Genomic DNA, 87,200 nt, shown 5'->3' with positions numbered 1-87,200 from the left:
ATTTTAAAAAGGCAATCGTTGATTGATTGCCTTTTATAACAGCGTCTTATTTATATTAATTCAGATTGGACTTAATCAATCCTACCAAGTCCGACACATCGCCAGCAGTAGTATCAAAGCTACACATTAAGCGCACAGTACTTTCGGTATCCCAATTATAAAAGGCGTATTTTTGGCGGGCGGCATCAACTGCTTTCTTAGGTAATTTAACAAAGACACCATTAGACTGAACGTCATAAATCGGTTGAATACCCAGCGTGATAAGTTCATCCGCCAACTGCTTTGCCATCGCATTGGCTTGCCGTGCATTATTAAGATAAAGATTATCTGATAATAGCGCTATGAATTGAGCGGAGATAAAGCGCATTTTTGAAGCGGTTTGAAGTCCCACTTTACGCAAAAAACGCAGTGAGCTGGCAAGCTCTTTGTCAAAGACAATCAAACACTCACCCATCATCATGCCGTTCTTCGTACCGCCAAAGGACACCATATCCACACCGGTCTCAAGAATCATCTCTTTAAATGTGGCATTTAGATAAGCGGCAGCATTGGATAATCTTGCGCCATCGACAAATACCTTCATGCCATGCGCATGCGCAGTCTCACAAATCGCGCGAATCTCATCTATGCTATAACAAGTGCCGTATTCGGTGGTCTGACTGATATAGACAACGGATGGTTGAGCACGATGTTCGCTTCCGATATTATAAAGCTGAGAGAGGATCATATCGGGAATCAACTTGCCATCTTCGGTGGGCATCGCCAATAGTTTAAGCCCGCCTACAACCTGCGGCGCAGTGCTTTCGTCTTGATGAATGTGCGCCGACTCGGTACAAATTACCGCACCCCAACGAGTGCTTATTGCCTGCAGCCCAACCACATTCGCACCCGTGCCATTAAACATCGGATAAGCGTGAGCTGTATCGCCAAAATGCGCACGGATAATAGTCTGCAATTCTTCTGTAAATTCATCATAGCCATAAGCAGGAACATGCCCGCCATTTGCCAGGTTCAAAGCATCCATAATCTTAAGATGCACGCCTGAATAGTTATCTGAAGCGAAATTTTTAGCTGTTGGAGTCTGCATTTGTTTCCTCGGTTGGTTTTTTTGACTATTATACCTGGAATGGATTAAAGGGGAAAGGGTTTTGGATATCTCTTTAAGCTGTCGCGGTCATTTTGGTATTGCCAAGTCTGTGTTTGAATTTGGCAAATAAAACTGCTGCCATGAATGTGATTGCTTGCAAAAGCACAATCGTCGCCCCCGTTGCCGAATCCAGATGATAACTTAAAATCACGCCTAAAAAACTCGTCAAACACGAACTTACCACCGCCACAGCCAGCATGGTATGAAATCGCCTGCATAAGACAAATGCCGTGATACCAGGGGAGATGAGCATGGCCACCACCAAAATCACGCCAACCGCTTGCATGGCAACCACAATTGTCGCAGAGAGCAGGATAAGCAGTCCATAATGCAAAACTTTGGGCGACAGTCCTGCCACACGGGCATGACTTGGGTCAAAGCAGTACAAAAGCAAATCCTTACCCTTTAACAGCACCGCCCCCAAAATCGCCCCACAAATTATCATGGTCTGGATAAGCATTTCGCGGCTGATACCAAGCAGATTGCCAAACAAAATATGCTTTAAATGCTGATCGGTGTCCATTTTGGTAAACATGACAAGCCCCACTGCAAACATTCCTGCAAAGACAATGCCCATAAGCGTATCTTCCTTGATACGGGTGTTGTTTTTTAAAAAACCCACCGATACGGCACAAAACAGCCCTGCCACAAACGCCCCAAGCGACATCGGCACCCCAAGCCATACCGCCACAATCACCCCCGGGAACACCGCATGGCTAATCGCATCGCCCATCAAAGACCAACCCTTTAAAACCACATAACACGACAGCACCGCACACACCGCCCCAACAACGACCGATGACAATAGGGCGTGTTGCATAAAGGTGTGGGATAAGGGTTCGGTGAGAAAGTTAAGAAGTTGCATACTAAAATCTATGGTTGTCAAATTGGACGGATAAACGCTTTGCCTTTACCCATCGGGTGATTATCCCAAACTTCGGCGAAAACAAAAACGCCAGCACAAACAATGCTGTCTGCAAGGACACAATCACACCCCCTGTCGCTCCGTCTAGGTAGTAGCTTAGATAAACACCAAGCCCGCTTGTGGTTACGCCCAACAATCCTGCGATTAGGATAAGCGGACGAAATCTGTCGGTGAGCTGATATGCCGTTGCCCCTGGGGTGATGACCATCGCAATCACCAAAATCGCCCCCACCGTTTGCAGTGCCGACACCACGCACGCAGACAGCAGGCTAAAAAACAGCACTTGATACACTTTGGGCGACAACCCCACCGATTTGGCGTGAATTTCATCAAAAAACACCAAAAGCAAATCTTTCCAAAAAACGAGCAAAAAACCAAGGGACACCGCCATGACGATGCCCACTTGTATCATGTCGGTATCACTAATGCCCAAAATATTGCCAAAAATAATCTCTTGAACATTGACAGACGTGGGATTGATAGAGATGATAAACAGCCCCAACGCAAAAAACGTGGTGAAAATAAAGCCAATCACTGCATCTTCTTTTAGGTTTGTCAAAGATTTAACCCACAGAATCGCCAAAGACGCCAATATCCCCGAAAAAAACGCCCCAATCGCATAAGGTAAGCCGAGTGCGTACGCAATCGCCACGCCAGGGACGACCGCATGGGACAAGGCATCGCCAATAAGCGACCAACCCTTTAACATCAAATATGCCGATAAAAACGCACACACACCACCGACCACAGACGACAGCACCATCGCTTTTACCATATACTCATAAGCGAATGGTTCGGCAAGCAGTGCAAACAGCTCACTCATGGCATGTCCTTATTTGGGTTTAAATTTGGTGTGGGGCTGGGCGTTGTGGTGTCGGTTTTAGGGTTGTACAGTTGTACGTCGTCATCTTTTGCCCGTTTTTGATTCATATTGACCTGCCCCACACGGCTCGCCTGTGCGATCTTATCGCAGTGGCTACGCTCGGGCGTGCCGTCATGCACCCCATAAAACACCGCAGGCACTTCATCGTCCGCCAAAATCGTAACCGCACGACTGTCATCGTCATCGTGCAAGTCCTTGCCTGCCAAGCGAATTTGCCGTAACACTCCCCCAAACACCTTCTCCAAATTCTCTTGGGTAAAGGTGTCTTTGGTTGTACCACTTGCCAGCACGGTGCGATTTATCATCACCACTTGGTCGCAAAATTCTGGAATCGTCCCCAGATTGTGCGTGGAGATTAAAATCAAATGCCCTTCGCTTCGTAAATCGTCAAGCAGAGCCATAATCGCCTTTTCGGTTTTGACATCAACGCCTGTAAACGGCTCATCAAGCAGGATAATTTTGCCTTCTTGGGCAAGCGAGCGAGCCAAAAACACTCGTTTTTTTTGACCGCCTGACAGTTCGCTGATTTGCCTGTCTTTTAGATGAGAAATATCCACCCGAGCCATGGCGTCTGCTACCTTTTGGCGGTCGACTGCCTTGGGCAGTCGCAAAAAATTCATATAGCCATACCGCCCCATCATCACCACATCATAAACCGATACAGGAAATTGCCAGTCCACTTCTTCGGCTTGGGGAACGTATGCGACTAGGTTTTGTTTTAGGGCGGTGTTAATGGGCAAGCCACAGAGCAAAATCTGCCCTGATTGGGGTTTAATCAGTCCCATAATGGACTTAAACAGCGTGGATTTGCCAGAGCCGTTTACCCCCACCAAGGCACAAGTTGTCCCGCCTGTTAAGGTAAAATTCATGTCAAAAAGGGCGTGATGACCGTTGGCGTAACGCACGGACAACCCCTGAACGCTGATACTGGCGGTTAAATCGTGAATGTGTGTCATAATTGTGAAAAATTGATTTAAAAAAGATAGAAATTTTTGAAATTAGCACAATAAATCAATGGTGGATTTGTAGGGGAAAATTGCAATTTGCCCAACAAAACCCTTAGCATTTAGGCGTTGTATTCGCCCCTACCGCCTAATTTATAAACACTATATTCCCATATTTTTTAAATCAAAAATTTGGCAAGATACCGTATTTTATCTTGCCAAATCGCCTTGTCAATTATTTTTGAGCTTTTGCGTCTTCAAACCCTTTAACCACCGTACTTGCCGTTACATTAAGTAAGTCAAGATACGTTGGCACCGCCCCGTCTTTTTCGCTTAGGCTGTCCACATACAAGACACCGCCATAATACGCCCCTGCCTCTTTGGCGACTTGTTTGGCAGGTTTGTCCGAAACGGTGCTTTCGCTAAATACCACAGGGATTTTGTTGGCTTTAACCGTGTCAATCAGAGCCTTGACCTGCTGGGGCGTGCCTTGTTGCTCGGCGTTAATGTCCCACAGATAGGCTTCTTTTAGCCCATAATCTTTGGCAAGGTAGCTAAATGCCCCTTCTGAGGTAACCAGCCAACGCTCATTTTCAGGGATTTGGGCAAGTTTGGCACGAAGTGGCTCGTCCATGGCTTTAATTTTTTGGGCGTATTCCTCGGCATTTTTGATGTACACGTCTTTGTTTTTTGGGTCGTGTTTGATGAATGCGTTTTTGATATTTTCCACATAAATCAGGGCGTTAGACGTGGACATCCAAGCGTGCGGATTTGGCAAATCCTTATATGAGCCTGCCTTAATCGGTATGGGCGTGATACCGTCCGTTACCACCACCGCAGGGGTATCTTTGGCATCAGCATAGAATTTTTCAAACCAACGCTCCAAATTCATGCCGTTGTACAAAATCAAATCGGCTTCTTTGACCTTAGCAATGTCCTTTGGGGTCGGCTCATAGTCATGAATCTCCGCCCCTGCTTTGGTAATGGAATGAACGTCTGCTGCGTCCCCTGCGACATTTTGGGCAATGTCTTCAATAATGGTAAAGGTCGTTACCACCGTCATTTTGTCGGCTGAAGTCTGCGCAGATACCACTTCATCAGAAGGCTTATCACACGCCGTCAAAGCAGCGCAAAGCCCAAAGCACACTGCCAAAGTTTTAAAAATTTTCATAACCACATCCATTAAAATAAAATTCAAGAATACAATAACCAACAATGGTTTAATAATAGCAACTGAGCATAAGATTTAAAATATTAACCGAAAAACTCACTCAACTATAAAATGATAATGATACTCATTATAATAAACGCTGTCAAGTTACTTTATATTAATACATCATACCCATTGAATTATCATGGTTATAATGCGCATCATACAAAAAAGCACACCGATTGTAAATGATTGGCGGTCATTTAATACATAAAGATTGAGTACAATTTTTTAAATCAATGTCAGTTATCTTGGTGTTGGGCATAAATTTTGATATAATAAAATGTTTTTATTATTTTAGCCTGACTATTATTTAGGAAATTTTATGGTTGCAATTACCCTACCTGACGGCAGCGTCAGAGAGTTTGACGGTGAAACTACTGTCATGCAAATCGCTCAAAACATCGGTGCAGGGCTTGCCAAAGCCACCATCGCAGGGCGTGTTAATGGCAAATTAGTGGACGCAAGCGATCCGATCACGACGGACGCGACCGTACAAATCATCACCGCTAAAGATGCTGAAGGGGTTGAAATCATTCGCCACTCATGCGCTCACCTTCTAGGTCACGCTGTTAAGCAGTTATATCCTGAAGTAAAAATGGTCATCGGCCCTGTCATTGAAGATGGCTTTTATTATGACATCTACAGTGAGTGCCCTTTTACACCTGAAGACATGCAAGCCATCGAAGCACGCATGAAGACGCTCATCGACCAAGATTATGACGTCATCAAAAAAATAACCCCAAGAGATGAAGTCATCAAAACCTTCTCTGAACGCGATGAAACCTACAAGCTTCGCCTAGTAGAAGACATGCCCGATGAGACACACATGGGTCTGTACTATCATCAAGAATACATCGACATGTGCCGCGGCCCACACGTGCCAAACACTCGATTCCTAAAAGCATTCAAACTTACCAAGATGAGTGGCGCATATTGGCGCGGCGATGCCAAGAATGAACAATTACAGCGCATCTATGGCACCGCATGGGCGGACAAAAAAGAACTTAAAGCCTATATTGAACGCATCGAAGAAGCCGAAAAACGCGATCACCGTAAAATCGGTAAGCAGCTGGGTCTGTTCCATCTACAAGAACAAGCACCTGGCATGGTGTTCTGGCACCCGAACGGCTGGACCATTTGGCAAGTGCTTGAGCAGTACATGCGTAAAGTTCAACAAGACCACGGCTACCTTGAGATCAAAACCCCACAAGTCGTGGACAGAAGCCTATGGGAGAAGTCTGGCCACTGGGAAAACTATGCAGAAAACATGTTCACCACTGCATCAGAGAACCGTGATTACGCCATCAAGCCGATGAACTGCCCATGTCACGTACAGGTATTTAATCAAGGTTTGAAATCTTATCGTGATCTACCTCTACGCCTTGCCGAGTTTGGCTCATGCCACCGCAATGAACCATCTGGTGCATTGCATGGCATCATGCGTGTGCGCGGCTTCACCCAAGACGATGCGCACATCTTCTGTACCAATGCCCAAATTCGCACCGAAGCTCTTGATTTCATCAAGATGACTTTGAACGTCTATAAGGACTTCGGCTTTGACAATATCCTAATGAAACTCTCCACTCGTCCAGAGAAACGCGTCGGTTCTGATGAGCTTTGGGATCTGGCAGAAAAAGACCTTGGTGATGCGCTAGACGCTGCAGGACTTGAATGGGAATTACAAGAAGGCGAAGGCGCTTTCTATGGCCCAAAAATCGAATTCACCCTAAAAGACTGCCTAAATCGCGAATGGCAATGTGGCACGCTACAGCTTGACTTTAATTTGCCTGAACGCCTAGATGCCGAGTTCATCAATGAACAAGGTGAGCGTGAACGCCCTGTCATGCTGCACCGCGCTATCCTAGGTTCGTTCGAGCGTTTCATTGGTATCTTGATAGAGCATTATGCAGGTTGGTTCCCAGCATGGCTTGCACCTACTCAGGCAGTCGTGATGAACATCACCGACAAGCAAGCCAAAGCCTGTGAGAGCGTCGTAGATGAGCTTAAAGCGGCAGGATTCCGTGCGGTAAGCGACCTTCGTAACGAGAAAATCGGCTTTAAGATTCGTGAACGCACTCTAGAACGCATTCCATTCATGCTGGTGCTTGGCGGCAAAGAAGTTGAAACTGGCACGGTTAATGTGCGTACCCGCGAAGGCGAGAACCTAGGTAGCATGAGCGTGACAGACTTCATCAAACACCTTGAAGGCGTGATTGCCTTAAGAGGCAGAGTTGAAGCTAAGGCTGAGTAATCTAAAAACCCATTCAAGAAACCGAATGGGTTTTATTAATACACCCCTTGAAATCCACACACTTTTTAAGTAGAATACAAAATTATCTTTTATTTGGAGTATGACCCATTAAACCGTCCAACCGCTTAAATGTGAATGAAGAGATTCGCGCTAAAGAAGTCCGTCTGGTCAAAGAAGACGGCGAACAACTTGGAGTAGTTAGTTTGGCAGATGCCTTACAAGCTGCCGGTGACGCTAATCTTGATTTGGTAGAAATCGTTGCTGATGCCAAGCCGCCTGTTTGCAAAATCATGGACTACAAGCGCTACTTGTACGACCAAAAACAAAAAGCAAAAGAAGCCAAAAAGAACCAAAAACAGACGCAAGTTAAAGAAATCAAACTTCGCCCTGGCACAGAAGAAGCTGACTATCAAGTTAAACTTCGCAAAATCTTTGAGTTCTTGGAAGACAAGGATAAAGTTAAAGTTTCTATCCGTTTCCGCGGACGTGAGATGGCTCACCAAGAGATCGGTAAAGCACAGCTTGAGCGCATCATTCAAGACACTGAAGAGATTGCAAGTGTTGAACAAGCACCAAAGGTTGAAGGTCGTCAAATGGGCATGTTACTAGGCCCAGCCAAGAAAAAATAATTTATCTAAAGTAGCTCATCAGCATGAGCTACTTTTTTATTTAATGAGCAAGGATTATCATGAAAAATTATCTTTTATTGGTGGCTTTGGCTGCCGCCACATCATCGCAAGCAGCTGATTAGACGCCTGTCTTTGAACATTTACAAGTGGGCAAAAACGACAATGATAATGACAGAACATGGGCGATAAGACAAAGCATCTTTGAAGACACCCCCAAACCCAATCCTCTAACCAAAGAAGCCAGACAAGGCACCTATACTTCTATTCCAAAGCCCTATCGAAAAGACATGATGCCTGCGAAGTTCATCAAGGGTAAAGAAGACGAGAGGCCGATATTAAAAGGCATCATTCCGTTAAAGAATGCCACCTTATACGGCTATCCCCTAAAAAACCTTAACTATGATCTATACTGCTACGAATGTGACGGTACCTCTTTTTATGCTACGTTTGCGCCCATGACCCTCTCTCAGCACAACTCTCTAGTTAAGAAGGTCAAGTTTAGATATGAAGGGGATATCTGCGGCGATCCAAGTCACATAGCACGATTTAAAAGAGTTGGCAAAACCACCATACTTATTGTTGATGATGGCTGTTAAGCAAGCCCTAAAGCAATTTTTGGAAAATTAACGCATCAATTTTTTGGTGCGTTTTTTTGTCCTGATAGTAGCTGGCTCTTGTGTCAATTTGATGAAAATCGAATTTTTTATATAACGCAATCGCTGCAAGATTATCCGCTCGTACCTCAAGCAAAATTCTCTCTGCTTGTTTTTCGATACAATGACGGGCAAGATGATTTAAAATTAAACTTCCAATGCCGTTTTTTTGACAATGCTTAGCTGTAGCAATGCGTAAGATCTCCGCGACTTCAAATACCGCCTGATAGATACAATAGCCTAGAACCTCTTGATCAGATTCGACCACAATCACTCCAGCACCAAACCCAGATAACACCGAAGAAATCGCCAGCACATCCCAAGCATCATTGAATAATTCGGACTCTAGACGCGCCAGTTTCTCCAAATAATATTTAGCAACCAAACTGCCTTCTATTAACGAAACATTCATAAAATTTCACCCAAAAATCATCAACAAATGTGATATGATAACCTAGATTGAACGATAGTTTATATAATTTTGAAGAGAATATAGAGAATACTTATGTCAAAGAAAAAAACACCAACGTGGAACGACCCCAACGCCACCGATGAAGCCAATAAATACCAAAACCCCATTCCCTCACGCCTGCTTATCCTACAAACTGTCGCCCAAATGAACAATGACAGCAAACCTGCCACAGCGGAGAGTTTGGGACTGCATTTTGAGATTTTGGGCGATGATGAGCGATTTTTTGCCCTAACCAACCGCCTAAAAGCCATGCTAAGAGACAACCAATTAGAACGCACAGACGGCATTCATTTTAGCATTGCCCCCCTGCCGACCACCGTAACAGGCAAGGTGTCGGCAAATGCCAAGGGCTTTGGCTTTGTCGTGCTTGACGATATGTCCGACCTATTTATTCACGAAAAGCAAATGCGAGTGGTCTTTGATGGTGATACGGTAGAAGCGGTCGCCACCGAGTTTCGTGGCAAGCCCGAAGCCCGTATTCAAACCGTGCTACACCGTGCCAGCACTGAGTTTGTGGGCGTGATTGACAGCGATGATGAGGGCTATTTTGTGCGTCTGTCAGGGGCGAATGCTCATCAGCCTATTACCCTAAGCGATGATGACGTGGCTCATCATGGGGCGGGCGTGGGCGATAGCGTCAAAGTCGCCATCATTGATATGCCAACTTATCAAGAATACGCCACTGGTAAAATCACAGAGATTTTAACCAATCTTAATGACCGTGAACTCATCATTGAAACCACCCTTTTAAATCACGGCATCCCCCATGAATTCAGCCAAGCCGTCCTTAAACAGGTCAATAAGTACAGCGAACCGACCGAAGTAGACTTTAAAGGGCGTGTGGATTTACGCTCATTGCCGTTAATTACGATTGACGGAGAGGATTCTCGAGATTTCGATGATGCGGTATATGCTTGTAAACGCACAGGGGGGAATTATCGATTGGTGGTTGCAATCGCTGATGTCAGTCACTATGTCACGCCCCATAGCCCGCTTGACTTAGAAGCTTATGAGCGTGGCACGAGTGTCTATTTTCCACACCGTGTCATACCCATGTTGCCAGAGGCGTTATCCAACGAACTATGCTCCCTTAACCCAAAAGTAAATCGGCTCTGTATGGTGGCGGATATTAAGCTGTCTCGTTTGGGCAAGGTTACAGGCTATGAGTTCTACCCTGCGGTCATGCACTCACAGGCTCGCCTGACTTATAACCAAGTAAACGCCTATCTTGACGACCCTACGAATGAAACTCTGCCTGATGATTTGGTTAAAAATCCTGACGTGTACAAATCGGTAGATACCTTGTATCAGCTTTATCAAATTCTTGACAAAAGACGTGAAGAGCGTGCGGCAATGGCATTTGAGACGGCGGAGAGTTACATCGTCTTTGGCGAAGATGGCGACATCAAAGACATCAAAAAACGCACTCGAGGTGATGCTCACAAACTCATTGAAGAGATGATGCTACTTGCCAATACTTGTGCTGCCAATTTTTCTCTCAAACATGAACTGCCTGTCTTATATCGCAATCATGACAAGCCATCAGATGAAAAGTCAAGCAAACTGGCTGAATATGTCAAATCGTTTGGTTTATCCTTCCCAACCGAGAACCCAACCCATACTGACTATCAACGCATCATCAAGGCAACTGAAGGAAGAGCAGACACCCAAAGTATTCACTCAATGCTGCTGCGTTCAATGATGCAGGCAAATTACAGCCCTGATAATATCGGTCATTTTGGCTTGGCATATGACGAATACAGTCATTTCACAAGTCCAATCCGCCGTTATCCTGATTTGATGCTGCACCGCGCCATCAAAGATAAGATTACTGATCAAAAAAGTGTGCAGCAAGTTTATAAGAATTTGGAAGAAGCAGGCGAGCAAACTTCCACCACAGAGCGTCGTGCTGAAGAGGCAAGCCGACATGTTGAGACTTGGCTTAAATGTCATTACATGCAAAGGCATCTAGGCGAAAAGTTCGCAGGGACAATCACCACCGTAACAAATTTTGGATTGTTCATCACACTCAATGATTTGTTCATTGATGGTTTGATTCACATATCTAACCTTGGTCAAGAATATTTTGAATACGATGAGCGAGAGCAAGCGTTGATGGGTGAGCGTGGCAGCATCTTTAAACTGGGCGAACAGCTTTTGATTCAAGTCGCTGGCGTGAATATGGATTTATTACAGGTAGATTTTGCATTGGTAGAAAAATTGGACGAAACACCTAACAAGACTAAGGGTAAGAGGAGTAAATAACCGCAAGTAAATCAAGCATTTGTAACCAAGGTCAATCTTTATGCGTTATGGCGAACCGCCATATCCAATTTTTTGCTTCACAGTCTTTATTAAATCATATTCATCAATAAGTTATTTACAGGGTTTCATCTCAATCAAATCACGCACAATATTCAAAATTTTTAACCAATCGCTTAATTTATGATCACAGCACTCAAACTCACCTTCATCTTAAACCTTGCCCTACTTGGGGCAAGCCTGTCTGCCTGTGCCAAACCCAGTACTGATTACACCGCACAGCGACACACCGTTCATGAAAAGTCTTATGAATTGCAAGAACTTGATTTGTCAAAAGTCGGACCTGCCAAACAAATCGCCCTTGACGATATGGGCTGGCTCATGCTCATCAATGACAAAGGTGAGCTGTGGCAAATACCACACTCTGACAAGCCCACCAAACTCGCTACCAGCGTGTCATCAAGCGTTACTCCGGTGGCAAGTTTTGGCAAAGTGGCTTTTGCTGATAAAGATGGTTATTTTACCCTAATCCAACATGGGCAAGTTTATCGTTCAGCCATTCGCCCATCCCCCCATTCTGCCATGCTCATGCTCCCATTTGCCACCATTGTGGTACAAACCAACGATGATGGCTCGTCAAGCTTGGTTCGTCTTGAAGTTTTAGATGGTGGCGTAAAGGCAGTTGCTCGTTTTGATTCCATTTTGCCAGATGCTCGCCCCATACAGGTCGATTTTTCAGGTGATGATAACGGACATATCGCCGTACTTTCCCACCCTGACAACACGACTTATCAGCATGGGGTGCTGGGCGATGACATGGAAGCAAGTCAGGTACAATTTTTAGAGCGACACAGTTTAAAACCACTTGCTAAGCCTTTATCCATTGAGGGGTTAGTATTCGAAGCGAACACCTTGGAGGTTTTACCCCATGATAAAGGAAATCACTTAGTAACAACCATGTCAGGTCGCGGTCATGGGGCAAGCACAATCATCATTGATAATATAGATGATGAGCTAAAAATCATTGCCCAAAGCACGCCTTTGCCAAACAATCGCTGGCAATCACCTTTCGTGTTTGAGAACAAACTTTATGCCATACAAATGCCGCACTTGGTGGGACGACTGGTGGAGTACATACAAGCTGGTAATAAACTGCATGAAAAAGTATTGGCCGAGAGTCATTCTAATCATGCCATTGGTAGTTTCGACACTAATTTGGTCGCAGGTCGCCACGGCTTTGCCACAATTCCCAATAAGAACCATCGACAAGTAAGCGTGCTGACCACTGAAAGTGAAATTACGCCTTTGCCCAACAAGTTACCAGCACCGATAATTAAAGCCCTATCCAATGGCAAAAAAATCCATTTACTGCTTAGCAATGGTATGATTTGGACATTAGGTCATCAACATGACCTTTAAACCGATAAAAAGAGCGAATCATCTCGCTCTTTTTTATGACAACTACCGATCCAAATACGCCTGTGCTTCTGCCAAATCAAGCGTCCCTTCATAGATGGCACGCCCTGTAATCGCCCCCAAAAGATATTCACTATAAGGTTTTAGCTGCTCAACATCGCTCATGTTGGTAACGCCGCCTGATGCAATGACAGGCAGTCCACACGCTTTGGCAATATTAACCGTCTCATCGATGTTCACACCCGCCATCATGCCATCTTTGGCGATGTCGGTATAAACAATGGACGACACACCCGCATCAGCAAAACGCTTGGCAAGGTCGGTGGCACGAGTGTCAGTAACATTCGCCCAACCATGCGTCGCCACAAAGCCGTTACTTGCATCAATGCCCACAATGATGGCATCTGGAAATTCCTTACACGCCTCATCGACAAAACCAGGTTCCTCCAAAGCCTTAGTGCCGATGATGATGTAGTTTAGCCCTGCTGACAAATAATGCTCGATTGTTGATAAACTGCGCACCCCACCACCCAGCTGAATGGGCAAATCTGGATAAGCTTTGGCGATTGCTGTTACCACGTCTTTATGAACAGGTACACCATCAAACGCTCCATTCAAATCCACCAAGTGCAGACGTCTAGCACCCTGCTCCACCCACTGAGTCGCCATCGCCACAGGGTCATCGCTAAATACCGTATCATCCTCCATGCGTCCTTGTTTTAGACGTACACATTTGCCATCTTTTAGGTCGATGGCAGGAATAATCAACATTGACATAACATACCTTTTAATATAAATTAACAATAAATCATTTCAAGAGTTACTCAAGGATTTTAACAAATTCCCCACAAAATTTGGCAACATTTTTAAAAAAATATCAAATCATTTCTCAGTCATTCAAAAAGACAATTAAAATCATTCACTTAACCTTATTTTTATTAGCTAATTTGCCGAAAAGTCTGTAATTTTTTGTCAATTTAGCGTATAATAGAAAGGTTTATTGCACGCTTAGCAGATTTGGTAAAATAACAGCAACATAGTTGTGATATGCCAAGCGGCGTTTGTATAAATTCCTTTGGACAAAAGCAACTTACCAGTTGGCGATGCCACGCCAGTAAGTTTTGGATGTTTCTTGGAAAATTGGTAGCCAGCCGTTCAGGTAGCCACGTTTTAACTTAGGGTTGCCCGCGCTGGTGTGTTTTGGTCTTAATTTAAGTATCCGCTTATGATTACCATCAAAAAAGGCTTGGACTTGCCCATCTCGGGCGAACCCGCCAACGAGATTAGCGAACACACGCCAACTCACGTTGCGCTTATCGGCTATGACTATATCGGTATGCGTCCAACCATGAGTGTAAAGGAAGGCGATACCGTCGCCAAAGGGCAAGTGTTGTTTGAAGACAAAAAACGCGCGGGTGTTAAATATACTGCCCCTGTGAGCGGTCGCATCGTTTCTGTGAATCGTGGCGAACGCCGTGTGTTTGAAAGCATCGTCATCGCTGCTAACCCTAGCGCAGCAGATGAAGTTACCTTTAATGCCTATGCAGCTGCAGACCTTGCGTCTATTGATCGTGAAGCAGTGAAAGAACAATTGGTGGCTTCAGGTGAATGGACAGCATTCCGCACCCGTCCTTTTAGTCGCACGCCAGAAATCAACAGCGTGCCTTCAGCGATTTTTGTAACCGCTACGGACACCAACCCTCTAGCCACCGATCCTGCGCGCATCATTAATGACAGCATCGATGCATTCAATGATGGCTTGGCAGTTATCTCAACGCTGTCGCCAAAGACTTATGTCTGCCATGGCGAAACAGCACCTGCCAGAGCAACGAACGTCGCTAACGACACCGTTTATGAAGGCTTTACAGGTAAGCACCCAGCAGGTAACGCTGGCACGCACATTCACTTTTTGCACCCACTAGGACGCGGCGCAAGTGTATGGACAATCGGCTATCAAGACGTGATCGCCATCGGTAAGCTATTCACTACTGGTCGCATCTACACCGACCGCGTGATTAGCCTTGCAGGTCCTGCGGTTAATAACCCGCGTCTTATCCGCACCACTCGCGGTGCTGATTTGGCAGAATTGACCGCCAACGAGCTTAAAGGTAATGACAATCGCATCATTTCTGGGTCGGTGTTGTCAGGTCGTAAAGCAGATGAAAAAATTGCTTATTTGGGTCGCTTTCACAACCAAGTTTCAGTGCTTGCCGAAGGTCGTGAACGCCCTGCCCTGCACTTCTTTACCCTGGGTGCAAATCGCTTCTCCATGCTACCAATCTACATCTCGCAGTTCTTCGGTGGCAAAAAATATGACTTTACCACATCTACCAATGGCTCACCTCGTGCGATGGTACCAATCGGTTCATTCGAAAAAGTCATGCCACAAGACTACCTGCCAACTCAGCTACTTCGCTCACTCATCGTAGGCGACATCATCGAAGCAGTAGAGCTTGGTGCGCTTGAGCTTGATGAAGAAGATTTGGCGTTATGCACCTTTGTGTCACCTGGTAAATACGAATTTGGTGATATTTTGCGTGATAACTTGACCCGTATTGAGCAGGAAGGCTAAACGATGAAATTTATTCACAATATCTTTGACCGTATGGAGCCATCCTTCACAAAAGGTGGTAAGTACGAAAAATATTACGCCGTCTTTGAGATGTTTGACACGTTTTTCCGTCAACCGAGCTCTCAGACGTACAGCGCCTCTCACGTGCGTGATGGTATCGACCTAAAGCGTATCATGATTACCGTATGGCTATGTACTTTCCCTGTGATGTTTTGGGGTATGTACAACGTCGGTTTTCAAGCGCTAACTGCCATTAGCCAACTTGGTCTTGAACCAACAGGCTGGCGCACAGCCATCACCGGCATGGTAGGCTATGATCCTAATAGCATCTGGGCGTGCTTCGTCTATGGCGCGATGCAATTCCTACCCATCTACGCGGTAACTTTTGCAGTAGGTATCCTATGGGAAATCATCTTTGCTGTCGTGCGTGGACACGAAGTGAACGAAGGCTTCTTCGTCACTTCTGTGTTATTTGCCCTATCACTACCACCAGACGTACCACTGTGGCAAGTTGCCCTAGGTATTAGCTTTGGTGTGGTTGTTGCCAAAGAAGTATTTGGCGGTACCGGTAAGAACTTCCTTAACCCTGCCCTTGCTGGTCGTGCGTTCCTATATTTCGCTTACCCTGCTTATATGTCTGGCGATGCGGTCTGGACAGCGGTGGACGGATTTAGTGGCGCAACACCATTAGGTCTAGCAGCAGCTGGCGTAAGCCCTGATCAGTTCGTGAACGCCTATGGTCAAGTGATCACTTGGACAGATGCATTCTTGGGTAACATGCAAGGCTCTATCGGTGAAGTATCAACCCTTGCCATCTTGATTGGCGCGGTAGGCCTACTATGGACGAAGATCGCTTCATGGCGTGTGATCGCAGGTTCTGTGATTGGTCTTGTGGTGACTGCATTCATCTTCAACCTAATCGGCGGCGAAAACCCAATGATGAGCCTTGCGCCACATTGGCACCTAGTTATTGGTGGCTTCATGTTCGGTGCGGTATTTATGGCAACTGACCCTGTATCAGCAGCACATACCAATACAGGTCGCTGGTGCTATGGTCTATTGATCGGCTTTATGACTGTGGTTATCCGTGTGGTAAACCCTGCTTTCCCAGAGGGCATCATGCTGGCCATCTTATTCGCCAACTTGTTCGCCCCACTATTTGACTACTTCGTCAAACAAGCCAATATCAAACGTCAAACAGCACGGAGATTGCGTCATGTCAGCCAAAAATAGTAATGTTAGCACCGCAGTCACAGCACTGATTTTGTGCTTGGTCTGCTCGGTGATGGTTTCTGCGGTTGCTGTTGGGTTAAAATCAAAGCAACAAGAAAATGCCCGTCTTGATTTGAACAAAAATATCTTGATGGCAGCAGATATGTATGACCCTGAAACAGATTCTTCTAGTGTCATTCCAGAGCGTTTTGCCGACTTTGATGTCCGCTTAGTGAACTTACAAACTGGTAAATTTGCCACTGATCAAGAAATTTCAGCCGCCGGCATCAATGATGTGGATGGCTATGATGCGTCAAAAGCAGCACGCACGCCTTATTTATCCACCTCATTAGCGGATGACATCGCCAAAATTGGTGGTAAGCCTAACTTTGCGAAAGTATATTTGGCAAAAGACGCCAATGGTGAGATCGATCAAATCGTTCTACCCATTCACGGCGCTGGCTTGTGGGGTCCGATTTTTGGTCTTTTGACCTTGGATAAAGATTTAAACACTGTCAAAGGCGTGAATTTTTATCAACACAAAGAAACTCCGGGTCTAGGTTCGCGCATTGAAGAGCCTCAGTGGCAAGAGACCTGGGTGGATAAAGAGCTATATAACGAAGATGGTTCTAGAAAAATCGCCGTTGTCAAAGCAGGTACAGCGCGTGAAGGTCAAGTTGATGGTATTAGTGGTGCAACTTTGACCATTCGCGGTGTGAACAATCTACTACAGTACTGGATTGGTGAAGATGGTTATAAGCCATTTTTGGATAATCTAAAAGCTGGTCAAGCAGGCAATGGTGAAGGAGTGTAATCATGGCTGATACCAAAAGCATTTTAACGACGCCAATTTTTGACAATAACCCAATTGCACTACAGATTTTGGGTATTTGCTCGGCACTTGCGGTCACCACAAGCGTTGCAAACGCTTTGGTTATGTGTATCGCACTAACCTTAGTTACGGCATTTTCAAGCTTTTTTATCTCGATCATCCGTAATAAAATTCCCTCATCCATTCGTATTATTGTACAGATGGTTATTATTGCTTCATTGGTCATCGTGGTTGATCAGATTTTGCAAGCTTTCGCTTATGAAATCAGCCGTTCGTTATCGGTATTCGTCGGTCTGATCATCACTAACTGTATCGTTATGGGCCGAGCTGAAGCATTTGCCATGAGTAATCCGCCTGTACCTAGCTTTTTAGATGGTATTGGTAATGGCTTGGGCTACTCAGCAGTATTGATTTTCGTTGCGACGATCCGTGAAATCATCGGTAATGGCAGCTGGTTTGGTATTACTTTACTTGAAAAAGTAACCGAGGGCGGCTGGTATATCCCTAACGGTCTTTTGCTATTACCGCCTTCTTCATTCTTTGTCATTGCAGGCTTTATTGCATTGGTTCGCCTTTGGAAAAAAGATCAGCACGAGCCAGCAGAATTTGTGATGAAGCCACAATCTAAAGGCATGGGAGGTCACTAATGGAACACTATATCAGCCTATTTATTACATCTGTCTTTATTGAGAATATGGCACTTGCCTTCTTCTTGGGCATGTGTACGTTTTTGGCAGTTTCCAAGAAGGTCTCAACTGCCATCGGTCTAGGTATCGCTGTTATCGTGGTAATGGCAATCTGTGTACCGCTAAACAACCTACTTTACCAATTCCTTCTTAAAGATGGCGCGCTTGCGTGGGCAGGTTTCCCGAATACCGATCTGTCATTCCTAGGTCTGCTCAGCTATATCGCTCTGATTGCAGCGACAGTACAGATTCTGGAGATGTTCTTAGATAAATTTGTACCTGCTCTATATAACGCTCTGGGTGTATTCCTTCCGTTGATCACCGTAAACTGTGCCATCATGGGTGGTGTACTGTTCATGGTAGAGCGTGATTATAACTTCGCTGAATCTGTCGTGTATGGCGTAGGTTCTGGCTTGGGTTGGGCGTTGGCGATTGCTGCATTAGCAGGTATTCGCGAAAAACTTAAATACTCAGACGTCCCTGCCCCACTTCGTGGTCTTGGCATTACCTTTGTTACTGTCGGACTGATGTCGCTTGGCTTCATGTCGTTTGGCGGTATGAGTTTATAAGGAGAGAACATGTTTGGTACAGCATTAGGCGGTGTCGCCATGTTTACCGCCATTATCATGAGCTTGGTGGTGGTGATTTTGATAGCACGCTCGCGCCTTGTCAGTTCAGGCAAGGTAACGATCAATATCAATGACAATCCTGACAACAACGTCACCACAGCTGCAGGTGGCAAACTACTACAAACCCTAGCTGGCGAAGGCATCTTCCTATCATCAGCTTGTGGTGGCGGTGGTACTTGTGGTCAGTGTCGTTGTAAAGTACTTGACGGTGGTGGTTCAATCCTACCTACCGAAGAAGGTCATTTTACTCAAGGTGAAATCCGTGAAGGCATGCGTTTGGCATGTCAGGTTGCGGTAAAACAAGACATGCAGATCGAGATCGATCCTGAATTCTTCGATGTCAAAAAATGGGAATGTGAGGTTATCTCTAACGAAAACGTAGCAACGTTCATTAAAGAGCTTACCTTGAAGATTCCTGAGGGTGAAGTTGTACCGTTCCGTGCAGGTGGTTATGTGCAGTTAGAAGCGCCACCACATGAAGTACACTATAAAGACTTTGACATCGCCAAAGAATATCATGAAGATTGGGATAACTTTAACCTATGGCGTTATACCTCTAAGGTTGATGAGCCCGTGATTCGTGCTTATTCGATGGCCAACTACCCAGAAGAAAAGGGTATCATCAAGTTTAACATTCGTATCGCAAGTCCTCCGCCACGTGGCCCAGAAGGTATCCCACCAGGCCAGATGTCATCTTATGTATTTAGCCTAAAACCAGGTGACAAGATTACCGTATCAGGTCCTTATGGTGAATTCTTCGCCAAAGACACCAAGGCTGAGATGGTGTTCATCGGTGGTGGTGCAGGTATGGCACCGATGCGTTCACACATCTTTGATCAATTAAAACGCCTAAAATCAGATCGCAAAATCAGCTTCTGGTATGGTGCGCGTTCTAAGCGTGAGATGTTCTACGTTGAAGATTATGACGGTCTGGCAGCAGAATTCGACAACTTCGAATGGCATGTTGCCCTGTCTGACCCACAGCCTGAAGATAACTGGGAAGGTTACACCGGATTCATTCATAACGTGCTTTATGAAGAGTATCTAAAAGACCACCCAGCACCAGAAGACTGTGAATTCTATATGTGTGGTCCTCCGGTGATGAATGCTGCGGTTATCAAGATGCTCAAAGATTTGGGCGTGGAAGATGAAAACATCTTACTTGATGACTTCGGTGGCTAATCCCAACCAACAAAAAATCCACTCCATGCGAGTGGATTTTTTGCTTTATAAACAATCCCGCCTTGTCTTTTTTGATATTTTGTTATGATATTGCTTGAATTTTATCACCAATCATAAGGATTATCATGACCCATAGAGACGAAACCCTAGCCATTCACGCAGGCTCTAGCCTAGACCCCACCACCAAAGCGGTCGCCGCACCCATCTATCAGACCACCTCATACGCCTTTGACGACACCCAATGGTGCTGATCTGTTCGACCTAAAAGTACAGGGCAACATCTACACCCGCATCATGAACCCAACCACGGTCGTATTATAGGCGCGTCTTGCTGCATTAGAAGGCGGCATCGGATCTCTAGCCGTCGCATCAGGCATGAAAGCGATCACTTACACCATTCAGGCATTGGCTGAATCAAGTGACAACATCGCATCAGTCTCTACACGCTATGGCGGCACCTACAATCTATTCGCCCATACCCTACCCAAGCAAGGCATCGACGTAAGATTTTTTGATAGCGACAATCCTAAGAGCCTATACGATCAAATCGATGACAAAACCAAGCTTGTGTTCATTGAAAGCATTGGTAACCCACTGGGTAACATCATCGACCTAGAAGCAATCAGCGACATCGCTCACGAATACGGTGTACCTGTCTTCGGGAAAATACTGTCGCCACGCCTGCGCTAGTAAAGCCATTTAAACATGGTGCTGACATCGTTGTGCATTCTTTAACCAAATACATCGGCGGTCATGGCACAAGCCTAGGCGGCATCATCGTTGATAGTGGCAAATTTCCGTGGGGCGATAACGCTGAGTGCTTCAAATCTCTAAACACCCCTGACCCAAGCTATCATGGCGCAAACTATGTAGAAGCGCTTGGTGCGGCAGCCCTCATTGGGCGTGCGCGCGTCGTACCACTCGTAACACAGGCGGCGCAATCAGCCCTATGAACGCATTCTTAATCCTGCAAGGACTAGAAACACTATCGCTACGCACGGAGCGCCACACCGGAAACGCCCAATAAATCGCAGAATATCTATAAAACCATCCAAAGGTAAACTGGGTGAAATACGCAGGTCTAAGCATGCACCCACAACATAACCTCGCCAAAAAACACCTAAAAGGCAAGCCATCGGCCATTCTATCTTTTGGTGTGCAAGATGGTCGTGCTGGCGGTACCCGCTTTATCGACGCTCTGCAATTGTTCACGCGTTTGGTTAATATTGGCGACGCCAAGAGCTTAGCGTGCCACCCTGCCTCCACCACGCACCGTCAGCTAAGCGAAGAGGAGCTTGCCAAAGCCGGCGTTAGTGAAGACATGGTTCGACTGTCGATTATTATTGAGCACATTGACGACTTGATTGCTGACTTAGAACAGGCGCTGGATAAAGTCTAAAACAAACAAAACCACGTCTTAGGACGTGGTTTTTTTATTATTAATTAATACAAATGATTACTTAGCTTGCTCTAGCATATAATCAACTGCTGCATATACTTCTGCTTCTGTGACAGCTCCTACTGCCTGTGCAGGCATCTTATTAAAGCCCTTAGCAGAATGCTCGTGCAACTTATCAACGCCTTTTTCTAGGCGTTTTGCCCATTCTGCTTTATCGCTAAGCTTCGGCGCATCAAGCAGCCCTTGATCATGGCAAACCTTACAGGTTTGCTCGTAGCGCTCCTTACCTTGCTCGATAGATAGCGCCTCAACAGGCGCAGCAGCTGTCTCAGTAGGCGCCTCAGCCACAGGCTCTGGTGCTTGCGCTAACTCTGCTTCTTTGGCAGGTTCCTTGACCGGCTCTTGGATGACTTCTGCTTTATTTTCCGCAGGTACCTCTGCTGTAGCAGCAGGTGCGGTTTCTACTTTGGTAGGCTCTGGTGCTTTTTCAGGAGCTTTATCACCACCGCAGGCGCTTAGTGCGAAGATTAAGGCGGTTACAAGAGAGATTTTTTTAGCTGGGTATTGCATGTTGCCTCGCTAATTATTAGTTATAAGTTTATTGATAATATACCTAATTTTTCTATGGTTTTACAGTTAAATTTTCATATTGTTGCGATGGACTGCTTTTATTTAACTGATTTGTGCACAGATATCAGCCACACCAATACACATATTGCCACATACACCGCCTGCACCACCAAGCCTTGTACGCTCGGATAAGTCCCCAAAAGCGCCACGCTAGGCACATCCACGACGTCTCTGGACAAATGTCCAGTCAGTTGCAGTGCCAAAATACTCACACCCAAAATCTTAAATCCTAAGGCATAGATAAGCCACTTTAAGATTTTAAATAATAACGGAATGGGCAATTTAACGGACGTTTTTGCCATGATAACCGCCACCGCAAAAAGTACGCCCAATGCCACCGCTATCCCCAGCACAAACTCACTCATGGCAATGCTTGGCAAAATCCCTGTATAAAACAGCACCGTCTCCGCCCCCTCCCGAAACACCGACAAAAACGCCAAGCCAAACAGCCCTGCCATGCTTCCTGTGGATAATGCCACGCCCATGTGTTTGTTAATGTAGGCATTCCACGCCTTGGCGGACGATTTAGAATGTAGCCACGCCCCCACGCCCCCATAAGGCTCGCCACCAGCCCCACACCGCCCCTGTCATGACCCATTTTTTGCCTTTGGGTTGTCCTACCACCGTCAAGTAAACCTTGTTTTAATAACTCTACTCCATACGCCAAATCCACTTTGTCATTTTTAACTTCGGTCAATTCATCGCCTTGATTATAACTGTCAATTGTCGCCTTTAACATTGCCATATTATCCGTCATCATGGCGATATTGGGCGGATTATTTTCTATCCCCACTCGTATCATTGCCATGGCGGTTTCTATTTTGCCATAATGAGCCATGCTGGTATTTCTCACCACCCTTTCATTGGCGACCCATGTTTTATTAAAGGGGTAATAAACCGATTTGACTTTATCAATATCGCCACCCTTGCCCATTTCTTGAATGGCGCTATCCAACTCATTTAATACAGGCGTGATATTTTTGGCAAATTGACGGCGTTTGACGCTATAATCCAGGGGGTTTTGCTCTTTTTCATAAGCATAGAGTTTTATGGATAGTTATTTTAGGGTGTCATTATTGGGATTGGTTTTGGCGTGATTTAAGGCGGTGATTGTTTCTTGATATAATATGCTTTGGCGGTTGGTGTCTTTGCCGATATTTGCCAATTCTTTTTCTATAACAATCAAATCATCTTTGGCTTGTTAGGTATTGTTTTGTTTTACCGCTCCCATGGCATCCGATCATGGAATAAATAAAGGGGAGAAATTTAATTTTTCATTATTAACATTGGTATAAGAGATTAGGGGGGACAAATAAAGAAAAGCAGAAAAATGGATAATGGTTGATAAATTTTCATTGTTTTGCCTTTTTTAATAACATTCAAATGGTTTATCGGATTTTAAAGATAAGGGCAAATAAATTACCCTAATCTTTTTTGGCATTGTTAATTGACTATACTTTTAGGTAGATTTGTAGGGGTAAATTACATTTACCCTGTTAAAGCGTTGATTTCTGGGCGAATAAATTGCCCCTACACGTCCAAACTTTAGGATACATCTTGATTGAATAATACCTATTTTTCAATAAATTTAACCCCCAAACAACCTTTGCCCCAAATACTCACCTGCCTTACCCCACCAAAACACGCAAACAATCCGCTGCCGATATGCGTGGTGTATTCGGTCATTTTGTCGGTATTGCCAAACGCATTTTGAATCACGCTAAACTGCATGGGCGATTTTTGAAAAGAGATAAAAAGTAGCCCTGCATTAAACTGCCCTGTCTTGACATCAATACCGCTACTGTACGAAAACGAACGTCTAAGCATTTGTAGCCCCGTGCGTTTGGCAAGCCCCATGTGAGTCGGCTCGGCAATGACAAAATTACCCCTATCGTCTTTTTCATTAACATCAAACTCATCAAACTCACCCGTTTTGCCAATGCTCGCCCCTGTGTCTCGGTGTCTGCCAAAGGTGTTCTCTTGCCCGACTAGGCTCGTTCTGTCCCACGTCTCCAAGTGCATTTGGATAATCCGTGCCACAAGATACGTCCCACCGTCAAACCATGCAGTCTTGTCCGAGCCTTTTGCCCACAGCCATTTTTCGGTATCGTCCAACGTGGTTTTGTTGGCGGTGCCGTCCTTAAAGCCAAACAGATTGCGTGGGGTATCCGCCCCATTATCAAAGCTGTTGTAGCCTGACTGCGACCATTTCATCGTAATGAGCGAACGAGCTTGGCGGACAAGCTGACGCACGGCATGAAAGGCGACCTGCGGGTCCTCGCTACACGCCTGTATGCAAATATCGCCCCCTGACAACTCAGGGCGGATCTAGTCTTGGGGGAATTTGGGCAAGTCGCTAAATTCTGGCGGTGCCTTGTCCGACAAACCCAATTTCTCCAAAAATGACGGACTTATCCCAAACGTCAAAGTCAGCCCATACGCCCCCAAGCTGTCCGCTTCGCCTGTGTCGGCAGGCGGTAAGTGGGGATTTTTGTCATAGGGTTTGATGTTTTTGCCTTGGGTCAATTTGGCAGAATACTCCGTCCAATCCTTAAACATTTGGCGAATCTCATCAACATTGGTGTTGTGTAACTCCGCCACCAAAAAATACACATGGTGCTGAACGGGCGTGGTAATGCCTGCTTGGTGCGTGCCATAAAAATCATAAGTCATCTCAGCAAATGGATTGGGCGGTGTTTGGCTGTCAGGATTGCCCTTAGCGGTGGGGGCAGTGATTTGGTTTTGGGCGTTGTTGCAAGCGGTCAATGCCCCTGCCCCAATCAAGGCAGTCGCTCCCATTTTTCCCAAGAAAGCTCGGCGGTTGGTCATGATTGCTCCTTTTGTCATTTGTATCCAAGAAACTTTAAAATTACCACAAATGTAATAATGTTTGGGTGTAGGGGCGTGCTGTGCACTCCTATAAAAATTGGTATGTTATCGAAGCAGTCCCTACAAAGCCTGTGGCAAATATCAAATTCGTTAGGTGTATAAAAATACAAAAAGCACCCATGTCTTATCGGTGCTTTTTGTGGCTTGTGGATTATTCCATGACAATGCCCATTTGCCCAAGTGGTTCGCCAAGTTTGTTCACTGCTTCGGCAAGCTCTTTGGTGTTCTCATCAGTTAAGTCGGTATAAGGCTTATAATCCTTGTCGTCCACTTTGTATTTATCCAACAAATCATTCACCGCTTTAAACCGCTCCTCTAAGGTCTTAACCAGTTCAGGATTTTTGGCGGTAAGTTTGGGTTTTAAAATTTCAAAAATCTTTTCTGCCCCTTCAACGTTTGCCTTAAAGTCATAAAGGTCGGTTTTTGAAAAAATCTCCTCCTCGCCTGTGATTTTGGTGGTGGAAACTTCATTCAACAAATCCACCGACCCTTGAATCATAAGCTCGGGCGTAACTTCGGCGGTGGGAATTTTAGCTCTTAGCTCTTTGATGTCAGCGATGAGCTGGTCGGCAAGCTCTTCGGTACCTTGGGTGGTGTTTTGTGTCCATAGGATTTTTTCAATGGCGTGAAAGCCCGTCCATTTTTCGCCTTGCTCAAGGTCGGCTTCACGGTTATCAATGCGTGGGTCTAAGTCGCCAAAACTCTCGACAATCGGCTCACTGCGTTCAAAATACATACGAGCCAAGGGATAAATCGCTTTGGCTTCGTCCAATTTACCTTCTTTTAAAAAGCCGACAAATTTTTCGGTATCGGCAAGCAGATTGTCAATTTGCCCTTCTACCCATTGTTTGTATTCGGCGGTTTCGGCAGATAAGTCCACTTGGGCGGACTCGGCAGTTTGTTCGGTTTTGGCAGGCTCAGCAGGTTGCTCGGCTTTAGTGTCGGTCGTTTGGGCGGGTTGATCAGCTTTTGGTTCGGCAGGCTTTTGGCAGGCGGTTAGGGCAAGGGTCAACGCTAAAGACAGAACAGACAGGCGGATTGATGCTTTCATAAAATCTCCCATAAAAAATAGATAATATTAATAACAATTCTTATTTAAATTATACGCCCAAATTGCAGGGCAATCAATAATCTTTGTAAAATTTATGCAATCAAGTCTTAGATTAAAGTTTTGTATCAAAAACGTATCTGTATCTTTTCTATGATTTTAAACTTTGCTATAATCCTTTTAATTAACCCTTTTTCATCCATTTTTAGGAATCAAACCCATGAAACTACTAGCTCTAAGCACAATCTGTACTGCAGTTGTACTGACTGGCTGTAACGCAATGACCAAAGCTTCTGACAAAATTTTCTACAAACAAAGCAATTTCTCTCAAGTAGAAAGCACCGAATATCCAGTAGGTGAAGGTCCAGAATATGACCACGAAGCAAAACATGAAGCAGCCTTGGCTGACATGCAACAAACTCAAGAAGCTGGCGCACAGCGTCCAACTGCTGACTCTACTGTTAAGCATGACGAGATCGCACAGCCTGCTGAAGCAGCTGCCGAATAATCATGGCATTCAAAAAAACCTGCCTAATGGCAGGTTTTTTTATTTAGCATTCAATCTACTCAAAAAAACCCCGAACTAATTCGAGGTTTTATCAATAAAAATCTTGTTATATAGATTAGTATTTACGTACTGTGCGAACTTGCTCGCGCCATACTTTTTTCTTGTAACGCTTAACAGCAGCGGCTTTTTTGCGCTTACGTTCTTGTGTTGGCTTTTCGAAGAATTCTTTTTTACGAACGTCAGCCAATACACCTGCTTTTTCACACGCGCGCTTGAAGCGACGGATAGCGATATCAACTGGTTCGTTCTCTTTAACCTTAACTAAAGGCATGGGACACTCCTAATAACAAGACGGATGGCATCGATCAGGCTGTATTATATTATATAGCGTCACGGTCTTGGGCGTGGGCATCAGCTCAAATCGGGATGGTTATTTCCGCTGGGCGGATTGTCTAGCCAAAATCAAGCTAAGACAAGCGCAATATTATAAATGATGCACAGACAAAATACAATCAAAATCTGCGCATAATTTGGATAAATTAGAACAATTTATTATTTGCTTTCAGTAGTAGCGGCAGCATCTGTAGCAGCTTTGTCAGCTTCAGCTGTTGCTGCATCTGCTACAGGAGCAGCATCAGTAGCTTTAGTGTCTGAATCAGTTGTGGGCGTTGTAGTGGTCGCACCAGATGCTTCAGCAAATGTTGGCTGACCGTGGTCGTCGAACTTCACTTCTTCAGCCTTTGGGGCTTTTTCGATGGCGGCCGCTTCTGCCTCTGCCACTTTATCAACAGCATGGACTTTTTCATGCTTGTCACCACACGCTGATACCAGTACCGCTGCAGCCAATGCCGCTACCAAAACTTGAACTTTCATAATATCTCCAAATAATATTAAAACATCAAGATCAGGCCAAAAATCTCAGCCAGATAATCACAGTTATCCGCTTATTATGCCACAAAATCCCACAATTTTCATAAGAATTAAATTACATATTAAAGATTTTTATTAAAATATATCAACATCAATGCACGACTACCAAACTTTACAAATTTTTTAACAAGAGATGAGTATAATGTGTCAAATTTTAACCAAAATAACCTTAAAAAATTAACAATTTGGAGTTCCTATGGCTGGTGGCAGTTTATTGATGTTACTTGATGACATCAGTACCATCCTAGATGACGTGGCAACGATGACTAAACTTGCCACCAAAAAAACTGCAGGCGTATTGGGTGACGACCTAGCACTAAACGCCCAACAAGTAACCGGCGTGCGTGCAGATCGCGAGCTGGTCGTTGTCTGGGCGGTGGCAAAAGGCTCGTTCGTCAATAAGTTAATCTTGGTACCTGCTGCACTCATTATCAGTGCGGTAGCGGCTTGGTTAATTACACCGCTTTTGATGATTGGCGGTTTGTTTTTGTGCTTTGAAGGCGCTGAGAAAATCGTTCATAAATTCGCACCTCAACTGCTGCCTCATGACCTAGATGACGAAGATGCGCATGCCGAACGCTTGGCAGCGAACGCTGATGAATCAGTTGACTTGGTTGCACTCGAAAAAGAAAAAATCAAAGGCGCCATTCGTACTGACTTCATCTTGTCTGCTGAGATTGTCGTTATCTCGCTTGGCGTCATGACTGCCAGCACATTACAAACCAAAGCTCTGGCCTTATCTGCCATCGCCATCTTGATGACAGCGGGTGTTTATGGTCTGGTTGCACTGATCGTAAAAATTGACGACGTCGGTCTAAGCCTCACTCAAAAGCCTGGCGCAGGCAGTCAAAAACTTGGTCGTGGTCTGCTAGCTTTTGCCCCGAAACTCATGAAATTCTTATCCATCGCTGGGACGCTTGCCATGTTCTTGGTCGGTGGTGGTATCTTGGTACACGGCATCGACATCCTACATCATCAAGCCGAAGACCTGGCAGCGCTCTCAGGTGTGTTTGGCGGATTAACCGAAACTGCCTATAATGGTATCGTCGGTCTATTAGCTGGATTGATCGTCCTTGCGTTCTATGTACTGCTCAAAAAAATGACAGGCAAAACCGCTCATTGATTTTAGCTCATAAAAATAACCCCTGGCTTAGCAGGGGTTGTTTTTATGATTAATGAATTAGCGTCTTTGCTCTACGATGACTACATCGATGCCATTGCTGCTTAGTTTTTGCACAGCGGCACTCACCTCAGCACGGCTCGACATGGGCGCTGATACCACCTGATAAAAGGTCGCCTGAGTTGCGCTGTCCACACGGCGCAGAATCACTGCATCCACACCTGCCAGCATGACCTGAGCACGCTTCTCATCTGCTGCTGCTGCATCAGAATAACTTCTAATCTGCAGAATATAAGTCGTCCCTGCTGGCTTGGCATCTTCTTCCGAGTCTGTCGCTGCATCGTCACCATCATAGGTGGCATCCTCTTCTACAATCTCAATCTTCGCTCCTGGCTCATCTTTGGCTTGAACGACGGCATCGGCATCCACCACTCGGTCGCTATTGGCATTTGATTCTTGGACGCTAACACCCTCAGGCACGCTACGAAAATCCTGCTTGGACAGAAGGTCATGAAACTCATAGTTAATCGGCTCAGAAGAGGTAGTCGTCGCACTACCCAGAGGGGCAGAAGCAGCGCCAGCATTGGCCTGTGGAAAGATGTCATCTTCTGCTTGGATCTGCACCGCAGTCGCACGTTTGTCATCAAAGATGGGTGAACGATAAATCAGCACAGCAATCACCGCACCAATTGCAATTGCCAAAAGCATCCAAAACAAACTCAAAAGCCCTGAGCTTTTTCGGACTTCGGTTTCTTTATAGACGGCAGACGGTTTTTGTTTATTTATCATGTTAGTTAAAATTTAATGAAATTAAATCCATAAATGCGATATTGTAGCAAGTTTTTTGGATTAAGTGGAAAATTTTACGCGCTTAGGTCAGTAATTTTGGCATATTTGGCTCAATTCATTCATCTAAAATTATGCTATAATAGAATAAAGTCAATAATAAAAAAGACAACCGCCATGATTCTAGCTGTCTCAGAAGAAACCATCACCGCCGCAGGTCTATACATCCTACTGCCGATTTTTATTGCGTTTTTGTTCTTTATCATGTGGGACATCTCCAAAAAATCGAACGCAGGCAAACAAGGCACCTTTTGGATTTTTGTCGCCTTAGGTATGGGTTTTTTTGGATTTTTGGCAAAACTCGTGATCGAATGGGTGCTTGGCAAATGGTTTATTTAACCATCTGACCAAGACCTTTATCTTTTTGCGATCATGACAGCGCGTTTTGGTGCAGGATATCCCTCTACTGTCTTAGTTGGGTCGTTTTTATCCAAAAAGTCCGCCAAAGACTGATAATCCATCCACGCTGTCGCCCGCTGCTCATCGGTTGAAGTCACATCCACATCCACACAGCGAACATCGCTAAAGCCCGCCTTGGTAAGCCACTTGGTTAAAGCAGGCACGCTTGGCAAGAAGTACACGTTATTCATTTGCGCGTAGCGATCATCTGGCACCAGCACAGTATGCTCATCGCCATCCATCACCAAGGTCTCAAGCACAAGCGTACCGCCCTTTTGTAGCTGACCTTTTAATTGCTCAAAATGCTCAAACGGTGATGCGCGGTGGTACAATACCCCCATACTAAACACCACATCAAATAGCGCACTGTCGCTGGGCAGACTCTCAAGCGGTACAGGAATGTAATGCACAGGCAAATCCACGCCCATAAAGTGCTTAATCGCCATGAACTGATGATAAAACAGACAAGACGGGTCAATGACAATCACCGATTTGGCGCCATCACCAAGCATTCTAAAACCATGATAACCCGAACCGCCACCCACATCTAAGATCCGTTTATTCTGTAAGTCCAGATGCGACCTTACACGCTCCCATTTAAAGTCTGAGCGCCATTCTGTGTCAATGTGAATGCTCTTATTCTCGTCATCAGATGACAAGAAAAACGGGCCCTTTCGCCACGGCTTTAAGTTCATGAGCAGACTTTGCGTCTTTTTAAAATCAGCCATTTGCCAATCTAGTACAGCTTCGACTTTATCGTTCAAATTCGTGCTGATGGTCGGCACTACCGGCAAGCGCTCAATGGCAGAGGCATAAAATGGCGCATGTGCATAGCGACGCTTATCCTTGATGGCAGCCAGCCAGCTGGGCATGGCAGCGATCCACTCGCCTGCTTTTAGGTGATATTTACTCATCTGCAGCAGGTGCATATATAGCGCCCGCTCAGCATTAAAAATCGTATTATTCATGATAAATTATTGTTTAAAAGCAATCATCGATACAAAGTTCAAGAACCGAAACCATGTCAGGCTACGACTAAAGCCAGCTTGAGCCAGTCGCTCATGATGCACATCCAAGGTATCAGTAATCAGCACATTCTCCAGAGCGTTACGCTTACCGCTGATCTCAAGCTCACTATAGCCATTAGCACGCTTAAAATCATAATAACGCTCTACCTGCCAAGCGTCATCCTGCTCATCGACTAGGTGCGTCTTCTCAGTTAGGATTAAGATACCACCCTCATTCAGCGCGGCGTGGCATTTATGTAGTAGTGACAAACGAACATCAGGCGGCAAAAATTGCAAGGTCAAATTCAGCACAATCATATCACATGGCTCAAATTCAATCTCGCACACATCCGCCAAAACAAAGCGAATATCATGATCAGGATAGTGCTCAAAAAGCACCGATTTGGCACGCTCAATCATCGGCGCTGAGATGTCAATGGCGTGAATCTCAATGTCGTCGGCATCAAATTTATCCGCTAAGGCAAAACTTACCGCACCCAAAGAGCAGCCCAAATCATAAATGCGGCTGATCTTTTTGCCGGATTCATTGATTTGACCGAAGGATAAATGACGCTTGGCAAAGATCGGCAACATCGCAAGCATTTGCCCATAACCTGGCACGCTGCGGCGAATCATGTCAGGAAAGCACGCCACCACTTCTTCATCAAAACTAAAACGCGCATGCTTGTCCAGCGGCGTGGTGAATAGCGTGTCACTGCCCGTATTGGGCTTAGTATCATCGTTCATGGTTGATTTTGTGATATTTGTCTATATAAACGTATTATTCTATCATTTTTTTGGCAGACTAAGGAAAAATTATGCAACACATCATCTTGGGCGGTGGCTGTTTTTGGTGCACAGAGAGCATATTTTTATCATTAAAAGGCGTGCAATCTGTCGTATCAGGCTATGCAGGCGGTACGGCTCAGACCGCAGACTATGAGACGGTATGTACAGGGCGGACAGGTCACGTGGAAGTCATCGATGTGACTTTTGATGAGAGTGTCATTGATCTTTCGGTGATTTTGGATGTGTTTTTTGCCACGCATGACCCCACAACCCTAAACCGTCAAGGCAATGACATCGGCACACAGTACGCCTCGGTGATTTTTTATACCGATGACGCTCAGCTTGATATGATTCATGACAAGATCGGCAGCTTAAAGGCAGATGGCATCGCGGTCGTGACCCAAGTTCGCCCTGCACCCAAGTTTTATCGAGCGGAAGACTATCATCAAAACTTCTTCGCCAAGAACCCGACTCAGTCGTATTGTAATTTTGCCATTCCGCCAAAGCTTGCCAAACTGCGCGCCAACTTTAGTGAATATTTAAAATAACATAAAGAGCAACGCACAAATCCACCGTTTGGTGGATTTTTATTGGCGCACCGTTAGCTCTCGATGTATTTTTCCGCCTCTTCTAGATTGACCGTTACAAGACTTGAGATGCCTGCGGTTGGCATGGTGATGCCTTTTAATTCATCGGCGATCTGCATGGCAAGCTTATTATGACTGATAAAAATAAACTGCACGCTATCGGCAAGCTCATGAATCAAGCTGGTAAAACGTCCCACGTTAGCATCATCAAGCGGTGCATCCACCTCATCAAGCACACAGAATGGCGCAGGATGCTGTTTAAAAATCGCAAAAATCAAGCTTAGCGCAGTCAAAGTTTTCTCACCGCCAGAGAGCACAGCCAGACGGCTGTTCTTTTTACCTTTTGGTTGTGCCATCAATACCAATCCTGCTCGCCATTTATCTGCTTTGGACAGATTCTCATCATTAATCAGCGCAAGACTCGCCTGACCACCACCGAATACTTTGGTAAATAGCGAATTAAGCTCAGCGTTCACGGCATCCAGAGCAGACAGGAATAAGGCCTTGGTCTTCTCATCGATGGCAGAAATCGCGTCTTTTAGCTTCGCCATGCTCTCTGTGATGTCGTTAATCTGAATATCCATGGGCGACACGCGCTCTTCAAGCTCGGCAAGCTCTTGGGCGGCCGCAAGGTTCACCGCGCCCAGCTTGGCGATGTCTGCCTTGATGGTATCGATACGAGCGGTGTTGTCTTTGAATTTTGGTGTTTTGGCTCGAAAATCTGCCAACATCGAAGGCAAATTAAAGCCTTCATCAATGCGCATCATCTCATCGCCCAAGTCAATCAAGCGACTCTTGCCCACCGCAGTATCTGCTGTGATTTGTGCAGCCTCTGTCTGAGCCTTGGCAAAATTCGTGTGCGCCTCAGTCAAGTTCTCTTGGAGTTTTACCTGCATGAGCTGCAATGCCTTGGCGGCCGCCTCATGCTCTTCGCTGATAATCTTAAGCGCAGCGGTCTGAGCTTTGGCGTCTTTGAATGCTGCCTCAAGCTGTGGCAGCTTGGCGGTGAGATTTTTTTCGTTGTCTTTGACAGCCTGAATGTCGGTCTCAGCCTGACTTAGGTTCTTTTGGGCAAGTTCAAGCAGTCTTTGGGTGTGGGTGAGAGCTTGGGCGAGCGTGCTGTTTTTTAGCTGAAGTCCCTGATGTTCATCTGTCAGTGCCTTAACTTGAGCGTTTAATTCATCCATGCTTTTGGTCATGGCCGTCATCGTGTTTTGTGCCGATTCAAAACGCGGCAGATGCTCGCTCAACTGCTGAATTCCATCAGCTATTTGACTTTCTAATACTTTAAGCTCGCTTCCGATCTCTTCTTTCTCTTCATCCAGAGCGGCTTTATTCTTGGCAAAATTCTCTCGCTTGATGGCGTCAGTTTGGATTTTGGCCTGCAAGATCGTATGTGCCTGCTGTACCTTATGAAGGCTTGAGAGCACGACGGCCATCTGCGCGCTTTTCTCATCTTGGGCGATTTTGAGTGCTTCAAGCTGTATGGTGTGAGTTTTTAGTGTTTTTTCGCTTTGCTCCAGCTCATCTTCTAATGCGCCCAGCTCATCTTCTAGCTGACCCAGACGCCTGCTGTGTTCAGCTTTTTGGCTAAGTAGTGACGACTCTGCGCCAAAGCTTGAGCCATGAATCACACCGAACGAGCCAATCAGCCAGCCTGTCTTGGTCAAGATCAATCGACCATCTGTGATCTGATCGCTCAGCCGAGATAAAGCCTGCTCATCAAGCTCTTCATCCAGCAAATAACAAGCATCGAACAGCTTTAATCTTGGCGCGTCGAACAACTGCCCAAAAGCAATGAGATTACTATCATTCACGCCATAGCCGCCGCCTGTCTTAAAGATGGCTCGGCTCGCTTGTTTATCCTTGGTGCTCGGCGCTGCCAAAGCTGCCTTTAATGCCAAATCATCAAAGATCTTAGCATCCATCCAAAACCCCAAGAATTCATCCAGCACCCCAGCAAAGCTCTCACCCTGACGGCTCAGGCGCACCACGTCCTTTAGGCGTGTCAGATGCGAAAAATCATCGGCCTTGGCTGATGTCTCTTCTACCTTTGGTTTGGCATGCACCATTTTATGTAGAATGTCGTATTCACTCGCCAAGGCGGTATGGCGCTTCTCAAGGGTGGCGTGAGATGATTGTAGCGATTGAACCGTCTTGGTCATCTCGTCAAGCTTGTCTTTATCATCATCGTCCGCCAAAGATTCTTGGCGTAGGCTTAGCGTCTTAATCTCGCCTGCCAAGCGATTCAATTCATCAGCATCAGCGCTATTTTCTTTGCCAATAGACTCAAAAGACAACACCAGCTCATTGTGTTTTTTTATCCATTTTTCGCGATTGGCCAGCACGCGGCTTTTTTGAGATTCGGCAAGTTTTTGGGCATTTTCTAGGATGTTTTTTTGAGCTTGAAGTGTGTTCACATCGTCTCGGATGCTTTGCCAATTACCCTGAAGTTGTTTAAGTTCGGCTTGTTTTTGGGTAAGTTGATCGCCCAACACCTTTAATGATGGCTCAATGCTTGCACGCTCTTCGTTTAGCTTGGTCAGCTCTTTTTTGGCGTGCTCGATGCCATCTTGCGCTTCGGTTTTGATGAGTGTTAGTCTTTGGATTTTATCATCGGCTTGGCTAAGCTCTTGATTTAAGGTATAAAAATTATGCTGAGCGGTCTGCTCTGCCATCTGCGCATTATGGTATTTGTCACGCGCGTCGTCTTTTAGCCATTGTCCCTCGGCGACCTTATTAGACAGACGTTCAAGCTCCACTTTGGCTTTATTCACCACAGTTTCAAGTGCGTTCAGAGTCTCTGATGAGCTGACTTGCTGTATTTTTTTGTGTTCGTGGTATTGCCATGCTTCAAAGATGCGCTTTAATAAATCTTCTTTATTAATTTTGGCAAGCTCATCGGAGAGCTCTTGATATCTTTTGGCGGATTCGGCTTGGCGCATGAGCGTGCGCTGTTGTTTTTTTAATTCGCCTTGTAAGTCGGATAATCGCTCTAGGTTATCACGGGCTTCGTCGAGCTTTTTTTGAGTTTCGTCACGGCGCGCCTGATAGCGAGACACCCCTGCCCCCTCCTCGATGAACGAACGTAGCTCCATCGGGCTAGAATCCACGATTCGCCCAATCATTCCCTGCTCGATCACCGCATAACTACGCGCACCCAGACCTGTACCCAAGAACACATCCACGACATCACGGCGACGCACTCGCTGACCATTGATGAAGTAATCAGACTTGCCATCTTTGGTCACTTGGCGGCGCAGAGTCAATTCTTGATACAGATTCAGTGCGTGGCGAATGCCACTCGTCTCATCCTGAGTATGCTCAAAGGTCAGCTCCACGCTTGCCAAAGATTTGCCCGCTCGACCTTCCACCCCAGCGAAGATCACATCACTCATCGCCCCGCCACGAAGCTGTTTGGCAGACGTCTCACCCAGCACCCAGCGAATCGCGTCAATCACGTTCGACTTACCACAGCCATTCGGCCCGACAATGGCAGTAATGTCGTGCTTAAAGGTAAAAGTGGTGGGATTGGCAAAGGATTTAAAGCCGGCAAGTTTTAGGGATTTTAGGCGCATGATTTGGCAGTTTTTGTGATAATAAGAAACAAAAGATGGCTATTATAACAAATTTTGAATGTCGTTTTGTGCAATCTGTGCGGTTTTCTTGGGTTCTAACAATCAACTAATGCGTGTCAAGATTTAAATCAAAAGACTGATTTCAACTTGCCATAAAAAAGCCTTGATCAATATCAAGGCTTTTGTCGTATTCAGCATAAGTTAGCCTGAAAAAGCACCCCAAACCAATTGACAACCCACCACAATCAATAGGCACGCAAAGGCTTTTTTGAGTGTGGCAGCAGGCAGTTTGTGGGCGATTTTTGCTCCAAGTTTGGCGGTAATAAAGCTCGCCACACTAATGGCAACAAAGGCAGGCAAATGTACAAAGCCAAGCAGTCCTGCCACAGGCTCGCTCATATTCGCCACATGGCTGCTACCAAACCACATAAAGCCAAGTGCGCCAGCAATGGCAATCGGCAAGCCGCACGCTGCAGAAGTCCCGACCGCTTGTTTCATGGGCAGACCCGCGTGGGTAAGATACGGCACATTTAGACTGCCACCGCCAATCCCAAAAATCGCCGAAGCCATGCCAATGACACCGCCCGCCACGCTTTGGCTCATCGGCTTAGGCAGGGGCTTGATGTTCTCATCCGCCTTTTTCATGAACATCTGAATAGACATGATGATGGCAAACACACCAATCAGACCTTGCAAATAATCACCTTGAATCAGCGTTGCCACCCACGCCCCGAACAGCGAGCCGATGACCAAGCCGTAGGTTAGGTTCTTAAAGACATCCCAGCGCACACCTCCCTTTTTGTTATGAGCAGTGAGCGAGCTGATAGAAGTGATGATGATGGTTGCCAGTGCCGTCCCCACCGACACATGCGGGATAATCTCACTCGGGAAAGCATACGCCCCCAAAATCCACACCAACGCAGGCACGATGATCAGACCACCGCCCACGCCAAACAGCCCTGCACACACACCCGCAAACGCTCCTGCGACCACAAACCACAGATACATCATAATGACACACTCATCAATTAATAAAATTGTGCTATTATAGCCCAATTTTACTCATTTTAAAAAACCAAAATTATGGCTTTTGTTACATCTACGCTTCACACCCATTTTGACAGCACGGACAGCACCAACACCCAGCTTATCCACGCCATCACAGACGGCGCGCACTCCCATATTACCCCCCACCTATACACGGCAAGCCACCAGACGGCAGGGCGTGGACAGCATGGGCGGACGTGGGTGAGCGGTGCGGACAATGTTTTTTTAAGCCTATATATCCCCATCGGAAATGGAGCATATGAGCTAAACACATTGTCGGGACTACTTTCGCTTGCTGTCGGATATGAGCTTGCTAATTTGCCCATTATCCAAAACATCAACACCCACCGCCAGACGGCTAGCCTACCCCCCATTGGCGTCAAATGGGCAAATGACGTGGGATTTTATGATGATAAGGCAGGATTTTTTAAAAAACTCTCTGGCATTTTAATTGAGCCTGTTTTTAAAAAATTGGATAAAAATACGCTTGTGGGTGTGGTGATTGGCGTGGGGTTAAATGTCAATAATTCGCCTGTGATAAAAGACGGTCTTTATCAAGCGACGTGCTTAAAAGAATTATCCGACATAAAAACAACAGCCCAAGATTTATATATCCCAATGGCAAATGCGGTATTTCAAGCGGTAGAAATTTGCAATCATTGTAAAGAACCCATGTATCTGCAAAATTTTATTGATAAATTTAACGCCAATCATCTTTTGACCGATAAACTCATTCATATTTTTATGCAAAATAATATGACGGATATTTATGCCAAAGGCAGATGTATCGGCATTGGCAATCAAGGCGAATTGTTATTGAATGACAATGGCGATATTAAGCCGATATTTGCAGGTATGGCAAAAATCGTTACAAACTAAGGAAAGTCATGAAAAAACTTTGGCTGGATTTGGGCAACACCCGCCTAAAATATTGGATTGTAGATAACGACACCATTATCGCCCATGACGCAAAAGAACACCTAAAAGCCCCCAATGAATTATTGCTTGGACTGCTTGGCACATTGGCGAGCTTTGAGCCTGAATTTGTGGGGATTTCTAGCGTGCTTGGCGAAAAAATCAACACCGCCATTGACAAGACCTTGCAAGGCTTTGCCGTACCCTTTGAATTTGCCAAAGTCAATGCCACACATCCCCTTTTGGCAAGCCACTACGACCCCAATCAGCTTGGCGTGGACAGGTGGCTACAAATGCTTGGCGTGGTGGATAACACCAAAAAACAATGCGTGGTGGGCTGTGGCACGGCTTTAACGATTGATTTGATAGAACACGGCACGCATTTGGGCGGATATATCCTACCTAACGTCTATATGCAACGCCATGCCCTGTATGCAGGCACTCAGCAGATTGCGGTGAAGGCTGGGCGGTTTGACAGCACCGAATTGGGCAAAACGACCTTTGATGCGGTCAATCATGGCGTACTGTTTGGCGTGGTGGGGGCGGTGCGTGCGTTGCAAGCAGACTACCCTGATTTTGAGATTACGCTCACAGGGGGCGGGGCGGATATGATAAATGTGCAATTTGATGATGCCCTAAAGGTAGAAAAAGAACTGCTGCTCATCGGTCTAAAACGGTATTTTGATCGCTAAAAAACCGCTAAATAATCTTTAGCGATCAGCATAGTATCGGTCACTTAAATAACCAAAATTGCAAAATAAAAGAGCATCACGCAACACAATAAGCCAAGCACCCACAGCACCGAGCGCACCAACGGCATATTAAAGGCGTACGCCGCACCGTAGCCAATTCTCAGTAGTACATATAGGCACGCCAGCACATTGATCACATTCTGTGGCACAAAACAATACATCGCCACGATCACAGCCGCCAAGAAAATCGGCAACCCCTCAAAGCTGTTCTGCTGAGCAGCATTCATGCGCGCTGACAGCCCTGTCACATGACTAAGAAACTGTCTTGGATTGGCATTATCCGACATCTTAAACCCGCCTGTCGCCTTGGCAAGCATGGCAAACACCAAAGGCAGCAGACACGCCACCAACATCGCCTTGATGGCAATGTCCATGTCAGATGAGAAATTGGCGACGAACATCGTGATGATATTCATGACGCAACTTCGATGATTTCATAATCATGAGTGATGTTCACACCGCCATCAGCCAGCATTTTTGAGGCCGAGCAGTATTTGGTCGCAGACAGCTCGATCGCTTTGGCAACTTGTGATTCTTTGACATTCGTGCCTGACACCACAAAGTGCAAATGAATGTCAGTAAACACCGCAGGAATCGCATCGGTACGCTTGGCAGAGACTTCGCAGTGGATGTCCGCGACCGCTTGGCGAGATTTTTTTAGAATACTCACGACATCATAACTGGCACAGCCACCCAAACCCATCAAAATCAACTCCATCGGCTTAGCACCCAATGTCTGAGCAGAATCGATGATCACCTCATGACCTGAGCCACTTTTGGCACTAAAATTAATCACGTCATTTTTTAGCCATGACACACGGGCATTCATATCAGACATACAGCACTCCAATTTATTAGATGACTATTAGGTTATTAATATAATACATGAAAACAGCTACACTATGGCGGTTTTTTGCAGGATTTTCAAGGTGTAATCGGTTGGTCGTTTCATTTTATATGACAATAAAGCAAGCCAAAAGTTAGCGATCAACCCAAAAACCATCTAGAAACATTTTTATTCAAAAAATATTACACTTTTTGGTGAAAATTTGTTTTAATAGTCATTAAGTTATCTGCCCATTATTTTGGGTAGAATTTTTATAAATTTTAAATAATGAGTTTAGTCATGATTGATTCAGACGGCTTTCGAGCCAACGTCGGTATCATCTTGGCAAATACACAAGGTCAAGTGCTTTGGGCAAAACGCATCGGACACGACAGCTGGCAATTTCCACAAGGGGGGATCGATTATGGCGAAACTCCACTTGATGCAATGTACCGCGAGCTACATGAAGAAGTCGGACTTTATCCACAGCACGTGGAATTGCTTGCGGTTACCAAAGATTGGTTACGCTACCGCTTACCAAAACGTTATATCCGCACCAACCAAGAGCCTTTGTGTATTGGGCAAAAACAAAAATGGTTTTTGCTCCGCTTAGATGAAAACAACACCCAACACATTCGATTTGATACTTCAAAACCCGAATTTGATGAGTGGCAATGGGTCAGCTATTGGTATCCTTTAAATCAAGTCGTCGCTTTTAAGCGCGGCGTCTATCAAAAGGCATTGCAAGAGCTGATAGAACGACTCCCCCTAAAAAGCGAGCTGATTCTACCACCCTCCAACTACTAACCAAAAAAGATCAAGCAGTCGCTTGGTCTTTTTTTTGTTCACAGAAATATTCACAAAAACCAACTAATAAAACTTAGATAAAAATCAAAAATTTCGCTATAATGAGCGGTTAATCATTTCAAAAAATTCGGACAATCATGGCAATTATCCACCCCCAATTTAACCCTGTCGCCCTAGATTTAGGCTTTATTGAGCTGCATTGGTATGGGCTTATGTACTTGCTTGCATTCTTATTCGCATATGGCTTGGCAAGCTATCGCGCCAAAAAACGCGGCGATTTCACTCAAGAAATGGTCTCAGATTTGGTATTTTATGGGGCGCTGGGTGTGATTTTGGGCGGTCGTATCGGCTATGTGATTTTGTACAATTTTGGCGAATTTTTATCCAATCCTGCCTACCTACTGCGTGTGTGGGAAGGCGGCATGAGCTTTCATGGTGGCTTTGTTGGTGTGCTTTTTGCTATGTATTTTTTTGGACGTAAATACAAAAAATACGCCTTTACCGTGCTGGATTTTATCGCGCCTGCCGTGCCAACGGGGCTTTTGTTTGGGCGACTGGGCAACTTCATTAATGGCGAGCTGTGGGGGCGCGTATCGCACGGCGATTATGCTCATCTGATGTATTTTCCCCAAGCAGTTCACGCCGACCATGAGCTCATCAACGCCGACCCAAGCCTGCACAATATCGCGATGCAGATGGGCGATTATTTCCTACTGCCACGCCACCCAAGCCAGTTATATCAAGCACTGACCGAAGGCGCATTACTGTTCATATTGCTGTGGTGGTTTAGCGCCAAGCCACGTCCGCGCTATGCTGTATCTGCGCTGTTCTTGTTGGGTTATGGTTGCAGCCGTTTTATTACCGAATTTTTCCGTCAGCCAGATGTTGGCTATGAGCTGATCTTTGGATGGATGAGCAAAGGGCAACTATATAGCTTGCCGATGATCATCGCTGGCTTGATTTTGATGGTGCTCGCCTACAAAAAGAACATCTACGATTGGCAAAAAGCCTAAGGCACGGACATGAAACAATATCTAGAATTATTACAACACATCCTAGACAAAGGACAAGACAAATCTGACCGCACCGGTACAGGCACTCGTTCGGTGTTTGGTTATCAAATGCGATTTGATTTGACGGATGGATTTCCCCTACTTACCACCAAAAAAGTACACATGAAATCCATCACGCACGAACTGTTATGGTTCATCAAAGGCGATACTCACGTCAAATATTTGCAGGACAATGGTGTAACCATTTGGGACGAGTGGGCGACCGCGGAGCAGACAGCAAGATTCGGTCGTCAAGAAGGTGATTTGGGCCCTGTTTATGGTCATCAGTGGCGTAACTTTGGAGCGACCAAAAACGCTAACGGCTCGTATCAGACAGACGGCTTTGATCAGATCAAATGGCTCATCAACGAAATCAAAACCAATCCCGACTCTCGCCGCCTCATCATCTCAGGCTGGAATCCCAATGAAGCCAGCCAAGTCGCCCTACCACCCTGTCATACGCTGTTTCAGTTCTATGTCGTGAATGACAAGCTGTCCTGTCAGCTGTATCAGCGCAGTGCGGACGTGTTTCTGGGCGTGCCATTTAATATCGCAAGCTACGCCCTATTTACCCATATGATCGCTCAAGTATGCGGGCTAGACGTGGGCGAATTTGTGTGGACGGGCGGCGATACGCATTTGTATCATAACCATTTTGAACAGGCAAAATTACAATTAACCCGCGAGCCATTGCTACTTTGTCAGCTTAAATTAAATCCTAAAATTAAGGATATTTTTGCCTTTGGTTTTGATGATATCAGCATCGAAAACTACCAATCGCATGAACGCATCAAGGCAGACGTGGCGGTGTGATATGAATAACATCAAGATCGTCCATGTGGTCGCCAAAGACCGCCAAAACTGCATAGGCAAAGCCAACGACCTAGCTTGGCATATCCCTGCTGATTTAAAGCATTTTAAAGAGATTACCACAGGGGGCGTGATTGTCATGGGGCGAAAGACCTTTGAGTCGCTCGGTCGACCTCTGCCCAATCGGACACATCACGTCATTACACGAGATACGGCATGGACAGCAGACGGTGTGGCGGTCGCCCATGATTTGCCAACCACCATCAAGAGTGCCAAAGCTGACGCGACGCGACTGGGTAAAGATAGAATTTTTGTTATTGGCGGAGGCGAGATTTACCGCCAAAGCCTAAGCATGGCGGATATCTTAGAAATCACCGAAGTCGATCTGGACGTGCAAGGTGACACGCATTATCCTGCCATCGGCAATGAATTCAAGGAAATCTGGCGTTCAGAGCAACAAACCGATGATAAGAGCGGCATTGCTTTTGAATTTACCACTTGGCAGCGCCAATCTTAATCCATCGTTCTCATTATCAACGAACCGCTCTTTGGCGGTTTTGTTTTATCTATTCGTCAAAAAATGCTAAAATAACCGACAGTTTATTTATCATTTAGGAATGACATGCGCCACTTGCTACTTTTGCTCGCTGTACCTGCCGTTTGTTTGACCGCTTGTTCGCCAAAGAGCGATTACCAAAGCATCGAAGGCAAAACGATGGGGACAACTTATCACATCACCTTCAAAAACAACAACCAAAACAGCGCAGACATTCAAGCCGCCATTGATGCACGCCTTGAAGAAGTGAACCAAAGCATGTCCACCTACATCGAAGACAGCGCAATTTCAAAGTTTAATCGACTGCCGAGCAATCACCCCATGTCGCTGGATAAGGATTTCTTGCAAGTACTTGGCGACAGTCGTGCCATTTATCAGGCGAGCGGTGGTAGCTTCGATCCGACGGTTTACCCTTTGGTGGAGCTGTGGGGCTTTGGCTCGAAGATGAGCGTCGAGCGACTGCAATCACCACCCACAGACAATGAAATAAACGCCATCAAAGACAAAATCGGTCTGGATAAAGTCATTCTAACCAATGACAGCATCCATAAGATACACGATGGCGTGGGTCTGGACTTCTCAGCGATCGCCAAAGGCTATGGCGTGGACACCATCGCGCGCGTCCTTACCGATGATTATCAGATTACCGATTATATGGTAGAGATTGGCGGTGAAGTCGCCACCAAAGGCGTGAATGCCAAAGGCAGTGCATGGACACTAGCCATCGATTCGCCCGTGATTGACAGCTCTATTGCCAGTCGAGAGACCATCACCACCATCACCCAAAAATCAGGGCAAACCCTACACATGGCAACGTCTGGTGGCTATCGCAATTCGGTGGAATTTAACAGGGTGCGCTACAGCCACACCATCAACCCAACCACCGCAAAACCTGTGGCAGGTTCAGCACCTAGCGTCACTGTTTTGCATGATAGCACCGCACTGGCAGACGGCTGGGCAACAGCACTGACCGCCGTACCATATGACAATGCACTGCGGATGGCAAACGACCATCACATCAAAGCATTATTCATCATCGAGAATACAGATGGCAAAGGCTTTAAATTGGTTAAATCAGACGCGCTCACCACGTTCGATGCCAAATAAATAGACCAGAGGCACAGCACTACTTCTTTTTAGCACTTTATTTGACGTGGGTTTTGTTTTACAATGCTTATGAGTAGTTATTTTAACAATCAGATTTAAAAAAAATAAGGATGACACATGGCGACTTTCTCACCAACCCTACAATTCTCTAAACGCTGGCTTGCCACCCCAAATGCTGTCAAGCAAGCCTTCCATCAAGAACTAGACGACATCATTCACATGCTCGGTAGCGATATCGCCGCCAAGGATTATCAGTTCACGAATAACGATTTCGGCGGCGCAGTATCTGAGCTACTAAGCACGCACCAAGGCGAATCGAAGGAGCCTATTAAATTGGTACATAGCATCGACACCACGCCACTCATCCAAGAGACTCACGGCGAATTTAGCCCAGAAGAATTGTCCGATGTTGAAGCGCGCATCAGTGCAAAATTATCGGCGCAGTTAGATGATTTCTTGGGCGAGCACATGGTGCATCTGTCTGGTGATCTAAAGGCATGGGTAAGCACTGCGGTCAAAAACGAACTGGCAGATTACAAATCAAATCAATAAAACCAAAACAATAACATAAAGAGATCATCATGAGCCGTCATAGCGACATCATCGTCATCGGCGCAGGTCCGGCAGGGCTTGCGTTTGCCAGATATTTTAAAGGCACCGACCTAAACATCACCCTCGTTGAAAAGGCAAGCCTAGACAGCATCGCAAATCCTGCTTATGATGGGCGTGAGATCGCTTTGACACACCGCTCAAAAGAAATCTTACAAAACTTAGGCGCATGGCAACGTTTCAACACCGATGACATCTATCCATTAAGAGATGCTAAGGTGTATAGCGGCACCTCTGATTATGCTTTACATTTTAAGGTACCAACTGACCTAAAAATACTCAGCTCATTGGACAGATTGGGCAATCTCATCTCAAACCGCAACATCAGACAAGCACTGTACGATGAAGTTAAAGATCTACCCAATGTCACATTATTGACAGACAGCACCATCACATCCGTCGAGACCAACTCTCAGCAAGCCATCGTTACATTAGATGACGGCTCAGCCCTAACCGCCAACCTACTCATCGGTGCAGACAGTCGCCTGTCATTCGTACGTCGCACACTTGGCATCGGGGCGCAGATGAACGATTTTGGGCGCACGGTGATTGTCTTTAGGGTCAGCCACCCTATATCTAATGGCGCCACCGCCCAAGAATGTTTCTTCTATGGGCGCACCCTTGCCCTGTTGCCACTGCACGACAACCTAACCAACTGCGTCATCACACTGGATAACACACAGGTCGCTGAGCTACTCGCCATGACTGCTGACGAACTTGCCAAAGAAGCGCAGCGCATGATGGGCGACAAGCTGGGTGAATGCACAATCGCAGGCACGGTTCATCACTACCCGCTCATGGGCGTTCATGCCAAGACTTTCATCGCAGAGCGCGCCGCACTGATTGGTGATGCCGCTGTTGGTATGCACCCTGTCACTGCACATGGCTATAACCTCGGCCTGATCAGCGTTGATATTCTGGGTAGTCTTGTTATGAATGCCCACCGCAAGAATGGCGACATCGGCAGCGCCAAGCTGCTACATACCTACAATCTACACCATCAGCGTCACACCAGACCGCTCTATCATGGCACGAATGCGATGGTATCGATGTTCACCAATGACTCAAGACCTGTGCGCATACTGCGCGATGTCGCCCTTCGCACCAGTAACAATTTCCCGCCGATTAAGCGCTGGATTGCTGGACAATTAACCGGCAAATAAATCAAAAACGCATCCATTGGTGCGTTTTTTAGCTGCCGACATATCTGTCTTTACGAAAATTCATCGCCAATATCGCATTTAAAATCAGCATACCCATGATTGATAAGATGAAGGTCTGCAGATTTAGATAAAATAATGACAACAATAACACCGCCCCATCCATCACCATTAAGACTTTACCAGCTGGAATGTTATGGCGGTCTTGGACGTCTAGCGCAAGCAAATTAAAGCCACCAAGCGTCGTACGATGGCGAAATAATATCAAAAGCCCGATTCCAATCAGAATATTGGCCAAGATCACGACGTATGCGGGGCTAGGCTGTGCGACATCTATAAAATAAGGGTGTATCTCGGTCATCACAGACAGCAGCGCAACAGCTACCGCCGTGCGTACAATCATCTTACCGCCAAGTCTGCGATAACCTAAATGATAAAATGGCAAATTCACCACGAAAAACCACACGCCAAAGGCAACGCCTGTCGTATGATGCAGCATCATGGATAAACCAACCGTACCGCCCAGAGCAATGGCACTTTGCTTTAGAAGCATGACGCCAAAGCCCACAACAAACGTCCCAATCAGCACCGCAAGAAAATCTTCAAAAGGCGTATGCTGAATGCCTTTTGGCTTGACGTGGAGTAATTTTATCGACATGACACATCAGTGACTAAAAAAGTAAAATTATAACACAGTAACCATTAAGACAGTAAAGACCAATCCAACCTTATAGTCATCAATCGTGTAGCGCCTTATAAATCGTACTCGCCAAGACCCTACCAATGCCTTTAACACTGGCGATCTCAAGCTCAGATGCACTGATGAGCTGCTGGATACCGCCGAAGTGATTGAGTAGTTCACGCCGTCTTTTCTCGCCCAGGCCTGGGATGACTTCTAGCACTGACGACCCACGAGCTTTGTCGCGTTTTTTACGGTGATTGGTAATGGCAAAGCGGTGCGCCTCATCTCGAATATGCATGATCAGATGCAGTGCCTTAGAGTCCATGGGCAGGTCGATCGGCTCATGATTGATAAAGTGTAGCATCTCAAGCCCTGCCTTACGCCCTTCGCCTTTTGACACGCTGACCAGCAGCGTATCATCTAACTTACCTAATTCGCTTAGCACTTCTTTGGCGATGTTTAATTGCCCTTTACCACCATCGATTAACAATAAATCAGGCAATTCATGCTTGGCATATCGACGCATGAGCACCTGACGCATAGCCGCATAGTCATCGCCGCCTGTTATGTCGTGGATGGCATATTGGCGATAATCACGCTTGCGAGAGCCGCCAGAGTCGAACACCACGCAAGATCCCACCGCCGCCTCGCCCATCGTATGGCTGATATCAAAGCACTCAATGCGATCAATGGCTCGTGGCGATACCGTCTCAAGCACTAACTTTAAGGCATTAAAGCGCGCTTTTAGTTCATAATAATCTGTCATCTTAGCCTTAAGGGCGTTGTCAACATTTAACACCGCCAGACTTAGCCATTCGCTGCGATGCTTTTGGACGCGGTGTTTGATTTGTGTTTTTTTGCCAAATTGCTCACTTAATAGCTCTGCGATGGTATCAGCATCAGGCAGATGCTCGCTAACAATGATCTCAGCGGGCAAATCATCACTCACCTGAAAATAAAACGACAAAATAAACTCCGCCAGACGCTCAGCATTATTCTGCTCAGCAAGCACAATCTCATCGGGAAAATAATTCTTACCGCCCAGCACCTTGCCGCCGCGAACGGTCAGCACATGGATGCTCGTCACGCCCGCCTTGTGATCGACGGCAAAGACATCCGCCTCCCCCTCTAGGCGAAACACTGCTTGGCGCGCCTGCATCTCACTGACCATGGTGATTCGATCACGATAAAATGCCGCCTGCTCGAAGTTTAATTCCTCTGCTGCCCTTTCCATTTTGCTGACCAGCATTTCTTGGACTTGGGCATTCTCCCCACTTAGGAACAATAGCGCGCTATTAACATCATCCAAATACTCTTCGCGGCTAACCATACCCACACAAGGCGCCTTACATCGCTTGATCTGATATTCAAGACAAGGTCGTTTTCGCGTATTAAAATAACTGTTGGTGCAGTTTCTAATCATAAAAAGCTTCTGCATGAGCAGCAATGCTTCTTTTGCGCCTGTTGCAGATGGATACGGCCCAAAGAACCTTCCTTCGACGTGATTCCCCTTGCCTCGTCCGAATCCCAATCTTGGAAATCGATCAGCTGAAATGAACACATACAGATAGGACTTATCATCACGCAGAATGATGTTATACGGCGGTTTGTGCACCTTGATGAGGTTTTGCTCAAGCAGCAGTGCCTCTGTCTCACCGCGCACGATGATGATCTCGATGTCATAGATACGCTGCACGAGTGCTCGCGTCTTGGGGTGCTCTACAGTCTTGGCGAAGTAGCTGGTGACGCGGTTTTTTAGGGATTTTGCTTTACCAACGTACAGAATCTCGCCTGACTTGCCAAGCATCTTATACACCCCAGGCAGGTTCGGTAGGGATTTTAATAAGTGGTTGATGTGAGATTTTCTGTCTTTTTCGTTGGATTGACCTTGATCAAGATTGGGGGGATTTGGCGTATCATTCATGTCTATTAAATTTATCGTCATTTAGCATTGATAATAAGGCAAATTTTAGCATTTGCAAGATGTTCGCCCACATTTATCCTTTATCAAATGACAAATCTATGGCAAAATATTCATTTTATACCCAGAGAACGTCATGACCATTCAAAGCGCCAAAGATCGCCTTGACAAACTCATCAAAAAAGGTCGCAAAATCGCCTATCCTCAGCTTATGCCACACCTACTAAAGGTAAGGCTTGCCACCTATGCACCGCTCGTGGGCGCAGGCATTCGTGTGGAAGTGATGGACCTTGATAACAGTCTGTGCGTCGTTAGCATGCCACTGACCAAGCTCAATCAAAACATCGTCGGCACACAGTTCGGTGGTAGCCTATTCATGATGACCGATCCGTTTTTTATGATGATGCTCATGGCGCGACTTGGTAAAGACTATGTCGTCTGGGATAAAAAAACCACCATCGACTTCATCAAAGCCGCCGACAGCAAAGTCACCGCACGCATGAAGATCGACACCGAAGAGATTAATACCATTATCAGCCTTGCCAAGTCCGGCGAACCTGTATTCCGCGACTATCAAGTAAACATCACCGATGAGCATGGCAAAACCATCGCCAAAGTTGATAAGACCTTATACATCCGCTTACGAAGCCACAGCAAATCTCATGCGCAAACCGCACGCTTTGAATAATTTTGAACAACAAAAGCGTACAAAATAAAAACCCTGTCTAATGACAGGGTTTTTTGAGATGAGAAAAGGAGAATTAAGCTTCTTTTCTTGCACCCAATTTTTCTTTGATACGTGCAGATTTACCAAAACGATCACGTAGGTAGTAAAGCTTCGCACGACGTACGTCACCACGACGCTTCACGCTGATGCTGTCGATTAGTGGTGAATGTAGTTGGAATGCACGCTCTACACCGATACCGCTTGAGATTTTACGCACGGTGAAAGAAGAGTTCAAGCCACGGTTACGCTTAGCGATAACCACGCCTTCGAATGCCTGTAGACGCTCACGGTCGCCTTCACGAACTTTTACTTGTACCACAACAGTGTCACCTGGTGCAAAAGCTGGGTGCTCTTTAAGTTGTGAATTTTCGATGTGTTGAACTAGGGGATGTTTGTTGCTCATGGCAATCTCCAATCTAACGACATAGGCTGATACCTCTTGTGTGTGGTTAAGAGGTCGCATATCGTAACATGATCAGCAGTGAATCACTGCAAGCCCAAACCACATGGGCAAAAACTTGACTATTTTACTAGATATTTTGTTCGCATTCAAGAACAAAAGCAGTTTTTATCACTCCTCATCCAGAGATTTTAGCCATTGAGCCTGTTCTTTGGTCGGGGTGAATTTCTCCCACAGGTCGGGGCGACGCGCTTTGGTACGTTTTACTTGTTGAGTGAATCGCCATTTTGCGATATTGGCATGATGACCTGACAGTAGCACATCTGGCACTGCCTTACCTTGAAATTCGATCGGCTTGGTATAATGCGGACAGTCAAGCAGTCCATCCACAAAGCTGTCTTCGACCGCTGACTTATCGTCACCCATCACGGCAGGAATGCGCCGAATGACGCTATCCATCAGCACCATCGCAGGCAGCTCCCCGCCTGTTAATACATAATCACCAATCGACACCTCAACATCGACATAGCATTCCAGCAGACGCTCATCAATGCCTTCATAACGACCACACAGTAGAATCATGCCATCATAATCAGCAAACTCCACCACGCTTGGCTCATCCAGAGTCTTACCTTGCGGCGACATATAGACAACAGGACAAATTGGATCATCGATGCCTTTATCCTTAAGATAATTCGCGGCCTGCTCTTTGGCATGTAAAATCGCACGCTCCAATGGCTCTGCCATCATGACCATACCCGGTCCACCACCAAAGGTGCGCTCGTCGATGCGCTTATAATTATCTGTGGTAAAATCCCGAGGGTTAATCACATGAATGACAGTTTGCTGACGCGTCACTGCGCGGCCTGTGATGCCAAAATCACGCACCGCGCCGAACATCTCTGGCATGATACTAATAACCGCAAAAAACATACCAAATCCGATCCGCTAGTAGTCCGCGCCCCATGCTACGAGCATGGTTTGCTTTTCTAGGTCCACAGCAAGCACAATCTCTTTGTGCCATGGAATCAGTCTATCCTCGGTATCGATGCTGTCTTTGGTCGCTTTGACAGAGATGATCTCATGTGCGCCTGTCTCGAACATCTCTTTAATGATGCCAAGATTCTCGCCTTCTTCGTTAATCACAGTAAGACCAATCAAATCAGACCAATAATACTCATCTTCATCAAGACTAGGAAGATTATCTCGGTGCACCCAAATCGTTGTGCCATTCATGGTCTCAGCGACATTGCGGTCAGGAACCTCAACAAAGCTCGCCACCAAGCCTGCGCCCTGCTCTCGCCAATTCGTCGCCGTCAGCGGCTTAAATCCAGTCGCCGTCTTCATCCACCAAGGCTTCATGGCAAAAACATCAGCGCGATTGTCCGTCTCGCTGAATACCCAAAGCCAGCCTTTGATGCCATAAGGCTTCTTCAAGGTGGCGATTTTGATTAATTCATCGGCATTGGGTGTTTGTACATCGCGGCGTAAATTTGGCTTCGTGGTGATCATATCTTCATCATCTAAAAACGGATAAAATAAAAATCGGCTTGCGAAGAAGTTCTATGAACAACACAAACCGATTTTTTGTTTTAACTATTGGCGTGCGTCAAAGCCACCAATAAGTATTAAGCAGCTTGCTTAGCTTTTACTAGCTGAGCTACACGATCAGAAGGCTGTGCACCTTTAGCGATCCATGCATTGTAAGTATCTAGGTCAATGCGGAAAGCCTCTTCTTGACCACGTGCTAGTGGATTGAAGAAACCGATTTTTTCGATGTGGCGACCGTCGCGTGCAGCACGCTTGTCAGCAACAACTACTTGATAGAAAGGACGTTTTTTTGCGCCGCCACGGGCTAGACGAATAACAACCATGATAACTCTCTTTAAAAAATTAAGTAAAAAAGTTTGTTGCAAGAATTAGGTTAATAATCCTGTCGTCCGAGTTGAGGATGAGCCGATGACAAAACAGAACCATTAAAAAGACTTCAATTATACCAAAATTTGCTCGCCTTTCAAAGTAAAATCTAAAAAATATCGTATTTTTGGCAAATTTTTATCAACATTTCGAAAAGTCGCGAAGCTGTGATACAATTTTCCACATCATAACCTCAATGAACGCCAGAGCAGCCCATGAGTCATCGCCTAAGCCATTTTTTTGCCCATTTGCGCCACCGCCTATATTCTAACACTTGGCAGACGATCTTGGTGGTGATTTTTATCGTATTTGCCAGCGTTTGGCTGTCTGTATGGCTGTTTTGGCGCAGTCTGTATCTACCTGAATTAAAGAACCACGCAAGTTATCTGGCCAGTGAAATTAGGCTCATGGACAGTGTCAGCACCACCTGGCAAGATGATCCTAAAATGATGGCGTGGCTGATTGATAACAGTCATGTTGAGATCATCGATGATCCCAAGCGGTTTCCTGATGTGACCGATAAATTCTTCGTAAGCGACTTAACTGACATATTGGCAAGCGAGATCAGGCGTGAGCTTGGGCGTGAAGTTAAGGTGTTTTTTAAATTCAAGCCAGAACCCAAATTATGGGTACAAGACAGCAAATATCCCAACAGATGGCTGCGCGAGCCTGTGACTTACTATTCTCAGTACAGCACGGGCGTGCTGGCAGGTTTTGCCTTTGGATTGCCGTTCATCACTTTATTAACCATCTGGATGCTGGTGCGCGGATTAAATCGCCCACTTAAAAAACTAGAACGCGCCGCCACAGACTACATTCAACAAGGACACGCCACCACGCTCGCCACCAACAAGGGTCCGCGAGAGATTCGCCAAGTTAATACCGCTTTTAACCGCTTATTCACCACCCTAAACCAAGCCCAAAAGGAACGAACCATCATGCTAGCAGGCATCAGTCATGACCTGCGCACGCCCCTGACCAGAATGCGTCTGACGGCGGAGATGCTGCCCGATGAGTTTTTCCGCGAAGGACTGGTTTATGATATTGAGGACATGGATGCCATCTTAGAGCAGTTCATTTCATTCATGAAGGATGGCTCAGATGAACCTGTGCGCTTGACAAATCTAGACACGATTTTTAAGGAAATTATGGTGCAGTTTACCGATACGCGCTTTATCTATGAAAGTGATGTCAGCCACGATGTGCCTGTTCGCCCGCTGTCAATCAAGCGCCTCATCATCAATCTGGTGAATAACGCCATTCGTTATGGTCGTGAGCCTATTCATATTGGTGCATCGATCCTACCGCCTGCCACTGATGAGGATGCTGGTCTGGAGCTCACTGATCCGCATGCCAAATTCCCCAAGCTCATCATTCATGTCAAAGACGAGGGCGAAGGTGTGGCCGATGATCAGCTAGAGCGCATCATGCAGCCATTTGAGCGCGGAGAGACAGCACGCACCACTCAAGGCAGCGGGTTAGGTCTTGCCATCGTCAATCGAATCGCATGCTTACACCAAGGCGAGGTCGAAGCGATGAATCATCCTGAGGGAGGGCTATATGTCTGCATCAAAATCCCACTCATCACTCAAGTCGTTATCAATGACAATACCGAAGAATAGCGAAAAATAACATAAAACCACCTAAAATCACTTAGGTGGTTTTATGTTATTACTAACTCAATCAAGTCATAAAAGACTTAATCACCAATCAGCACTTTATCGCTTTTGGCTTGGGTCAGTTCATCAGCAACGATATACACGCCCGTTTGCTTAGCTGGCCAATCCATGATAAATCTTGCGCCCTTTAGATCAGGGCTTTCATCAACTTTTAGATTGGCATTGAACCAAAAGGCAATTCGTGAGACGATGGACAGCCCAAGACCGTAACCACCTGATGCGCGAGTACGACTGTCATCAAGACGCGCAAATGGCACAAAGACTTTTTCACGATCCTCTTCCTTGATGCCCTGCCCATCATCTTCAACACTAACAAAGGCGCGCCCTTTCACAACGCCTGTACTAATGATAATGCTACTCTCAGCATATCGCATGGCATTACCTGCCAAGTTCTGTACCACACGATGCAAATAACGCTTGTCTGCCATCGCCTGCGCCTTAGGCGAAGTGATATTCACTAGAACCTTGATGTCCTTACCAAGGGCATTCGTCTCACGCTCAACCTGCTTCACCAGATCACCCAAATCGACCAATTCCCACTCAAGCTTCGGCGAACCTTCTTCCAACTTAGCATAGGTCAAGATCTCATCAATCAACTCATTTAAAGACTCAATGTCTTCATCGATATATTGTTTTTGAAATTGTCTAGACTCATGGTCATCTTCGTCAGCCAGCATATCCACCGCAAAGCGAATACGCGCAACAGGCGTACGAAGCTCATGCGACACCGCACGCGTCAGCTCCCTTTGCGCCTCAATCAAACGCTTGATGTGCTGCGTCATGGCATTAAAAGTAGATGAAAGACGCGCAACATCATCATGCCCCACGACCTGCACACGAGTATTTAGATCACCCTGCATGACACGTTTTAAACCCGCCTGTAGCAACTGTAATCTGCGCTCAAGCGGGAAAATCAAACCATAAACACCCAAACTAATGAGCAATAAACAAATCAAAACCACACTGGCAATCAGATTCAGCGGAAACCAATTAAAAAGATCAATAGGACCAATGACAATAACCGAAGTATCAACTTCTGATGCCACGACAAATGAGATCAATGAGTTTTGAATACCATCGCCGTCTTTATAGAGAATGACTGGCTCATCACGACGAATGCGGGCAATCTGGCTAGAATCAAGACCCACCGAATCTATGGGTCTAATTTGAATAGGATAAGAAAATTTTTGGCTTAAAAACTGCAAGCGCCCTGTCTTAGCCTCAATAGTTGGATAATAAGACAAATCATCCAACAAGAAAATCGTCAATGCACGCACCTGACGCTCACCAACTTGGGATAGCTTAACCGTTAATAGATTATCTTCGCCAGCAATTCGGTGATACATGGTTGATTCTTTGGTGGCGGAGTCATAACGAACCACGGTTTTTTCTTCGTTGAGACGTCTGATTTCACGACCTTTAAATTCAACCGTGTTCATTGGAACAACTGAGAAACTCTCACCAAACAATCGACTGGCATCTGACAGCCAATACTGACGACGACTTGGTTCTTGTTGATGCGCCACGCCCTGACTGATAAGATAGAAAGCGCCCGTAGAGGCTTTCTCGCGATAGGATTGGATACGCTCTTGGTTGATGGTATCTACAAGCAAATAGGCGAAAAAAGCCACTGCAAGGCACACCAATAAAAGCCCTGCATAAATGCGAAAAAAGATACTGCGTTCAGTTAAAGAAATTAGCGCCATAAAAACCAACAATCATCAAAAAAAAATAAAATAAAAGCCAGCATCAGCCAGCTTTTATTTTTGGATACATCATTAGTTGCCTTCTTTGACAAACAAATAACCCTTGCTACGCACGGTTTTGATGCGCTTAGGATTCTCTGGATCATCACCAATCTTTGGACGGATGCGCGAAATGCGAACATCAATCGAACGATCTTGGCCATCGTACTCAATACCACGCAGACGCTCAAAAATATCTTCGCGGGATAAAATTCGACCTGAATTCGAAGCTAATAGCCACAGCAAATCATATTCCGCACTAGTAAAATCAACCAATTCATCATTCAAAGTAACAGAACGACCACCATTATCAATCACCAGATCACCAAACTCTAAGCGTTGTGGCGAATCTACAGAAGGTGCGGTCTCAGAACGGCGAAGCAATGCACGAATACGCGCTAGCAATACTCTTGGCTGGGCAGGCTTGGCGACATAGTCATCCGCACCCATCTCAAGGCCTAATACCTGATCCATGTCTTCGGTACGAGCCGTTAACATCAAAATTGGATTTCGGTAATTTGGTCGTACTTCACGGCAAACTGTCAAACCATCAGATCCAGGCAACATGACATCTAGCACCACTAAATCTGGCTGCTCGCTGACAATGCGACGAATCGCACGCGTGCCATCAGTCTCAATGGCGACATCCAAGCCATTACGTCTTAGATAATCTTGGGTTAGCATTGCCAATCTTTCATCATCTTCAACGATCAAGATTCTAGGAATGTCTTCTTTTTCAGGTGTTGGTGTATTCGTTGTCATGGTTATCCTTAAGCTAAATCATACGATTGCTTTATAAAATACCAACCGATTAAGCACGGTTTTTGTATTTTTGGATGGTTTGTAGCTGCGCTACGGACTCAGCCAATGCAGCCAGTGCAGCGTTCGTCTGAACGGTGTTGTTTTGATTTGCCAATAGTTGTTCAGCTGCGCGGCGTGCTTCAGCAATTTTTGCTTCATCTAGGTCATGTGCGCGTTCAGCAGAATCTGCCAAAACAGTTACGATGCTTGGTTGCACTTCTAGAACACCACCAGATACATAGATGATCTCTTCTGCACCTTCAGCATTTTTTAAGCGTAAAGTGCCTGGTCTTAGCAGGGTAATCAAAGGGGTGTGACCCGCAAGAATACCAATCTCACCATCGTGACCAGCTGCCACTAGAACGCTGATGTCGCCAGCATACAACTCTTCTCGAGCACTTACCACTCGGCATTTAAAAGTTGCCATTATACTCTCCTAATGTTAAGTCTAATGATGGCAATTTCAAGATATATAAAAATTGCCACTAATTTAGCTCACCAAACCAAACCCTAAGGTCTGGTTTGGCTTATCATTAAACTTATGCCGCTTGTAGCTTCTCAGCTTTAGCAATCGCTTCATCAATGCCACCAACCATATAGAATGCTTGTTCTGGCAGATGATCGTACTCACCTTCGATGATCGACTTAAAGCCTGCGATGGTGTCACGTAATGCCACATATTTACCAGGCGCGCCTGTAAATACTTCTGCAACGTGGAAAGGTTGAGACAAGAAACGTTGGATTTTACGTGCACGGTAAACAACCATCTTATCTTCTTCAGACAATTCGTCCATACCCAAGATGGCGATGATGTCTTTTAGTTCTTTATAACGTTGTAGGACTTCTTGCACACCACGGGCTACAGTGTAGTGCTCTTCGCCAATAACTTGTGGATCAAGCTGACGAGATGTTGAGTCTAGTGGGTCAACCGCAGGATAGATACCTTGAGATGCGATGTCACGGCTAAGTACAACTGTTGCGTCCAGGTGAGCAAACGTCGTAGCTGGTGATGGGTCAGTCAAGTCGTCCGCAGGCACGTATACAGCTTGTACAGAAGTAATCGAACCTGATTGAGTAGAGGTAATACGCTCTTGTAGGATACCCATCTCTTCTGCTAATGTAGGCTGATAACCTACCGCAGAAGGCATACGACCTAGTAGTGCCGAAACTTCAGTACCAGCAAGTGTATAACGATAGATGTTGTCAACGAACAATAGAACGTCACGACCTTTACCAGTAGCTTCGTCTTTTTCGTCACGGAAATATTCAGCCATGGTCAAACCAGTCAAGGCAACACGCAAACGGTTTCCTGGTGGCTCATTCATCTGACCGTATACCATCGCAACTTTAGACTTAGTGAAGTCATCGGTGTTTACAACGCCAGCTTCTTGCATCTCGTGGTAGAAGTCGTTACCCTCACGAGTACGCTCACCAACACCCGCGAATACTGATAGACCTGAGTGCTTCAATGCGATGTTGTTAATAAGCTCCATCATGTTAACGGTCTTACCAACACCAGCACCACCGAACAGACCAACTTTACCACCTTTTGCGAATGGGCATAGCAAGTCAATAACTTTAATACCAGTTTCTAGTAGTTCAGTTGAGTTAGATTGCTCATCATAGCTTGGTGCTTCACGGTGAATAGACCATTTTTCTGCAGCGTTTACAGGACCAGCTTCATCGATTGGGCGACCCAATACGTCCATGATACGACCCAAAGTCGCTTGGCCTACTGGCACAGAGATTGGTGCGCCAGTGTTTGACACGCTAAGACCGCGCTTCAAACCTTCGGTTGAACCCATGGCAATGGTACGTACCACGCCATCACCCAACTGCTGCTGTACTTCTAAAGTTGTTTCAGTGCCATCAACACTTAGTGCATCAAAAATTTGAGGCACTTGACCACGGCTAAACTCAACGTCAATTACCGCGCCAATAATCTGCACAATACGACCGCTCATTGCGTTCTCCTATAATTCATTGTTCGGCTAAGAAACAGCGGCAGCACCGCCAACGATTTCCGAAATTTCTCGGGTAATCGCCGCTTGACGCAGCTTGTTATAAACCAACTGTAAATCTTTAATTAAGTTGCCAGCGTTATCCGTCGCAGCTTTCATCGCCACCATACGCGCTGATTGCTCTGAGGCAATGTTTTCAAGCACGGCTTGATAAACGATAGACTCAATATAACGCACCATAAGGCTATCAATGAGGGTCTTAGTATCTGGTTCATAGATGTAATCCCAGCTGTGTGACACACTCATTTCATCATCAGCAAATGTACCTTCTGGTAGTGGCACAAGCTGTGTCACAGAAGGTTTTTGCGTCATGGCGTTGATAAATTTGTTATAAACTAAATAGATGCGATCCAAGCGACCTTCGCTATAATCATCTAGCATCACTTGTACCGGCGTGCTTAGCTGTTCATAGCTTGGGCTATCGCCGTAGTCTGTTAATACTGAGCTTACTTTGCCACCGAAATTCTTAAAGAAGCTTACGCCCTTAGAACCGATAGCAGCAAATTCAATCTCAACAGATTGATCTTGGTATTGTTTGACCGACTTTAGTAGATTTTTAAACAAGTTAATGTTTAGACCACCCGCCAAGCCACGATCTGAAGTAACAACAATAAAACCCACACGATTGACGGGACGGCTCACCATGTATGGGTGCTTATAATCCGATTGTGCTTGTACCAAATGCGTAATCACTCGGGACATACTTTCGGCATAAGGACGACCCATCTCCATGCGCTCTTGAGCTCGGCGCATTTTACTGGCAGCCACCATTTGCATTGCACGCGTAATCTTTTGAGTGCTTTTAATGCTGGTTACTTTTGCACGTATTTCTTTTAAGCTTGCCATAGTTGTTCCAATACTGGACTATCTTAAATAGGGTTTGGTGTGCCAATGATTGACACACCATTCATGTCGCTTAGTAGCTACTTGATGCTTTGAATGACTCAATAGCTGCTTTTAGACGACCTTCAATGTCATCATTATAGTTAGCAGTTTGGTCAATTTCAGTCATCAGTGAAGCATGATCTGCGCGTAGATTGCGTAGAAGTGCTTCTTCGAATGCACCAATCTTCTCAACAGGTACATCAGCTAAGTAACCTTCGTTAGAAGCGTAGATAACAGCCGCTTGGTCAGCGATTGACATTGGGGCATATTGCTTTTGCTTCATTAGTTCGGTTACACGCTCACCGTGCTCAAGCTGTTGTTTGGTAGCATCATCAAGGTCAGATGCAAACTGAGCAAATGCTGCCAATTCACGATACTGTGCTAGTGCGGTACGGATACCACCTGATAGCTTCTTGATGATTTTGGTTTGCGCAGCACCACCAACACGCGATACTGAGATACCAGCGTTCACTGCAGGACGAATACCTGAGTTAAATAGGTTAGATTCAAGGAAAATCTGACCGTCAGTAATAGAAATCACGTTGGTAGGTACGAATGCTGATACGTCACCAGCTTGTGTTTCAATGATTGGTAGTGCAGTTAGTGAACCTGTCTTACCTTTCACTTCACCATTAGTGAACGCTTCTACATAGTCAGCGTTAACGCGCGATGCACGCTCTAGAAGACGTGAATGTAGATAGAATACGTCACCTGGGTATGCTTCACGTCCTGGTGGACGACGTAGTAGTAGTGAGATTTGACGATAAGCAACTGCTTGCTTAGACAGATCATCATACACGATCAATGCATCTTCACCACGGTCACGGAAGTATTCACCCATGGTACAGCCTGAGTAAGGCGCGATGTATTGTAGTGCTGCAGGCTCTGATGCTGAGGCAACAACAACAGTTGTGTATGCCAATGCACCAGTTTCTTCTAACTTGCGTACAACGTTAGCAATGGTCGAACGTTTTTGACCGATTGCTACATACACACACTTAATGCCAGAGTCTTTTTGAGCAATGATGGCGTCGATTGCCAATGCAGTTTTACCTGTTTGTCGGTCACCGATGATAAGCTCACGCTGACCACGACCAATAGGAATCATCGTATCAACAGCTTTATAACCAGTCATAACTGGCTCATCTACTGATTGACGTGCGATAACACCAGGGGCAATTTTTTCGACTTTGTCAGTCAATTTGGCGTTGATAGGACCTTTACCGTCAATTGGGTTGCCTAGCGCATCAACGACACGACCTAGTAGTTCAGGACCTACTGGAACTTCCAAAATACGACCTGTACAGTAAGCTTTTTGACCTTCTTGTAGGCTTAGGTAGTCACCTAGGACAACCGCGCCCACTGAGTCTTGCTCAAGGTTAAGTGCCATGCCATAAACATTGCCCTCAAACTCGATCATCTCACCATACATAGCCTCTTCTAGACCGTGAATCTGCACAATACCATCAGAAACACTGACGATAACGCCTTCAGTTTTTGCAGTTGCGCCTACGTCAAGGTCTTGAATACGCTGCTTAATCAGATTGCTGATTTCGGCTGGATTCAATTGTTGCATTGCCTTGTTTCCTTTAAAATGCCAACTTCATGCTTACGCAGTCAGTTGAGTCTTTAATTGTTTTAACTTACCACGCACTGAGCCATCGGTAAACTTATCGCCCACTTTAATCGTTGCGCCACCCAAAAGCTCTGGATCTACTGCTTCATGCAAAATGACGATCGAACCTGTGGAGATTGCAAGACGCGCTTGCAATGTTTCACGCTGGGCTTCGGTTAATGGATAGGCTGAAGTAACGTAAGCGTCAACCTGTTTTAGCTCTTGTGATTTTAGTTTGCTGTAATGAGTATGAATCTCAGGCAATAAAGCCAGTCTGTCATGTTCTGATAGCTGCTTGGTAAAGTTAACCAATGCGTCAGAAGGTTGATCTGCCGTTTGTGAGCCATAGATATCAATCAAGACGGCAGTCTTTTGCTCTGCAGAAATGGCTGGATTGCTTAGTAATGAAGAAAATGACTCATCACGCACAATACTGCTTGCAATCAATAGGAAATTTTCCCAGTCATTGATTACATTTTGCTCTTTAGCATAGTCAAATGCCGCTTTGGCATATGGTCTTGCTAAGGTGGATAGTTCAGCCATGATTTCCTCTAATTACAGCTTAGCCGCCAACTGGTCTAGCATGTTAGCGTGTTCTTGTTCATTGACTTTGCTTTGCAAAATCTTTTCTGCGCCTAAAACTGCCAATTGAGCAACTTGAGAACGAAGTTGTTCACGAGTTTGAGCAGCTTCTTGCTCAACAGTTGCATGAGCTTGGGCAATGATACGCTCACCCTCTACACGAGCTTGAGCTTTAGCATCTTCAATCATTTGGTTAGCGGTTTTATTCGCACGTTCAATGATAGAAGCGGCTTCAGTTTTTGCGGCAGCAAATTCTTGTTCTACCTGCTGTTCAGCAGAAGCCAAATCTTCTTTGGCTTTCTCGGCGGCGCTAAGGCCTTCCTCGATTTTGCGTTGACGCTCATTGATAGCGCCGATCAGTGGCGGCCATACGAATTTCATGCAAAACCACACGAAAATCGCAAAAGCAACTAACTGACCAAGTAATGTAGCATTAATGTTCATCCAATCACCTCGTTGTTAGTGAAAGTCAGGTGATAGCCAATTCTAGATCGCATCATTGCAGAACAACTCCGCGACCAGAAATGGGCGTTAAACTGACGGTTTCAGCTTATGCGAATGGGTTTGCGAACAATAGTAGCATTGCGATACCAACACCAATCATTGGGATAGCATCCAGAAGACCTGCCACAATAAACATACGAGTTTGAAGTTGTGAGCCTAGTTCTGGTTGACGAGCTGTACTTTCTAGGAATTTACCACCTAGTAGAGCAAAACCGATACCGGTAGCTAGTGCGCCAAGACCGATTAGAATAGCCACTGCAATTAGAGTGTACTGTACGATAACTGGATCCATGATGTCTCCTTAATGACCTATATGAAGGGTTAAAGTTTAAAGGGTTTCAAATTAATGTTCTGCTGTTTGTGAGATGAGCGATAGATAAACAATCGTCAACATCATAAACACGAACGCCTGAAGAGTAATAACCAAAATATGGAAGATTGCCCACGCTAGGTGTAATGGCACAGCTAAGCCCTTGATAAAGAAGCTGTCTGCCATATACATAAGTGCAATCAGAATAAAGATGAGTTCACCGGCATACATGTTACCGAATAAACGCAGACCCAATGAAATCGGTTTTGCAAGCAAAGTTACAATTTCAAGTACCAAGTTAATTGGGATAAGAATCGCTTGTAAAATTGGATTTTTTGCGCTGAATGGATGTAGTGTAAATTCAGCGATAAACCCACCGATGCCTTTGTATTTTAGACCAAAACCAATGATTAGTAAGAACACACCTAATGCCATGCCAAGCGTAATGTTTGGATCGGTACTAGGTACAATCTTGAAGTAAACATGGTGTGGATCTAAGCCAAATACATTAGAACCAACAACTTGGGCGGCGTAAGGAATCCAGTCTACTGGAATCAAATCCATCAAGTTCATCAAGAAAATCCAGACGAAAATCGTCAAAGACAATGGTGCGATGAGCTTTGAAGGACCTTTATAAGATTCGCGAACGCTGTTATCAATGAAGTCAACAATCATCTCAACGAAGGCTTGTAGCTTGGTCGGTACACCAGAAGTTACTTTACGAGCTACTACCCAAAACAGCGCACAAAAAAAGATGCCCAATCCGATAGACCACAGCATTGAGTCCAAGTGAATGGCTTTAAAACCCATTTCTGAGGCTTCAGCGGCATCATAAGCCACTTTCCAACCATGCTCTGGATGATGTCCGAACGTCCAGTTGGTTAAGTGGTGAGCAATATAATCTGAAGATGTCTGTTCGGCTGCCATAATAAGCTTCTTATCTTAAGTCAAACAAAAGATTTGGTGATAAACACCTAATCAGAACTGAAAATCCATGATAAACATCAAAAGGCAACTAAAACTAGCTTACCTCACTTGTCTTATGAATTTATGACACCATTATAAAGCCAAGGTCTGATGGTCTTATCCCTGCTGCAATCAAACTTAGCAAAAATCAATCAAACCTGTAAACGACTCTTAACAATCGCATCAAAAATTTACATTCATAGCTAACTGAGTATCTTACTTCAGTCGGGGCTATATGTAAAGGGAAAATATGACTTTTCTTACCAAAATTTTGCACCCGAATGAATTTTTTCAAAAAAAATACATATTTTGGTGTATATATCAATTTGGTAGAAATCGTCTTTTATTTTAATCGTTAGCGCAATCGCCACATGCTAATAATGTGGTAAAGCTGCATGATAAAATAACCAATAATTACCAACGCCGCTGTTATTGGCTGCTGATAAATAAAAATCAATGCAAATCCCAATAAGCTGATGAGCCACTTAAGCATCTGACCCAAGTACATGTTCAGCATGATTTGCTGTCTTGCTCTTGTGCCCTCGGCACGATAAGCAAAAAAAGTAAACACACTTTGAGCTAAAAAGTGTAATAACGCACCAACAAAAACGCTCTTCGTAGCAATGAAGCCTGCACCCTGAGTCATGTCATAAATCACGCCAAGCCCTGTCAAAAGGAGCACTAGCCATATTTGGCGAGCTTGCGCGGTGTAGATTTGTTTCTTTTGCGTGCGTGATGCTGGACGGCTCATGTCAATCAGCTTTTTTGAGTTATTTTGGCATACCACTGCCCAACAAATAAAATAAACGCACACCAAATAAAATCAAAAATATTGTGTGCGTAAACGCCTGTATTATAAAAACTTTTTTGAATACTAACAAGGGGGTAAACGGCTAATTTTGCGAAAAATTATCATTATTTCTTACAAAAATGCAAACATAAATCAACCGTTTAGCCATTTTCTGAAATTAAATCTAATTTTTCATTGTTTGGCATTGCTTGACGCACAGTCACGAATGGTCAGCGCCAACTCTTGCCACGCATCGATAAAATCCGTGCCATCGCTCATATCCTCTTGGCGGACAACAGTTCCCACATTACCCAATTTATTGACAATGCCATCTGATACCCTGCCTTGCGAAGCGATGCACATGCCAGCCTGTGGGCGTGACTGGGAGAGCAGACGGATTTGGCTTACCTTAGGTGATAAGTGATGATCAGGCGTCAGTGCACCAGCAAATTTAAGGTTGGCACTACGCTCTAGATACTGAAAAGCGTCATGATATGCCCAATAAGGCAATGACTTGGCGCTTAGATTCACTTTGGCGACGGCATCGTCCATGCGTGCTTGGAAGTCCACAGCATTCTGCGCATATTTTTCTTTATGCTCAGGATTGGCATGCGAATGCACCACAGCCAGCGCACGCACGATGGCTTTGGCATTCTCGGGCTCCAGCCAGATATGCGCATCGAAACTGCCGGGTTGGGCAGTACCATCAATATTGCGAAGCGGTAGACGCTCAAAAGCATTAAAATCAAACAGCGAAATTGCATTCGGCGCATCAGACAGCGTATTTACCAAATTCTGCTCAAGCGCCCCGCCAAACCACACAACATAATCGCTATCCACGACCAGTTTTTTGGCGCTTGGGCTAAGCTCGCCATGATGTCCCACATCACCAGCATTAAGTAGAACCTTGGCAGGTGCAGCGTCTTTGGTGACTGCATTAGAAAGTAGTGCCAATGGGTAATTGCTCACACTGACCACACCTGCATGAGCAGTGCCTGCCGCCAATAAAGACACGGCAATGGTGGTTTTTGTAATATTCTTAATGATTGAATTAAATGACATGAAGCACCCTTTCGTGATAACTTTAAATTCTTGAAAATAGGTCGTAGAAACTTAGCTTAGCGATGGCTGGCTTAGTTTAAAATTAGTTATAATATAACATTAATTGGTGATTTTGTCGCTAAATTATTGACAATTTTTTAACAGATTGAAAAACTTTGTCTATGGGCAGCAGTTACATTATAAGGTATAATAGCCTTTAAAATAAATGCTTTATTGGTGATTTTTATTCAAAAACAGCGCCAATTTCCCTATAGCCATCATCATAACACGAACAATACAGCCCAAAGATCCCATTATGACTAATGCACACACCCATCACTGCTCATGCGACCATCATCATAATGTCCATCATCACGATATCGAAGAATGCATCAAAGAAGCCAAGGCGCATTGCGAAGCACAAGGCGTTCGCTTTACACCACTGCGCGAAGAAGTCTATGCTCTTATTTTAGAATCGGATAAGCCGCTTGGCGCTTATGATCTGATCAGCGCATTACAGCTTAGCCGCCAAAATACCGACGCCGCCAGCAAAAACATCGCACCGCCGACGATTTATCGCTCTTTGGAATTTTTGTTGAACGAAGGGCTCATTCATCAGCTTAGCTCATTGAATGCTTATGTGCCCTGTTGTCATCCGCGTTCTAAGCATGCGGCGGCTTTTTTGATTTGTAAATCTTGTAACAGCGTTGAAGAGTGCAGTAACTTGTCAGTTGATAACATCATGGACTTTGCACAGAATGACGCCAGATTCAATGTCGAAAACACCGTCATCGAACTAAAAGGCGTCTGCCGTGACTGCCAAGGCTAAACCTTTATTAAGCCTGACAGACATCGGTTATAAAGTTGGTGATGCCACCTTGTTACACGACATCTCTCTTGATTTGTATCCAGGCGAGATGGTCAGCCTCATCGGTCCAAATGGCGCGGGCAAATCAACGCTTATCAAGCTGATATTGGGTCTGTTAAAGCCCACTTCTGGAAGTATAGACAGTCAAGCGCTTGCGCTGAGTTATGTACCTCAGCGCTTTAGCGTGCCCGAGATTCTACCGCTCCGCGTACAAGACCTGCTGTTTCAAGCCAATCCAAAGCAGCTTACCTGCGATCAAAAGACCTTCGTACTTGATAAGCTATCTATCAAGCCACTCATCCATAAACAAATGAGCCATCTGTCAGGCGGTGAGACTCAGCGCGTACTCATGGCGCGCGCACTACTGGACAAGCCTGACCTGCTCATCTTAGATGAACCGATGCAAGGGCTTGATCCTGAGACAGAAAGCTGGCTTTATCACTTTATTGATGAACTGCCTGATTTTCTAGCTTGTACGATGCTGGTGGTGTCTCACGATCTGCACTGGGTCATGAAAGGCTCTCGGCGTGTCATCTGCTTAAATAAACACATCTGCTGTCAGGGTGAACCCAGTCAGATTGCCATCGCACCTGAATTCACCAGACTGTTTGGGCATTACCAAGCCTACATTCACCATCATGATCACTGTCATCACAATGACAGCTGCGAACATCACGGATAACCGAGCATGACCGACTGGCTTCCCATCATCGCACCTGCTTGGATTGCAGGCGCATTATTGGCTTTATTATCTGCACCGCTTGGATGTTTAGTGCTGTGGCGACGGATGGCTTTTTTTGCCGATACACTGGCGCACGGGGCATTGCTTGGCGTGGCGATTGCTGCATGGCTTAGCTTACCTGCTGACATTGGTATCATCTTGGTGAGCATGCTTGTCGTGGCAGCGCTTGTCTTTATGAATGATAAACGCCTACCTAACGATGCCACGTTGTCCGTCATGGCGGTCATGCTGTTGTGCTTGGGATTATTAACCTTAACCCAACTGACACAGCAGCAGGCGAACGTCCTTGGGTTCTTATTTGGCAATCTGCTTGATGTGAACTGGGCAGATCTACCACGCTTAGCTGTATCGGTAGCGATGGGCGGTGCATTTTTAATGTGGATCTGGAGCAAGCAGGTGAAGCTTGCCACGTCAGAACCTTTGGCACGCATCGCTGGCATCAGCCCAATACAACAGCAGGTCTTCTTTATGGGGCTACTGGCAGGTTTTTGTGCTATTGCCTTGCAAGCGGTGGGCAGTCTGCTCATTAGCGGACTGCTGATTTTGCCCGCTCTGAGTGCACGCCTGCTGGCTGCCTCGCCACGCCAAATGGTCATCATCGCGCTTGTCCTAGCTCAGGTTGGGGTGACGGCAGGGATTTGGGGTAGTGTTTATCTTGATGTGCAGACCGGGCTTGCCATCGTGCTGACCTTGGCAGCGGTGTTTTTTGTCATTTATATCACTCATAAGCTCACCAAAGCTCAAGCCTAACCATCATGCACATTCGCCATCACTTAGATACTTTCACCATCGCTCAGATCAGCGATTTACATTTATCTGCGCACAAACCTATTTACACCGATAAATTTTTGGCGGTACTCAAGCTTGCCTTAGAGCATAAGCCTGATTTATTACTCCTGACAGGCGACTTGGTAAATGATGGCGATACTCATCTTTATGATTGGTTATTTGATAAGCTTCAAAAGATTAACATTCCTTTTGTTTGCTTGGCAGGCAATCATGACATAACGCATGAGATTGGGCATGATTTGCCATTTCACGAACGCCAATTTCTACCCATACAGGCAGATGCTAGGCTGGTGGACACACACCGTCTTATTATTGAACTGCCTGATGCCTGCTGGCAAATTTTATCAGTAAATTCTGCCGTTCATGGGCAGATTTACGGTCATCTAGATGATGACAAACTGCACTTTCTAAGATCACATCTAGCTAATGAGCTGCCCACCATCATCGCCATGCACCATCATCCACTGCCTGTAGGTTCGGCTTGGATAGATGGTCACATCCTTCAAAACCATGATGATTTTTGGCAGGCTCTCACGCCTCACCCTAATATAAAAGCAATCTTATGCGGTCATGTACATCAAGCTCATGAGCTGCCCATACCGACACCATACCCTGCCACACTATATACCTGCCCTGCCACCAGTCGGCAGTTTTTACCGCATTATGTTGACTTTAAGCTAGATGATGTACCTGAGGGTTTGCGCCTGATACACATTTATAACAAAGAAAAACTAGCAACTTTAGTCAAAAGAGTGCAAAATTAGGCGCGAATTTTACGGCTTAATTAATAAATAACCCACCAACCCCACAAGAAACACTTGTAATTCTTGCAATGTTTTGGCAAACTATGGGGCTTTACGGACTTGCAATAGCTTAAATTAGTCATTTTTTAGTTTTGCTTAGAGGATGCTTTTTGGTTGGATGATTTCCAACGCTGTGGCATTTTTTGTGGCGGTGTATTTGCGCTATTCACATCGCCATTCACCAAGTCGCTTAAGGCGCATTTTGAAGGATAAATCAGCGCATGAACAACAAAACTTTCGCCCCTTATGAGCCTGCCAAAGACGAAGAATACATGTCAGACAAGCAGCTTGAGCACTTTCGTTCGCTCTTGTTGGCATGGAAAGGCGAGCTAATGTCTGAAGCTGAGCGCACCAAAGATTACATCAACGAAGAAACGAGCGCGATGGCAGATATCAACGACCGCGCCACTCAAGAAGAAGAGTTCGCGCTCGCCCTACGCACTCGAGACCGTGAGCGCAAGCTAACTCGCAAAATCGACAAATCCATCGCTGAGATCGACACGGGCGATTATGGTTACTGCGAGACCTGCGGCACCGAAATCGGACTAAAACGCCTAGAGGCAAGACCGACCGCCACGCAGTGCATCGACTGCAAGACCTTATCCGAAATGAAAGAAAAGCAAAACCTAGGATAAGGTGTGTCAGACTCCAAACGCCCCATCATCGGACGGTTCGCACCATCATCGACGGGACACTTACACTTAGGCTCGCTCACGACTGCTGTGGCGAGCTTTTGTCATATTAAGGCGTTGGGCGGGCAGTGGCTATTGCGCATCGAAGATGTCGATTTTGAACGCTGTAAACAAGCATACAGTCACTCAATACTGGACGATCTAACCCGACTGGGCTTGCATTGGGATGGCGAGATTATCTATCAGTCGCACAGACAGCCCATCTATGATGAGTTCATCAACGACCATCTATCAGCCATCAGCTATGCGTGCCAATGTTCAAGAAAGCAGCTTAGTGAATATTTTGGCACACATCCCAATAAGGCAACACCGCCCATTGCCCTAAGCCACACCCTACAAAACCTAAACCAAACCCAAGATCTTAATACTCCCCCCATCTATCCGCGCTTATGCCTGCATCAGTCGCATGACGGCCAGCATCCTGATAATAAGATTCGCCTATGTCTGCCTGACGTCGCGACGGCTTTTTATGATGGCATCCAAGGGGTTATTTGGGATAATCCTGCCAAGAGTCTTGGCGATGTCGTTATCAAACGCCAAAATGACATGATTAATTACATCCTTGCCTGCGCCATTGATGACGGGCTACAGAACATCAGCCACATCATGCGTGGGCTTGACATCATGCCGATGACAGCCGCACAGCTATTCATCAATAAAGCCTGCCAACTGCCGCATGCCGATTATTTTTATCATCTGCCACTACTACACAATAACGACGGTCAAAAGCTATCCAAGCAAAACCTTGCCAAGTCCATCAAAAATGAATGCCCAAGCGAATTACTTATTCATGCGCTGCGTTTATTAAAACAACCCATCGCTGACGACATGCAGGACGGCACCGTCGATGACATCCTAACATTTGCCATCAAACATTGGGATAACGCACCACTCATGCACCAAAACAGCCTTGGTATCGCATCAGACAGCCAATAAAAAAGCCAGCGCTTTGGCTGACTTTTTGCTTTGTAATCTACAAATCTTAGAAATTACGGCTTAACCCCATACGGTCGATGCCTTCACTCTCTTTGTCAACTTTAAGAATAAAGCCAATCATCATCATGTTCACAAGCAGTGCCGAACCACCAAAACTATAAAACGGTAGCGTCAAGCCTTTCGTTGGTAGAATACCCATGTTCATGCCAGCATTAATAAAAATCTGACCAAAAATTACTGTAGCGAATCCAAACACCATATAGCTTAGACGCAACTGACGGCGCTTCAAAGTGGCATAGCTGATGTGCATGATCGCAGCGACAATGAGCGCTCCTAGTAGCAGTACGAATGACACACCAATAAAGCCCAATTCCTCACCGGTAATCGCTAAGATAAAGTCCGTATGCGCCTCGGGTAGATGCGATAACTTCTGAACACTGTCGCCATAACCCACACCGCTAAATTCACCTCGACCAAAGGCAATCAAACTTCTAGACAACTGATAGTCAGTGTCCTGAATGTCATCAAACGGATCCCAAAAAGACATCAATCGCTCACGTCGATAGTCTGCAAAAGCCATTCCAGCAGCCATCGTTACACCAATAACTGTCGTGATAAACGCATAATCCCTTAATGGAGCACCACTAATAAAGGCAATTACCAATAATGTCGTCACAATCACCAATGTCGAACCAAAGTCTGGCTGCAGAACCAATAAAGTCACAATGGGTAAATACCACAAAAGAAGTCGCCAGCCACCCCATAGGCTGCCTCGCATGTCCGCCGAACGCCGAACCACGTATTCAGCCGCCACCATGACCATCACCATCTTGGCAAGTTCTGCCGACTGCAGACTAAAGCCGGCAATGTTCAGCCAGCGCTTAGAGCCGTTGATCGGCACCGCAAATATTGCCGTCAATATCAGGAGTGCCACCACCCCAAGCCAAAGCGCCAAAACATTGCTAAACTTACAATAAATCCGCAAAGGCAGATTATACACCACATAAGCCGCCGCCACACCAAGACCGATATACAAAAGCTGCGACCAAAAGAATCGCATCGGATACAGATCTTTGGCAAGCGCAAAAGGAATGGAAGCTGAAGCAATCATCAACAAGGACAGCGTTAATAATAATCCTAGGCTGACCAGTAGCGTCGTGCGCGCTGATGGTAGGTTGAGTGACAGTAGTTTTTGGACATATTGGGGCATGGCGGCTACTTTGTGATTTTAGATCTAAAAATTAAACGTATTATTATAAACCACTTTTTGATGAATCAAAGAAAATTTCATCAAATTTATGAATTGTTACAAAAGTTCTAAAATTACAAGCTGCAAGTCATGAAAAATAAAAAAAAGCCACCCCAAAGGATGGCTGTACCGGCAACACTGGTTATGCCAAAGCCTTAACCATCGAGACGAACTTATCACCGCGGTCGCCATAGCTTTTGAATTGATCAAAACTTGCACAAGCTGGAGATAACAGCACTGCCTTGGCCGAGCTTTGGCTTGCTAGATCCACCGCTGCCTGCAATGTACCAAGTTGCTGAATGCGCTTAGATAAGCCTGAAGTCGCTGACAGATCCTTTTCGATCACGCCTGCATCTGCGCCGATCAGGTAGACCGAATGCGCGTATTTGTCAATATCTGCGCCAAGCTCACTAAAGTCCTGACCCTTACCCAGACCACCCAAGATAATCGCTAATGAACGCTCGCCATAGACCGCACCCAAGCCATCAATGGCGGCCAGCGTTGAACCGATGTTAGTGCCTTTTGAATCATTAAAATAAACTCGACCTGCCACCTCATCGACATACTCACAGCGATGAGGCAGTCCTTTGAATGCCTTTAATGCTGCGATCATGCTTGGCATATCAAGACCTACCGCTTGACCTAGTGCCAGTGCTGACAGCGCATTTAGCAGGTTATGCTTACCTTTGATGAATAGCTCATCAGCAGACAGCAAATGTTCGCCTCGGCAGCACAGATAAATCCGCCCCTCTGATTTCACCAAACAAAAATCAGCATGACAGTCACAATCGATAACGCCGCTCGTGGTAATCACAGCTGCCTCAGATATGCCATGATCGCTCAATACTTGCTGGCAAGACGCCTGTAATTGTGTATCGTCTAGGCAGATGACCGCCGCGCGAGCATCGTCAAAAATTCGCAATTTCTGAGTCAAATAACCCGTCATGTCGCCGTGACGATCTAAGTGATCTGGAGAGATGTTTAAGATGGTTGCCACAGATGCACCCAGATGGCTGACGTGCTCTAGCTGGAAACTAGACAGCTCAAGCACCGCCAGATCCATGCCGTCAATGGCAAGCAAGTCAAGTGCCGGTGTGCCGATATTGCCGCCTACGCCAACGACTTTACCGGTCTGTTTGGCCATCTCACCAACTAGGGTGGTTACTGTTGATTTGGCGTTCGAGCCTGTGATGGCAACGATTGGCGTATGCTTGCCCGTACGTTCATCACGCGCATGCAATGCATCGCAGAACAGTTGAATGTCGCTTAGCACAGGAATGTCTGCAGATTTTGCCGATTGGATGGCAGGATGGCGAGGATCGACCCCTGGGCTAATGATGATGCGATTTGCAGATAACAACAACGCCTCATCGATGCCACCAAATGCTGTCTGGACGTCTTCAGGCAGCTTTGGAGCGAGGCTTGGGGCGGGCTGCTCATCCGTCACCGCCACACGTCGCCCCTCGGCACACAAAAAATTCACGGCGGACAAACCTGAACCGCCAAGCCCGATAATCACATCTAAAGAATTCGCTTGTTGCATCACAACATCTCTGTTTGATAGTCCAAATTATCCCTTATTGTAGCAGAAATTGGCGCGATGAACATTGGATTTTTATGAAATTTAGCGTTATAATTCACCCATCATTTACTAACACAGCATTGACCGTCAAGGATTTATCATGAAATTAATTTCGGCAATCATCAAGCCCTTTAAGTTAGACGACGTCCGCGAAACTCTCTCTGAGATTGGTGTTAATGGCATCACCATCACTGAAGTTAAAGGCTTTGGTCGCCAAAAAGGCCATACGGAAATGTATCGTGGCGCAGAATATGTGGTTGATTTTTTGCCAAAGATTAAAATTGAAATCGCCTGCACTAATGATATGGTCGATTCGATCATTGAAGCCATCATTAAGGCTGCCAATACCGGTAAAATTGGCGATGGCAAAATCTTCGTAACACCGCTTGAGAATGTCGTACGCATCCGCACCGGCGAACTTGACGAGAATGCACTATAAATAAACAAAAAACGCACTTGAGTTAAGTGCGTTTTTTATGGGCGAAAGCTATTATTTGCGCGTTAGGACTTGAGAGCCTTTTAGTGTTTTTAGAGTTAGCTTGTTGCCATTTAGAGTGATGTCCGCATTAACAGCAGGAATTATGCCCCAACGTGGGTCTTTGGCTTTGCCTTTGTATTTGCCACTGCCAAGGTTTTCGGCATTTAGGATGACAGTTTTGCCAACGTATTGTTTGGCTTTTTCAGTTTGACCTGAGATGACCACGCCTGAAAACTTACCGCCCGATTCGGTGATTTTTACGACGGCTTTTGGTTGACCGCTCTCACTCATTTGCCAATTACCAACGATAGGATCAGCGGCAAAAGCCATACTCGCTAAGGTCAGACCTGCGGTCGCTGCGATGAATTTAGTCATTAGTCTCATAAGAATTCTCCTTTAAAACACCGTAAAGTACAAGTGTAAATCCATTATAACCAAGCCAAAAATCAAAAGCAAACACTAAATCTGTAGGCGATTGGCGTTTTTGTTGGTTTTTTATAACTGTTATGCCATCAGCTCATGAAAGGATTATCTACTTTCTCGGTGGATTGAGCGGTCAGATTAGAATTTGAGCTGTCGTCACGATCAAAATCCTTGGTCGCCTGAGCAAGCTTACCAAAAAAATCCGCAAGCAACTGAGCCTGCTTGCGCCCTGCCTCATTGGGAGCGATGTTTAGATCGCCATAGATGGTGATTTGTCCAACGTGGTTCTCGATGGTCAGACCGCCCACGCTTAGCACCTCATGATCATTATTAAAAATATCCATCAATCCTCCTAAGCTTGGTTGATGCTGCTAATAAAATATTTAAAAATCTCAAGTCCAAGCAACAGCCAGCCACTGCCAGTCGTCAGATCAATCTTATCCATATCAATGCCAGCTGGTGCGATCTCGCCTTTTTCTTTCGGGCGTGGCAGATCATAGGCGTAGTCCTGCACAGGGATCGGCAACGCAGGAAATACATTCATACCGGTACGCCGTGTCAGCTCGCTTAAGCTGATGACTTCATAGCTTGGACTTTCGTCATTGGGAGAATAATACACCGCAGCCTGATTCAGACTTGGCAAATAAACCGCCTTAAAAAAATGACTCGGCACCAGCACGCGTCCGCCGATACGCTCAACTTTATTGGTGGCAAAAACCACGCCCGTCACCACATACACGTCGCCATATTTGGTGGTTAGGTTGCGCGTGATGGTCTCGATGTGCCGCCACACATTGCGGTTGTGCTTGCCATTTTGCGGCGCGATGTTAGCCAAGCTAAAACTCTCGTACTGTGTATTGGCATTTGCCATATCGCCATTAGGTGACAGATGCCCACGATCGAACCCAGAGCGATTATAATCAGAAAGCTCGGCACGTCTGCCATGCGGCAAACGGCTCTCACTGCGAAAACTGTCCGTCCGCGCCAAGGTTCTGGCATTTTGAATACGCTCTCTGGTCAAGCGTTCTGCCGACCAAAGCGGCGTACGCGACACGCCAGAATGCAGCACCGCAAAACCTTCAAAGCACAGCGCATCCAACTCCCTATTCAAGTTCTGACCACGTGTGCCGGTCAGCATGGGTGCCTGACCATCATAAAAATGCCCACGACACTCGCCAAAAACATCATTAAAGCCCTGCAAAAACCCACTCGCCTGCACACTTGCCACATTCGCCAGCGCATGACTTGACAACAACAAAAATACAATCACAAAAAATACATGTCTCATGCCTGATATTATACCAAAGTTCACACCTAAACATGGGACTTATCTGATTGAAATTTCAAAAATTTTCCATTCACCTGATGAAAATTGGCGCACCATCCCCATGAAGGTTTTTTTTTTGATAAAAAAGGTCATCTCATGAACCACGCTACTTTTGCCCCACGCCTGCTTACTTGGTTTGCCACGCACGGTCGTCATGACTTGCCTTGGCAATATCATCATGCCGACACGTCTGACATTTATGCCGTTTGGCTGTCTGAAATCATGCTTCAACAAACCCAAGTCGCCACTGTTTTGGGTTATTTTGGGCGGTTTATGAATAAATTTCCCACCGTACAAGATTTGGCAAATGCCGACTGGGACGATGTGGCAAACCTATGGGCAGGACTTGGCTACTACGCTCGGGCAAGAAATCTACACGCAGGGGCAAAGCAAGTGGCGGACTATATCACCACGCATGGGCATTTTCCAAAGACGGTGGACGAATGGCAAAACGTGCGTGGCGTGGGACGCTCCACCGCAGGAGCGATAGTGGCGATGGGTGTGCGTGGGCGTGGCGTGATATGCGACGGCAACGTCAAACGGGTGCTGACACGCTGGGCAGGCATAGACGGCGACATCACCAAATCCGCCACCGACAAGGTACTGTGGGAGCTTGCCGATAAACTCACGCCCAAAGATGATAGCGGTAAGTTCGCCCAAGCAATGATGGATTTGGGGGCGACCGTCTGCACTCGCACACGCCCTGCTTGCGTCTCTTGCCCGCTATCGGACGACTGCACCGCCCATAAGGACGGCAATCCCACCGCCTATCCTGTCAAAGCCAAAAAGGCGGACAAACCCCACCGCCATTCGCTCGTGTTTGCTCTGATATATGATGATAAACTGTTATGGATAAAACGCCAAAGCGACACAGGGACAGGCATTTGGGACGGACTGTATGCCTTGCCCATGCTGATGATAAATGACAAACAAGACGATGCACTCCATGATTTACATCACGCCAAAACCATGCACGATAAATACACCCACGCCCAACGCCTAAGCCTTGCTGAGCGTCAAATTTTGGATAATTTGCCAAACATTACCATCAATCATCTCAAAACCATCAAACACACACTTACGCATTTTCATTGGCATTTGTCATTGGTTTATATAAATATTGATAAAACACTTTATAACAACATCAACCACGCCCTAACCGCCATTCATGCCGATTTTGTTTGGCAAAAAGGGTGTGATGGGCTGGGCATACCAAAGGCGATGGGGAAATTGGTGGGGGTAAATTCTAATCAGTTATAATCAGTTATCAATTTTTAAATCACAAAACTGACGATTTTATATTTTCCAAACATCAAAATCCTGTTTTTAATAATCTCTTTTTTGTAGCCAATCCACCATTTGCAAAAGTAGATTGTCATCGCCCAAATCTGTCACTTGCTCTCTTGCCTTATCAAAGAGCTCATCGGCATAGGCACGAGCATTGTCCACGCCAAGCAGTTTGACGTAGGTGGATTTGTCAAGTTTTTCATCACTGCCTGCCATTTTGCCCAGCGTTTGGGTGTCTGCCACCACATCCAGCACATCGTCCTGCACTTGATAGGCAAGCCCGATAAGCCGTGCATACTCGCCAAGACTTGCCATGCGTTCATCAGACGTACCGCCACACACCGCCCCCATAAGAACACTCGCCACGATTAACGCCCCTGTTTTGTCCTTGTGAATGGCTTCTAGCTCGTTTTGGTTAAGCTGTTTTTGTTCACCATTTAAATCCGCCTGCTGCCCTGCCACCATTCGTCTGGCATTGGCTGCTAGAATTTTGGTGAGTTTGGCGAATTTGACATCATCCGTATCACCCCAATAATCGCCGCCCAGCACATCAAAGGCAAGCGACTGTAGCACATCCCCTACCAGCATCGCGGTAGCCTCACCATAGACCACATGGCAGGTCGGTTTGCCACGGCGCAGGTCATCATCATCCATGCACGGCAGGTCATCATGAACCAAAGAATAGCTGTGAATCATCTCAATGGCAAGCATGGCACGGCGCACCATATTAAAATCCGCCCCACCTGCCAAATCCAACCTTTCGTCGCATACTGTCAAAAAAGTCGCCAATACAAGCAGCGGACGCACTCGCTTGCCACCGTTTGATAAGGCATAAACAGACGCCCCTCCCAACGGATTTGGCAATCGTACCTGTTCAAAGACCAGCTTAAAATCTGCCGCTAAGCAATCCAAAACAAAATCACGCGCACTCGCCAACCTATTTGCATCTAATTTATTAAAATTCACGCTCAACTGATTCATCTTATGTCTCATGCCACTCAAAACACCCTATCATACCCAAAAAAAATCGTAAAATCAGTACTTTTGCCCCAGAATGGAAAAATTTTTAAAAATTTTGGAAATTTGTGCAAAAAGTGCTTGCAAAGTTCTATAAATCATATATAATACGCACCACTTAGCCAATAAAGCTAATCAAAATTTTGGCGCGGTAGCTCAGTCGGTAGAGCAACGGATTGAAAATCCGTGTGTCGGCAGTTCGATCCTGCCCCACGCCACCATATTTAAGAACACTCAACTTCGGTTGAGTGTTTTTTTATTTGACGCGATTTCATTTTAAACAAAAAAAACAACCGCCCAAATGGACGGTTATTCTATGTGTTATTCTACTAATTTTAAGTTAGATTAGAATTTTAGGTGTGCACCCACGCCCCACATGGTAGCGTCGCTGTTTAGGTAGTTATAACCAGCTTCAAGACCTACGTTTGGTGTTGCATTAAAGCCAACAGCTGCACCGCCCGCTAGACTGATTTTATCTGATTCGATGATAGAGTTACCATCAACGCGGCGGTCTTCTACTTCAGTTTTTGCAATACCTAGTTTACCTTTTACATAAATTGGGGTGTTGTTGAAGTTATGACGATAAGTGCCGTATGCGCCATAAGTTTTGGCATCAAACTTACGGTCTACGCCGTTAGTTGTGTAGCTCTTATCTTCAGAACCCATGTATTCTACTTCAGCACCGAAGTTTTGGTCAAAGTTATAACCTGCGTACACGCCATAGGCAGTTGCATTTTTTGCTTTGTCGGCGTCGATTTGACCAACTTTAACACCTACGTATGGTTGACCAGCTGCCGCTGAACCATAAGTGATGGCAGCGTTTGCGCTCATTGCTAGTACTGATGATGCGCCTAGAGCTAGGATTGCTTTGTTTAGAGTTTTCATATACTTCTCCTAAAATGCGGTTAAGCACCGCTTGCTTTGTTGTTTGTTTAATGACCCAAAGAGTTTTTTTGCTTTGCTCTTTGTGTTGAGGTCATAGTAACAAAATATTTCTTAATAACTGTGCGTGTTTGTGGAGTGAAATGTAAAGTTTTGCAAAAATCTGCCCACCTCTAAAAACATTCGGCTAATTTTTGCAATTTTTTGTTGGTATTTTCAAAAACTGCGCTGTTTTTTATCCAAAAAGTCAAATTTGGCAACATTTTGCACCATCAAATCAGAGAGATTTTTTAAAGATTCTTTGTAAATCTTAAAAAAATGCTGATTCTTTCGATAATTTTTTAAATTTGCAATGAAAACAGCCAAAAATATTCCATCTTAACAGCGATTTAAGGTAATATTTTGGCATAAAATCATAATTTGTTACAGTTTCTAGAAAATTATCCTAAAATCTCGGGGCTGTGTTACAATCTTTTTTAGAAAATTTTTGCTCAATTTAAATGAAAATAAGGAAAATTCATGCAAAATTCAGACGCATTAGCCAAATCACTGATTATTTTTGATTTAGACGGTACACTCATCGATAGCGTGCCAGACTTGGCAGCCGCGATTGATAAGACTTTGGCGCACTTTAGCAAGCCGCCTGCAGGAGTCGATCATGTACGTACTTGGATTGGCAATGGCTCTATGAAGCTCGTGGCGCGTGCGATCGAGTGGGCGGGGCTAGGTAATGATAAGTCAAATGATGCGCATGAAGTATTTTTAAGGGAGTATGCCGATTGTCACGATGGTACGGTCGCCTATAATGGCGTGAGTGAAGGGCTGGAGCGATTAATTAGCTGCGGGTTTGAGATTGCCATCTGTACGAATAAGCCAAGTCAATTCCTACCTAAGATACTACAAAAGATGGGGTGGGAAGATAAATTCAGCTGCGTCATTGGTGGCGACAGCCTACCTGTCAAAAAACCAGACCCTGCGCCACTACTGCACATCTGCGAGAAATTAGGCGTTAATCCATCACAGGCAATCATGGTTGGCGACTCAAAGAACGACATCCTAGCGGGCAAGAGTGCAGGCATGACCACCCTTGCCCTAAGCTATGGTTATAATTATGGCGAACCAATCACCAATCACAATCCTGATGCGGTGTTTGATGAGTTTAGAGATTTGGTCGCGTTTATTATCAAAGATTGAGCTCTGGATCCTATCGTTGATGGACTTGCTATTAGCGATAGCTTAGCGCTTCTGCTAGGTGCGATGTTCCTACCCGCTCTGCACCTGACAGATCAGCGATGGTGCGTGCCACTCTTAGTATTCGGTGATAGCTACGTGCCGATAGGTTCAGGCGCGACTGAGCAGTGGTAAGCAGTTGCTTCTGTGTCGCACCTAGCGGGATATGTGTATCAATCTCGCTAGGGCTTAGCTCGTTATTGGCCTTACCTTGACGCCTTAGCGCAAAATTACGCGCCCCGATCACACGCTCACGCACGACATCCGATGATTCGCCTTGTGGTGCGTTCTGCAAGTCTTCTAGCGGCATGGCAGGGACGTGGATATGTAAGTCAATGCGATCAAGCAATGGTCCTGATATCTTATCTTGATAACGGCGTACTTGGTCAGGCTTACAGCGGCAACGATTGGATGGGTCGCCATGATATCCACATGGACAGGGGTTCATCGCAGCAATCAATTGGAACTCTGCTGGATAGGTCACTTGTGCATTAGCACGGCTGATGACGATTTCCTTTGACTCGATCGGCTGACGCATGACCTCCAATGTCTTACGGTCGAACTCGGGTAATTCATCTAAGAAGAGAACGCCTTTATGGGCAAGGCTAATCTCACCAGGTTTTGGACGTGAACCCCCTCCAGACAAGGCTACCGCACTCATGGTGTGATGACATTGTCTATACGGACGCACACCAAATTCATAAGCTACACCCGCCACCGAATAGATACTTGCCACCTCTAAGGCCTCATCATCGGTCAATGGCGGCAAGATGCTCGGCAGACGGCTTGCCATCAACGTCTTGCCTGAACCCGGAGGTCCCTTGAACAACATCGAATGCCCGCCCGCCGCAGCGATCTCAAGCGCGCGCCTTGCGTGATACTGTCCTTTCACATCGGACAAATCAAGCTTATAGCTTGCCTGTGCTGTCGTGGATACTGATTCGCTAAGCGCAATTAAATCCGCTTGATTATTGCTAACACCGCTTACCACATCTAAATGGCGACATACCGCAGTCAAGCTGTCCGCACCGATGACTTTCACCCCTGCCACACGCGCCGCTTCTGCTGCATTCTCTTTGGGTAAGATAAGCGTTCGCCCTGTTGCCTTGACAGCGCGAGCAACTGACAACGCGCCTGAGACGGGACGCGGATCGCCATTTAAAGCCAGTTCGCCGACGAATTCAAACCCATCAAGCGCACTTTCGTCTACTTGGCCGCTCGCTGCCAAGATACCCATCGCTATCGGCAAATCCAACCGCGAACCGTCTTTTGGTAGATCGGCAGGCGCAAGGTTAATAGTTAGACGGCGACTGGGAAAGTCATAATCACTGTTAATGAGCGCTGAGCGGACGCGATCTTTACTCTCTCGCACTGCCGCCTCGGGCAAGCCAACGATGGTCAAAGACGGCATGCCTTGTGATAAATGCACCTCCACCAACACCGATGGCGCGTGCAAGCCAACCACAGAGCGAGTAAAAATCTTGGCAAATGACATGGAAATCCTTTTTAGTTTTTAATCATTTTGGATAGTGACATAGAGTGCGTGATGTCTTTATAACACAGATTAAAAGTGATGCGCCATTTTAAATTTAACCGCACTTATCTTTGACATCGTAATAAAAACAAGAACCGACAAATATCGGTTCTTGAACATCGATCAGACCAGCGCCTTTTGATAGACGTAAGACAGCTCAGTCAGGTTCACGGCATATTGAACGCCCGTTAGCTTAGGGCTGACCACTTGCTGTAGTACGTTCATCACCACCGAGACCAAATCCGACTTAATCTCATCGGTGCGCCCTTGCATGATGGCAAGATGCGCAATCACGAAATGCCCGCCATCTTCTGCACCAAGTCCAATCAAGCTGGCATCGCTGCGATGAACGCGCCCCTTGATGTCTCGACTTTCTTTGAATTGGCCTGTGGCGAATAAGGCATGATTCAGCTTAGACAGAAGCTCAGCCTCATCAATATTAACACCTTGACTAAGCTCTACGGTGATGTGCGGCATGATTTTTCCTTATAAATATTCAAAATGCTTAAGTTAATTTGGCTTGACGCAGACCAGCACGCGAATGCTGTCAGGAACGAGCGATAAGTTGCCTAATGCCAAAATACCTTGGTCAAGCATCTTCTGTAGCGCTAAGATCTCATCATCTCTTACGTTCGGGTTGATGGCCCGTAGGCGTTTTAGGCGGCTGATTTCTTTATTAAGATAATCACTAAACTGTGTCATCGCCTGCGCGCTGATGTCAGACAGCTGAGCCTGTGCGATGTCTTTGGCTTTATTGGCTTGCGCCTCGATAAGTGCTGCACGCGCCTTGACCACCTGTCTGGCTCGAGCTTTATCAAGTCGCTCAATGAGCGGCATGATCTTATCACTGGTGGCGACCTTAGTCAGATCATCGCCACGCTCGGTTAGGAACACTCTTAATACCTGCTGCGGCAGATAAGCAGCCAAATTCAAATGCTTGGGTGCGATCGCCTCCACGCGAAAATGACTCTCTACCAAAATCATACCCTGAGGCATGGCGGATGACTTTAACATGGCAACTTGCGTATTGCCAAAAGTGCCAGACGTCACCATCTCAAGAATGCTGGTGATGAGCGGATGCTCATAAGTCATGTAATCCATGTCTTCACGAGCCAACGCCTGAGCGCGATCGAAGGTTAATGTCATGCCATCTTCATCAAAAGGCAAAGATTCAATGCCCTCAATGTCCACCTCTTGCGCATCGATAGGGTGCACCACCCAAGAATAATCACGCTGAACATCATAATCAATGCTCACCGCCTCAAAGTAGCGATCAAGGAACATCGGCAGAATCTTACCATCATCAAGCTCACTCATGGCTTGAGCGATACGACTGGCGACATTCGGACGGCAGGAATTATATTCAAGCAGCCTATCTCGTCCCGCCTGCAGCTCTTCTTCTAGTTCGGCGCGCAGCAGCAACCCTTGGGCGATAAGATTCACCAAAGCCTCTTGATTCTCTTCGTTGTTCTCACCTTCTAGTAGTGGTTTTAGGTCAGCGATGAAATGCTCTTGGACATTCTGCGCGGTTGGGCTGATTTGATTAAAGATATTCAGCGCACCATCATACCAATTATACAGACGCTCTTGGGCAGTCCCTACCACGAATGGCACGTGCAACTGAATCTTGGCAATCTGCCCAATGCGATCAAGGCGACCAATGCGCTGCTCCAACGTATCGGGGTTGGCAGGCAGATCGAATAGCACCAAATCCTGAGCGAACTGGAAATTACGCCCCTCTGAGCCAATCTCAGAACACAGCAGAATCTGCGCGCCATCAACATCAGCAAAGTACGCCGCCGCCTGATCTCGCTCAAGCAGACTCATTTGCTCGGTAAAGATAGCCGTGCGAATCCCAGCATGCAATCTTAACACCGCCTCAAGGCTCTCAATAGTCGCGCCACTTCTGGCGATGAGCAGCACTTTTTTGTGCTTTAAGGGTTCTTTTAATAGGTTGATGAGCCAATTAACCCTAGGGTCGTTCTCAAGCCAAGAACCATCGGGATAATTCTCCTCACCCCACAGCTGTTCGCGTAGCTTACCATGCATATAATGCGTGCCTTGCCATGCGCTCGGCAGCGGCAGCGGATAAGGGATGCTGGTACGCCCATAGAATCCATCCACGCTGTCACGCGTATTACGAAACAGCACACGACCCGTACCATGTCGATCTAGCAGCTCATTAATAACGTGGGTGCGAAGTTTATCATTATCATTAATATCTACGATCTGATCCACGCCAAAGCCAAGCAATCCTGCCACGGCATTGATCTGCTTATCAGATAATGCCTTGCCCTCGATGAGCAAAGTCGCTACCATCGCCACATCCCCAAAGGCCTCTTGAGCTACAATAAAATCATCCAAATCATCAAAACGATGTGGATCAAGCAGTCTTAGACGTGCAAAATGACTCTCCACGCCAAGCTGTTCTGGCGTTGCAGTCAGTAATAACACACCTTGGGTATGCGCTGCAAAATCTGCCACCAGTTCGTATTTATCATTGCCGCCTTGTTCTTCATCCCATTGTAGATGATGCGCCTCATCCACCACGAGCAGGTCAAAGCCCGCCGTGAATGCCTGCTCATATAGGTCATGATGGTCAAGCAGCAAGTCAATGCCTGCGATGATGTATTGCTCGGTTGCAAAGACATTTTGGTCAGGGTTGTGCTCTTTGATGGATGCCGTACGCACCAAATCAAAAATCGCAAAATCCAAATTAAATCGACGTCTTAATTCGATCATCCATTGATACTGCAGGCTGTCCGGCACCAAGATCAGCACGCGATTCGCCTTACCAGTGATGATCTGCTGGTGAATAATCAGCCCCGCCTCGATGGTCTTACCAAGCCCCACTTCATCCGCCAAAAGAACACGTGGCGCAAGGCGTTTGCCTACTTCATGAGCGATATACAACTGATGGCGAATAATATCCATTCTCGGTCCGATCAGACCGCGCAAGGGATGGCGAAACAGCATGGCTTGTAGCTTTAGAGCGTCTTGTCGCAGATCATAGCGTTCATTATTCTCGATGCGCCCCGCCAATAGACGCTCTAATGGCTTGGCAAGTGTGATATTCGCCGCCAGACGCGTCTCCATGAGTGACTTGCCACACGTCAGATGATAGCGCATCACGCCCGACACCTCTTCGCAGCGCGCCACGATATGCCGATTGCCATCTTGGTCACTTACCGTATCCCCGACGCAGAACACCACACGAGATAGCATGGCAGATGCTTTGGCATACACTCGCGTCTCCTCAGACTGCGGGAACAACACCGAGACACAGCGATCATCCATACCAATGACAACTCCAAGCCCAAGATTACTTTCAGAATCGGACAAATAACGCTGACCAATGGCAAATTGACTCATAAAACACTCTTAATTTATCCAAAGATGGATTTAATACTTTTAATAAAAACCTATTATTCTACTAAAAAAACTTAATTTTCGCACCCTCTTTTTGATGGTGGCTATGTTGGCACTTTTCAAGGTGGTCAATTTTGCCAAGCATTATTTGGGCGACATCAACCAATATTGATAAGATAATTTTGTATTCAGGTAAGAATTTGCACTTCATGGGTGTGGTAATTGTGCTATATTAAGGCAAATATTTATCAGCATGAGAACACAATGAAAGCCGTATTCTTAGACGCCAACACCTTTTCAAGTCAAACCGACCTTTCCCTACCTGGCAGTGTCAGCCATTATGAACGCCATGACAGCACGCCCAATGGCGCCGATGTCATCGTCGCACGCTGCCGTGATGCTGACATCATCATCACCAATAAAGTCATCATCAGCCGCGATGTCATCGAACGCCTACCCAATCTCAAGCTCATCCACGTCACCGCCACAGGCATCAACAACATCGATGCCGACGCGTGCAAGGAGCGCGGTGTCACACTCATGAATGTGGCAGGCTACTCAACCGTAAGCGTGCCAGAGCATACTTTTATGCTCATGCTTAATGTCATGCGCGCCGCTGCTTTTTATCACACACAGGCGACTGACGGCACGTGGCAGGCAGATGGGCGGTTTTGTCTGTTGAGTGAGCCGATTTTTGATTTACATGGTAAGACCTTGGGCATCATTGGCGCAGGCAACATCGGGCAAAACGTCGCTCGCATCGCGCGTGCGTTTGGCATGAAGGTGCTGCTCGCTGAACGCCAAGGCAGAGCACCGCGAGATGACAGTTATACTGATTTTGATGAAGTTCTAGCCACCTCCGATGTGATCAGCCTGCATTGTCCACTAACCGAGGAGACCGCCCACCTCATTAATGCAGATACCATCGCCAAAATGACAAAAAACCCCATCATCATTAACGTCGCTCGCGGTGCGGTGGTGGACAGTCATGCCATCGCCCATGCCATCGCCAATGGCAGTCTGTCAGGCTATGGCTCAGATGTCTTCGAGGCTGAACCATTCTCCGCTGACGATCCGTTATTAGCCCTAAGAGACCATCCACGAGTGTTTTTTACACCGCACAACGCTTGGGGCAGTTTGCACGCGCAAAGCAAACTTTGGCAAATTCTAAGCGATCAGATAGATGATTTTATCCAAAATTACACCAACTAGCTTAGATTGATGATTTCATAAATTCCCTTTATAAAATGTGTTAAAATACAATGTTTAACACATTTTTTATTATTTTAACCATCGCATTCACATGACAACACCCATGATACAGCTGACCCAAGTCAGTAAAGTATTTCACACCCAAAAAGACGGCAAGAATATCGAATTCACCGCCGTGCAACCCACAGATCTCACCATCAACCAAGGGGAGATTTTTGGGATTATTGGTTCATCTGGCGCAGGCAAGAGCACGCTGATCCGCTGTGTAAACCTACTAGAGCGTCCCACCACGGGTACAGTTGTACTAGACGGACAGGATTTGACGGCATTATCCGAGCACGAACTCATCAAGGCGCGTCGTAATATCGGCATGATTTTTCAGCATTTTAATCTGCTGCACTCGCGCACGGTGTTCGATAACATCGCTCTACCGCTTGAGCTATCAGGTGCACCCAAGGCCGACATACATAAGAAGGTAAATGAATTGACCGCACTTGTGGGACTGTCGGATAAGCACGATGTCTATCCTGCCAATCTATCAGGCGGTCAAAAACAGCGAGTTGCGATCGCACGCGCACTAGCATCAGACCCTAAGGTTCTGCTGTGCGATGAAGCGACGAGCGCGCTGGATCCCGCCACCACACAGGCCATCTTAGCACTGCTAAAACAGATCAACAGAACGCTTGGCATTACCATCTTGCTGATTACACATGAGATGGACGTGGTTAAACGCATCTGTGATAGGGTGGCTGTCATTGATGGCGGTGTGTTGGTCGAGCAAGGTCAAGTGAGTGAAATTTTTGCCAATCCCAAGACTGAACTTGCTAAAGCATTCATCAATTCTACTTTTCATATCGGCCTGCCAGATGAATTCATGGCAACGCTCACCGATACACCTACCCACGAAGAATCTTACCCTGTGGTCAAATATGAGTTCAGCGGCAATTCGGTCGATTTACCACTATTCTCACAAGCCAGCAAATCTTACGGCGTGGAATTTAGCATTCTTACGTCGCAGATGGATTATGTGGGCGGTGTCAAGTTTGGCTTTACCATCTGCGAGGTGATGGGCAGTCCCACCGCCATCATGCAGGCGAATGAATTTTTAGCCGCGCACGGCGTGAATCTGGAGGTATTGGGTTATGTGGGATAAGATTTACACGGATTTTATGACCGAACTACATCCTAAGATGTGGGAGATGGTCGCCAAATCGACCTATGAGACCATCTATATGGGGCTGGCCGCGACGTTGATTGCTGTGGTTGTGGGCTTACCGCTCGGATTTTTGGCGTTTTTGACAGGCAAAGGTCGCATTCTACAGAACACGACTTTATTTCGCATTCTGGATGTCATCATTAACATCGGTCGCTCTGTGCCATTTATCATTCTGCTGATCATCCTACTGCCTGTGACGCGCCTACTCGTGGGTACGACCCTTGGCACGACTGCAGCGATCGTTCCATTGAGCGTGGCGGCGATACCATTCTTTGCGCGGCTTACCGCCAATGCGCTTACTGAGATCCCTACAGGGCTTACTGAAGCTGCCAAATCCATGGGGGCGACGCATTGGCAAGTCGTCAGTAAATACTACTTGCCAGAGAGCCTGCCGATGATCATCAATGCCATCACGCTCACGCTCGTCTCGCTCATCGGCTACTCGGCGATGGCAGGCGTGGTCGGCGGCGGTGGTCTTGGTAATCTCGCCATCAGCTACGGCGAACATCGTGGCATGATTTATGTTAAATGGATCGCTACCATCATCATCGTAGCGATTGTGATGATTTGCCAAAAAGCTGGCGATGTATTGGCTGAGAAAGTCGATCATCGATAAATGCTGACTATTTTCCAAAATGGAATAATAAATTTCTAAATTAAGCTATCGGTGCATATTGAATTATTAAGCGAATTTATGGTTTAATACGCACATAGTTGTATATGCAGCCTTATTTCATTCAACCTCAGTTTAACCGATCCATCGTGAATTAAAGAGTATCATCATGAAATTAAACAAATTTTTCGGTCTATGTGTTCTAGCCTCTAGTATCGCAATTGCAGGCTGTGGCGGCGACAAAAAAGCAGAGCAAGCAGCAGCGCCTGCTGACACTGACCAAGTCGCACAAACCATCAAAGTAGGCGTCATGAGCGGCCCTGAGCACGCAGTGGCAGAAGTTGCCGCCAAAGTCGCTAAAGAAAAATACGGTCTGACCGTTGAATATGTAGAATTCAACGACTACGCCCTACCGAACACCGCGGTATCAAATGGAGATCTAGACGCGAACGCCATGCAGCACAAGCCTTATCTTGACAAAGACAGCTCTGAGAAGAAGTTGGACAATCTGGTCATCGTGGGCAATACTTTCGTGTACCCATTGGCAGGCTACTCCAAGAAAATCAAATCTTTAGATGAGCTAAAAGACGGCGCTACCATCGCTGTGCCAAATGACCCATCGAACCTAGCTCGTGCGTTGATTTTGCTTGAAAAACAAGGTCTAATTAAGCTAAAAGACATCAATAATCTATTCTCAACCTCGCTTGACATCGTTGAAAACCCAAAAAACCTTGTTATCAAAGAAGTTGATACCTCTGTGGCCGCGCGTGCACTGGACGATGTGGATCTGGCGGTTGTGAATAACAACTACGCAGGTCAAGTAGGTCTGACTGCTGAAGATGGCGTATTCGTTGAAGCTAAAGACTCGCCGTATGTGAACATCATCGTAGCACGCAGCGACAACAAGGACTCAGAAGCCGTCCAAAACTTCGTCAAAGCATACCAAACTGACGAAGTAGAAGCCGAAGCTAAGAAACAATTTAAAGACGGTGTGGTTAAAGGCTGGTAATTCTCCAAGCTTTAATCACAACAAAAAACTACTACTACTACTACTTACGTTACGTTAGTTAGTTAGTTAGTTAGTTA

Annotated in this window: 86 protein-coding genes, 1 tRNA gene and 2 pseudogenes; 41 read left to right on the top strand and 48 right to left on the bottom strand. The window is 45.9% G+C overall.

Annotated elements, in window-relative coordinates; all coding sequences use genetic code 11:
- Positions 1 to 55 precede the first annotated feature (55 nt).
- From MBO_RS06805 to MBO_RS06785, 5 genes are all read right to left on the bottom strand, one after another.
- The gene (locus tag MBO_RS06805) at positions 56 to 1,087 is read right to left on the bottom strand and encodes a threonine aldolase family protein (protein ID WP_036365993.1); all 1,032 of its coding nucleotides are present in this window, start codon (positions 1,085 to 1,087) and stop codon (positions 56 to 58) included.
- A gap of 73 nt (positions 1,088 to 1,160) precedes the next feature.
- Entirely contained in the window at positions 1,161 to 2,012 is an 852-nt protein-coding gene (locus tag MBO_RS06800; RefSeq protein ID WP_036365990.1) for a metal ABC transporter permease, read from the bottom strand.
- 1 nt (position 2,013) lies between these two features.
- Positions 2,014 to 2,895 (bottom strand): metal ABC transporter permease, encoded by an 882-nt coding sequence (locus MBO_RS06795; RefSeq protein WP_275540221.1) that lies wholly within the window; start codon positions 2,893 to 2,895, stop codon positions 2,014 to 2,016.
- Positions 2,892 to 3,911 (bottom strand): ATP-binding cassette domain-containing protein, encoded by a 1,020-nt coding sequence (locus tag MBO_RS06790; protein WP_080702217.1) that lies wholly within the window; start codon positions 3,909 to 3,911, stop codon positions 2,892 to 2,894. The genes MBO_RS06795 and MBO_RS06790 overlap by 4 nt, the downstream gene beginning before the upstream one ends.
- Before the next feature lie 223 nt (positions 3,912 to 4,134).
- The gene (locus tag MBO_RS06785; RefSeq protein ID WP_080702216.1) at positions 4,135 to 5,070 is read right to left on the bottom strand and encodes a metal ABC transporter substrate-binding protein; all 936 of its coding nucleotides are present in this window, start codon (positions 5,068 to 5,070) and stop codon (positions 4,135 to 4,137) included.
- Between the two features lie 364 nt (positions 5,071 to 5,434).
- Here MBO_RS06785 and thrS point away from each other — a divergent pair, with 364 nt between their 5' ends.
- From thrS to MBO_RS06770, 3 genes are all read left to right on the top strand, one after another.
- The gene (gene thrS, locus MBO_RS06780) at positions 5,435 to 7,363 is read left to right on the top strand and encodes a threonine--tRNA ligase (protein ID WP_036365986.1); all 1,929 of its coding nucleotides are present in this window, start codon (positions 5,435 to 5,437) and stop codon (positions 7,361 to 7,363) included.
- A gap of 131 nt (positions 7,364 to 7,494) precedes the next feature.
- Positions 7,495 to 7,992, top strand: coding sequence for a translation initiation factor IF-3 (gene infC / locus MBO_RS06775; protein WP_046697846.1), 498 nt, complete (start codon positions 7,495 to 7,497; stop codon positions 7,990 to 7,992).
- Positions 7,993 to 8,138: 146 nt separating this feature from the next.
- Entirely contained in the window at positions 8,139 to 8,588 is a 450-nt protein-coding gene (locus tag MBO_RS06770) for a hypothetical protein (RefSeq protein WP_036365981.1), read from the top strand.
- Positions 8,589 to 8,595: 7 nt separating this feature from the next.
- Here the strand turns inward: MBO_RS06770 and rimI are convergent, their stop codons facing one another.
- Positions 8,596 to 9,057 (bottom strand): ribosomal protein S18-alanine N-acetyltransferase, encoded by a 462-nt coding sequence (gene rimI / locus MBO_RS06765; protein WP_036365976.1) that lies wholly within the window; start codon positions 9,055 to 9,057, stop codon positions 8,596 to 8,598.
- Positions 9,058 to 9,150: 93 nt separating this feature from the next.
- Here rimI and rnr point away from each other — a divergent pair, with 93 nt between their 5' ends.
- Together rnr and MBO_RS06755 are read left to right on the top strand one after the other, a co-directional pair.
- Positions 9,151 to 11,382 carry a ribonuclease R gene (gene rnr / locus MBO_RS06760; protein WP_036365973.1) on the top strand — a complete coding sequence of 744 codons (2,232 nt, stop codon included), beginning with the start codon at positions 9,151 to 9,153 and terminating at the stop codon, positions 11,380 to 11,382.
- Positions 11,383 to 11,562: 180 nt separating this feature from the next.
- Positions 11,563 to 12,798 carry a hypothetical protein gene (locus MBO_RS06755; protein WP_052585352.1) on the top strand — a complete coding sequence of 412 codons (1,236 nt, stop codon included), beginning with the start codon at positions 11,563 to 11,565 and terminating at the stop codon, positions 12,796 to 12,798.
- Between the two features lie 42 nt (positions 12,799 to 12,840).
- Here MBO_RS06755 and hisA read toward each other — a convergent pair whose 3' ends face one another.
- On the bottom strand, positions 12,841 to 13,566 hold the full coding sequence (hisA, locus tag MBO_RS06750) for a 1-(5-phosphoribosyl)-5-[(5-phosphoribosylamino)methylideneamino]imidazole-4-carboxamide isomerase (RefSeq protein ID WP_036366017.1): 726 nt from the start codon (positions 13,564 to 13,566) through the stop codon (positions 12,841 to 12,843).
- A gap of 454 nt (positions 13,567 to 14,020) precedes the next feature.
- Between hisA and MBO_RS06745 the strand changes: the two genes are divergently transcribed.
- The 7 genes and pseudogenes from MBO_RS06745 to MBO_RS06715 all read left to right on the top strand — a co-directional run bounded on the left by MBO_RS06745 (position 14,021) and on the right by MBO_RS06715 (position 21,307).
- Positions 14,021 to 15,367, top strand: a complete 1,347-nt coding sequence (locus MBO_RS06745; RefSeq protein ID WP_036365970.1) for a Na(+)-translocating NADH-quinone reductase subunit A — start codon at positions 14,021 to 14,023, stop codon at positions 15,365 to 15,367.
- 3 nt (positions 15,368 to 15,370) lie between these two features.
- On the top strand, positions 15,371 to 16,600 hold the full coding sequence (locus MBO_RS06740) for an NADH:ubiquinone reductase (Na(+)-transporting) subunit B (RefSeq protein WP_036365967.1): 1,230 nt from the start codon (positions 15,371 to 15,373) through the stop codon (positions 16,598 to 16,600).
- Positions 16,584 to 17,393: a Na(+)-translocating NADH-quinone reductase subunit C gene (locus tag MBO_RS06735; RefSeq protein ID WP_036365963.1), complete on the top strand. Its 810-nt coding sequence runs from the start codon at positions 16,584 to 16,586 to the stop codon at positions 17,391 to 17,393. The genes MBO_RS06740 and MBO_RS06735 overlap by 17 nt, the downstream gene beginning before the upstream one ends.
- A gap of 2 nt (positions 17,394 to 17,395) precedes the next feature.
- A complete protein-coding gene (locus MBO_RS06730; protein ID WP_036365960.1) occupies positions 17,396 to 18,058 on the top strand; it encodes an NADH:ubiquinone reductase (Na(+)-transporting) subunit D in 663 nt (220 codons plus the stop codon).
- Complete coding sequence (gene nqrE / locus MBO_RS06725; protein WP_036365958.1) at positions 18,058 to 18,666, top strand: NADH:ubiquinone reductase (Na(+)-transporting) subunit E; 609 nt, start codon at positions 18,058 to 18,060, stop codon at positions 18,664 to 18,666. Before MBO_RS06730 ends, nqrE begins: the two co-directional genes overlap by 1 nt.
- 9 nt (positions 18,667 to 18,675) lie before the next feature.
- Positions 18,676 to 19,908 (top strand): NADH:ubiquinone reductase (Na(+)-transporting) subunit F, encoded by a 1,233-nt coding sequence (gene nqrF / locus MBO_RS06720; protein ID WP_036365955.1) that lies wholly within the window; start codon positions 18,676 to 18,678, stop codon positions 19,906 to 19,908.
- Positions 19,909 to 20,033: 125 nt separating this feature from the next.
- Positions 20,034 to 21,307 (top strand): annotated as a pseudogene (locus MBO_RS06715) (O-acetylhomoserine aminocarboxypropyltransferase/cysteine synthase family protein).
- Between the two features lie 57 nt (positions 21,308 to 21,364).
- On the opposite strand, the gene MBO_RS06710 reads toward MBO_RS06715, so the two are convergent.
- The 4 genes and pseudogenes from MBO_RS06710 to efeO form a co-directional block, all read right to left on the bottom strand.
- Complete coding sequence (locus MBO_RS06710) at positions 21,365 to 21,877, bottom strand: c-type cytochrome (RefSeq protein ID WP_036365952.1); 513 nt, start codon at positions 21,875 to 21,877, stop codon at positions 21,365 to 21,367.
- A gap of 98 nt (positions 21,878 to 21,975) precedes the next feature.
- Positions 21,976 to 22,485: an FTR1 family protein gene (locus MBO_RS06705; RefSeq protein WP_080702215.1), complete on the bottom strand. Its 510-nt coding sequence runs from the start codon at positions 22,483 to 22,485 to the stop codon at positions 21,976 to 21,978.
- Positions 22,486 to 23,509: 1,024 nt separating this feature from the next.
- Positions 23,510 to 24,610, bottom strand: a pseudogene (locus tag MBO_RS06700) (Dyp-type peroxidase).
- Positions 24,611 to 24,977: 367 nt separating this feature from the next.
- Positions 24,978 to 25,877 (bottom strand): iron uptake system protein EfeO, encoded by a 900-nt coding sequence (gene efeO, locus MBO_RS06695; protein WP_036365944.1) that lies wholly within the window; start codon positions 25,875 to 25,877, stop codon positions 24,978 to 24,980.
- 217 nt (positions 25,878 to 26,094) lie between these two features.
- Here efeO and MBO_RS06690 point away from each other — a divergent pair, with 217 nt between their 5' ends.
- On the top strand, positions 26,095 to 26,382 hold the full coding sequence (locus tag MBO_RS06690) for a hypothetical protein (protein ID WP_036365942.1): 288 nt from the start codon (positions 26,095 to 26,097) through the stop codon (positions 26,380 to 26,382).
- Positions 26,383 to 26,497: 115 nt separating this feature from the next.
- Here the strand turns inward: MBO_RS06690 and rpsU are convergent, their stop codons facing one another.
- Positions 26,498 to 26,713, bottom strand: coding sequence for a 30S ribosomal protein S21 (gene rpsU, locus MBO_RS06685; protein WP_036365938.1), 216 nt, complete (start codon positions 26,711 to 26,713; stop codon positions 26,498 to 26,500).
- A 221-nt stretch (positions 26,714 to 26,934) separates the two neighbouring features.
- Entirely contained in the window at positions 26,935 to 27,255 is a 321-nt protein-coding gene (locus tag MBO_RS06680) for a hypothetical protein (protein WP_036365934.1), read from the bottom strand.
- 253 nt (positions 27,256 to 27,508) lie between these two features.
- Here MBO_RS06680 and MBO_RS06675 point away from each other — a divergent pair, with 253 nt between their 5' ends.
- On the top strand, positions 27,509 to 28,435 hold the full coding sequence (locus tag MBO_RS06675; protein ID WP_036365930.1) for a DUF808 domain-containing protein: 927 nt from the start codon (positions 27,509 to 27,511) through the stop codon (positions 28,433 to 28,435).
- Positions 28,436 to 28,492: 57 nt separating this feature from the next.
- On the opposite strand, the gene MBO_RS06670 is transcribed toward MBO_RS06675, so the two are convergent.
- On the bottom strand, positions 28,493 to 29,134 hold the full coding sequence (locus MBO_RS06670; RefSeq protein WP_160169673.1) for an SPOR domain-containing protein: 642 nt from the start codon (positions 29,132 to 29,134) through the stop codon (positions 28,493 to 28,495).
- Between the two features lie 261 nt (positions 29,135 to 29,395).
- Between MBO_RS06670 and MBO_RS06665 the strand changes: the two genes are divergently transcribed.
- Positions 29,396 to 29,617 (top strand): DUF2788 domain-containing protein, encoded by a 222-nt coding sequence (locus MBO_RS06665; RefSeq protein WP_036365927.1) that lies wholly within the window; start codon positions 29,396 to 29,398, stop codon positions 29,615 to 29,617.
- 17 nt (positions 29,618 to 29,634) lie between these two features.
- Here MBO_RS06665 and cmoB read toward each other — a convergent pair whose 3' ends face one another.
- Both cmoB and cmoA read right to left on the bottom strand, forming a co-directional pair.
- Positions 29,635 to 30,645: a tRNA 5-methoxyuridine(34)/uridine 5-oxyacetic acid(34) synthase CmoB gene (cmoB, locus tag MBO_RS06660; RefSeq protein WP_187648943.1), complete on the bottom strand. Its 1,011-nt coding sequence runs from the start codon at positions 30,643 to 30,645 to the stop codon at positions 29,635 to 29,637.
- A 6-nt stretch (positions 30,646 to 30,651) separates the two neighbouring features.
- Complete coding sequence (cmoA, locus tag MBO_RS06655) at positions 30,652 to 31,431, bottom strand: carboxy-S-adenosyl-L-methionine synthase CmoA (RefSeq protein WP_036365922.1); 780 nt, start codon at positions 31,429 to 31,431, stop codon at positions 30,652 to 30,654.
- 71 nt (positions 31,432 to 31,502) lie between these two features.
- Here cmoA and msrA point away from each other — a divergent pair, with 71 nt between their 5' ends.
- The gene (msrA, locus tag MBO_RS06650) at positions 31,503 to 32,021 is read left to right on the top strand and encodes a peptide-methionine (S)-S-oxide reductase MsrA (protein ID WP_036365919.1); all 519 of its coding nucleotides are present in this window, start codon (positions 31,503 to 31,505) and stop codon (positions 32,019 to 32,021) included.
- Positions 32,022 to 32,074: 53 nt separating this feature from the next.
- Here the strand turns inward: msrA and smc are convergent, their stop codons facing one another.
- Both smc and MBO_RS06640 read right to left on the bottom strand, forming a co-directional pair.
- Positions 32,075 to 35,638 (bottom strand): chromosome segregation protein SMC, encoded by a 3,564-nt coding sequence (gene smc / locus MBO_RS06645; RefSeq protein WP_036365916.1) that lies wholly within the window; start codon positions 35,636 to 35,638, stop codon positions 32,075 to 32,077.
- 201 nt (positions 35,639 to 35,839) lie between these two features.
- Positions 35,840 to 36,649, bottom strand: coding sequence for a sulfite exporter TauE/SafE family protein (locus MBO_RS06640; protein ID WP_036366011.1), 810 nt, complete (start codon positions 36,647 to 36,649; stop codon positions 35,840 to 35,842).
- 72 nt (positions 36,650 to 36,721) lie between these two features.
- Here MBO_RS06640 and MBO_RS06635 point away from each other — a divergent pair, with 72 nt between their 5' ends.
- The gene (locus tag MBO_RS06635; protein WP_036365913.1) at positions 36,722 to 37,564 is read left to right on the top strand and encodes a biotin--[acetyl-CoA-carboxylase] ligase; all 843 of its coding nucleotides are present in this window, start codon (positions 36,722 to 36,724) and stop codon (positions 37,562 to 37,564) included.
- A gap of 8 nt (positions 37,565 to 37,572) precedes the next feature.
- Positions 37,573 to 38,292 carry a pantothenate kinase gene (locus MBO_RS06630; protein ID WP_036365910.1) on the top strand — a complete coding sequence of 240 codons (720 nt, stop codon included), beginning with the start codon at positions 37,573 to 37,575 and terminating at the stop codon, positions 38,290 to 38,292.
- A gap of 44 nt (positions 38,293 to 38,336) precedes the next feature.
- Here the strand turns inward: MBO_RS06630 and MBO_RS06625 are convergent, their stop codons facing one another.
- Both MBO_RS06625 and MBO_RS06620 read right to left on the bottom strand, forming a co-directional pair.
- Positions 38,337 to 38,768 (bottom strand): MAPEG family protein, encoded by a 432-nt coding sequence (locus tag MBO_RS06625; RefSeq protein ID WP_080702214.1) that lies wholly within the window; start codon positions 38,766 to 38,768, stop codon positions 38,337 to 38,339.
- Complete coding sequence (locus MBO_RS06620; RefSeq protein WP_036366006.1) at positions 38,765 to 39,181, bottom strand: OsmC family protein; 417 nt, start codon at positions 39,179 to 39,181, stop codon at positions 38,765 to 38,767. Before MBO_RS06620 ends, MBO_RS06625 begins: the two co-directional genes overlap by 4 nt.
- 297 nt (positions 39,182 to 39,478) lie before the next feature.
- On the opposite strand from MBO_RS06620, the gene MBO_RS06615 reads away from it, so the two are divergent.
- The 7 genes from MBO_RS06615 (at position 39,479) to ubiM (ending at position 45,282) form a co-directional block, all read left to right on the top strand.
- Positions 39,479 to 39,985, top strand: coding sequence for an RNA pyrophosphohydrolase (locus MBO_RS06615; RefSeq protein ID WP_036365908.1), 507 nt, complete (start codon positions 39,479 to 39,481; stop codon positions 39,983 to 39,985).
- 137 nt (positions 39,986 to 40,122) lie between these two features.
- The gene (gene lgt, locus MBO_RS06610; protein ID WP_036365905.1) at positions 40,123 to 40,998 is read left to right on the top strand and encodes a prolipoprotein diacylglyceryl transferase; all 876 of its coding nucleotides are present in this window, start codon (positions 40,123 to 40,125) and stop codon (positions 40,996 to 40,998) included.
- A 9-nt stretch (positions 40,999 to 41,007) separates the two neighbouring features.
- A complete protein-coding gene (locus tag MBO_RS06605; RefSeq protein WP_036365901.1) occupies positions 41,008 to 41,850 on the top strand; it encodes a thymidylate synthase in 843 nt (280 codons plus the stop codon).
- Between the two features lies 1 nt (position 41,851).
- Positions 41,852 to 42,364 (top strand): dihydrofolate reductase, encoded by a 513-nt coding sequence (locus MBO_RS06600; RefSeq protein ID WP_036365899.1) that lies wholly within the window; start codon positions 41,852 to 41,854, stop codon positions 42,362 to 42,364.
- Positions 42,365 to 42,469: 105 nt separating this feature from the next.
- Entirely contained in the window at positions 42,470 to 43,510 is a 1,041-nt protein-coding gene (locus MBO_RS06595) for an FAD:protein FMN transferase (protein WP_036365896.1), read from the top strand.
- A 117-nt stretch (positions 43,511 to 43,627) separates the two neighbouring features.
- Positions 43,628 to 44,062, top strand: coding sequence for a hypothetical protein (locus MBO_RS06590; RefSeq protein ID WP_036365894.1), 435 nt, complete (start codon positions 43,628 to 43,630; stop codon positions 44,060 to 44,062).
- Between the two features lie 29 nt (positions 44,063 to 44,091).
- Positions 44,092 to 45,282: a 5-demethoxyubiquinol-8 5-hydroxylase UbiM gene (gene ubiM, locus MBO_RS06585; RefSeq protein WP_036365891.1), complete on the top strand. Its 1,191-nt coding sequence runs from the start codon at positions 44,092 to 44,094 to the stop codon at positions 45,280 to 45,282.
- A gap of 28 nt (positions 45,283 to 45,310) precedes the next feature.
- Here the strand turns inward: ubiM and MBO_RS06580 are convergent, their stop codons facing one another.
- Together MBO_RS06580 and uvrC are read right to left on the bottom strand one after the other, a co-directional pair.
- On the bottom strand, positions 45,311 to 45,937 hold the full coding sequence (locus MBO_RS06580) for a YitT family protein (protein WP_036365888.1): 627 nt from the start codon (positions 45,935 to 45,937) through the stop codon (positions 45,311 to 45,313).
- 79 nt (positions 45,938 to 46,016) lie between these two features.
- A complete protein-coding gene (gene uvrC / locus MBO_RS06575) occupies positions 46,017 to 47,885 on the bottom strand; it encodes an excinuclease ABC subunit UvrC (RefSeq protein ID WP_036365885.1) in 1,869 nt (622 codons plus the stop codon).
- Positions 47,886 to 48,018: 133 nt separating this feature from the next.
- On the opposite strand from uvrC, the gene MBO_RS06570 reads away from it, so the two are divergent.
- The gene (locus tag MBO_RS06570) at positions 48,019 to 48,570 is read left to right on the top strand and encodes a DUF4442 domain-containing protein (protein ID WP_036365882.1); all 552 of its coding nucleotides are present in this window, start codon (positions 48,019 to 48,021) and stop codon (positions 48,568 to 48,570) included.
- Positions 48,571 to 48,643: 73 nt separating this feature from the next.
- Here the strand turns inward: MBO_RS06570 and rplS are convergent, their stop codons facing one another.
- From rplS to rpsP, 4 genes are all read right to left on the bottom strand, one after another.
- The gene (rplS, locus tag MBO_RS06565) at positions 48,644 to 49,012 is read right to left on the bottom strand and encodes a 50S ribosomal protein L19 (RefSeq protein WP_036365879.1); all 369 of its coding nucleotides are present in this window, start codon (positions 49,010 to 49,012) and stop codon (positions 48,644 to 48,646) included.
- A gap of 168 nt (positions 49,013 to 49,180) precedes the next feature.
- A complete protein-coding gene (trmD, locus tag MBO_RS06560) occupies positions 49,181 to 49,942 on the bottom strand; it encodes a tRNA (guanosine(37)-N1)-methyltransferase TrmD (protein ID WP_036365877.1) in 762 nt (253 codons plus the stop codon).
- 15 nt (positions 49,943 to 49,957) lie between these two features.
- On the bottom strand, positions 49,958 to 50,521 hold the full coding sequence (gene rimM, locus MBO_RS06555) for a ribosome maturation factor RimM (RefSeq protein WP_052585350.1): 564 nt from the start codon (positions 50,519 to 50,521) through the stop codon (positions 49,958 to 49,960).
- Between the two features lie 116 nt (positions 50,522 to 50,637).
- Entirely contained in the window at positions 50,638 to 50,883 is a 246-nt protein-coding gene (gene rpsP, locus MBO_RS06550; RefSeq protein WP_036365874.1) for a 30S ribosomal protein S16, read from the bottom strand.
- Positions 50,884 to 51,141: 258 nt separating this feature from the next.
- Between rpsP and MBO_RS06545 the strand changes: the two genes are divergently transcribed.
- Positions 51,142 to 52,548: an ATP-binding protein gene (locus MBO_RS06545; protein WP_036365871.1), complete on the top strand. Its 1,407-nt coding sequence runs from the start codon at positions 51,142 to 51,144 to the stop codon at positions 52,546 to 52,548.
- Between the two features lie 77 nt (positions 52,549 to 52,625).
- Here the strand turns inward: MBO_RS06545 and MBO_RS06540 are convergent, their stop codons facing one another.
- The 12 genes from MBO_RS06540 to MBO_RS06485 all read right to left on the bottom strand — a co-directional run bounded on the left by MBO_RS06540 (position 52,626) and on the right by MBO_RS06485 (position 63,886).
- Complete coding sequence (locus tag MBO_RS06540; RefSeq protein WP_036365868.1) at positions 52,626 to 54,311, bottom strand: ATP-binding protein; 1,686 nt, start codon at positions 54,309 to 54,311, stop codon at positions 52,626 to 52,628.
- Between the two features lie 72 nt (positions 54,312 to 54,383).
- A complete protein-coding gene (locus tag MBO_RS06535; protein WP_036365865.1) occupies positions 54,384 to 55,112 on the bottom strand; it encodes a response regulator in 729 nt (242 codons plus the stop codon).
- Positions 55,113 to 55,161: 49 nt separating this feature from the next.
- The gene (locus MBO_RS06530; protein WP_036365863.1) at positions 55,162 to 55,578 is read right to left on the bottom strand and encodes a F0F1 ATP synthase subunit epsilon; all 417 of its coding nucleotides are present in this window, start codon (positions 55,576 to 55,578) and stop codon (positions 55,162 to 55,164) included.
- A 112-nt stretch (positions 55,579 to 55,690) separates the two neighbouring features.
- Positions 55,691 to 57,115, bottom strand: coding sequence for a F0F1 ATP synthase subunit beta (gene atpD, locus MBO_RS06525; RefSeq protein ID WP_036365855.1), 1,425 nt, complete (start codon positions 57,113 to 57,115; stop codon positions 55,691 to 55,693).
- A 27-nt stretch (positions 57,116 to 57,142) separates the two neighbouring features.
- Complete coding sequence (gene atpG / locus MBO_RS06520; protein ID WP_036365853.1) at positions 57,143 to 58,018, bottom strand: F0F1 ATP synthase subunit gamma; 876 nt, start codon at positions 58,016 to 58,018, stop codon at positions 57,143 to 57,145.
- Positions 58,019 to 58,088: 70 nt separating this feature from the next.
- On the bottom strand, positions 58,089 to 59,633 hold the full coding sequence (atpA, locus tag MBO_RS06515; RefSeq protein ID WP_036365850.1) for a F0F1 ATP synthase subunit alpha: 1,545 nt from the start codon (positions 59,631 to 59,633) through the stop codon (positions 58,089 to 58,091).
- Positions 59,634 to 59,666: 33 nt separating this feature from the next.
- Positions 59,667 to 60,215: a F0F1 ATP synthase subunit delta gene (locus MBO_RS06510; protein WP_036365848.1), complete on the bottom strand. Its 549-nt coding sequence runs from the start codon at positions 60,213 to 60,215 to the stop codon at positions 59,667 to 59,669.
- A gap of 12 nt (positions 60,216 to 60,227) precedes the next feature.
- A complete protein-coding gene (locus MBO_RS06505) occupies positions 60,228 to 60,698 on the bottom strand; it encodes a F0F1 ATP synthase subunit B (protein ID WP_036365845.1) in 471 nt (156 codons plus the stop codon).
- 106 nt (positions 60,699 to 60,804) lie between these two features.
- A complete protein-coding gene (gene atpE / locus MBO_RS06500; RefSeq protein WP_036365843.1) occupies positions 60,805 to 61,050 on the bottom strand; it encodes a F0F1 ATP synthase subunit C in 246 nt (81 codons plus the stop codon).
- A 51-nt stretch (positions 61,051 to 61,101) separates the two neighbouring features.
- Positions 61,102 to 61,995 carry a F0F1 ATP synthase subunit A gene (atpB, locus tag MBO_RS06495; protein ID WP_036365840.1) on the bottom strand — a complete coding sequence of 298 codons (894 nt, stop codon included), beginning with the start codon at positions 61,993 to 61,995 and terminating at the stop codon, positions 61,102 to 61,104.
- A gap of 394 nt (positions 61,996 to 62,389) precedes the next feature.
- Entirely contained in the window at positions 62,390 to 62,785 is a 396-nt protein-coding gene (locus tag MBO_RS06490) for an ATP synthase subunit I (protein WP_036365837.1), read from the bottom strand.
- 231 nt (positions 62,786 to 63,016) lie between these two features.
- Entirely contained in the window at positions 63,017 to 63,886 is an 870-nt protein-coding gene (locus tag MBO_RS06485) for a metal ABC transporter substrate-binding protein (protein ID WP_080702213.1), read from the bottom strand.
- Between the two features lie 295 nt (positions 63,887 to 64,181).
- Between MBO_RS06485 and MBO_RS06480 the strand changes: the two genes are divergently transcribed.
- The 6 genes from MBO_RS06480 (at position 64,182) to gluQRS (ending at position 68,695) form a co-directional block, all read left to right on the top strand.
- Positions 64,182 to 64,694: a Fur family transcriptional regulator gene (locus MBO_RS06480; protein WP_036365834.1), complete on the top strand. Its 513-nt coding sequence runs from the start codon at positions 64,182 to 64,184 to the stop codon at positions 64,692 to 64,694.
- Positions 64,678 to 65,415: a metal ABC transporter ATP-binding protein gene (locus MBO_RS06475; RefSeq protein ID WP_036365832.1), complete on the top strand. Its 738-nt coding sequence runs from the start codon at positions 64,678 to 64,680 to the stop codon at positions 65,413 to 65,415. The genes MBO_RS06480 and MBO_RS06475 overlap by 17 nt, the downstream gene beginning before the upstream one ends.
- A gap of 6 nt (positions 65,416 to 65,421) precedes the next feature.
- Positions 65,422 to 66,225 carry a metal ABC transporter permease gene (locus tag MBO_RS06470; RefSeq protein WP_036365828.1) on the top strand — a complete coding sequence of 268 codons (804 nt, stop codon included), beginning with the start codon at positions 65,422 to 65,424 and terminating at the stop codon, positions 66,223 to 66,225.
- A gap of 5 nt (positions 66,226 to 66,230) precedes the next feature.
- Entirely contained in the window at positions 66,231 to 67,028 is a 798-nt protein-coding gene (locus MBO_RS06465; RefSeq protein WP_052585349.1) for a metallophosphoesterase, read from the top strand.
- Between the two features lie 260 nt (positions 67,029 to 67,288).
- Positions 67,289 to 67,702, top strand: a complete 414-nt coding sequence (gene dksA / locus MBO_RS06460) for an RNA polymerase-binding protein DksA (RefSeq protein WP_036365821.1) — start codon at positions 67,289 to 67,291, stop codon at positions 67,700 to 67,702.
- 3 nt (positions 67,703 to 67,705) lie between these two features.
- Entirely contained in the window at positions 67,706 to 68,695 is a 990-nt protein-coding gene (gene gluQRS, locus MBO_RS06455) for a tRNA glutamyl-Q(34) synthetase GluQRS (RefSeq protein ID WP_036365818.1), read from the top strand.
- Between the two features lie 46 nt (positions 68,696 to 68,741).
- Here the strand turns inward: gluQRS and MBO_RS06450 are convergent, their stop codons facing one another.
- Positions 68,742 to 69,905 (bottom strand): FtsW/RodA/SpoVE family cell cycle protein, encoded by a 1,164-nt coding sequence (locus tag MBO_RS06450; protein ID WP_052585348.1) that lies wholly within the window; start codon positions 69,903 to 69,905, stop codon positions 68,742 to 68,744.
- 181 nt (positions 69,906 to 70,086) lie between these two features.
- A complete protein-coding gene (gene murD, locus MBO_RS06445; RefSeq protein ID WP_036365815.1) occupies positions 70,087 to 71,487 on the bottom strand; it encodes a UDP-N-acetylmuramoyl-L-alanine--D-glutamate ligase in 1,401 nt (466 codons plus the stop codon).
- A gap of 139 nt (positions 71,488 to 71,626) precedes the next feature.
- Between murD and MBO_RS06440 the strand changes: the two genes are divergently transcribed.
- Positions 71,627 to 71,965 (top strand): P-II family nitrogen regulator, encoded by a 339-nt coding sequence (locus MBO_RS06440; RefSeq protein WP_036365812.1) that lies wholly within the window; start codon positions 71,627 to 71,629, stop codon positions 71,963 to 71,965.
- A 51-nt stretch (positions 71,966 to 72,016) separates the two neighbouring features.
- Here MBO_RS06440 and MBO_RS06435 read toward each other — a convergent pair whose 3' ends face one another.
- The 3 genes from MBO_RS06435 to MBO_RS06425 all read right to left on the bottom strand — a co-directional run bounded on the left by MBO_RS06435 (position 72,017) and on the right by MBO_RS06425 (position 73,715).
- Positions 72,017 to 72,388 (bottom strand): DUF2147 domain-containing protein, encoded by a 372-nt coding sequence (locus MBO_RS06435; protein WP_036365809.1) that lies wholly within the window; start codon positions 72,386 to 72,388, stop codon positions 72,017 to 72,019.
- 128 nt (positions 72,389 to 72,516) lie between these two features.
- Positions 72,517 to 72,771 carry a histidine phosphatase family protein gene (locus MBO_RS06430; protein WP_036365805.1) on the bottom strand — a complete coding sequence of 85 codons (255 nt, stop codon included), beginning with the start codon at positions 72,769 to 72,771 and terminating at the stop codon, positions 72,517 to 72,519.
- A gap of 8 nt (positions 72,772 to 72,779) precedes the next feature.
- Complete coding sequence (locus MBO_RS06425; protein ID WP_052585347.1) at positions 72,780 to 73,715, bottom strand: DNA/RNA non-specific endonuclease; 936 nt, start codon at positions 73,713 to 73,715, stop codon at positions 72,780 to 72,782.
- A 135-nt stretch (positions 73,716 to 73,850) separates the two neighbouring features.
- On the opposite strand from MBO_RS06425, the gene mutY reads away from it, so the two are divergent.
- Complete coding sequence (gene mutY, locus MBO_RS06420) at positions 73,851 to 75,014, top strand: A/G-specific adenine glycosylase (protein WP_080702212.1); 1,164 nt, start codon at positions 73,851 to 73,853, stop codon at positions 75,012 to 75,014.
- Positions 75,015 to 75,080: 66 nt separating this feature from the next.
- On the opposite strand, the gene MBO_RS06415 is transcribed toward mutY, so the two are convergent.
- A complete protein-coding gene (locus MBO_RS06415; protein ID WP_036365799.1) occupies positions 75,081 to 76,022 on the bottom strand; it encodes a polyprenyl synthetase family protein in 942 nt (313 codons plus the stop codon).
- A gap of 181 nt (positions 76,023 to 76,203) precedes the next feature.
- Here MBO_RS06415 and MBO_RS06410 point away from each other — a divergent pair.
- A tRNA-Phe gene (locus tag MBO_RS06410) sits at positions 76,204 to 76,279 on the top strand.
- Between the two features lie 124 nt (positions 76,280 to 76,403).
- Here the strand turns inward: MBO_RS06410 and MBO_RS06405 are convergent.
- The gene (locus MBO_RS06405; protein WP_036365797.1) at positions 76,404 to 76,943 is read right to left on the bottom strand and encodes a porin family protein; all 540 of its coding nucleotides are present in this window, start codon (positions 76,941 to 76,943) and stop codon (positions 76,404 to 76,406) included.
- A 516-nt stretch (positions 76,944 to 77,459) separates the two neighbouring features.
- On the opposite strand from MBO_RS06405, the gene MBO_RS06400 reads away from it, so the two are divergent.
- A complete protein-coding gene (locus tag MBO_RS06400; RefSeq protein ID WP_036365794.1) occupies positions 77,460 to 78,134 on the top strand; it encodes a phosphoglycolate phosphatase in 675 nt (224 codons plus the stop codon).
- Positions 78,135 to 78,165: 31 nt separating this feature from the next.
- Here the strand turns inward: MBO_RS06400 and MBO_RS06395 are convergent, their stop codons facing one another.
- The 3 genes from MBO_RS06395 to rapA form a co-directional block, all read right to left on the bottom strand.
- Complete coding sequence (locus MBO_RS06395) at positions 78,166 to 79,665, bottom strand: YifB family Mg chelatase-like AAA ATPase (protein ID WP_036365791.1); 1,500 nt, start codon at positions 79,663 to 79,665, stop codon at positions 78,166 to 78,168.
- A 162-nt stretch (positions 79,666 to 79,827) separates the two neighbouring features.
- Positions 79,828 to 80,181, bottom strand: a complete 354-nt coding sequence (locus MBO_RS06390; protein WP_036365788.1) for a 5-carboxymethyl-2-hydroxymuconate Delta-isomerase — start codon at positions 80,179 to 80,181, stop codon at positions 79,828 to 79,830.
- A 33-nt stretch (positions 80,182 to 80,214) separates the two neighbouring features.
- Entirely contained in the window at positions 80,215 to 83,076 is a 2,862-nt protein-coding gene (gene rapA / locus MBO_RS06385; protein WP_036365785.1) for an RNA polymerase-associated protein RapA, read from the bottom strand.
- 261 nt (positions 83,077 to 83,337) lie between these two features.
- Between rapA and MBO_RS06380 the strand changes: the two genes are divergently transcribed.
- The 4 genes from MBO_RS06380 to MBO_RS06365 all read left to right on the top strand — a co-directional run bounded on the left by MBO_RS06380 (position 83,338) and on the right by MBO_RS06365 (position 87,123).
- The gene (locus MBO_RS06380) at positions 83,338 to 84,285 is read left to right on the top strand and encodes a D-2-hydroxyacid dehydrogenase (RefSeq protein WP_036365782.1); all 948 of its coding nucleotides are present in this window, start codon (positions 83,338 to 83,340) and stop codon (positions 84,283 to 84,285) included.
- Positions 84,286 to 84,376: 91 nt separating this feature from the next.
- Positions 84,377 to 85,438, top strand: a complete 1,062-nt coding sequence (metN, locus tag MBO_RS06375; protein ID WP_320108860.1) for a methionine ABC transporter ATP-binding protein MetN — start codon at positions 84,377 to 84,379, stop codon at positions 85,436 to 85,438.
- Positions 85,428 to 86,117 (top strand): methionine ABC transporter permease, encoded by a 690-nt coding sequence (locus tag MBO_RS06370; protein ID WP_036365777.1) that lies wholly within the window; start codon positions 85,428 to 85,430, stop codon positions 86,115 to 86,117. The genes metN and MBO_RS06370 overlap by 11 nt, the downstream gene beginning before the upstream one ends.
- A gap of 166 nt (positions 86,118 to 86,283) precedes the next feature.
- Positions 86,284 to 87,123, top strand: coding sequence for a MetQ/NlpA family lipoprotein (locus MBO_RS06365; RefSeq protein ID WP_036365776.1), 840 nt, complete (start codon positions 86,284 to 86,286; stop codon positions 87,121 to 87,123).
- Positions 87,124 to 87,200: the final 77 nt, after the last annotated feature.

It is taken from the genome of Moraxella bovoculi 237 (genome assembly GCF_000696305.2).
GTDB lineage: Bacteria > Pseudomonadota > Gammaproteobacteria > Pseudomonadales > Moraxellaceae > Moraxella > Moraxella bovoculi.
The sequence above is the reverse complement of the archived record's forward strand: the minus strand, read 5'-3'. Positions and strand labels throughout refer to the sequence as shown.

Coding starts and splice junctions, on each gene's coding strand:
- MBO_RS06805 (WP_036365993.1), bottom strand. CDS start 1,087: ATGCAGACTCCAACAGCTAAAAATTTCGCTTCAGATAACTATTCAGGC.
- MBO_RS06800 (WP_036365990.1), bottom strand. CDS start 2,012: ATGCAACTTCTTAACTTTCTCACCGAACCCTTATCCCACACCTTTATG.
- MBO_RS06795 (WP_275540221.1), bottom strand. CDS start 2,895: ATGAGTGAGCTGTTTGCACTGCTTGCCGAACCATTCGCTTATGAGTAT.
- MBO_RS06790 (WP_080702217.1), bottom strand. CDS start 3,911: ATGACACACATTCACGATTTAACCGCCAGTATCAGCGTTCAGGGGTTG.
- MBO_RS06785 (WP_080702216.1), bottom strand. CDS start 5,070: ATGAAAATTTTTAAAACTTTGGCAGTGTGCTTTGGGCTTTGCGCTGCT.
- thrS (WP_036365986.1), top strand. CDS start 5,435: ATGGTTGCAATTACCCTACCTGACGGCAGCGTCAGAGAGTTTGACGGT.
- rimI (WP_036365976.1), bottom strand. CDS start 9,057: ATGAATGTTTCGTTAATAGAAGGCAGTTTGGTTGCTAAATATTATTTG.
- rnr (WP_036365973.1), top strand. CDS start 9,151: ATGTCAAAGAAAAAAACACCAACGTGGAACGACCCCAACGCCACCGAT.
- MBO_RS06755 (WP_052585352.1), top strand. CDS start 11,563: ATGATCACAGCACTCAAACTCACCTTCATCTTAAACCTTGCCCTACTT.
- hisA (WP_036366017.1), bottom strand. CDS start 13,566: ATGTTGATTATTCCTGCCATCGACCTAAAAGATGGCAAATGTGTACGT.
- MBO_RS06745 (WP_036365970.1), top strand. CDS start 14,021: ATGATTACCATCAAAAAAGGCTTGGACTTGCCCATCTCGGGCGAACCC.
- MBO_RS06740 (WP_036365967.1), top strand. CDS start 15,371: ATGAAATTTATTCACAATATCTTTGACCGTATGGAGCCATCCTTCACA.
- MBO_RS06735 (WP_036365963.1), top strand. CDS start 16,584: ATGTCAGCCAAAAATAGTAATGTTAGCACCGCAGTCACAGCACTGATT.
- MBO_RS06730 (WP_036365960.1), top strand. CDS start 17,396: ATGGCTGATACCAAAAGCATTTTAACGACGCCAATTTTTGACAATAAC.
- nqrE (WP_036365958.1), top strand. CDS start 18,058: ATGGAACACTATATCAGCCTATTTATTACATCTGTCTTTATTGAGAAT.
- nqrF (WP_036365955.1), top strand. CDS start 18,676: ATGTTTGGTACAGCATTAGGCGGTGTCGCCATGTTTACCGCCATTATC.
- MBO_RS06710 (WP_036365952.1), bottom strand. CDS start 21,877: ATGCAATACCCAGCTAAAAAAATCTCTCTTGTAACCGCCTTAATCTTC.
- efeO (WP_036365944.1), bottom strand. CDS start 25,877: ATGAAAGCATCAATCCGCCTGTCTGTTCTGTCTTTAGCGTTGACCCTT.
- MBO_RS06690 (WP_036365942.1), top strand. CDS start 26,095: ATGAAACTACTAGCTCTAAGCACAATCTGTACTGCAGTTGTACTGACT.
- rpsU (WP_036365938.1), bottom strand. CDS start 26,713: ATGCCTTTAGTTAAGGTTAAAGAGAACGAACCAGTTGATATCGCTATC.
- MBO_RS06680 (WP_036365934.1), bottom strand. CDS start 27,255: ATGAAAGTTCAAGTTTTGGTAGCGGCATTGGCTGCAGCGGTACTGGTA.
- MBO_RS06675 (WP_036365930.1), top strand. CDS start 27,509: ATGGCTGGTGGCAGTTTATTGATGTTACTTGATGACATCAGTACCATC.
- MBO_RS06665 (WP_036365927.1), top strand. CDS start 29,396: ATGATTCTAGCTGTCTCAGAAGAAACCATCACCGCCGCAGGTCTATAC.
- cmoB (WP_187648943.1), bottom strand. CDS start 30,645: ATGAATAATACGATTTTTAATGCTGAGCGGGCGCTATATATGCACCTG.
- cmoA (WP_036365922.1), bottom strand. CDS start 31,431: ATGAACGATGATACTAAGCCCAATACGGGCAGTGACACGCTATTCACC.
- msrA (WP_036365919.1), top strand. CDS start 31,503: ATGCAACACATCATCTTGGGCGGTGGCTGTTTTTGGTGCACAGAGAGC.
- smc (WP_036365916.1), bottom strand. CDS start 35,638: ATGCGCCTAAAATCCCTAAAACTTGCCGGCTTTAAATCCTTTGCCAAT.
- MBO_RS06640 (WP_036366011.1), bottom strand. CDS start 36,649: ATGATGTATCTGTGGTTTGTGGTCGCAGGAGCGTTTGCGGGTGTGTGT.
- MBO_RS06635 (WP_036365913.1), top strand. CDS start 36,722: ATGGCTTTTGTTACATCTACGCTTCACACCCATTTTGACAGCACGGAC.
- MBO_RS06630 (WP_036365910.1), top strand. CDS start 37,573: ATGAAAAAACTTTGGCTGGATTTGGGCAACACCCGCCTAAAATATTGG.
- MBO_RS06625 (WP_080702214.1), bottom strand. CDS start 38,768: ATGAATATCATCACGATGTTCGTCGCCAATTTCTCATCTGACATGGAC.
- MBO_RS06620 (WP_036366006.1), bottom strand. CDS start 39,181: ATGAATGCCCGTGTGTCATGGCTAAAAAATGACGTGATTAATTTTAGT.
- MBO_RS06615 (WP_036365908.1), top strand. CDS start 39,479: ATGATTGATTCAGACGGCTTTCGAGCCAACGTCGGTATCATCTTGGCA.
- lgt (WP_036365905.1), top strand. CDS start 40,123: ATGGCAATTATCCACCCCCAATTTAACCCTGTCGCCCTAGATTTAGGC.
- MBO_RS06605 (WP_036365901.1), top strand. CDS start 41,008: ATGAAACAATATCTAGAATTATTACAACACATCCTAGACAAAGGACAA.
- MBO_RS06600 (WP_036365899.1), top strand. CDS start 41,852: ATGAATAACATCAAGATCGTCCATGTGGTCGCCAAAGACCGCCAAAAC.
- MBO_RS06595 (WP_036365896.1), top strand. CDS start 42,470: ATGCGCCACTTGCTACTTTTGCTCGCTGTACCTGCCGTTTGTTTGACC.
- MBO_RS06590 (WP_036365894.1), top strand. CDS start 43,628: ATGGCGACTTTCTCACCAACCCTACAATTCTCTAAACGCTGGCTTGCC.
- ubiM (WP_036365891.1), top strand. CDS start 44,092: ATGAGCCGTCATAGCGACATCATCGTCATCGGCGCAGGTCCGGCAGGG.
- MBO_RS06580 (WP_036365888.1), bottom strand. CDS start 45,937: ATGTCGATAAAATTACTCCACGTCAAGCCAAAAGGCATTCAGCATACG.
- uvrC (WP_036365885.1), bottom strand. CDS start 47,885: ATGAATGATACGCCAAATCCCCCCAATCTTGATCAAGGTCAATCCAAC.
- MBO_RS06570 (WP_036365882.1), top strand. CDS start 48,019: ATGACCATTCAAAGCGCCAAAGATCGCCTTGACAAACTCATCAAAAAA.
- rplS (WP_036365879.1), bottom strand. CDS start 49,012: ATGAGCAACAAACATCCCCTAGTTCAACACATCGAAAATTCACAACTT.
- trmD (WP_036365877.1), bottom strand. CDS start 49,942: ATGTTTTTTGCGGTTATTAGTATCATGCCAGAGATGTTCGGCGCGGTG.
- rimM (WP_052585350.1), bottom strand. CDS start 50,521: ATGATCACCACGAAGCCAAATTTACGCCGCGATGTACAAACACCCAAT.
- rpsP (WP_036365874.1), bottom strand. CDS start 50,883: ATGGTTGTTATTCGTCTAGCCCGTGGCGGCGCAAAAAAACGTCCTTTC.
- MBO_RS06545 (WP_036365871.1), top strand. CDS start 51,142: ATGAGTCATCGCCTAAGCCATTTTTTTGCCCATTTGCGCCACCGCCTA.
- MBO_RS06540 (WP_036365868.1), bottom strand. CDS start 54,311: ATGGCGCTAATTTCTTTAACTGAACGCAGTATCTTTTTTCGCATTTAT.
- MBO_RS06535 (WP_036365865.1), bottom strand. CDS start 55,112: ATGACAACGAATACACCAACACCTGAAAAAGAAGACATTCCTAGAATC.
- MBO_RS06530 (WP_036365863.1), bottom strand. CDS start 55,578: ATGGCAACTTTTAAATGCCGAGTGGTAAGTGCTCGAGAAGAGTTGTAT.
- atpD (WP_036365855.1), bottom strand. CDS start 57,115: ATGAGCGGTCGTATTGTGCAGATTATTGGCGCGGTAATTGACGTTGAG.
- atpG (WP_036365853.1), bottom strand. CDS start 58,018: ATGGCAAGCTTAAAAGAAATACGTGCAAAAGTAACCAGCATTAAAAGC.
- atpA (WP_036365850.1), bottom strand. CDS start 59,633: ATGCAACAATTGAATCCAGCCGAAATCAGCAATCTGATTAAGCAGCGT.
- MBO_RS06510 (WP_036365848.1), bottom strand. CDS start 60,215: ATGGCTGAACTATCCACCTTAGCAAGACCATATGCCAAAGCGGCATTT.
- MBO_RS06505 (WP_036365845.1), bottom strand. CDS start 60,698: ATGAACATTAATGCTACATTACTTGGTCAGTTAGTTGCTTTTGCGATT.
- atpE (WP_036365843.1), bottom strand. CDS start 61,050: ATGGATCCAGTTATCGTACAGTACACTCTAATTGCAGTGGCTATTCTA.
- atpB (WP_036365840.1), bottom strand. CDS start 61,995: ATGGCAGCCGAACAGACATCTTCAGATTATATTGCTCACCACTTAACC.
- MBO_RS06490 (WP_036365837.1), bottom strand. CDS start 62,785: ATGAGCCGTCCAGCATCACGCACGCAAAAGAAACAAATCTACACCGCG.
- MBO_RS06485 (WP_080702213.1), bottom strand. CDS start 63,886: ATGTCATTTAATTCAATCATTAAGAATATTACAAAAACCACCATTGCC.
- MBO_RS06480 (WP_036365834.1), top strand. CDS start 64,182: ATGACTAATGCACACACCCATCACTGCTCATGCGACCATCATCATAAT.
- MBO_RS06470 (WP_036365828.1), top strand. CDS start 65,422: ATGACCGACTGGCTTCCCATCATCGCACCTGCTTGGATTGCAGGCGCA.
- MBO_RS06465 (WP_052585349.1), top strand. CDS start 66,231: ATGCACATTCGCCATCACTTAGATACTTTCACCATCGCTCAGATCAGC.
- dksA (WP_036365821.1), top strand. CDS start 67,289: ATGAACAACAAAACTTTCGCCCCTTATGAGCCTGCCAAAGACGAAGAA.
- MBO_RS06450 (WP_052585348.1), bottom strand. CDS start 69,905: ATGCCCCAATATGTCCAAAAACTACTGTCACTCAACCTACCATCAGCG.
- murD (WP_036365815.1), bottom strand. CDS start 71,487: ATGCAACAAGCGAATTCTTTAGATGTGATTATCGGGCTTGGCGGTTCA.
- MBO_RS06440 (WP_036365812.1), top strand. CDS start 71,627: ATGAAATTAATTTCGGCAATCATCAAGCCCTTTAAGTTAGACGACGTC.
- MBO_RS06435 (WP_036365809.1), bottom strand. CDS start 72,388: ATGAGACTAATGACTAAATTCATCGCAGCGACCGCAGGTCTGACCTTA.
- MBO_RS06430 (WP_036365805.1), bottom strand. CDS start 72,771: ATGGATATTTTTAATAATGATCATGAGGTGCTAAGCGTGGGCGGTCTG.
- MBO_RS06425 (WP_052585347.1), bottom strand. CDS start 73,715: ATGAGACATGTATTTTTTGTGATTGTATTTTTGTTGTTGTCAAGTCAT.
- mutY (WP_080702212.1), top strand. CDS start 73,851: ATGAACCACGCTACTTTTGCCCCACGCCTGCTTACTTGGTTTGCCACG.
- MBO_RS06415 (WP_036365799.1), bottom strand. CDS start 76,022: ATGAATCAGTTGAGCGTGAATTTTAATAAATTAGATGCAAATAGGTTG.
- MBO_RS06405 (WP_036365797.1), bottom strand. CDS start 76,943: ATGAAAACTCTAAACAAAGCAATCCTAGCTCTAGGCGCATCATCAGTA.
- MBO_RS06400 (WP_036365794.1), top strand. CDS start 77,460: ATGCAAAATTCAGACGCATTAGCCAAATCACTGATTATTTTTGATTTA.
- MBO_RS06395 (WP_036365791.1), bottom strand. CDS start 79,665: ATGTCATTTGCCAAGATTTTTACTCGCTCTGTGGTTGGCTTGCACGCG.
- MBO_RS06390 (WP_036365788.1), bottom strand. CDS start 80,181: ATGCCGCACATCACCGTAGAGCTTAGTCAAGGTGTTAATATTGATGAG.
- rapA (WP_036365785.1), bottom strand. CDS start 83,076: ATGAGTCAATTTGCCATTGGTCAGCGTTATTTGTCCGATTCTGAAAGT.
- MBO_RS06380 (WP_036365782.1), top strand. CDS start 83,338: ATGAAAGCCGTATTCTTAGACGCCAACACCTTTTCAAGTCAAACCGAC.
- metN (WP_320108860.1), top strand. CDS start 84,377: ATGACAACACCCATGATACAGCTGACCCAAGTCAGTAAAGTATTTCAC.
- MBO_RS06370 (WP_036365777.1), top strand. CDS start 85,428: ATGTGGGATAAGATTTACACGGATTTTATGACCGAACTACATCCTAAG.
- MBO_RS06365 (WP_036365776.1), top strand. CDS start 86,284: ATGAAATTAAACAAATTTTTCGGTCTATGTGTTCTAGCCTCTAGTATC.